At 64.4% G+C, this 109,712-nt stretch carries 124 protein-coding genes, 1 tRNA gene and 2 pseudogenes (2 of these 127 only partly in view); 79 read left to right on the plus strand and 48 right to left on the minus strand.

Annotated features, from left to right (window positions below; translation table 11 throughout):
• The 4 genes from AB4Z44_RS05770 to AB4Z44_RS05785 form a co-directional block, all read right to left on the minus strand.
• Positions 1–1,100, minus strand: partial view of a S9 family peptidase gene (locus AB4Z44_RS05770; protein WP_404713110.1) — the 5' portion only. 910 nt of this gene lie to the left of the window's left edge; only the first 1,100 of its 2,010 coding nucleotides appear in the window; its start codon is at positions 1,098–1,100; its stop codon lies beyond the left edge, outside the window.
• Between the two features lie 105 nt (positions 1,101–1,205).
• Complete coding sequence (locus AB4Z44_RS05775) at positions 1,206–3,272, minus strand: S46 family peptidase (protein ID WP_404713111.1); 2,067 nt, start codon at positions 3,270–3,272, stop codon at positions 1,206–1,208.
• A 28-nt stretch (positions 3,273–3,300) separates the two neighbouring features.
• Positions 3,301–4,431 (minus strand): hypothetical protein, encoded by a 1,131-nt coding sequence (locus tag AB4Z44_RS05780; RefSeq protein WP_404713112.1) that lies wholly within the window; start codon positions 4,429–4,431, stop codon positions 3,301–3,303.
• A 10-nt stretch (positions 4,432–4,441) separates the two neighbouring features.
• The gene (locus AB4Z44_RS05785) at positions 4,442–6,136 is read right to left on the minus strand and encodes an MBOAT family O-acyltransferase (protein ID WP_404713113.1); all 1,695 of its coding nucleotides are present in this window, start codon (positions 6,134–6,136) and stop codon (positions 4,442–4,444) included.
• Between the two features lie 152 nt (positions 6,137–6,288).
• On the opposite strand from AB4Z44_RS05785, the gene parC reads away from it, so the two are divergent.
• Positions 6,289–8,538, plus strand: a complete 2,250-nt coding sequence (parC, locus tag AB4Z44_RS05790; protein WP_404713114.1) for a DNA topoisomerase IV subunit A — start codon at positions 6,289–6,291, stop codon at positions 8,536–8,538.
• A 99-nt stretch (positions 8,539–8,637) separates the two neighbouring features.
• Positions 8,638–10,371, plus strand: a complete 1,734-nt coding sequence (locus AB4Z44_RS05795) for a putative bifunctional diguanylate cyclase/phosphodiesterase (RefSeq protein WP_404713115.1) — start codon at positions 8,638–8,640, stop codon at positions 10,369–10,371.
• Here the strand turns inward: AB4Z44_RS05795 and AB4Z44_RS05800 are convergent.
• The 4 genes and pseudogenes from AB4Z44_RS05800 to AB4Z44_RS05815 form a co-directional block, all read right to left on the minus strand.
• Positions 10,344–11,552 carry a CCA tRNA nucleotidyltransferase gene (locus tag AB4Z44_RS05800; protein ID WP_404713116.1) on the minus strand — a complete coding sequence of 403 codons (1,209 nt, stop codon included), beginning with the start codon at positions 11,550–11,552 and terminating at the stop codon, positions 10,344–10,346. The genes AB4Z44_RS05795 and AB4Z44_RS05800 overlap by 28 nt on opposite strands.
• Positions 11,549–12,139 (minus strand): CoA pyrophosphatase, encoded by a 591-nt coding sequence (locus AB4Z44_RS05805; protein WP_404713117.1) that lies wholly within the window; start codon positions 12,137–12,139, stop codon positions 11,549–11,551. Before AB4Z44_RS05805 ends, AB4Z44_RS05800 begins: the two co-directional genes overlap by 4 nt.
• Positions 12,136–12,693, minus strand: a complete 558-nt coding sequence (locus AB4Z44_RS05810) for a DUF1285 domain-containing protein (protein WP_404713118.1) — start codon at positions 12,691–12,693, stop codon at positions 12,136–12,138. Before AB4Z44_RS05810 ends, AB4Z44_RS05805 begins: the two co-directional genes overlap by 4 nt.
• Before the next feature lie 37 nt (positions 12,694–12,730).
• Positions 12,731–13,233 (minus strand): annotated as a pseudogene (locus AB4Z44_RS05815) (GNAT family N-acetyltransferase).
• A 120-nt stretch (positions 13,234–13,353) separates the two neighbouring features.
• Here AB4Z44_RS05815 and AB4Z44_RS05820 point away from each other — a divergent pair.
• Together AB4Z44_RS05820 and AB4Z44_RS05825 are read left to right on the plus strand one after the other, a co-directional pair.
• Complete coding sequence (locus AB4Z44_RS05820; RefSeq protein WP_404713119.1) at positions 13,354–13,791, plus strand: dihydroneopterin aldolase; 438 nt, start codon at positions 13,354–13,356, stop codon at positions 13,789–13,791.
• Positions 13,788–14,543 carry an SDR family oxidoreductase gene (locus AB4Z44_RS05825; protein ID WP_404713120.1) on the plus strand — a complete coding sequence of 252 codons (756 nt, stop codon included), beginning with the start codon at positions 13,788–13,790 and terminating at the stop codon, positions 14,541–14,543. Before AB4Z44_RS05820 ends, AB4Z44_RS05825 begins: the two co-directional genes overlap by 4 nt.
• 104 nt (positions 14,544–14,647) lie before the next feature.
• On the opposite strand, the gene AB4Z44_RS05830 is transcribed toward AB4Z44_RS05825, so the two are convergent.
• Positions 14,648–15,481, minus strand: coding sequence for a hypothetical protein (locus AB4Z44_RS05830; RefSeq protein WP_404713121.1), 834 nt, complete (start codon positions 15,479–15,481; stop codon positions 14,648–14,650).
• 210 nt (positions 15,482–15,691) lie between these two features.
• Between AB4Z44_RS05830 and AB4Z44_RS05835 the strand changes: the two genes are divergently transcribed.
• From AB4Z44_RS05835 to topA, 10 genes are all read left to right on the plus strand, one after another.
• Positions 15,692–16,348: an energy transducer TonB gene (locus AB4Z44_RS05835; protein ID WP_404713122.1), complete on the plus strand. Its 657-nt coding sequence runs from the start codon at positions 15,692–15,694 to the stop codon at positions 16,346–16,348.
• A 75-nt stretch (positions 16,349–16,423) separates the two neighbouring features.
• Entirely contained in the window at positions 16,424–17,185 is a 762-nt protein-coding gene (locus AB4Z44_RS05840) for a MotA/TolQ/ExbB proton channel family protein (RefSeq protein WP_404713123.1), read from the plus strand.
• A 97-nt stretch (positions 17,186–17,282) separates the two neighbouring features.
• On the plus strand, positions 17,283–17,768 hold the full coding sequence (locus tag AB4Z44_RS05845) for an ExbD/TolR family protein (protein WP_404713124.1): 486 nt from the start codon (positions 17,283–17,285) through the stop codon (positions 17,766–17,768).
• Between the two features lie 6 nt (positions 17,769–17,774).
• The gene (locus AB4Z44_RS05850) at positions 17,775–18,200 is read left to right on the plus strand and encodes an ExbD/TolR family protein (RefSeq protein ID WP_404713125.1); all 426 of its coding nucleotides are present in this window, start codon (positions 17,775–17,777) and stop codon (positions 18,198–18,200) included.
• A gap of 194 nt (positions 18,201–18,394) precedes the next feature.
• Positions 18,395–18,808 (plus strand): ExbD/TolR family protein, encoded by a 414-nt coding sequence (locus AB4Z44_RS05855; protein WP_404713126.1) that lies wholly within the window; start codon positions 18,395–18,397, stop codon positions 18,806–18,808.
• Positions 18,809–18,969: 161 nt separating this feature from the next.
• Positions 18,970–20,547 carry a DHA2 family efflux MFS transporter permease subunit gene (locus tag AB4Z44_RS05860; RefSeq protein ID WP_404713127.1) on the plus strand — a complete coding sequence of 526 codons (1,578 nt, stop codon included), beginning with the start codon at positions 18,970–18,972 and terminating at the stop codon, positions 20,545–20,547.
• An 88-nt stretch (positions 20,548–20,635) separates the two neighbouring features.
• Entirely contained in the window at positions 20,636–20,818 is a 183-nt protein-coding gene (locus tag AB4Z44_RS05865; RefSeq protein ID WP_404713128.1) for a CsbD family protein, read from the plus strand.
• A 162-nt stretch (positions 20,819–20,980) separates the two neighbouring features.
• Entirely contained in the window at positions 20,981–21,580 is a 600-nt protein-coding gene (gene plsY / locus AB4Z44_RS05870; protein WP_404713129.1) for a glycerol-3-phosphate 1-O-acyltransferase PlsY, read from the plus strand.
• A 10-nt stretch (positions 21,581–21,590) separates the two neighbouring features.
• Entirely contained in the window at positions 21,591–22,673 is a 1,083-nt protein-coding gene (dprA, locus tag AB4Z44_RS05875; RefSeq protein WP_404713130.1) for a DNA-processing protein DprA, read from the plus strand.
• A gap of 95 nt (positions 22,674–22,768) precedes the next feature.
• The gene (gene topA, locus AB4Z44_RS05880) at positions 22,769–25,315 is read left to right on the plus strand and encodes a type I DNA topoisomerase (RefSeq protein WP_404713131.1); all 2,547 of its coding nucleotides are present in this window, start codon (positions 22,769–22,771) and stop codon (positions 25,313–25,315) included.
• Positions 25,316–25,355: 40 nt separating this feature from the next.
• Here the strand turns inward: topA and AB4Z44_RS05885 are convergent, their stop codons facing one another.
• A complete protein-coding gene (locus AB4Z44_RS05885; protein ID WP_404713132.1) occupies positions 25,356–26,294 on the minus strand; it encodes a glutaminase in 939 nt (312 codons plus the stop codon).
• Positions 26,295–26,401: 107 nt separating this feature from the next.
• On the opposite strand from AB4Z44_RS05885, the gene proS reads away from it, so the two are divergent.
• The 6 genes from proS to AB4Z44_RS05915 all read left to right on the plus strand — a co-directional run bounded on the left by proS (position 26,402) and on the right by AB4Z44_RS05915 (position 32,580).
• Positions 26,402–27,718, plus strand: a complete 1,317-nt coding sequence (proS, locus tag AB4Z44_RS05890; RefSeq protein ID WP_404713133.1) for a proline--tRNA ligase — start codon at positions 26,402–26,404, stop codon at positions 27,716–27,718.
• Positions 27,719–27,848: 130 nt separating this feature from the next.
• Positions 27,849–29,072, plus strand: coding sequence for a lipoprotein-releasing ABC transporter permease subunit (locus AB4Z44_RS05895; protein WP_404714361.1), 1,224 nt, complete (start codon positions 27,849–27,851; stop codon positions 29,070–29,072).
• On the plus strand, positions 29,065–29,736 hold the full coding sequence (locus AB4Z44_RS05900; RefSeq protein ID WP_404713134.1) for an ABC transporter ATP-binding protein: 672 nt from the start codon (positions 29,065–29,067) through the stop codon (positions 29,734–29,736). Before AB4Z44_RS05895 ends, AB4Z44_RS05900 begins: the two co-directional genes overlap by 8 nt.
• An 83-nt stretch (positions 29,737–29,819) precedes the next feature.
• Complete coding sequence (locus AB4Z44_RS05905) at positions 29,820–31,688, plus strand: pilus assembly protein TadG-related protein (RefSeq protein WP_404713135.1); 1,869 nt, start codon at positions 29,820–29,822, stop codon at positions 31,686–31,688.
• Positions 31,685–32,170, plus strand: coding sequence for a TadE/TadG family type IV pilus assembly protein (locus AB4Z44_RS05910; protein WP_404713136.1), 486 nt, complete (start codon positions 31,685–31,687; stop codon positions 32,168–32,170). The genes AB4Z44_RS05905 and AB4Z44_RS05910 overlap by 4 nt, the downstream gene beginning before the upstream one ends.
• Positions 32,167–32,580 (plus strand): TadE/TadG family type IV pilus assembly protein, encoded by a 414-nt coding sequence (locus AB4Z44_RS05915; RefSeq protein ID WP_404713137.1) that lies wholly within the window; start codon positions 32,167–32,169, stop codon positions 32,578–32,580. Before AB4Z44_RS05910 ends, AB4Z44_RS05915 begins: the two co-directional genes overlap by 4 nt.
• A gap of 44 nt (positions 32,581–32,624) precedes the next feature.
• On the opposite strand, the gene AB4Z44_RS05920 is transcribed toward AB4Z44_RS05915, so the two are convergent.
• Both AB4Z44_RS05920 and AB4Z44_RS05925 read right to left on the minus strand, forming a co-directional pair.
• Positions 32,625–33,038, minus strand: a complete 414-nt coding sequence (locus AB4Z44_RS05920; protein WP_404713138.1) for a nuclear transport factor 2 family protein — start codon at positions 33,036–33,038, stop codon at positions 32,625–32,627.
• 69 nt (positions 33,039–33,107) lie between these two features.
• Entirely contained in the window at positions 33,108–34,100 is a 993-nt protein-coding gene (locus AB4Z44_RS05925; RefSeq protein ID WP_404713139.1) for a hypothetical protein, read from the minus strand.
• A 211-nt stretch (positions 34,101–34,311) separates the two neighbouring features.
• Between AB4Z44_RS05925 and AB4Z44_RS05930 the strand changes: the two genes are divergently transcribed.
• From AB4Z44_RS05930 to AB4Z44_RS05940, 3 genes are all read left to right on the plus strand, one after another.
• Positions 34,312–34,473, plus strand: coding sequence for a hypothetical protein (locus tag AB4Z44_RS05930; protein ID WP_404713140.1), 162 nt, complete (start codon positions 34,312–34,314; stop codon positions 34,471–34,473).
• Positions 34,474–34,583: 110 nt separating this feature from the next.
• Positions 34,584–35,369, plus strand: coding sequence for a sulfotransferase (locus tag AB4Z44_RS05935; RefSeq protein WP_404713141.1), 786 nt, complete (start codon positions 34,584–34,586; stop codon positions 35,367–35,369).
• A 71-nt stretch (positions 35,370–35,440) separates the two neighbouring features.
• Complete coding sequence (locus AB4Z44_RS05940) at positions 35,441–35,935, plus strand: DUF1097 domain-containing protein (RefSeq protein WP_404713142.1); 495 nt, start codon at positions 35,441–35,443, stop codon at positions 35,933–35,935.
• A 41-nt stretch (positions 35,936–35,976) separates the two neighbouring features.
• On the opposite strand, the gene AB4Z44_RS05945 is transcribed toward AB4Z44_RS05940, so the two are convergent.
• Positions 35,977–38,079, minus strand: coding sequence for a TonB-dependent receptor plug domain-containing protein (locus AB4Z44_RS05945; protein ID WP_404713143.1), 2,103 nt, complete (start codon positions 38,077–38,079; stop codon positions 35,977–35,979).
• 92 nt (positions 38,080–38,171) lie between these two features.
• On the opposite strand from AB4Z44_RS05945, the gene AB4Z44_RS05950 reads away from it, so the two are divergent.
• Positions 38,172–38,711, plus strand: a complete 540-nt coding sequence (locus tag AB4Z44_RS05950; protein WP_404713144.1) for a homogentisate 1,2-dioxygenase — start codon at positions 38,172–38,174, stop codon at positions 38,709–38,711.
• Positions 38,708–39,646, plus strand: a complete 939-nt coding sequence (locus AB4Z44_RS05955; protein ID WP_404713145.1) for a cytochrome-c peroxidase — start codon at positions 38,708–38,710, stop codon at positions 39,644–39,646. Before AB4Z44_RS05950 ends, AB4Z44_RS05955 begins: the two co-directional genes overlap by 4 nt.
• Positions 39,647–39,672: 26 nt before the next feature.
• Here the strand turns inward: AB4Z44_RS05955 and AB4Z44_RS05960 are convergent, their stop codons facing one another.
• Positions 39,673–40,590, minus strand: a complete 918-nt coding sequence (locus AB4Z44_RS05960; protein WP_404713146.1) for an ornithine cyclodeaminase family protein — start codon at positions 40,588–40,590, stop codon at positions 39,673–39,675.
• A gap of 55 nt (positions 40,591–40,645) precedes the next feature.
• Positions 40,646–42,934, minus strand: coding sequence for an ATP-dependent helicase (locus tag AB4Z44_RS05965; protein ID WP_404713147.1), 2,289 nt, complete (start codon positions 42,932–42,934; stop codon positions 40,646–40,648).
• A gap of 164 nt (positions 42,935–43,098) precedes the next feature.
• On the opposite strand from AB4Z44_RS05965, the gene AB4Z44_RS05970 reads away from it, so the two are divergent.
• The gene (locus tag AB4Z44_RS05970; RefSeq protein ID WP_404713148.1) at positions 43,099–43,404 is read left to right on the plus strand and encodes a hypothetical protein; all 306 of its coding nucleotides are present in this window, start codon (positions 43,099–43,101) and stop codon (positions 43,402–43,404) included.
• A 98-nt stretch (positions 43,405–43,502) separates the two neighbouring features.
• On the plus strand, positions 43,503–44,777 hold the full coding sequence (locus AB4Z44_RS05975; protein ID WP_404713149.1) for an MFS transporter: 1,275 nt from the start codon (positions 43,503–43,505) through the stop codon (positions 44,775–44,777).
• On the opposite strand, the gene rsmD is transcribed toward AB4Z44_RS05975, so the two are convergent.
• The gene (gene rsmD / locus AB4Z44_RS05980; RefSeq protein WP_404713150.1) at positions 44,731–45,291 is read right to left on the minus strand and encodes a 16S rRNA (guanine(966)-N(2))-methyltransferase RsmD; all 561 of its coding nucleotides are present in this window, start codon (positions 45,289–45,291) and stop codon (positions 44,731–44,733) included. The two genes, AB4Z44_RS05975 and rsmD, sit on opposite strands and share 47 nt — an antisense overlap.
• The gene (locus AB4Z44_RS05985) at positions 45,288–46,076 is read right to left on the minus strand and encodes a pseudouridine synthase (protein ID WP_404713151.1); all 789 of its coding nucleotides are present in this window, start codon (positions 46,074–46,076) and stop codon (positions 45,288–45,290) included. The genes rsmD and AB4Z44_RS05985 overlap by 4 nt, the downstream gene beginning before the upstream one ends.
• A gap of 125 nt (positions 46,077–46,201) precedes the next feature.
• Between AB4Z44_RS05985 and AB4Z44_RS05990 the strand changes: the two genes are divergently transcribed.
• Both AB4Z44_RS05990 and AB4Z44_RS05995 read left to right on the plus strand, forming a co-directional pair.
• Positions 46,202–47,182 carry a serine hydrolase gene (locus AB4Z44_RS05990; protein ID WP_404713152.1) on the plus strand — a complete coding sequence of 327 codons (981 nt, stop codon included), beginning with the start codon at positions 46,202–46,204 and terminating at the stop codon, positions 47,180–47,182.
• Between the two features lie 134 nt (positions 47,183–47,316).
• Entirely contained in the window at positions 47,317–47,520 is a 204-nt protein-coding gene (locus tag AB4Z44_RS05995) for a hypothetical protein (protein ID WP_404713153.1), read from the plus strand.
• Between the two features lie 15 nt (positions 47,521–47,535).
• Here the strand turns inward: AB4Z44_RS05995 and AB4Z44_RS06000 are convergent, their stop codons facing one another.
• Positions 47,536–48,810, minus strand: coding sequence for a dicarboxylate/amino acid:cation symporter (locus AB4Z44_RS06000; RefSeq protein ID WP_404713154.1), 1,275 nt, complete (start codon positions 48,808–48,810; stop codon positions 47,536–47,538).
• A gap of 86 nt (positions 48,811–48,896) precedes the next feature.
• On the opposite strand from AB4Z44_RS06000, the gene AB4Z44_RS06005 reads away from it, so the two are divergent.
• Both AB4Z44_RS06005 and AB4Z44_RS06010 read left to right on the plus strand, forming a co-directional pair.
• On the plus strand, positions 48,897–49,319 hold the full coding sequence (locus AB4Z44_RS06005) for a response regulator (protein WP_404714362.1): 423 nt from the start codon (positions 48,897–48,899) through the stop codon (positions 49,317–49,319).
• Positions 49,320–49,388: 69 nt separating this feature from the next.
• Positions 49,389–51,035 carry an AmpG family muropeptide MFS transporter gene (locus tag AB4Z44_RS06010; protein WP_404713155.1) on the plus strand — a complete coding sequence of 549 codons (1,647 nt, stop codon included), beginning with the start codon at positions 49,389–49,391 and terminating at the stop codon, positions 51,033–51,035.
• Between the two features lie 46 nt (positions 51,036–51,081).
• On the opposite strand, the gene AB4Z44_RS06015 is transcribed toward AB4Z44_RS06010, so the two are convergent.
• From AB4Z44_RS06015 to AB4Z44_RS06025, 3 genes are all read right to left on the minus strand, one after another.
• On the minus strand, positions 51,082–51,432 hold the full coding sequence (locus AB4Z44_RS06015) for a DUF952 domain-containing protein (protein ID WP_404713156.1): 351 nt from the start codon (positions 51,430–51,432) through the stop codon (positions 51,082–51,084).
• Positions 51,425–54,217 carry a DNA gyrase subunit A gene (gene gyrA, locus AB4Z44_RS06020; RefSeq protein WP_404713157.1) on the minus strand — a complete coding sequence of 931 codons (2,793 nt, stop codon included), beginning with the start codon at positions 54,215–54,217 and terminating at the stop codon, positions 51,425–51,427. Before gyrA ends, AB4Z44_RS06015 begins: the two co-directional genes overlap by 8 nt.
• Before the next feature lie 134 nt (positions 54,218–54,351).
• Entirely contained in the window at positions 54,352–54,588 is a 237-nt protein-coding gene (locus AB4Z44_RS06025) for a DUF6356 family protein (protein ID WP_404713158.1), read from the minus strand.
• Between the two features lie 199 nt (positions 54,589–54,787).
• Here AB4Z44_RS06025 and AB4Z44_RS06030 point away from each other — a divergent pair, with 199 nt between their 5' ends.
• Complete coding sequence (locus tag AB4Z44_RS06030; RefSeq protein WP_404713159.1) at positions 54,788–56,041, plus strand: hypothetical protein; 1,254 nt, start codon at positions 54,788–54,790, stop codon at positions 56,039–56,041.
• 169 nt (positions 56,042–56,210) lie between these two features.
• On the opposite strand, the gene AB4Z44_RS06035 is transcribed toward AB4Z44_RS06030, so the two are convergent.
• Positions 56,211–56,690 (minus strand): Lrp/AsnC family transcriptional regulator, encoded by a 480-nt coding sequence (locus AB4Z44_RS06035; RefSeq protein ID WP_404713160.1) that lies wholly within the window; start codon positions 56,688–56,690, stop codon positions 56,211–56,213.
• A gap of 131 nt (positions 56,691–56,821) precedes the next feature.
• Here AB4Z44_RS06035 and AB4Z44_RS06040 point away from each other — a divergent pair.
• Both AB4Z44_RS06040 and AB4Z44_RS06045 read left to right on the plus strand, forming a co-directional pair.
• Positions 56,822–56,898, plus strand: a tRNA-Ile gene (locus AB4Z44_RS06040).
• A 154-nt stretch (positions 56,899–57,052) separates the two neighbouring features.
• Positions 57,053–58,393, plus strand: a complete 1,341-nt coding sequence (locus AB4Z44_RS06045) for a tyrosine-type recombinase/integrase (protein ID WP_404713161.1) — start codon at positions 57,053–57,055, stop codon at positions 58,391–58,393.
• A gap of 1 nt (position 58,394) precedes the next feature.
• On the opposite strand, the gene AB4Z44_RS06050 is transcribed toward AB4Z44_RS06045, so the two are convergent.
• From AB4Z44_RS06050 to AB4Z44_RS06105, 12 genes and pseudogenes are all read right to left on the minus strand, one after another.
• The gene (locus tag AB4Z44_RS06050; protein WP_404713162.1) at positions 58,395–58,604 is read right to left on the minus strand and encodes a helix-turn-helix transcriptional regulator; all 210 of its coding nucleotides are present in this window, start codon (positions 58,602–58,604) and stop codon (positions 58,395–58,397) included.
• 150 nt (positions 58,605–58,754) lie between these two features.
• Positions 58,755–58,943 (minus strand): annotated as a pseudogene (locus tag AB4Z44_RS06055) (ClpX C4-type zinc finger protein); the annotation flags it as partial.
• Positions 58,940–59,608: a hypothetical protein gene (locus AB4Z44_RS06060; protein WP_404713163.1), complete on the minus strand. Its 669-nt coding sequence runs from the start codon at positions 59,606–59,608 to the stop codon at positions 58,940–58,942. The gene AB4Z44_RS06060 and the pseudogene AB4Z44_RS06055, both read right to left, overlap by 4 nt.
• Positions 59,562–59,942 carry a hypothetical protein gene (locus AB4Z44_RS06065; protein ID WP_404713164.1) on the minus strand — a complete coding sequence of 127 codons (381 nt, stop codon included), beginning with the start codon at positions 59,940–59,942 and terminating at the stop codon, positions 59,562–59,564. Before AB4Z44_RS06065 ends, AB4Z44_RS06060 begins: the two co-directional genes overlap by 47 nt.
• The gene (locus tag AB4Z44_RS06070; RefSeq protein ID WP_404713165.1) at positions 59,939–60,262 is read right to left on the minus strand and encodes a hypothetical protein; all 324 of its coding nucleotides are present in this window, start codon (positions 60,260–60,262) and stop codon (positions 59,939–59,941) included. The genes AB4Z44_RS06065 and AB4Z44_RS06070 overlap by 4 nt, the downstream gene beginning before the upstream one ends.
• Positions 60,263–60,395: 133 nt before the next feature.
• Positions 60,396–60,596 (minus strand): hypothetical protein, encoded by a 201-nt coding sequence (locus AB4Z44_RS06075; protein WP_404713166.1) that lies wholly within the window; start codon positions 60,594–60,596, stop codon positions 60,396–60,398.
• Positions 60,593–61,093, minus strand: a complete 501-nt coding sequence (locus AB4Z44_RS06080) for a hypothetical protein (RefSeq protein WP_404713167.1) — start codon at positions 61,091–61,093, stop codon at positions 60,593–60,595. The genes AB4Z44_RS06075 and AB4Z44_RS06080 overlap by 4 nt, the downstream gene beginning before the upstream one ends.
• Positions 61,093–61,344, minus strand: a complete 252-nt coding sequence (locus tag AB4Z44_RS06085) for a hypothetical protein (RefSeq protein WP_404713168.1) — start codon at positions 61,342–61,344, stop codon at positions 61,093–61,095. Before AB4Z44_RS06085 ends, AB4Z44_RS06080 begins: the two co-directional genes overlap by 1 nt.
• Entirely contained in the window at positions 61,337–61,678 is a 342-nt protein-coding gene (locus AB4Z44_RS06090) for a hypothetical protein (RefSeq protein WP_404713169.1), read from the minus strand. Before AB4Z44_RS06090 ends, AB4Z44_RS06085 begins: the two co-directional genes overlap by 8 nt.
• On the minus strand, positions 61,671–62,381 hold the full coding sequence (locus tag AB4Z44_RS06095; RefSeq protein WP_404713170.1) for a hypothetical protein: 711 nt from the start codon (positions 62,379–62,381) through the stop codon (positions 61,671–61,673). Before AB4Z44_RS06095 ends, AB4Z44_RS06090 begins: the two co-directional genes overlap by 8 nt.
• Entirely contained in the window at positions 62,381–62,926 is a 546-nt protein-coding gene (locus AB4Z44_RS06100) for a hypothetical protein (protein WP_404713171.1), read from the minus strand. Before AB4Z44_RS06100 ends, AB4Z44_RS06095 begins: the two co-directional genes overlap by 1 nt.
• Before the next feature lie 197 nt (positions 62,927–63,123).
• Positions 63,124–63,750 (minus strand): helix-turn-helix transcriptional regulator, encoded by a 627-nt coding sequence (locus tag AB4Z44_RS06105; protein WP_404713172.1) that lies wholly within the window; start codon positions 63,748–63,750, stop codon positions 63,124–63,126.
• Positions 63,751–63,878: 128 nt separating this feature from the next.
• On the opposite strand from AB4Z44_RS06105, the gene AB4Z44_RS06110 reads away from it, so the two are divergent.
• The 29 genes from AB4Z44_RS06110 (at position 63,879) to AB4Z44_RS06250 (ending at position 85,594) form a co-directional block, all read left to right on the plus strand.
• Positions 63,879–64,082, plus strand: a complete 204-nt coding sequence (locus tag AB4Z44_RS06110) for a hypothetical protein (RefSeq protein ID WP_404713173.1) — start codon at positions 63,879–63,881, stop codon at positions 64,080–64,082.
• 74 nt (positions 64,083–64,156) lie between these two features.
• Positions 64,157–65,098, plus strand: a complete 942-nt coding sequence (locus tag AB4Z44_RS06115) for a CHC2 zinc finger domain-containing protein (protein ID WP_404713174.1) — start codon at positions 64,157–64,159, stop codon at positions 65,096–65,098.
• Positions 65,095–66,603, plus strand: coding sequence for a YfjI family protein (locus AB4Z44_RS06120; protein WP_404713175.1), 1,509 nt, complete (start codon positions 65,095–65,097; stop codon positions 66,601–66,603). Before AB4Z44_RS06115 ends, AB4Z44_RS06120 begins: the two co-directional genes overlap by 4 nt.
• Entirely contained in the window at positions 66,600–67,046 is a 447-nt protein-coding gene (locus AB4Z44_RS06125; RefSeq protein ID WP_404713176.1) for a hypothetical protein, read from the plus strand. The genes AB4Z44_RS06120 and AB4Z44_RS06125 overlap by 4 nt, the downstream gene beginning before the upstream one ends.
• A gap of 433 nt (positions 67,047–67,479) precedes the next feature.
• Positions 67,480–68,100 carry a hypothetical protein gene (locus tag AB4Z44_RS06130; protein ID WP_404713177.1) on the plus strand — a complete coding sequence of 207 codons (621 nt, stop codon included), beginning with the start codon at positions 67,480–67,482 and terminating at the stop codon, positions 68,098–68,100.
• Positions 68,101–68,493: 393 nt separating this feature from the next.
• Positions 68,494–69,351, plus strand: coding sequence for a hypothetical protein (locus tag AB4Z44_RS06135; protein ID WP_404713178.1), 858 nt, complete (start codon positions 68,494–68,496; stop codon positions 69,349–69,351).
• Positions 69,348–70,229, plus strand: a complete 882-nt coding sequence (locus AB4Z44_RS06140; RefSeq protein WP_404713179.1) for an SGNH/GDSL hydrolase family protein — start codon at positions 69,348–69,350, stop codon at positions 70,227–70,229. Before AB4Z44_RS06135 ends, AB4Z44_RS06140 begins: the two co-directional genes overlap by 4 nt.
• A gap of 12 nt (positions 70,230–70,241) precedes the next feature.
• Complete coding sequence (locus AB4Z44_RS06145) at positions 70,242–70,646, plus strand: hypothetical protein (RefSeq protein ID WP_404713180.1); 405 nt, start codon at positions 70,242–70,244, stop codon at positions 70,644–70,646.
• Positions 70,647–70,772: 126 nt separating this feature from the next.
• Positions 70,773–70,982, plus strand: a complete 210-nt coding sequence (locus AB4Z44_RS06150) for an HNH endonuclease (protein ID WP_404713181.1) — start codon at positions 70,773–70,775, stop codon at positions 70,980–70,982.
• Complete coding sequence (locus AB4Z44_RS06155) at positions 70,979–71,167, plus strand: hypothetical protein (RefSeq protein WP_404713182.1); 189 nt, start codon at positions 70,979–70,981, stop codon at positions 71,165–71,167. Before AB4Z44_RS06150 ends, AB4Z44_RS06155 begins: the two co-directional genes overlap by 4 nt.
• The gene (locus tag AB4Z44_RS06160) at positions 71,164–71,400 is read left to right on the plus strand and encodes a hypothetical protein (protein WP_404713183.1); all 237 of its coding nucleotides are present in this window, start codon (positions 71,164–71,166) and stop codon (positions 71,398–71,400) included. The genes AB4Z44_RS06155 and AB4Z44_RS06160 overlap by 4 nt, the downstream gene beginning before the upstream one ends.
• A gap of 275 nt (positions 71,401–71,675) precedes the next feature.
• Positions 71,676–72,023: a hypothetical protein gene (locus AB4Z44_RS06165; protein ID WP_404713184.1), complete on the plus strand. Its 348-nt coding sequence runs from the start codon at positions 71,676–71,678 to the stop codon at positions 72,021–72,023.
• Positions 71,965–73,770, plus strand: a complete 1,806-nt coding sequence (locus AB4Z44_RS06170; RefSeq protein ID WP_404713185.1) for a terminase large subunit — start codon at positions 71,965–71,967, stop codon at positions 73,768–73,770. The genes AB4Z44_RS06165 and AB4Z44_RS06170 overlap by 59 nt, the downstream gene beginning before the upstream one ends.
• Positions 73,771–73,778: 8 nt before the next feature.
• Positions 73,779–75,002 (plus strand): phage portal protein, encoded by a 1,224-nt coding sequence (locus AB4Z44_RS06175; protein ID WP_404713186.1) that lies wholly within the window; start codon positions 73,779–73,781, stop codon positions 75,000–75,002.
• 9 nt (positions 75,003–75,011) lie between these two features.
• Positions 75,012–75,695 (plus strand): HK97 family phage prohead protease, encoded by a 684-nt coding sequence (locus AB4Z44_RS06180; RefSeq protein WP_404713187.1) that lies wholly within the window; start codon positions 75,012–75,014, stop codon positions 75,693–75,695.
• Between the two features lie 29 nt (positions 75,696–75,724).
• The gene (locus AB4Z44_RS06185; RefSeq protein WP_404713188.1) at positions 75,725–77,011 is read left to right on the plus strand and encodes a phage major capsid protein; all 1,287 of its coding nucleotides are present in this window, start codon (positions 75,725–75,727) and stop codon (positions 77,009–77,011) included.
• Positions 77,012–77,069: 58 nt separating this feature from the next.
• Positions 77,070–77,309, plus strand: coding sequence for a hypothetical protein (locus AB4Z44_RS06190; protein ID WP_404713189.1), 240 nt, complete (start codon positions 77,070–77,072; stop codon positions 77,307–77,309).
• Complete coding sequence (locus AB4Z44_RS06195) at positions 77,306–77,722, plus strand: hypothetical protein (RefSeq protein WP_404713190.1); 417 nt, start codon at positions 77,306–77,308, stop codon at positions 77,720–77,722. Before AB4Z44_RS06190 ends, AB4Z44_RS06195 begins: the two co-directional genes overlap by 4 nt.
• A gap of 2 nt (positions 77,723–77,724) precedes the next feature.
• Entirely contained in the window at positions 77,725–78,294 is a 570-nt protein-coding gene (locus tag AB4Z44_RS06200; RefSeq protein ID WP_404713191.1) for a head-tail connector protein, read from the plus strand.
• Positions 78,291–78,644, plus strand: a complete 354-nt coding sequence (locus AB4Z44_RS06205; protein WP_404713192.1) for a head-tail adaptor protein — start codon at positions 78,291–78,293, stop codon at positions 78,642–78,644. Before AB4Z44_RS06200 ends, AB4Z44_RS06205 begins: the two co-directional genes overlap by 4 nt.
• The gene (locus tag AB4Z44_RS06210; RefSeq protein ID WP_404713193.1) at positions 78,641–79,087 is read left to right on the plus strand and encodes a hypothetical protein; all 447 of its coding nucleotides are present in this window, start codon (positions 78,641–78,643) and stop codon (positions 79,085–79,087) included. The genes AB4Z44_RS06205 and AB4Z44_RS06210 overlap by 4 nt, the downstream gene beginning before the upstream one ends.
• Positions 79,088–79,090: 3 nt before the next feature.
• Positions 79,091–79,483: a DUF3168 domain-containing protein gene (locus AB4Z44_RS06215; protein WP_404713194.1), complete on the plus strand. Its 393-nt coding sequence runs from the start codon at positions 79,091–79,093 to the stop codon at positions 79,481–79,483.
• A gap of 11 nt (positions 79,484–79,494) precedes the next feature.
• Entirely contained in the window at positions 79,495–79,680 is a 186-nt protein-coding gene (locus tag AB4Z44_RS06220; RefSeq protein ID WP_404713195.1) for a hypothetical protein, read from the plus strand.
• 24 nt (positions 79,681–79,704) lie between these two features.
• On the plus strand, positions 79,705–80,136 hold the full coding sequence (locus AB4Z44_RS06225; RefSeq protein ID WP_404713196.1) for a phage tail tube protein: 432 nt from the start codon (positions 79,705–79,707) through the stop codon (positions 80,134–80,136).
• 2 nt (positions 80,137–80,138) lie between these two features.
• Positions 80,139–80,540: a hypothetical protein gene (locus tag AB4Z44_RS06230; protein WP_404713197.1), complete on the plus strand. Its 402-nt coding sequence runs from the start codon at positions 80,139–80,141 to the stop codon at positions 80,538–80,540.
• Between the two features lie 266 nt (positions 80,541–80,806).
• Positions 80,807–83,965 (plus strand): phage tail tape measure protein, encoded by a 3,159-nt coding sequence (locus AB4Z44_RS06235; RefSeq protein ID WP_404713198.1) that lies wholly within the window; start codon positions 80,807–80,809, stop codon positions 83,963–83,965.
• On the plus strand, positions 83,965–84,603 hold the full coding sequence (locus AB4Z44_RS06240; protein ID WP_404713199.1) for a hypothetical protein: 639 nt from the start codon (positions 83,965–83,967) through the stop codon (positions 84,601–84,603). Before AB4Z44_RS06235 ends, AB4Z44_RS06240 begins: the two co-directional genes overlap by 1 nt.
• A complete protein-coding gene (locus tag AB4Z44_RS06245) occupies positions 84,600–85,235 on the plus strand; it encodes a hypothetical protein (protein ID WP_404713200.1) in 636 nt (211 codons plus the stop codon). The genes AB4Z44_RS06240 and AB4Z44_RS06245 overlap by 4 nt, the downstream gene beginning before the upstream one ends.
• Positions 85,236–85,270: 35 nt before the next feature.
• Positions 85,271–85,594 (plus strand): DUF6950 family protein, encoded by a 324-nt coding sequence (locus tag AB4Z44_RS06250; protein ID WP_404714363.1) that lies wholly within the window; start codon positions 85,271–85,273, stop codon positions 85,592–85,594.
• Here the strand turns inward: AB4Z44_RS06250 and AB4Z44_RS06255 are convergent.
• Entirely contained in the window at positions 85,554–85,871 is a 318-nt protein-coding gene (locus AB4Z44_RS06255) for a hypothetical protein (protein ID WP_404713201.1), read from the minus strand. The genes AB4Z44_RS06250 and AB4Z44_RS06255 overlap by 41 nt on opposite strands.
• A 39-nt stretch (positions 85,872–85,910) precedes the next feature.
• Between AB4Z44_RS06255 and AB4Z44_RS06260 the strand changes: the two genes are divergently transcribed.
• The 12 genes from AB4Z44_RS06260 to AB4Z44_RS06315 all read left to right on the plus strand — a co-directional run bounded on the left by AB4Z44_RS06260 (position 85,911) and on the right by AB4Z44_RS06315 (position 97,090).
• Positions 85,911–88,076 carry a hypothetical protein gene (locus AB4Z44_RS06260; RefSeq protein ID WP_404713202.1) on the plus strand — a complete coding sequence of 722 codons (2,166 nt, stop codon included), beginning with the start codon at positions 85,911–85,913 and terminating at the stop codon, positions 88,074–88,076.
• Positions 88,077–88,119: 43 nt separating this feature from the next.
• Positions 88,120–88,533 (plus strand): hypothetical protein, encoded by a 414-nt coding sequence (locus tag AB4Z44_RS06265; protein WP_404713203.1) that lies wholly within the window; start codon positions 88,120–88,122, stop codon positions 88,531–88,533.
• Positions 88,533–89,438: a hypothetical protein gene (locus tag AB4Z44_RS06270; protein ID WP_404713204.1), complete on the plus strand. Its 906-nt coding sequence runs from the start codon at positions 88,533–88,535 to the stop codon at positions 89,436–89,438. The genes AB4Z44_RS06265 and AB4Z44_RS06270 overlap by 1 nt, the downstream gene beginning before the upstream one ends.
• A gap of 5 nt (positions 89,439–89,443) precedes the next feature.
• Positions 89,444–91,807 (plus strand): hypothetical protein, encoded by a 2,364-nt coding sequence (locus tag AB4Z44_RS06275; protein WP_404713205.1) that lies wholly within the window; start codon positions 89,444–89,446, stop codon positions 91,805–91,807.
• A 47-nt stretch (positions 91,808–91,854) separates the two neighbouring features.
• On the plus strand, positions 91,855–92,310 hold the full coding sequence (locus tag AB4Z44_RS06280) for a hypothetical protein (RefSeq protein ID WP_404713206.1): 456 nt from the start codon (positions 91,855–91,857) through the stop codon (positions 92,308–92,310).
• 3 nt (positions 92,311–92,313) lie between these two features.
• Entirely contained in the window at positions 92,314–94,503 is a 2,190-nt protein-coding gene (locus AB4Z44_RS06285; RefSeq protein WP_404713207.1) for a hypothetical protein, read from the plus strand.
• Between the two features lie 75 nt (positions 94,504–94,578).
• Positions 94,579–94,974 carry a hypothetical protein gene (locus tag AB4Z44_RS06290; protein WP_404713208.1) on the plus strand — a complete coding sequence of 132 codons (396 nt, stop codon included), beginning with the start codon at positions 94,579–94,581 and terminating at the stop codon, positions 94,972–94,974.
• A complete protein-coding gene (locus AB4Z44_RS06295) occupies positions 94,971–95,468 on the plus strand; it encodes a hypothetical protein (protein WP_404713209.1) in 498 nt (165 codons plus the stop codon). The genes AB4Z44_RS06290 and AB4Z44_RS06295 overlap by 4 nt, the downstream gene beginning before the upstream one ends.
• A gap of 132 nt (positions 95,469–95,600) precedes the next feature.
• Positions 95,601–96,296: a glycoside hydrolase family 19 protein gene (locus AB4Z44_RS06300; RefSeq protein WP_404713210.1), complete on the plus strand. Its 696-nt coding sequence runs from the start codon at positions 95,601–95,603 to the stop codon at positions 96,294–96,296.
• Positions 96,293–96,535, plus strand: a complete 243-nt coding sequence (locus tag AB4Z44_RS06305; protein WP_404713211.1) for a hypothetical protein — start codon at positions 96,293–96,295, stop codon at positions 96,533–96,535. The genes AB4Z44_RS06300 and AB4Z44_RS06305 overlap by 4 nt, the downstream gene beginning before the upstream one ends.
• Positions 96,532–96,906 (plus strand): hypothetical protein, encoded by a 375-nt coding sequence (locus tag AB4Z44_RS06310; protein ID WP_404713212.1) that lies wholly within the window; start codon positions 96,532–96,534, stop codon positions 96,904–96,906. Before AB4Z44_RS06305 ends, AB4Z44_RS06310 begins: the two co-directional genes overlap by 4 nt.
• Positions 96,851–97,090, plus strand: coding sequence for a hypothetical protein (locus AB4Z44_RS06315; RefSeq protein WP_404713213.1), 240 nt, complete (start codon positions 96,851–96,853; stop codon positions 97,088–97,090). Before AB4Z44_RS06310 ends, AB4Z44_RS06315 begins: the two co-directional genes overlap by 56 nt.
• Here AB4Z44_RS06315 and AB4Z44_RS06320 read toward each other — a convergent pair.
• The 8 genes from AB4Z44_RS06320 to AB4Z44_RS06355 form a co-directional block, all read right to left on the minus strand.
• Positions 97,087–97,308 (minus strand): hypothetical protein, encoded by a 222-nt coding sequence (locus AB4Z44_RS06320; protein WP_404713214.1) that lies wholly within the window; start codon positions 97,306–97,308, stop codon positions 97,087–97,089. The two genes, AB4Z44_RS06315 and AB4Z44_RS06320, sit on opposite strands and share 4 nt — an antisense overlap.
• A 14-nt stretch (positions 97,309–97,322) precedes the next feature.
• Positions 97,323–97,454, minus strand: a complete 132-nt coding sequence (locus tag AB4Z44_RS06325; protein ID WP_404713215.1) for a hypothetical protein — start codon at positions 97,452–97,454, stop codon at positions 97,323–97,325.
• Between the two features lie 3 nt (positions 97,455–97,457).
• A complete protein-coding gene (locus AB4Z44_RS06330) occupies positions 97,458–97,751 on the minus strand; it encodes a helix-turn-helix domain-containing protein (protein ID WP_404713216.1) in 294 nt (97 codons plus the stop codon).
• A gap of 29 nt (positions 97,752–97,780) precedes the next feature.
• A complete protein-coding gene (locus AB4Z44_RS06335; RefSeq protein ID WP_404713217.1) occupies positions 97,781–98,056 on the minus strand; it encodes a type II toxin-antitoxin system RelE/ParE family toxin in 276 nt (91 codons plus the stop codon).
• On the minus strand, positions 98,043–98,237 hold the full coding sequence (locus tag AB4Z44_RS06340) for a hypothetical protein (RefSeq protein ID WP_404713218.1): 195 nt from the start codon (positions 98,235–98,237) through the stop codon (positions 98,043–98,045). The genes AB4Z44_RS06335 and AB4Z44_RS06340 overlap by 14 nt, the downstream gene beginning before the upstream one ends.
• A 588-nt stretch (positions 98,238–98,825) precedes the next feature.
• Positions 98,826–100,298 (minus strand): glycerol-3-phosphate dehydrogenase, encoded by a 1,473-nt coding sequence (gene glpD / locus AB4Z44_RS06345; RefSeq protein ID WP_404713219.1) that lies wholly within the window; start codon positions 100,296–100,298, stop codon positions 98,826–98,828.
• Positions 100,299–100,308: 10 nt separating this feature from the next.
• A complete protein-coding gene (gene glpK / locus AB4Z44_RS06350; protein WP_404713220.1) occupies positions 100,309–101,796 on the minus strand; it encodes a glycerol kinase GlpK in 1,488 nt (495 codons plus the stop codon).
• 11 nt (positions 101,797–101,807) lie between these two features.
• Positions 101,808–102,614: an MIP/aquaporin family protein gene (locus tag AB4Z44_RS06355; protein WP_404713221.1), complete on the minus strand. Its 807-nt coding sequence runs from the start codon at positions 102,612–102,614 to the stop codon at positions 101,808–101,810.
• A gap of 178 nt (positions 102,615–102,792) precedes the next feature.
• Between AB4Z44_RS06355 and AB4Z44_RS06360 the strand changes: the two genes are divergently transcribed.
• From AB4Z44_RS06360 to AB4Z44_RS06370, 3 genes are all read left to right on the plus strand, one after another.
• Entirely contained in the window at positions 102,793–103,344 is a 552-nt protein-coding gene (locus AB4Z44_RS06360) for a DUF4126 domain-containing protein (protein WP_404713222.1), read from the plus strand.
• Complete coding sequence (locus tag AB4Z44_RS06365; RefSeq protein WP_404713223.1) at positions 103,341–104,717, plus strand: FAD-containing oxidoreductase; 1,377 nt, start codon at positions 103,341–103,343, stop codon at positions 104,715–104,717. Before AB4Z44_RS06360 ends, AB4Z44_RS06365 begins: the two co-directional genes overlap by 4 nt.
• A gap of 153 nt (positions 104,718–104,870) precedes the next feature.
• Positions 104,871–105,434 (plus strand): hypothetical protein, encoded by a 564-nt coding sequence (locus AB4Z44_RS06370; RefSeq protein ID WP_404713224.1) that lies wholly within the window; start codon positions 104,871–104,873, stop codon positions 105,432–105,434.
• Between the two features lie 3 nt (positions 105,435–105,437).
• Here the strand turns inward: AB4Z44_RS06370 and ssb are convergent, their stop codons facing one another.
• The 3 genes from ssb to AB4Z44_RS06385 all read right to left on the minus strand — a co-directional run bounded on the left by ssb (position 105,438) and on the right by AB4Z44_RS06385 (position 108,136).
• Complete coding sequence (gene ssb, locus AB4Z44_RS06375; protein ID WP_404713225.1) at positions 105,438–105,968, minus strand: single-stranded DNA-binding protein; 531 nt, start codon at positions 105,966–105,968, stop codon at positions 105,438–105,440.
• Between the two features lie 69 nt (positions 105,969–106,037).
• Positions 106,038–107,900, minus strand: a complete 1,863-nt coding sequence (locus tag AB4Z44_RS06380; RefSeq protein ID WP_404713226.1) for a ferrous iron transporter B — start codon at positions 107,898–107,900, stop codon at positions 106,038–106,040.
• The gene (locus AB4Z44_RS06385; protein ID WP_404713227.1) at positions 107,897–108,136 is read right to left on the minus strand and encodes a ferrous iron transport protein A; all 240 of its coding nucleotides are present in this window, start codon (positions 108,134–108,136) and stop codon (positions 107,897–107,899) included. Before AB4Z44_RS06385 ends, AB4Z44_RS06380 begins: the two co-directional genes overlap by 4 nt.
• Positions 108,137–108,296: 160 nt before the next feature.
• Here AB4Z44_RS06385 and AB4Z44_RS06390 point away from each other — a divergent pair, with 160 nt between their 5' ends.
• The gene (locus AB4Z44_RS06390) at positions 108,297–108,479 is read left to right on the plus strand and encodes a hypothetical protein (RefSeq protein ID WP_404713228.1); all 183 of its coding nucleotides are present in this window, start codon (positions 108,297–108,299) and stop codon (positions 108,477–108,479) included.
• A gap of 2 nt (positions 108,480–108,481) precedes the next feature.
• Here AB4Z44_RS06390 and rnhA read toward each other — a convergent pair whose 3' ends face one another.
• Positions 108,482–108,922, minus strand: a complete 441-nt coding sequence (gene rnhA, locus AB4Z44_RS06395) for a ribonuclease HI (RefSeq protein WP_404714364.1) — start codon at positions 108,920–108,922, stop codon at positions 108,482–108,484.
• Between the two features lie 5 nt (positions 108,923–108,927).
• Positions 108,928–109,712 carry the 3' portion of a homoserine kinase gene (thrB, locus tag AB4Z44_RS06400; protein WP_404713229.1) on the minus strand. It continues 172 nt past the right edge of the window, so the window shows 785 of its 957 coding nt (coding positions 173–957); the start codon falls outside the window, past its right edge — the gene reads right to left on this strand; the stop codon is at positions 108,928–108,930.

Here is a 109,712-nt window from a genome sequence, read left to right on the forward strand (position 1 = left end):
GCGCCTTCGAGTTCGGGCCGGCCTACGAACAATTGCGTCAGCTTGTGCGCTTTGCGGTCGAACAGCCAGGTGCTCGACGGCTTGATCACCGGATCGACCGCGACGGTCCATTTGTCGTCGGCATCGGTGCGCGACGTGACGAAGACGTCGCCCTTGAGTTGATCCTTGAGCCAGGCGAGATCGCGGCCGATCGCCGGATCGGCGGCCTTCCATTCGGTGCGCAGATAGTCGACCGACCAGGCCTGGATCACCCCGGTCTTGGTATCGACCATCGTCCCGCCGATATCGGCGCGCGGATCCTCGGCGATAACCTTCGTCGTGCCGGTCGCCATATCCTGCGCGATCACGGCGGCGGTGTCGCGGCCGCGCGAATCGAGCCAGTAGAGCGTCTTGCCGTCGGTCGTGAAGCCGGCGGGGGCGGTGGTCAGCGCATCCTCCAGACCGATCCGGGCGAAGGGCTTGTCCTCGACCTTGCCGGCGGTGATGCGGAAGAATTCGGCGCCGCCATCGCTGGTCGCGCGCTGGGCGATGCGCGGCACGAGCTGTTCGTCGGCGACGTAGCCCGAATAGCCGCCATCATTCTGCAGGACGAGGGTGAGTTTGCCGCTCTTCAGATCGAGGCTGTAGACGTCGTGCCAGCGCGGATCGCGATTGTTGAGGCCGATCAGGATGCGATCCGTGATCGTGTGGCTGATATTGATGACTTCGGCGCGGGTCTTCTCGAACGGGGTGAGGCTCTTCTGCGTGCCGGTTGCGACATCGACGCCATAGAGCAGGAAATTCTCATCGCCGCCCTTGTCGTTAACGAACAGGATCATCGATAAATCGGGCGACCAGAAATATTGGCGGATCGGCCGCTTCGTCTCGGCTGTGATTGGTCTGGCGTCGGCAGGATTGCCGGCTGGCGCGACCCAGATATTGAGCACGCCGTCGCGCGGCGCGGTCCAGGACAGCCATTTGCCGTCGGGGCTGATCTTGCCGCCCGACTTGCTGGGATTGCCGAACAGTTTCGCCCGCTCGATCAACGGCACCGCGGGTGCCTGCGCGAAGGCGGGCGCGGCGAGCGCTAACATGGCGGCAGCAGAGAGCAGGCGGCGCATCAGGATCTCCGAAGAGTGTTGTTTGTATAATACACTGCCACAGCGACGAATGCTATGCAACGTCGGTGCGGCGGCGATATCGTGGCATCGCCGCCGCCGGTCGGTCTATCGTGCGTGCAGCTCGTTCACGAGGCGCGGCGCCGGATAGATTTTGTCGAGCGCTTCCTCGACCGCGACGGTCGAGACCATCACCGCGCGGTTGATCGCCGGATCATAACCGTAAGAGCCGCCGAGCGAGTGGATGTTGCCGTCGAACAGGGCGCCGAGCACCGATCCGTCGCGCGCGATCACCGGCGATCCCGAATTGCCGCCGACGACATCGAGACTGCCCGAGAAATCGAGCACCTTGCCGCGATCGATCCGGTTCATCGCCGCGGCGGTCTTCGGCGCCAGCGCATAGGGGGGCGATCCGGTCGCGCGATCGAACATGCCGCCCCAATTGGTGGTCGGCGCGATCGTCTGGCCCTGATAGGTCCAGCCTTGCACGCTGCCATAGGTGATGCGCAGGGTGAAGGTGGCGTCGGGATAGAGATCGGTGCCGTAGACCGCGAAGCGCGCCTGCGCGATCTTCGATTGCGCGGCGGCGGTCGGCGCTTCGACCTCGAAGCGATAGCGGTCGAGCACCGCGCGCGCATCGGGATCGGTCGCCAGGACGAACTGGATCAGCGGGTCCTTCGAAGCCCTGACCGCATCGAGCCCGCCGTCGAACAGCGCCTGGCGCACCTTGGGATCGGCGAGCGCGGTGCCGCTCACCAGCCGATGCGCGAGGCCTTCGGGCGATTCCTTGCCGAGCAGATGCTGGACCTCGGGCGCATCCGACGTCAGATATTCGCGCGTCTTGGACAGCCAATAGCCGATGTCCAGTTCCTCCAGCCACGGATAGATCGGCTCGGCATCGAGCAGCTTCTTCTGGGCGAGCGGCAAGGCGCCATCGGAATAAGCGGGCAGGCGATCGGCGTTAGGCTTGGCGCGTTCGGTGGCGGCGCGGACGATCGTGCGTGCGTAGTCGAACAGGGTCGAGCGCGCAGCGGCACGCGTTTCGAGCCAGACATAATGCTGGAACAGGTTGCGATAGGCGGTGTCGGCCTTGACGAGATCGCCCCACGGATCGCCGATCTTCGCGTTCAGCGCCGGATCCTTGGCGACCCGCGCGCGCAGATCGCGCTCATTGGCGTCGAGCTTGCCCCAGAATGTGGGGTCGAGCAAAGATTGCCACATGCCGTAACGCGCCTTGAAGCTGTTCTCGACCACCTCGAGCTGGTCGGCGGCGGTTCGCGTCCTTTCGACATCGCCGGCCGTCGCGCCGATCAGCCGACCGCGCAATTCGGACAGATAGAGTTCGCTCCCCGGCTGGAAGACATCGCGCTGGAGGGCGAGCTGGTCGGTCGTGAAGAGGCGCTGGGTCGAGCCGGGGTTGCCGACCGCGAAGATCAGCTCTCCCGGCACCGGCGCGCGCGCCGCCCAGGTCAGGTGGCTCGGCGTCTTCACCGGCTTGCCGTTCTCGTAGATGCGCAGGAACGAGGCATCGAGACCGTAGCGCGGAAAGTTGAAATTGTCGGGATCGCCGCCGAATTGGGCGGTGGCATATTCGGGTGCCCACACCAGCCGCACGTCCGAATATTTGCGGTAGCGATAGAGCTTGTACTGTCCGCCGCCGAACAGGGTGACGACCTGGCAACGCTCGGTCCCCGGATCCTTGCACGCCGCTTTCTCGATCGCCGCCACCTCGGCATCGCGCGCCTTGGCCAGCCCCGCGCCACTGGCCGTGCCGATCGCGCCGAGCACGCGGCCGGTCACGTCGGTGATCGCGGTCAGCACCTCGGCCTGCTGACCGGGGCATTTGCGCTCGTCCGCGAGCGTTGCGGCGAGGAAGCCGTTCTTGACGTAATCCGATTGCTCGCTCGAAACCGCCTGTACGCAGCCGACGACGCAATGATGGTTGGTGAGCAACAGCCCCTCGCCCGAGACGAGACTGGACGAGCAGCCGTCGGTCAGACGCAGCGCAGAGGTCTGCACGCGATCGAGCCAGGCTTTATCGGGCGCGCTGCCATAGGCCTTGGCAACGCGTGCGGCCGGGAAATTGTCGAACGTCCACATGCCCTCATCGGCATGAGCAGCGGCAAGTGGAAAGGAAAGGAGCGCCGCACCGGCGGCCAATGACTTGAGCTTCATGGAAGTCCCCTATTCGGTTGGAGACGTCCTATCGATGACCCCGGATGCTGCCAAGCGATGGCGTTTCGATCAGCGGCAGGGTCGCCTCGGCCAGTTTGCGATCGAGGTCGGGCCGGAAATGGCCATCGGGCAGGAACACGCTCGCATCGGTGGCGGGGATGATATCCGCCGAGAGTATATAGGGAATTTGGTTGGCGGCCAACGTCGGCACCATCGTATCGCGCAAGACGCCGTCATAGCCACGGTCCTCGAACAGCAGGACGATCGGCCGTTGCCCGCGTGCCCGGGCACGGCGCGCGAAATCGGTGACGATCGCCTGCAATGTCGGCACGAGATCGGGCGCGCCTTCGAACCGGCCGGTCGGTCCGCGCAAAGCTGCGGTGCGGTCGTTCAACTCGCGCTGGCCCCATGCCCGGCGTACCATGCGAAGCAGCACGCTTGCATCGACCAGATCGTGATTGGCCATGAACGGAGAGGCGAAACGATCGGATCGCGTCAGGTCGGCGATATAACGGGTCCACGCATGGTGGTCCGACAGGAGCCGTCGCAGTCCGGCCGCGTCGTCGATCGCCGGATCGATCCGCATCAAGGTGCCGTTGCGCAGAACGAAGCGTGGATAGGCGAAGGGCTGCGGCTGCTCGAAGGTCGTGCTCGCACCCGACAGCGTCTCCATCCGACGCAGCGAACTGGCGAGGATGCCAAGGATCTGGGTGCCATTGCCGTCGATGCCGGCCTCATTGCGACGCAGGAAACACGCATAGCTGTGGTTCGGCGGCGCTCCCGGCCCGGCGAAGCGGGCAATTGGAAGCTTGGGATCGAGCAAGGCGAGCTGGTCGGCGACATGGTTGGAGAAAGACATGCCGTAGATGCTGACCCCGCGCGGATCAGGTTCGATCCGTCGGGTCGCGCATTCACCGGACAACCAGCCTGCCTTGAGGATCGAAGCCTCGCGGCCCGGTGTCGCACCAAGTTGACGCCGGAGCTTGGCTTCGATCGAGGTCCCGTAGTTGAAATAGACCTGCAGCGCATTGCCGGCTTTTTGGGGGTCGCGCGGCGGACGGGCGATCAGCCCGCATGCGGCATCGAGCGCGATCAGCGCCAACAGGGTCCAGCCGAGGACCGCCAGCACCTGGATCGCCATGCGGCGGTGGCCGAGCATCGCCGGGCGCCTAGAACTGGAAGTAGATGAACTGGACGGGAGCATTGCTTAAACCCATCGCCAGGATGAAGATCAACGCGGCGTATAACAATCCCTGCAGCGGCGCGCGCCAGCGCAGGAAGCTTTCCAGACGCCCCGCGCGATAGTCGCAAAACTGCATCGCACCCAGCATCAGCATGCCGGCAAGTGCCGAAAGCGGGATGTTCGGCAGCGCATTGTGAGCGACCTTGGGGGCGAGGCCAAGGAGCTTGCCAGTGAAGCTGGCGACCTGCCCGAACGAGGTCGCGCGAAATATCATCCAGCCATAGCAGACGAAGATCATGAAGAAGCCGATGCGGAGCGGCGTCGACAGCCAGACCGGCAGGAACCGGGCGCGCTGGATCGCGCCGCCATGCCGATCGGTCGTCCCCTCGATGGCCTCGGTCGAACTGGGCAATGTCTCGCGGCCATGGGTGAAGGCACGATGCACGACCAATAGCAGCCCCTGATAGGCACCCCACAGGATGAACGTCCAGGCGGCGCCATGCCACAGGCCGCCGAGCAGCATCGTCAGGAACAGGTTGATATAGGTCCGCACCTCGCCGCGCCGGTTGCCGCCCAGCGATATGTAGAGATAGTCGCGCAGCCACGAACTCAGCGAGATATGCCAGCGACGCCAGAACTCGCTGGGATTGCGCGAGAAATAGGGCAGGTTGAAATTGACCATCAGCTCGATGCCGAGCAATTTGCTGACGCCGCGTGCGATATCCGAATAGCCCGAAAAATCGCACAATATCTGCACCGAGAAGAGGATCGTCGCGATCGCCACGTCGGATTGGGAGACCGCGCCGGTCGAGGTGAAGATCGTGGTCACCACCGGCGCCAGCCCGTCGGCGATCGCGATCTTCTTGAACAGCCCGATCAGGATCAGCACGATGCCATGCGTCGTCTGCGCCAAACGAATCTGGCGCGGCTGGGTAAGCTCCGCCAGCAAGTGGCGCGCGCGTTCGATCGGCCCGGCCACCATCGGCGGGAAATAGGCCACGAACAATGCGAAATCCCAGAAGCGCGCCGTTGGCTTCGCCCGGCGGCGATAGACGTTGATCGTGTAGCTCAGCGACTGGAAGGTGTAGAAACTGATGCCGACCGGAAGGATGACGTGCAGACGCAAGTTGGCTGGGTCGAATCCCAGTCCGCCGATTGCCGTCTGAAGGCTGTCGATGAAGAAATTGAAATATTTGAAGAAGCCCAGGAACGCCAAATTCACGATCACCGACGCCACGATCAGGATCCAGCGCCGGCGCTCCTCTTCGATATGCGGCAACCGGGCGATCGCAAGGTTGGCTAGCACGACCGCGACGATCGTTCCGGCCAGCACTTCGAGCCCCATCGGCTGCGGCGTAAACAGGTCGGAAAGCATCGTGCCCCGGCCGTTCTGCAGGGCGCTCCAGTCGGGGCATAGAAACAGGACAGCCGCAGCGACCGGGAAGATCGTGATCGTCCATCGCTGGCGGCGCGACAGAACCGGCTGTTCCATCAGCAGCCCGATCGTGAAATCCACCGTGGTCGAAAAAGCGATCAGGAAAAGGAAGCGGACATCCCACCAACCATAGAAGATATAGCCGGCAAACAGCAGCATCCAGTTCTGCCAGCGGAACGGCAGGATCCGATAGAGAATGTAGACGGGCGCAAGGAATGCGAAAAACTCAAGGGAGTTGAACAGCATCCCAGAAACTGGCCCCCTTGCGCATCAGATCCTGGGCTGGTTAGCCCGCTCCGCCGGCAAGCGGAAGGCCCCGGCGTGCAATTTTACGCAGATGCAGCAGGACGCGGCCTGCTCTCGCCAGCCCGAGCCGGCGCTGCTAACCAGCCCCGGACATGACCGACCCAGCCGATCCCTTCAACCTTATCGTCGATGCCCCGTTCGATAGCGCCTTGTCAGAGCGCTACCTGGTCTACGCCCTGTCGACGATCACCGCGCGATCGCTGCCCGACGTCCGCGACGGGTTGAAGCCGGTCCACCGCCGCATCCTCTGGGCGATGCGGATGCTCCGGATGGATCCTGCCGCTGCCTACAAGAAATCGGCGCGCGTGGTCGGCGACGTCATCGGCAAATATCACCCGCACGGCGACGCTTCGGTCTACGACGCGATGGTCCGCCTCGCTCAGTCGTTCGCGCTGCGCTACCCGCTCGTCGACGGGCAGGGCAATTTCGGTAACGTCGATGGCGATAACGCCGCCGCCTACCGCTATACCGAGTGCAAGCTGACCCAGGTCGCGATGGACCTGATGAGCGGGCTCGACGAGGATGCCACCGGCTTCCGCCCGACCTACAATAATGAGGACCAGGAGCCGGAGCTGATGCCCGGCCTGTTCCCGAACCTGCTCGCCAACGGCGCATCGGGCATTGCGGTCGGCATGGCGACCTCGATCCCGCCGCACAATGCCGCCGAACTGATCGATGCCGCGATCCACCTGATCGATCAGCCCGAGGGCGATCCGCGCGAATTGCTGCAATATGTGAAGGGCCCCGATTTCCCGACCGGCGGGATCGTCGTCGACAGCCCCGCCGCGATTGCCGAGGCCTATGCCACCGGGCGCGGTGGCTTCCGGGTGCGCGCGCGCTGGAATATCGAGGACCAGGGCAGGGGCACCTGGGTCGCGGTGATCACGGAGGTGCCCTATCAGGTGCCCAAGGCCAAATTGATCGAGGCGATCGCCGTCCTGATCAACGACAAGAAGTTGCCGATCCTCGCCGACGTCCGCGACGAGAGCGACGAGCAAATCCGCATCGTGCTCGAGCCGCGCGCGCGTACCGTCGATCCGCAGACCTTGATGGACAGCCTGTTCCGGCTGACCGATCTCGAGACGCGCATCTCGCTCAACCTCAACGTGCTGGACAAGGACCGCACCCCGCGCGTCATGTCGCTCAAGCAGGCGTTGGCGGAATGGATCGAACATCAGTTCGATGTGCTGTTGCGCCGTTCGCGACACCGGCTCGACAAGATCGCCGACCGAATCGAGCTGCTCGACGGTTACCTGATCACCTATCTCAACCTCGATCGCGTGATCCAGATCATCCGCGAGGAGGACGAGCCCAAGCCGGTGCTGATGGCCGAGTTCGCGCTGACCGATCGGCAGGCCGAGGCAATCCTCAACATGCGGCTGCGTTCGCTGCGCAAGCTGGAGGAGATGGAACTGCGCCAGGAGCGCGCCAAGCTTGACAAGGAGGCGGGCGAACTCCGCGGGCTGATCGAGAGCCCTGCTCGCCAGCGCACCCGCCTCAAGCGCGATCTCGGCAAGCTGCGTGAGCGCTATGGCCCCGAAACCGCTCTCGGCAAACGGCGAACGGACATCGAGGAGCAGGGCCCCACGCGCGACATCCCGCTCGAGGCGATGATCGAGCGCGAGCCGATCACCGTGATTTTGTCGCAACGCGGCTGGATCCGCGCGATGAAGGGCCATGGCGATCTCGCCTCGGCCGAGACGCTCAAGTTCAAGGAAGGCGACGGCCCGCTCTTTGCCTTCCACGCCCAGACGACCGACAAATTGCTGCTGATCGCCGATACCGGTCGCATCTATACGCTCGGCGCCGACAAGCTGCCGGGCGGGCGCGGTTTTGGCGAGCCGGTTCGGCTGATGATCGATCTCGAGGCCGATGCCGCAGTGACGAATCTGCTGCCGATGCGTCCGGCCGAAAAATTGCTGCTCGCTGCCACCGATGGCAAGGGCTTCGTCGCTTCCGCTCGAGAGATCGTCGCCGAGACGCGCAAGGGGCGCCAGGTGGTCAACCTGCGCGACCATGCCAAGCTGCGCATCGCCCGGCCGATCGCCGACGGGCACGATTATGTCGCCGCGATCGGCGAAAATCGGAAGCTGGTGATCTTCCCGCTCGCCGAATTGCCCGAAATGACGCGAGGGCAGGGGACCCAGATCCAGCGCTACCGCGACGGCGGCCTCTCCGACGTCATCACCTTCCGATTCGCGGATGGCCTGAGTTGGCCGATGGGTGGTGAAAGCGGGAGAGTGCGAACCGAAACCGAACTCGGCCCGTGGCGCGCTGCGCGCGGCGCCGCCGGGCGCATGCCGCCGACCGGATTCCCGCGCGACAACCGTTTCGGGCGATAGGTAAGCAAGGAATTATCCCGGTTCCGTGCGGATTTTATCGGCGTCGACCGACCCGGAATGACGAAAAATTAACGTGCTCGCTTTAGGCTAACGCGTCATATGGATCATGGCACGATCAGCCGGGCGGGCGTTGCGCGAGCGCTGCAAAGCGAGGGAAGCCCGCTGTCGTGCGTCATCGCCGAGGGGCTCGATCCGGATCAGCTCGCGCTGCGCCAGCTTTATCTCGACGCGATCCACATCCCCGCTGCGATCATGGCCAGGGATGGCGCGACGACGGTCAGTCTTGCGCGCAATCGCAGCTTCGAGAGAATAATCAGCGGCCCGTGGATGGCCGATACACGCCCGCTCGATGAGGCGGTGCTCGCCTTTCTGGCGGCCGGCAAGCAGAAGCATGTCGGCGATTGGCACCAGCCGGGTGTCGGCGGGCGCCATTATCGTGTCCATCTGAGCCGCCTGCCGTCCGCCGGTGTCTTCCCCGAACAGGCGATGTTGAGCTTGGTCGACCGTACTGCGGAAATCGAGACCGCCCGGTCGCTGCGGGCCGAGATGCAACTCGACAGTCTCACGGGATTGCCCAACCGGCTCGCCTTCAACGAGGCCGTCGCCGATGCGGTCGATGAAGATGGCGCCGTCGACGGCTTCGCCGTGCTCGCGGTCGATCTGGTTCGCTTCAGCCGGGTCAATGAATGCGTCGGCTCGTTGGCGGGGGATGAACTGATCGTCACGGTTGCACACCGGCTGATGCAGGTGCTGCGGCCGGGTGATCTGCTCGCGCGGATGGCCGGGGACGAATTCGGGGTATTGATCCGGCTGGTCGACGGACCCGGGGACGCATTGCATGCGGCGCGGCGGTTGCAGGCCGAACTTGCCAGCCCGATCCGTCTGTCCGATCTCGAGATCAGGATCGATTGTGCGATCGGCTGTGCCTTGTGGAGCGATCGCGCGCCGACATCGGCTGACATGCTCCGCAACGCGCAGGTCGCGCTCAAGCGTGCCAAGACATCGGGGCGGATCGAAGTCTACCAGTCGGGGGAGGTCAACCTCATCCATCGCCGCTTCAGTCTCGAAACCGATCTACGCCGCGCGATCGAAAATGACGAACTGAGCATGGCGTTTCAGCCGCTGGTCGATCTCGAAACCAACGCCGTGTCTGGATTCGAGGCCTTGGCGCGCTGGACCCACCCCGATCACGGCCCGATCCCGCCAACCGAATTCATTGCGGTGGCAGAGGATTCGCGCCTGATCGTGCCGCTCGGGCGCTGGGCACTCGACGCCGCGGTGCGGACGCTGGCGGACTGGGATCGCCGTAGCGGCGAAGCGCTGCCGATCCGCATGTGCGTGAACATGTCGCCGGTGCAGATTGCCCGCGACGACATCGGCGAGGCGGTCGTCTCGACGCTGTCGGCGCGTGGCATCGACGGGCGGCGGCTGACGCTCGAACTGACCGAGCGTTCGATCGTCGTCGATCCCGAACGCGCCAGCCGTGTACTGCGGATGATGCACGAGATCGGCTGTTGCGTCGCGATGGACGATTTCGGGACCGGCTATTCGAGCCTCGCCTATCTCCAGCGTTTGCCGATCGACATTCTCAAGATCGATCGCAGCTTCGTCACCGACATGCTCGAGAATCGCAATTCGGTCGCGATCATCCGCGCGATTCTCAGCCTGGCGCGCGAGCTCGGCATGGCCACCACCGCCGAAGGTATAGAGACGGTGGAAGCGGCGCGCACGCTCGCCGCTTTGGGTTGCACGACCGGGCAGGGCTATCATTTTGCCCGGCCGCTCGCGGCCGACGCGGCGCTCGATTATTTCTGTCGCAACCGGGCGGCCTGATCGACCTCTTCGAGCGCAATCGCCTGGACGCGGTCCGCGTCGGGAAAATCTTCATCGATCCAGCGCCGCTCGATCGCCTTGAGCGTGGCCGCCACGACCGGCCCCGCTCGCAGACCGAGCTTGACCAACTCGCCGCCGCCGATCGGAAGTCGCGGCGGCTGCCATCTCCGTAAGGAATCCATGCCCTCCGGCAGCGTGGCGTCCGATGCCCGCAGCAGCAGCTGGTCGCGCGCGCTTTCGAGTCCGATGGCATATGCAAGAGGACGTGCGGCGATCGGCGCGGTCGGATCTACCGCCAGGGCGAGCCGCTTGCGTTGCGCATTGGAGAGTTTGAGCCGCGCCGCAACGTTTTCGGCCAAAGCGGGATCAGGCGGGAGCAGGGCGGCAAGGCGACGCAACGGGCTGGCGAGCCCCGCCGACGTCTCGCGCGCAACCAGCCGGCGCAGCCGAGCGACCCCGCCCCGATCGATCTCCGGCAGAACCGGCTTCAATATTCCGTTGTCGACCATCACCGCCAGGGTCGGCCCCGGATCGGCGACGGCGAGCAATTTGAGCAATTCCTGCGCAATCCGTTCGCGCGATAGCGCCATCAGGTCGTTTGCCCGCGCGGCGCAGGCGGCAAGCCCGGCGGGATCGGGCTCGCCACGGCCGAAACGCGCATGAAAGCGGAAGAAGCGCAGGATCCGCAGATGATCCTCGGCAATGCGCTCCAGTGGTTCGCCGATGAAGCGGACGTGGCCGGCATCGAGATCGGCGAGCCCATCGAAATAATCGAAAATCTCGCCCGTGATCGGATCGGCAGAAAGGGCGTTGATCGTGAAATCGCGCCGCGCCGCATCCGCGCGCCAATCGTCGGTGAAGACGACCACCGCATGCCGCCCGTCGGTGGCGACATCGCGGCGCAAAGTTGTCACCTCGACCGGCCCGCTCGACAGCACGGCGGTGACCGTGCCGTGCCGCAGACCGGTCGGGATCACTTTGATCTGCGCGGCCTGAAGCCGCGCCATCACCGCATCGGGCTCCAGCGCGGTGGCCAGATCGAGATCGGCCACCGGAAGATGGAGCAAAGTGTCACGTACGGCGCCGCCGACAAACCGGCTCAGTCCCTGCGCCGCGCCGAGTACCTCGACCAGCCGGATGAGCGATGGGCGCGTCCGCCAGGGGGCAGGGGGAAGGATCATGCCGTCACCAGCCCCTGCAGCCGGCGCGAGAGATTGACGATCAACGCCGCGGTGATGCCCCAGATCCGCCGCTCCTGCCACTCGATGACGTGGAAATGCCGCTCGCGGCCGTCGAATACGCGCGATGACAGGACATGATTGGCGCTGTCGATCAGAAACGCGAGCGGGACCTCGAACACCGCCGCCACCTCGACTTCGTGAGGCGTCAGCGGCAGATCCGGTGGCACCACTCCGATGACGGGAACGATATGGTAGCCGGAACCCGTGCGATAGGACGGCATCGTCCCGACGACCTCGACATCGGCGGAGAGAAGTCCCACCTCCTCCCACGCCTCGCGCAGCGCGGCCGCGACCGGGTTGTCATCCTCGGGATCGATCCGGCCGCCGGGGAAGGCGATCTGGCCGGCATGGCGGCGCAAGGTGGCTTGGCGTAAGGTCAGGATCACGCCGGGCTCGGGCCGGTCGGTGATCGCGATGAGCACCGAGGCCGGAACATGCTCCCCCGCGGCCTGATAATCGTCGCCTTCGAGCGGCTCGACCGCATCCGCGCCCGCCAGTGCAGCGCGCACTTTATCCGCCAGACTCACGACGCCTCCAGCGGAAACCAGGCACCGTCGGACCACAGGCCCGGCGGTTCAACTCCTTCGGCCAGCGCAAACTCGGCCAATTCGTAATAGACCGGGCGCGCGATCAGCGCGTCGAGCCCGGGACGAACTTGCAGCAAAGGCTGGCCATCCTCAATTCGCAGTGCGTGGGCCGGGCCGGCAATAATGGGCTCGTCGGTATTGAGCCGGAAGGCAAGGCGGCGCGCGCGCCCTTCGCCCTCACTCTGCACTTCGACGGCGACGAAGGGGCAGGTCTCGACCGCGATGTCGAGCTTCTCGACCGGGGTGACGAGAACGAATCGGCCATCGGCCTCGCGCCGGAGCAGGCTCGCGAAAAGCCGAACCATCGCCGGCCGGCCGATCGGCGAGCCTTCGTGATACCACGTGCCATCGCGTGCGATCCGCATCGCGCTGTCGCCGCAATGCTCGGGGTTCCAGCGATCGACCGGGGGGAGGCGCCGTTCTGACGCCGCCTGGGCGATCTCGGCCAGCGACAGGGCCGACAGGTCCGGCGGGGGAGGGGCGCGCTCGGGCATGCCGTCCGTTAGCCGAGTTGGCGCCGCTGTGGGAAGCTCAGCGCCGCGGCCCGATCATGCCCCGCGCCGGCACGGTCCGTCCGCCGGTGCGCGCGAGGAGGCGGTGCCGCTCGAACGGCCCGGGCAATTCCCAATGGCCGGTGGCGTCGGCGGTAAAGCCGAAGAAGCGGCCATAATATTCGGGATCGCCGATCAGCACCTGCGGGGCGCGCCCCCGGCATCGGCCTCGGCCAGCATCCGCGTCATCATCTCGCGGCCAAGCCCGTGGCGCTGGTGCGACGGCGCGACCGCGACCGGACCGACCAGTACGAGCGGTACGCCCAAGCCTTCGGGCGTGACGAGCTCGACCGGCCAGCTCTGCAGCGAGCCAACCAACCGGCCATCGTCGTCTAGTGCCGCGAAAGAAAGTTCGCGCACCGCCGTCATACCTTCGCGCAGACGATAGGCCGTGCGCCGATGCCGATCGGCGCCGAAGGCGTCGTCGAGCAGGCGCTCCACATCGCGCGCATCAACCTGATCGATGGGGACAAGCATGGTCAGGGTGTCGATCATCTCACATCATCGTCCGGGGGCGGCCGGCTTATCCGGGGACGGCGCCCCTTATAGGAATCAGATGACAACACAACTAAGAGCGGCCCCATCGCATTGGAGCCACCCCGAATGACCGTGACCGATCTCAAGCCCTTCGCTCCCCGCCCGGCTGTGCTGGCGCCCGAAACGGGCACCGCCCGCGATATCGTGCGGCTGGAGGTGAGCGACATCGTCGTCGACGTGCTGACCGGCATCTATTCCGAAGAGACCCACATGCCGCAGCCGCTGCGCATCTCGGTCAAATGCGACATAGCCGCGCCACGCCGCTTCGAGCCCGACACGCCCTTGTCGGCATCCAAGAACTATATGGACCTGCGCCGCGCGATCGAGGGCGTGCCCGATCAGGGGTATCATTATACGCTTGTCGAATCGGTCGCCGATCATATCGCCGACACCTTGTTCGGTGGAGACGAGCGCGTGCTGCGGGTGGAGGTGCAGATCGTCAAGCTGGCGCTCAGCACTGCCGCCGAATTGATCGGGATGACGCTGGTACGCGACCGCCCATGACGCTCGCCCTCGTCACCGGCGGCCTGAGCAAGCTCGGCGCGGTCATCGCGGCGCGGCTGGCCAATGCGGGTTACGACCTTGCGCTCCACATGCGCACTGACTGCGAGCCCGAAGGCGATCTGGCGGCGGCGATCGCGCGCAACGGCGCGCGCTGGGAAGTTTTCCCTGCCGATCTCTCCGATTCGGTTGCTATCGGCAGCCTCATAAATCGAGTTACGGCGCATTTCGGCCGGGCGCCGACTCTGCTGGTGAACAGTGCGTCCATGCTGTCGGAGGGGGGCTGGGGCGAAGTCTCGCTCGACGAACTGGTGACCCATTTCCGAGTCAACGCAGCCGTGCCGTTGATCCTGGCACAACAGTTCGCGGCCGCACTTCAGCCGGATGGCCGCGGAGCGATCGTCAACATCCTCGATCAGCGCATCACCAATCCGCCTCCGGATCAGGCGGCCTACACGTTGTCCAAGCTGACGCTCGCCGCCGCGACGCGATCGCTGGCCCGCGCTTTTGCACCTTCGGTGCGGGTCAACGCGGTCGCGCCCGGGCTGACGATTCCCGGGCCTGAATATTCCGCCGATCAGGCCGGCCGGCTGGCCGCGCTGATGCCGCTCGGACGGCTACCGAAGGCGGTCGAAGTGGCTGATACCGTTGCCTTTCTAGCGAGCGCCGAGGCGGTGACCGGCCAGATCATATTCGTCGACGGCGGTGCGTCGCTCGAAAGCTATCCGCGCGATTTCGCTTATATGGAGCGCTAGAGGCTGTCATCGCCACTGGCGAAGGTCGAAGTCTCAGGAGAGACGAGAGCTCTCATGAGATTCGGACCCTTACTGGGATGCCGGGTACCAAATCTTGCTATGGCTTATGCCGCGCGGCAGGTGCCAAGCCCAGCCAGCACCAGCGCATAATCCGCTCGCGCGGCATCGGCATCCGCGGGCGCTTGGCCGTCCACCGCTGCGTCGGGCAGCTGTCGCGGCAGGCCGCAGGCCAGGCGGTACCAGAGCAGGCTGTCGGGCGGGGGCGGGGCGGCGCTGGCATCGACCAGCTCGGTCAGGGCCACCGCCCAGCGCGGCTTCTCGCCCGGGCGACGCAGGATATTGAGCGAGATCGGCCGCGCATCGGCGGTGCGTACAAAGATCTGCGTTTCACTTTCGCCGGGAAGGGTGCCGGCGACATGGAAGGCGCGGGTGATTCCCGTAATGACCGGAGGGGCGTCGGGCGCGACCGCCGCTGCCAGGATCGCGCGAATCCGGGCTTCGTTCTCGGGGGTGCGCGGCACCTGCGCATCGGGACCGATCAGGCGAAGCATTCCTGGCGTCGCCGTAGTGGCGGCCAGCAACAGCACCGGCACGCCCTTCAATTTTGCCTTCTTGCTGCGTGGATCGGCTGGAATATCAACCTGATAGGTCACATGCAGCGGCAGATCGGCATGGCCGCTGATCAGCGCTTTCACCTCCGCGTCGATGTAATAACGCGTCTTGCCCGTCGGCACGCCCGCCTGATCCTTGATCGGAATCGCATCAGCAATGTCGGCGGCGAGCACGATCGGAGAGGCGAGGGCCATATCGGCGAGCGCCACGTAACTATAGGCCGTGGGGAGGCCACCATAAGGCGTCACGGGAGCCGCAGCCGACGATGGGGCGGCGATTGCCAGCAATGCGGCGAACAAAGCGGGACCGGAGGCGGTTCGTAACATAGGCTTCCCTCTGACATGGGGATTAAGGATATCGCAAGCAAGGTTAACCGCCACAAAGCGTTTGCGTCGGTCGATAGGCCGCGATAGGAACACGCAGCATCGCGAGCTTTGACGCAAGATCATTGTCGTGGAGAGTGCTGTTCGAATGGGATCCGATGAGGGGGATCCTGATCGTGGCCATACCCGGATTGGAGGGAGTGTCGTTCCTTAATGGCTTACGCTGACCAACCAACGATGACACCGCGTAAAGCGGTCTCGATCGCGCTGGTGTTATTGCTCCACGCCGTCATCGGCTACGCCTTCGTTACCGGCCTGGCATACCAAGTCATCAAGAAGGCTGCGCAAGATCTGAAGGTGGTGGATATCAAGGACCAGCCACCACCACCTGAGCAGAAGCCGCCGCCACCGCCGCCGGAGCAGAAATTCGAGCCGCCGCCAATCGTCGCTCCGCCGCCGATCGTTCAGGCTCCGACGATCGCGCCGCCGACGGTCACGACGGTGCCGGCACCGCCGCCGGTTATTCACGTCGAGGCCCCGCCAGCACCCCCGCCGCCACCGGCTCCGGTGGTTTCGAAGGCGGCTGCGGCCAAGGGTAACCCGCAATCGTGGGTGACGGCAGAGGACTATCCTCCGGCCGCACAGCGCGAGGGGCGTCAGGGCGTCGTCGCCATGACGTGGCAGGTCAACGAGCAGGGCAAGATCGAGAATTGCTCGATCACCCAGTCGAGTGGATCGACCGATCTTGACGAGACCGCCTGCCGTCTCGTGACCCGTCGCGGCAAGTACGCGCCGGCTCTGGACCAGAATGGCAAGCCGATGCGCGTCACACAGTCGACCCGGTTCCGCTGGGTTCTGCCGCAAGAATGACATCAAAGGGTCGCCGTCCGGGGAGGACGGCGGCTCCCCTCTGCAACCTACAGGTAATCAAGGAATAGTCCGCTCATGACCACTCCAGCTGCTGGCGCTGCCGCCGGAAATTCGAACCCGTATGGCCTGATGGCCGCGCTCCATCAGGGCGGTCTCATCGCACAGACGATCTTCACGATCCTCGTGATCATGTCGGTCGCGTCCTGGTACATCATGTTCACGAAGCTGTTCGAGCAGCAGAAGATCCTGAACCAGGCCAAGCGCACCCGCACCACGTTCTGGACCGCCGCATCGGCCCGTGACGGTGCCAACAAGCTCGAGAAGAACTCGGCCTATCGCCAGATCGTCGACGACGGCCTGCTCGCTCAGGAGCAGCACACCAAGCTGATCGATCCGGTCGACCAGCATGAGTGGCTCCTCGGCAGCCTGTCGCGCAGCCAGCAGGCGATCAACAGCAAGCTCGGCACCGGTCTCTCGGTCCTCGCGACCGTCGGCTCGACCGCGCCGTTCGTTGGTCTGCTCGGCACCGTGATCGGTATTTACCGCGCACTCATCAAGATCGGCGCCGCCGGTCAGGCTTCGATCGACGCCGTCGCCGGTCCGGTCGGTGAGGCTCTGATCATGACCGCCGTCGGTCTGGTCGTCGCCGTGCCTGCGGTTATGGGCTACAACTGGCTCGTTCGCCGCAACAAGGTGGTCGCCGAGCAGCTCGGCACCTTCTCGACCGACCTGCATGGTTACATGGTGTCGAACGGCGCCGTGAGGCCAACGCTGGTCGCGGTGAAGACGGCTCCGGCTCCGGCCGTCAAGGTCGCTGCCACCACCCCGAAGGCATAATCGGGCGCGCGGGCGGCCTGCCGGTCGCCCGCCGCTTCGGACGATGGTTGTGCTGCTCCGGTAGCCGGCCTGACGAACAAGATAGGATTTCCGTCGTATGGCGATGAGTGTCGGCAGTGCCGAAGAAGACTCCCCGATGTCGGACATCAACACGACGCCGCTCGTCGACGTCATGTTGGTTCTGCTCATCATCTTCCTGATCACCGTCCCGGTCGTGATCCAGACGGTCCCGGTACGCCTTCCCAAGGTCGTCTACGAGCCGACCACCAGCAAGCCCGAGAACGTCGTGCTCTCAATTCGTGGCGACAAGGCCGGCAATTGCCAGGTCTTCTGGGGTCAGACCCGGGTCACGGCGCAGGAGCTGGTCGATCGCTCGGTGGCCAAGTTGAAGTTCGAGATCGCCAAGCAGGGTGGTCCGACCGCACCTGGCCTGGAACTGCCCGAGGTGCACATCCGTGCCGACGTCGACACGCCATGGCGTTGCGTTGGTGGTGCGATGGCGAACGTGGCCCGCGCCGGCTTCGCCCGCGTCGGCTTCATTTCGCAGCCCGATCCGGGCACCTATCACGTCGTCGAGGAGTAAACCGCAATGGCAATGAGCTCAGGCGGCGCCGAAGGCGAGCCGATGATGGACATCAACACGACGCCGTTGATCGACGTCATGCTGGTGCTGCTCATCATGTTCATCATCACCATCCCGGTGCAGACGCACGCGGTGAAGCTGGATCTTCCGCAGAACCAGCCCAACCAGCCGCCGCCACCGATCCTGCCCGTCAAGAACGAGGTCGTGATCGACCGCACCGGCACGATCTTCTGGAACGGCTCGCCGATCAACTTGACGGTGCTGCGCCAGTATCTCGACCAGACCCAGACCATGAACCCGATCCCCGAGCTGCATCTGCGCCCTCAGCCGGATGCGCGCTACGAGGTGGTCGATCAGGTTCTCGCGGTGACCAAGCACGCGAACGTGACCAAGATGGGCTTCGTCAACAACGAGGCTTACGCCGGACTGTAAGACCGGCGTCATTGCAGAGGTGCAGAGGAGAGGCGGGCTTTCGGGCTCGCCTCTTTTCGTTTGTGACTATTCCGATCCGAAGTGAATTCTCCGCGGTGCAGGCCGGTGCGAATCCACTTCTTGCACAATATGAGTAGTGTTATACTATTACATAACCGCGGTGGCGCGACTACCGGGATGGAGAGGAGCGAGACATGGCCATGGGATCGAACGACGCTGCCGCACGCCCGATGATGGACATCAACACGACGCCGCTGATCGACGTGATGCTGGTGCTGCTGATCATGTTTATCATCACCATCCCACTGCAGAGCCACAAGGTTCAGGTCGATGTGCCGCAGGTGCCTTCCAAACAGGTCGATGCGGTCAAGAACGAAGTTTCGGTCGATCATGGCGGCACGATCCGCTGGAACGGTGCGCCGGTGAACCTGACCGTGCTCCGCCAATATCTCGAACAGACGCAGGCGATGGCTTCGATCCCGGAGCTGCACGTCCGTCCTACCGCCGACGCGCGCTACGAGGTGGTCGATCAGGTGCTCGCCGTGGCCAAGCGCGCCCATGTCAACAAGATGGGGTTCGTCGATAACGATCGCTATGTCGCGCTGTAGGACTGCGCGCTGAGGCATGCGTAACCGTCATGCTGGACCCGTTTCGGCGCCCATCTGACCTTCGCACGGACGACGCGGCAGGGTTGGTGGGCCCTGAAACATGTTCAGGATGACGGAAGACGCCCGATAGTCAGCGCGGTCGCAAGGCCCTATCCGGGGTCATGGCTTCACCGCATCCGGCCGCGACTCCCTCCGACGTCGCGGCGCTTCCTGTCGACGCCGCGCGGCGCAACATCCTGATGACGCTGGTGATCGCGGCGACCGTGATGCAGGTGCTCGATCAGACGATTGCCAATGTGGCCCTGCCGCACATGCAGGGCTCGCTGGGCGCCGCCCCCGACACGATCAGCTGGGTGCTGACCTCCTATATCGTCGCTTCGGCGGTCGCGACACCGGTCACGGGCTGGCTTTCCGACAAGATGGGCCGGCGCAACCTGATGATCATGACGGTCGCCGGCTTCACCGCCGCCTCCGCTTTGTGCGCGGTTTCGATATCGCTGCCGATGATGGTTGGTGCACGCCTGCTTCAAGGCACGTTCGGCGCGTTCATCATCCCCGCCGGCCAGGCGCTGATGCTCGATATCAACCCCAAATCGCGCCATCCGCAGGCGATGACGATCTGGGGACTGGCAGCGATGGTCGCGCCGGTGATGGGGCCGGTGCTCGGTGGCTGGCTGACCGACACGTTCGACTGGCGCTGGGTGTTCATGATCAACGTGCCGATCGGTGTGCTAGCGCTGATCGGCCTGCTGATCTTCATGCCGCGCGCGCCGATCGTGGCGAGTCGCTTCGACATGACCGGCTTCGGTTTCCTGTTCATCGCGATCGCATCGTTTCAGCTGATGCTCGATCGCGGTCAGCAGAATGACTGGTTCGAATCGACCGAGACGATCGTCGAGGCGGCTTTGGCGTTCACCGGCGGTGCCGCCTTTCTGATCCACACTTTGACCACGCCCGATCCCTTGCTGCCGGTCGCGATCTTTCGCGATCGCAATCTGGTCATCTCCTGCCTCTTCATCCTGATGGTCGTGGGGCTGGTGATGGCCTCCTCGGCCCTGATCCCCCAGCTATTGCAGAGCCTGATGGGTTATGATGCTTATGGCGCGGGGTTGGTGACGATGCCGCGTGGCGTCGCGATGGCGGCGTCTATGCTGTTCGGCGGCCGACTCGCGCGCATGGTCGATCGGCGCGCGATCATCCTGTTCGGCATGATCCTCACCGCCATATCGATGCACATGATGATGGGTGCGACCCTCGATATGAGCGGACGGCTGATCGTGATCAGCGGCATCGTCCAGGGATTCGGCTTCGGTTGCGTGTTCCTGCCGCTAAATCTGATGGCGTTCGGCACGCTTGATCCGCATTATCGTACGCAGGGAGCCGGACTTTACAGCCTCGCACGCTCGCTCAGCGGATCGATCGCGATTTCGCTCATGTCGAGCCTGGTCGCACGTCAGGTCCAGATTTCCCATGCCGATCTTGCGCAGCATATTACGCTCGGTGCTTCGGCCTTGCTCGGGCCTGCAATGAGGGCGGCATCGGGGATGGCGCCCGGATCGGCAATGCTGATGGTCGATGGCGAAGTGAACCGTCAGGCGACGATGATCGCCTATATCGACGCCTTCACCGTGATGTTCTGGTTCTGTTTGATCGCGGCCCCTTTGATCCTGTTTCTCCGTACGGCCCCGACCAGGCAGGCCACGCCGGAAGAGGCGGGCCATGCGATGGCGATGGAATAGCACGCTGGCTTTGGAACAATTTCCTTGCTTCACGCGCTGTTAGGCAGAGCCCGCGCCCCTCGCTGCGGGCGTGTAAGGAGTAGAGATTATGGGCGAATTCGTCGACAAGGTGAAGGGCCACACGAACGAGGCGATCGGCAAGGCCAAGCGTGCGATCGGCGAAGCGACCGACCGCCCCGACGTTACCGCTGAAGGCGACGTGCAGGAAGCCAAGGGCGACCTTCAGAAGGGCGCCGGCTCGGTCAAGGGCGCGCTCGGCGACAAGATCTGATCGAATTCGATAGTATTCAGGATCCCGTCCCAAGGGCGTGACGAGACGGGCCGGTTCCCTCGGGAGCCGGCCCGTTTCTATTTTGTTCCGATTGCTGACCGAGACCGGTTGGCATTCGCCCCACGCTCCCCTATCTCTGGCCGCGTTGAACGGGGGAGATGCGTGGACGGCTGGACGGTGCCTGCTCTGGTGTTGCTGGGCGGCTATCTGCTCGGATCGATACCATTTGGCGTGATCGTCACGAAAGTGGCGGGCGGGGTGGATCCGCGCACGATCGGCTCGGGCAATATCGGCGCCACGAACGTGCTGCGCACCGGGCGCAAGGGGCTGGCAGCGCTGACGTTGCTTCTCGATGGCGGCAAGGGCGCCGTAGCGGTGCTGATCGCCGAAGCCGTCGCGCCGAGCCTTGGAGTGCTGGCGGCAGTGGGTGCGTTTTGCGGGCATCTGTTTCCGGTCTGGCTGGGCTTCAAGGGTGGCAAGGGCGTCGCGACCTTGCTGGGAATCGCGCTGGCGCTGCATTGGCCGACCGGCCTGATCGCGCTTGCCGTGTGGCTGCTGGCGACCGCCATCACGCGCATCTCTTCGGTCGGCGGCATGAGCGCGGCCATCTCGGCTGCGATCGCTGCGGCTTTCTTTTCCCGTTTCGACCTTTCCATCTATTTCCTCGCCTTCGCTTTGATGGTGCTGTGGAAGCACCGCGAAAATATCGCACGGCTGCTCCAGGGCACCGAGCCGCGCATCGGACGAAAGAACGCTGGCTGACGGCGCCGCCTTGAGCGCCGATACGCTGGCGCGCCTGCGGCTGATCCGGACCCGCTCGATCGGGCCGATCAGCTATTTCCAGTTGCTCCAGCGCTTCGGCTCGGCACAGTCCGCGCTCGACGCCATACCGGATCTGGCCCGCAGAGGAGGGGGCACCCTTCCGCGCATTCCGAGCCCGGCGGAGATCGAGCGCGAGGCCGAGACGGTCGCCTCGCTGGGCGCGCGCTACCTTATTTGCGGGGATCCCGATTATCCCGCCCTGCTGGCAGAGGTGGATACGGCGCCGCCTGCGCTGATCGTGGCGGGCGATGTCGCGCTTGCCAACCGGCCTTGCGTCGCGATGGTCGGTGCGCGCAACGCTTCGGCCGCAGCGGTCCGCTTCGCCCGCATGCTTGCGCATGATTTGGTCGAGCACGGGCTCGTCGTCGTTTCCGGTCTCGCGCGCGGCATCGATACCGCGGCGCATGACGGATCGCTCGATCGTGCGACGATCGGTGTCATCGCTGGCGGGATCGATATCGTCTACCCGCCTGAAAATGATCGGTTGCAGCGTGCGATCGCGCATCGGGGGCTGCTCGTGGCCGAACAGCCGCCGGGCACCGAGCCACGCGCACGCCACTTTCCCTATCGCAACCGGATCATCGCCGGGATGGGGCAGGGCACGGTGGTGGTCGAGGCTGCACCCAAATCCGGATCGCTGATCACGGCCCGGCTGGCGGCGGAATATGGACGCGACGTGATGGCGGTGCCGGGCTCGCCGCTCGATCCCCGCGCGCAAGGCTGCAATCTGCTGATCCGCGACGGCGCCACCTTGATCCAGTCCGCCGCCGACGTGATCGAAACCCTACGTCCGTTCGGCCGCGATCGGGTTGCCGCGCCCAAGATCGGCTTCGAGGGGCCGGTCGGCACCGGCGACGCCAGCGATCGCGATCGCCGGGCGGTGGTGGAGCTGCTCAGTCAGAGTGCGGTCGCGACGGACGAAGTGATCCGCCAGTCGGGTATGCCTTCCGCATTGGTGCAGACGGTATTGCTGGAACTCGAACTGGCGGGAAGAATCGACCGGCACGCGGGCGGGCGGGTCAGTCTTCGCTAGGGGCATTGCTTCGAAACGTCACACAACCACGCTTGACGCCCCCTGCCTTTGCTCTCCACCCTCGCGCGTACACGTAAGGACAACATTGTAGCCCTATGAAACTCGTCGTCGTCGAATCTCCGGCCAAGGCCAAGACCATCGAGAAATATCTCGGACCGGGCCATCGCGTGCTCGCATCCTATGGTCACGTCCGCGATCTGCCCGCCAAGGATGGCTCGGTCGATCCCGACAATGGCTTCGCCATGGAATGGGAGGCCTATGCCGACAAGACCCGGCAGCTGAAGGCGATCACCGACGAGGCCAAGACAGCCGACACGCTGATCCTCGCGACCGACCCTGACCGCGAGGGCGAGGCGATCAGCTGGCATGTGCAGGAGGTGCTCAAGAAGCGACGTGCGCTGCCCAAGGATGTGCAGCGTGTCACCTTCAACGCGATCACCGAGCCCGCCGTACTCGATGCGATGGCGCATCCGCGTGCGCTCGACGAGGATCTGATCGACGCTTACCGTGCACGCCGCGCGCTCGATTATCTGGTCGGCTTCACGCTGTCGCCGGTGCTGTGGCGCAAGCTGCCCGGCGCCAAATCGGCCGGGCGCGTGCAATCGGTGGCCTTGCGCCTGGTGGTCGATCGCGAGCGGGAGATCGAACTGTTCCGCGCGCAGGAATATTGGTCGGTCGTCGCGTCGATGGAGCAGGATGGTGTGCCGTTCCTGGCACGCCTGGTCCGCTGGAAGGGCAACAAGATCGAGCGGTTGACGCTCGGCAACGGCGGCGATGCAGCGGCGGCCAAGGCCGACGTCGAGGCGGGCCGTTTCTCGGTCGCGAGCGTCGAGACGCGTCCGCTCACCCGCAATCCTCCGCCGCCCTTCACCACGTCGACCCTGCAGCAGGAGGCGGCGCGCAAGCTCGGTTTCTCCGCCAGCCATACGATGCGGGTTGCGCAGGATCTCTACGAGCAGGGTGCGATCACCTACATGCGGACGGACGGCGTTCAGATGGACGGCAGTGCCATCTCGGCCGCGCGCCATGCCATCGTCGAGCGCTATGACGGGGGTTACGTTCCCGACAAGCCGCGCCAATACACGGTCAAAGCCAAGAATGCGCAGGAAGCGCACGAGGCGATCCGGCCGACCGATTTCGGCCGCGACAAGCTTGGTTCGGGCGATCACGCTCGCCTGTACGAATTGGTGTGGAAGCGCGCGCTGGCGAGCCAGATGGCGTCGGCCCGGCTGGAGCGCACCACGGTCGAGCTCACCGACGGGACCGGCCAGCATGCCTTGCGTGCGACCGGCCAGGTCGTGCTCTTCCCCGGTTACCTCGCGCTCTACGAAGAAGGTCGCGACGATGTCGAGGATGAGGAGAGCAAGCGCCTGCCGCGTATGAACGAGGGCGATGCACCGGCGAAGAAGTCGGTGGCGGCCGAGCAGCATTTTACCCAGCCGCCACCGCGTTATTCGGAAGCCAGTCTGGTCAAACGGATGGAGGAGCTCGGCATCGGCCGGCCGTCGACCTACGCCGCGACGCTGCAGACGCTCAAGGATCGCGACTATGTCGTGCTCGAGAAGAATTGCTTTACGCCGAGCGAGAGCGGGCGGCTGCTGACGAGCTTTCTCGAGCGGTTCTTCGAGAAATACGTCTCCTACGATTTTACCGCCGAGCTGGAGGAGGAGCTCGACGATGTCTCGGGCGGTCGTGCCCAGTGGCAGACCGTGCTCAGCGATTTCTGGCGCGACTTCAAACCCAAGACCGCCGAGGTGATGGAGCAGAAGCCGAGCGAGGTGACTGCCGCGCTCGATATCTTCCTCGCGCCCTATCTCTTCCCGGAGAAAGCCGACGGCAGCGATCCGCGGCTTTGCCCCAGTTGCGGCCTGGGGCAGCTCGCGCTGCGCGGCGGCAAGTTCGGCGCGTTCGTCGCCTGTTCCAATTACCCCGACTGCAAATATACCCGCCGCTTCGCGCAGGGCGGTAGCGAGGAAGCCGCCAACGATACCGGCCCGGTCGAAATGGGTGTCGATCCGGTCAGCGGCGAGATGGTGACGCGCCGGTCGGGTCGGTTCGGCCCCTATATCCAGCTCGGTGAGGGCAAGGATGCCAAGCGCTCGTCGATCCCGAAGGACGTGCCCGAGGTCGACCTGACGATGGCGTTGCGCCTGTTGTCGCTGCCGCGCGAGATCGGTGCGCATCCGGAGAGCGGCAAGCCGATCACAGCAAGCATCGGGCGTTATGGCCCCTATCTGGCGCATGACGGCAAATATGCGCGGCTGCAGACGACCGCGGAGGTGTTCGAGACCGGCATGAACGCTGCGGTCGCGCGACTGGCCGATGCCGCCAACGGAGGCGGGCGTGCGGCCCGCGCGTCGAGCGAGCCGATCCAGACCTTCCCGGAGAGCCCGGTGACCGGCAAGCCGGTCAAGCTGCTGGCGGGGCGGTTCGGGGCGTATGTGACCGATGGCGAGACCAACGCGACTTTGCCCAAGGATACCGATCCGGCGACGCTCACCAACGAGCAGGCGCTGACCTTGCTGGCGGAGCGAGCGGCAAAGGGGCCGGCGAAGGGCAAGAAGAAGCCGGTGCGCAAGGCGGCGGCGAAAGCGCCTGCCAAGAAGGCGCCGGCGAAAAAGGTTGCGGCGAAGAAGGCGTAAATTTGCTCGTCACCCTGAAACAAGTTCAGGGTGACGAGTCTCAGCCACCAACCGGATCGAACACCGACCACCCGGTCCGCTGCGCCAGCCGCTCCAGCGCGACACTCCCCAGTTGCGAATTCCCCCGCTCGTTCAGCCCCGGGGCCCACGCGCAGATCGACGCCCGGCCCGGCGCCACCGCCAGTATTCCGCCGCCGACCCCGGACTTGCCCGGCAGCCCGACCCGGAACGCAAACTCCCCCGATCCGTCGTAATGGCCGCAGGTCATCATGAGTGCATTGATGCGCCGCGCCCGACCCGGCGAGACCACGCCGCCGCCCGTCGCCGGATTGCGCCCGCGGGCCATCAGGAAGCGCCCTGCTAATGCCAATTGGCGACAGCTCATCGCCACCGCGCATTGATGGATATAGACGCCCAGCACGCGATCGACCGGGTTGGTGAGGTTGCCGAACGCCTTCATGTAATTGGCGAGCGCCGCGTTGCGGAATCCGGTCGCCTGCTCGGCGCGGGCGACGATCTCGTCCATGACGATCGTGTCGTCGCCGGTCAGGCTGCGCATGAAGCGCAGGAACTCGCCCAGCACCTCGCGCGGCTCGAGCCCGCCGAGCAGCACGTCCGACACCACGATCGCGCCGGCATTGATGAAGGGGTTGCGCGGAATGCCCGCCTCGGTCTCGAGCTGGACGATCGAGTTGAATGCACTGCCCGAAGGCTCGCGCCCGACGCGCTGCCACAGCGCATCGCCGACCTTGCCGAGTGCCATGGTGAGGGTGAAGACCTTGCAGATGCTCTGGATCGAGAAGGGCTCGTCGGCATCGCCCGCCGCATGGCAAGTCCCGTCGGCCTCGATCACCGCGATGCCGAACTTGCCGGGATCGATCGCGGCGAGCGGCGCAATATAATCGGCGACGCGCCCGCGATCGGGGGCCGCCGCCATTTCCTCCGCAATCTCGCGAACGATCGCTCCGATATCGGCCATTCTTCGCTCTCTCCACGCCCTTGGCGACGCGGTCAACGCCGCGCCGTCATTGCCCTTGGCCGCCTCAAGCCGTAAGCAGCCCGCCCACACAGCCGGCCCGGAGCCCCATGCGCCTTTCTCGCTACTTCCTCCCCGTCATGAAGGAATCGCCCGCCGACGCGCAGATCGTCAGCCACAAGCTGATGCTGCGCGCGGGCCTGGTGCGCCAGACCGCCGCCGGCATCTACGCCTGGCTGCCGCTGGGCAACCGCGTCCTCCAGCGGATCGCGCAGATCGTGCGCGAGGAGCAGGATCGCGCCGGCGCGATCGAGTTGCTGATGCCGACCCTTCAGTCGGCAGATCTCTGGCGGCAGTCGGGCCGCTACGACGCCTACGGGCCGGAGATGCTGCGCATCACCGATCGCCATGAGCGCGAGATGCTGTACGGGCCGACCAACGAGGAGATGATCACCTCGATCTTCCGCGATGCCGCACGCTCCTATCGCGATCTGCCGCGCACGCTCTACCACATCCAGTGGAAGTTCCGCGACGAGGTGCGTCCGCGCTTCGGCGTGATGCGCGGCCGTGAATTCCTGATGAAGGATGCTTACTCGTTCGATCTCGACGAGGCCGGCGCGCGCCACAGCTACAACCGCATGTTTGTGTCCTATCTCAACACGTTCGCGCGGATGGGGCTGCGCGCCATCCCGATGCAGGCCGACACCGGCCCGATCGGCGGCGACCTGAGTCACGAATTCATCGTGCTGGCGCCCACCGGCGAGAGCGACGTCTTCTACCACAGCAATTGGGAGCGCCCGGCCGAGCTTTCGAGCGTCGATTTCGACGATGTCGACGGGCTGCAGACGATCGTCGACACCTACACCGCCGATTATGCCGCGACCGACGAGAAGCGCGACGAAGCGCGCGAGGCCGAGGCGGGCGCGGAGCTGCGTCAGTCGCGCGGCGTCGAGGTCGGCCACATCTTCTATTTCGGCACCAAATATTCGGCCTCGATGGGCCTCAAGATCCAGGCGTCGGACGGATCGGATGTGATCCCGCACATGGGCAGCTACGGCATTGGCGTGTCGCGCATGATGGGCGCGATCATCGAGGCGAGCCATGACGATCGCGGCATCATCTGGCCCGATTCGGTTGCGCCCTTCGCGGTCGGCCTGATCAACATGCGCGCCGACGATGCCGCGTGCAGTGCTGCGGCGGATGCCTTGTACAAGCAGTTGCAGGATGCCGGCGTCGAGGTGCTCTACGACGATCGCGATGAGCGCGGAGGCGCCAAGTTCGCGACGATGGATCTGATCGGGCTACCCTGGCAGATTATCATTGGGCCCAAGGGGCTGGAGAAAGGCGTGGTCGAGTTGAAGCGCCGCGCGACGGGCGATCGGGTCGAGTTGTCGCCAGACGAGGCTGTGGCGAAGGTGAAGGGGTGAAAGCCACTTCCTTGCCTTCATGCCGGCGAAGGCTCGGGTCTCGTGCGTGTCGCGGGCGCTCATATGCTCCTGAGATTCCAGCCTTCGCTGGGATGACGGAAGACACTTTATGATCACCCGCTACGAACGCATGGTCGCACGGCGCTATCTCTGGCCGGGCAAGGGCGAGGGGATCATTGCGATCGTCGCGAGCTTCTCCTTGCTCGGCGTGACGCTCGGCGTCGCCGCGCTGGTGATCGTGATGAGCGTGATGAACGGCTTCCGTGCCGAATTGTTCGACAAGATCACCGCGCTCAACGGCCATGCCGTGATCCAGGGCTATAATAACCGCCTTCCCGATTGGCGCCGCATCGCCGCCGAAGCCAGGGCGACGCCGGGGGTCATCTCTGCCACGCCGCTGATCGAGCAGCCCCTGATGTCGAGCACCAATGGACGCGTCGAGGGCGCGCTGGTGCGCGGGATGACCCAGACCGACATCTTGGGCCGCACCATCGGCGGCAAGGTCATCATGGGGAATATCGCCGAGGTGACGCCGGGATCGGGCAACGTCGCCATCGGCGCACGACTCGCCGAGGCGCTGGGCGCCAACGTCGGCAGCCAGATCAGCCTGATCAGCCCGGCCGGCCAATCGACGCCGTTTGGAACGATGCCACGCATTGTCTCCTACCGGATCGCCGCAATCTTCGAGGTCGGCGTCTACGACTACGACAATGCCTTCGTCGTCATGCCGATCCCCGATGCGCAGACGCTCCTGATGCTGGGCGATGCCGTCGGCATGATCGAGGTGCAGACGGTCAATGCCGATCGGGTCGGCGCAATCCTCGCGCCCCTGGTGCCCAAGGTGCGCGGCGACGCCGTGATCCAGGACTGGCGGCAGCTGAATTCTTCCTTGTTCGAGGCGCTGCAGATCGAGCGGGTGATGATGTTCATCGTGCTCTCGATCATCATCATCGTCGCCGCCTTCAACATCCTGTCCTCGCTGGTGATGCTGGTACGCGCCAAGACACGCGACATCGCTATCCTGCGCACGATGGGCGCGACGCGCGGGGCGCTGGTGCGGATCTTCGTCACGGTCGGGCTGACGATCGGCGGGCTCGGTACGGTGATGGGGCTGGCGCTCGGCGCGATCTTCCTGTTCTTCCGCCAGAGCGTCGTGAACGCGGTGCAATATATGACCGGCCAGAATTTGTGGGATCCATCGATCCGTTTCCTCACCGAGCTGCCGGCACGCACCGATCCGATCGAGGTGATCTCGATCGTGATCATGACGATGGTCCTGTCGCTGCTCTTCACCCTCTATCCGGCGTTCCGCGCGGCGCGCACCGATCCCGTCCAGGTGCTGCGCTATGAGTGATCCGATCGTCGTCACCGGCCTGCGCCGCGCCTTCACGCAAGGCTCGCGCACGATTGAGGTATTGCGCGGGATCGACCTGACCGTCCGCGCGGGCGAGATCGTCGCACTGCTCGGCCCATCGGGGTCGGGCAAGTCGACCTTGCTGCAGGCGGTGGGCCTGCTCGAGGGCGGATTCGAGGGCAGCATCCGCATTGCGGGCCAAGAGGCCGCGACCCTCGACGATGATGGTCGCACACGTATCCGGCGTGAGGCTCTGGGCTTCGTCTACCAATTCCACCACCTTCTTCCCGATTTCACCGCGGAGGAGAATGTGCTCTTGCCCCAAATCATCCGGGGCGCCGGCAGTGACGCCGCGATGGCGCGCGCGCGGAGCCTGCTCGGTGCCTTGGGGCTGGGCGAGCGGCTCGAGCATCGCCCCGCGCAGCTTTCGGGCGGCGAACAGCAACAAGTCGCGGTGGCGCGCGCGCTGGCCAATCGTCCGGCGCTTGTCCTGGCGGACGAACCCACCGGCAACCTGGACGAAACCACGGCCGATCGGGTGCTGGCGGAATTCCTGCGGCTGGTGCGCGGGGAGGGGGCTGCGGCTCTCGTCGCAACCCATAACGAGAGGTTGGCCGGCCGGATGGATCGCGTGGTGCGCCTGCAGGAAGGCCTACTCGCCTGAAGCCAATACTTTTTAACCCTGTAGGTTAGCGGGCATTTTACCTCGCGTGGCTATGCCGCCTTATCGGGCAGAGGCGGGCGTAGGTGGATTGGTTCAGACGACTGCTGAAAGCGCGCGAGGGATCGGTCATCGCGATAAGCGCGCTGGCGTTGGTCTCGCTGCTCGGCATGACCGGTCTCGCGGTCGAGATCGGCAACGGCTTTGCGGCCAAGGTCCGCAATCAGCGGGTCGCCGATGTGGCCGCGCTCGCCGCCGCAATCGCCTACAAGACCAGCCAGTTGCTCGCGGTCGCGCAGAACACCGCCAATGATGTCGTCGTCGCCAATGGATTGTCGATTACCCCAATTGTCAGCCAGGTCTCCGTCGGCGGCGTCGATGGCATACAGGTATCGATCACGACGGCGGTGCCGATCAGGATAGCTTCGGTGCTGACCAGCGCGGCCTCTTACAACGTCACCACGATCGCGGTTGCATCGCTCCTTACCACCAACACGACCGGGTGCATCACCGCGCTGAGCAATTCATCGACCGCCGTGTCGGCTTCGGGCGGGGCCAGCATCAGTGCAAGCGGTTGCGCGCTCGTCACCAACGGCACGATCGTTTCCGACAATAGCAGCGCCAAGGTGACCGCCAAGTCGATCACTGCCCAGGCGATCAACGATCCGGCTGCCGCCTATAATCAGAACGCCGTTACCACCACCCCGACCGCGCGCAACTGGACGCTGAAGGCGAATGGCGCGAGCGATTTCGTGAAGCCCAATACCGCCGCCCAGACGGCTTTGTGTTATGTCAACAAACTCACGGGTTACAGCGATCCTGACTATGCTGGTGGCAACACCGGTTGCACTTCGCCTTTGGTCGTGCCGGCCGCGTTGTCCAACAATAGTACGACCGATTGGTCGACGGGCTACACGCCGCGCAACCAGGGCGGGATCAGCAACTACGAGAATAGCGATTACAGCTGTACCTACACGATTCCCGCTGGCACCTACACGATCCGCGATCTTTCGATCGGCGGCGGTTGCTCGGTGGTTTTCGCCACCGGCTCGACCTTGACGTTCCGTAATCTCAATATGAGCGGTCAGGCGTTGACCTTCGGCGATGGCGATATCGGCATCACCGGTACCTTCACGGTCAATGGCAATACCATCGTGACGATGGGCAACGGCGCGCACAGCTTCGGCACCCTGGCGATCGGCGGCGGCAAGTTCCTGCAAATGGGATCGGGTAATTTTCTGGTGGTCGGTGGCATCAACGTATCGGGCGGCGCCTGGCTCAAGGTGGGCACGAGCACCAACGACACCGTGACGATCGGCAATGACGGTGCGGGCAATGCCATCGTCGTCGGCGGTGGCAGCAAAGTGTGCTTTACCTCGGACTGCTCAACCCCGACCGCGGCGGCCGGGACATTCAGTGCCAACGGATCGGTGAATGTCCAGGGCGGCGGCAGCCTCGTCGTCTTTCCCAAGTCGATCCTGCACGTCATCAATGGCGACCTGATCGCGACGGCCGGCGTCATCTTCGGATCGGGACTCTATATCATCAAGGGCAATTTCCAGAACACGACCGGTAGCGGCAGCGACTCGATGAACGGCGTCGACGTCACCTTTGCCATGGGCGGGACCCTCAACTTCGCGGGCGGATCGCAGTTCGATTTGGCGGCGCCGTCGACCTCGAACGGCTACGGCATCCAGGACATATTGTTCCTGACCAAGACCACATCGGGTACGTCGATCAGCGCGGGTGCGGTCGGCAAGGCATCGGGGCTGATCTACGCGCCTTATTCGAATTTCTCTTCGTCGGGCGGGTCGTCCATTTCCAGCAACGGATCGGCGTGCATGATGCTGGTCGTCAACACGATCACGGTGACAGGATCCGGCACGGTCAACACCGCTGGCTGCTCGAGCCAGGCCCCCGGGGCGACCACGGGAACGGTAAGGCTATTGCAATGAGACGTTTGAAACAGCTTCGCTCCGAACAGGGCGGCGTGGCCGCGGTCGAGTTCGCGCTCGCATCGTTGTTCATGTTCGTCGTCATCATGGTGGGGCTCGATTTCGGGCTTTATGCCCAACAGAAGCTGCGGCTCGGCGGCGCTGTCGCGCAGGCCGCGATCCTGGCGTACAACACGCAGGTCGGCACCAGCACCTCGGTCATAAGCTCTTATGTCCAGACGGCGGCGAAGACGATCAAGACGCCGACGGTAACGATCACGTGCAACGGCACGACCACCTGCGGCGACGGCAAGTGCAGTTGCCTTACCTCGACCGGGGGCTTCACCATCGCGGCGTCGTGTAATGCCGCATGCAGTTCCGGGGCGATTTCGGGCAATTATCTGAAGATCGTCGCGGCGGCGGTCTATCCGTCGATGATCGTGCCGGATAAATATCTCGGCGGCAGCACGATTACCCAATCGGCGGTGGTGCGCCTGCAATGACTGGCCTTGCGCGCCACGAGGCAGGCTCGACAGCGCTCGAATTCGCGCTGGTCGCGCCGGTCTTCCTGATGGTGCTGTTCCTGATCCTCGACGGCGGCCGGATGATCTTCACGAAGCAGGCAATGAACGAGCTTGCGGTCGCCACCGCCCGCTGCGCGGGAATCAAGGCGCCGAGCTGTACCACCGTCTCGGCGACGCAAAGCTGGGCCGCTACGCGCGGGTTGCAGCGATCGATGCTCCCGCTCACGTCGAGCAATGTCACGGTGGTGCAATCGACCAGCTGCAACGGCCAGTCGAACATGGCGCAGGCGACCATCACGATGACCTACAAGAAGGGTGCGATGAACCTGTTGCCGCAGAGCGTGGCGCCGTCGCAGCTGGTTTCGACCGCCTGTTTTCCGGCGAGTTAGACGCTTCCGCTCAGTCGGGCGCGGCGATCTGATGGTCGCCCTTCCTACTTCGCTGGTCCTCCGCCGATGAATACCGACTGGACCTCGATCTTGCCGTTGCGCACGACGAATTCGTCGGTGCCGTGCACCGCGCCCATCTCCCACGTGTAGAAGCCGACATTGCCTTCGGCCCATTTGCGCGTGACCGTCATGGCGGCGGCACCGGTCGGGGCGGCGCCGGGCGCCGGCTTGGGGAACATGCCCGCGAACAACGCGCGGATTGCGGGCTTCCCCTGGATCGTCTTGCCGGCTTCCAGCACGATCGCGCCATCGGCATAGTCCGCCATCATCGCATCGACATCGGATTTGGCGACCGCTGCATTGTGACGCGTGACGATATCGATCGGTGACAGATCGGCAGCCTGCGCGGCACCGGCCATCATGATTGCGGCGAACGCCGCGGCAGCGAACCTGCTCATTCCTTCATCCCCTCATCGTTCGCGCCTTCCTAGCGTCCACGCCGATTGCGGAACAGTCTTTAGTCGACCCTAAGGGCCGCTGCCTTCGGGCGCGTCGCCGGTTGGGCGATCCTGTTCGAAGGTCGGTCGGCGGCGTTCGTGATCGGGGTTGGATTTGAGCCTCGGCAGTTCGCGCTGGGTCAGGGCGCCATCCTGATTGCCGTCGAGCATTTCGAACCGGCGGGCGGCCGCAGCCATGAACTCGGCTTTGGTGATCATACCGTCGAAATTCACGTCCGCCGCCGTTACCGGTTCGGGTGTGGCGATATAGCCGTAGCGCCCGGCGCCCGTCAGCGGCGGGAGATAGGCGTTGGCGCCCCCGCTGCCGCCGCTCGGGCCATTGTCTCCGCCATGGCGGCCGCCGCCATGATGACCACCGCCCCCCATGCCGCCTCCACCGCCCATGCCGCCCCCACCGGGGCCACCCATGCCACCGCCGGGACCCCCACCGTGATGCCCGGCGCCACCGCCGCCGGGCGGTCGGTCGGTCGGGGGTCCGCCATCGTCGCCGTCACGGCCGTAGCCAAAGCCGCGGGGTGCGATCTCGGGAGCGACATCATGCTCGTAATGGCGCACCTCGGCATCCGAGATGATGCCGTCATGATCGGTATCGAGCATGGCGAAGAAGCGCGCGGCGTCGAGCGTGAACTCCGACAACGTGATCCGCTCGTCGCCGTCGCGATCGACCTGCTTGAACCACGCGGCTTCCGGTACACCGTCGTCGGTGTGGAACGGCTGGCCCATCGGGCTGATGAAGAGTGCACGCGGCGCATCCTTCGCGAGCGCTGGCGTCAGGGGCAGGATGGCGAGCAAAAGCAGGGCGGATATGCGCATGATCGCCTGCTGGTCGCGTTTCATTGCAAGGATATTGCGAAATTGCGCCGCGTTGTAATGCATCATCCGGTCGCCACCCCCGGATCGCGCCAGCACCTTAGGGTGCGGGCACGCTGGGAAGGGGCTCGATGCGCCAGGCGGCGGGACGATCGTGCCGTTGAGCCCGCCGCCACGCTGACCAGGAAGCATCGATGTCAGCCCCTACAGCGCCCGCTCGAATCCGAATATGCATCGCATCGTCGCTTGCTGTTTGTCGATGAAGTGCCGCTGAAACTTGGCCGTCAATCGTGGCGGAGCGATCGAAACAGGCGTATGATCGGACATCGGCGCCAACTCGAACCGGCATGACGCCGATTGACAGCGACAAGGAGGCTGCCGCCGTATCGGACGGAGGCTTCGCATGCTTTCCGCTAGCGAATTGATCTATCTATTGAGCCGCGAACGTCAGAGCCGCGCCATGGCGAAGCGCGCCCGTGATCCCGCGATCCGCCATATCCATATCGCGCTGGCCGAGGCTTACGCCCGCCGCGCCCGCGAAACCGGCGATTTGAAGGCGGGATAATCATCCGGCCTGTAACCGCGGGATTGAGCGTGCCGTTCATTATCCGCGCAAAGCCGAAATAATCGGAAATGCTGCGGAAAGGCTCAAGCCGCACTCTCCCTGCCATGAACATGACCGGCGGGTTCCTCGGCAAGGCGATCATGCAGCGGTGCAAGGTGTCGCTGGTGGGCGATCTTTACGAACGTGCTTGCGAACGCGGTTTGGGGCTACCGCTAGACGGTAAACGGCGGCGCCGCCTGCGGAGAATCGACCGCGCGCGGACGTTGTTCATCCACATCCCGAAGAATGCCGGCATGTCGATCGCGCAGGCGCTCTACGGCGAGCAGGTCAAGCATGCGACGATCCGCTATTATGCCAGGGCCGCGCCACGCTTGCTGTGGCGCACGCCGAGTTTCGCGGTGCTGCGCGATCCGGTCGCGCGGTTTGTGTCGGCGTTCAATTATGCACAGGCGGGCGGCAGTGCAGACAACCGTATCTCGGCGCCATTCATCGATCGCTACACGGCGTTCCGCTCGATCGACGATGCGCTCGATCATCTCGAAGAGGCCGCGGACATCTACCAGATCGATCACATCTTCCGCCCGCAAAGCTGGTACATCACCGATCGCAAGGGCAAGGTAATCGTCGATCGGCTGTTCCTGCTCGACGAGTTCGATCGCGTCAGGCGCTTCCTCGCGCTGCGCGGGATCGCCGACGTGCCGCACCTCAACCACGTCGAAAAGCCGCCGGTCGCGCTCGACGACGGTCAGCTCGTGCGCATCCGACGCTTCTATGCGCGCGATTTCGAGCTGGAGCAGGCGCTGCGTGACGAGGCGATCGATCGTCTGCCGTCATTGCGTGAATTGTTGCCGTTGCCCGATCCCTGTTACCGGGCCGAACAAGCTAGACGCGCCTGACGCGTTGACTTAGTCTGATCCCCGGAGGCACCGGGCAATCGGATAGCCTCCATGCACAGGGGAGGATTTAGATGCAAAAGCTTTTGGCGCTGACCGTATCGGTCGGCGTGCTCGCGGTGCTCGCGACCTGGATTTTCGGCCTGGATCCGCTTGTCGCGGCCAAGTTTCAGGTCTGGCAGGCGTTTATCGCCTGGGGCTGCCATTTTCACTCGGGCGGCAAGTTCATCGGCACCCGCAACACCATCTTCTGCATGACCTTCGGCGCGATCGTCGGTATGGCTGCCGTGCTGCTCGCCGGGCAATTGGGCGCGCTTGGCTCGCTCGCGGCACCTGTGGCGGTTGGTCTCGGCGCGGCGCTGATCTGCCTGGGCTCGTCGGTCTCGCTGCTCGCGGTGATCCCCGCCAGCGTTTACGGCTTTGCCAGCATTGCCGGGCTGATCCTGCTCGGCAAGGGCGACGGCGTCACGCCGGTCAGCGCCCTCGCGCCTACGATCGGATCGATCCTGATCGGTGCGGCCTTCGGGTACGTATCCGAAGTCGTCGCCGGCGCGCTGGAGAAGAAGTAGGCAAGAGGCTGGCCCGCCCATTTCGCGGGCCGGCCTCTTGATCAATACTGCGCCCGCAAACTCACGAAGAATGAGCGACCCTGCTCTGGGTAACCGTCGACGAGCTTGTAGTTGCTGTCGAACAGGTTGCGCGCACCCACGCCGAAATCGACATTGCGGATCAGGGTATAATCGATCCGGATGCCCGCATTGGCGTAGTTACCGGTGCGATAATAGACGATCGGCGCGACATCGGTGACCGTCCAGCGATCCGATGCGATATCGAGGCTGGGGATGACGTGCAGCTTGGTGATCGGCGCCCAATCGGCATAGACGAACGCCTTGTGCGCCGGCACGTCGACCGGGCGGAACGCCGCATTCGACGGATCGGGCAGATGCCGGTGCGTGTAGGTGTAGTTCGCACCCAGATTGAGGGTCGCGCCCAGCTTCGCCTCGAGCGACAATTCGCCGCCATAATAATTTCCGTGCGCCAGATTACGGCTCTGCGTGTAGGTGCCCTGTGCGCACGGGCCGGGCGTGGTGCTGCCGGTGCAGGCATAAGCCAGCGTCGGATAGTTCACGATCGCGTTGGTGACGTGCGAATAGAAGAGCGCGGCTTCAGTGCGGAACGGCCCGAACACATGCGCGCCGCCGACCTCGTAATTGGTCGCGCGCTCGGGTTTCAGGGTCGGGTTGGGGATCGAGGTGCCGAAGCGCTGGCTGAACCGTTCGAAGATCGTCGGAAAGCGCCCGCGTGACGAGACGCTGGCGTGGAGGGTCGTACCGTCCCGGCCGGTCCAGTCGAGCCGGCCCTGACCGTTCCAGATCTGGCTGTTGGCCAGCGGATAGGAATAGACGCGCGATGCGGTCGTGGCGGGATTCGTGCCCAGCGGGGCGCCATATTCTTCGGCCTTGTGAAGCGCGCGCCAATCTAGGCCGACGCCGGCGGTGAAGGTCAGTTGGGGCGTCACCGCCAGCTTGTTTTCGGCGCCGAGGCTGAACGTATCTTCGAGATCGGTCTGCCTGGGTTCGGTCGCGCCACTCGGGAAGCTGGTTTGCGCCTCGACATGCTTGTCGGTGCGGTAGTGGAAGGCGAACGCAATCGTATCCGTCGCGATCGGCTTCAGGGTTAGCTCGGCCGAACCACCCCACGCATGATCCCAATAGGGGCTGTTGAACGCCTTGCCGATCGTTTGCGTATTCTCGTTGCGATTATCGAACGAACGCAGGAGGTTGTAGAAGCTGTTGCGGAACAGCCGGGTCTTCAAGGTCGCGATGTCGGTCAGTTGTGTGGTCGACAGGACATAGAGGCTGTCGGTGTTCCACGCAGGCCATGTCCAGAAACGCTGCGCGCTGAGCGCATCGACCGTGCTGAGCGGCGCCAGCTTCGAGCCCTCCTGCCGGGTATAGCTCAGGGCATATTCGTCGGTGACATTGGGGGTGAAGCCGATTTTGGCATTCACCCGCCAGTCGCGCGTCCGCGACAGATCGCGATGCCCGCCATTCTCGGTCACGGTGGGCGTGAAGCCACCCGCCAGATCCCAATGATCGAGGAAATTGCGGGCATAGCTCGCCTGCGCATACCATGTGTCGTGCCGCGTCCCGATCAGACCGGAAACGTTATAGCCCCCGTATTCGCCACTGCGGCCGAGCCCGAGCGTGCCGCGGAAATCGGCTTCCAGCGCCTTCGTCGGCTTGCGCGTGACGAGGTTGATCGCGCCGCCCATGCCGTCGGGCCCGTCGAGCACCGAGACATAGCCTTTGGCGACCTGGATCTCGGCGATGTCCGAGGTGAGGAAGCGGCCGAAATCGAGGCGGTTGTCGGCGGGCAGATAGACCCGAATGCCGTCGATCGAGAGCGGCACCTGGAAGCGGTTGAAGCCGCGCACATAGATCAGCCGCTCGTTGCGCGATCCGCCGCTGTTCGCCGCGCTCACGCCAGGCAGGAGATTGGCGGCATCGTCGAGTGAGGTGCGGCTGAAGGCGTAGATGGCGTCGGCCGAAAGCGTCGCGCTGCCGACCGCGACCCCCTGCGCCCGCGGGGCCGTCACGATGATCTCGCCCAGCCCGAAATTGCTGCTCGGCGCCGGCGTGTCCATGCTCTGGGCCAGAGCGGGTTGAACGAGACCGATCGCCGCTGTGGCGGCGAGGAGGGTAGCGCGCATCTTGTATCTTTCTCCCTGAAGCAGGCGGTGGCTATGCTGCACCGAATCGCTATATATACTCATATATAGCGATTGGGCTGGAGATGAAGCGGATGCGTCGGACGATCACAGGTTTGCTGGCAACACTGTTGCTTGTCGGCCCCACTCAGGCGCAGATGGCAGCGCAAGGCGGTGAGCATTCGGCGCAGACTTGCCCCGCCGATCCGGTCGCGCCGCCGCCCGCATTGGCGGGCTGGGTCGGGCGCGTGGCAGTAAGCGCCGCGGGCAGACCCGATGCGATAGACACTGCAACCATCTTACCGGGGAGGGGCGCCGATGTGGCGTTGCTGTCGGTACCGGACGTGACCTACCCGGTGCGGCCGTCGCATCCGGGCGGCACCGTCAGCTATGGCGGGCTTCTGGGCTTCACCGTGACCCAGGCTGGCACCTATCGCGTGGGGATCGGATCGGGTGCATGGCTTGAAATGGTGCGCGACGGGCAGGCTCTGCTTTCGACCGCGCACAGTCCCGGCCCCGCGTGCACGGGCCTGCGCAAGATGGTCGATTTCGCCCTGACGCCGGGCGCTTACCTGCTGGAGATTTCGGGCAACGGGTCACCGACCCTGCCGCTACTGGTCACCCGTCTGCCGTGAATTATTTCGTCCGCGCGCTGCTCCTGGCGGGTGTGCTGGTTGCCGGGGGCGCGCGATCGGTCCAGCCGCTTAGCCCCGCCGACAATCTCACCACGCCCGCCAAGGCCGAGCTGGGCCGGCGGCTCTTCTACGATGCCGATCTGTCGATCGATGGTACGATGGCCTGCGCCACCTGCCACGAACAGCATCGTGGCTTCGCCGACGGCAACAGCACCCATCCCGGGGTCCACGGCGATCCGGCGCGGCGCAACGTGCCCGGCCTCGCCAACGTTGCCTGGTTCAAGAGCTACACGTGGGGCGATCCGCGCATCCGCACGCTCGAAGCGCAGGTGCTGGTGCCGGTTCTGGGCGAGAGCCCGGTCGAAATGGGGATGAAGGGGCAGGAGGTAGAGATCGCCCGCCGCCTGTCGCGCGACGAATGCTATCGCCATATGTTTGCCGAGGCGTTCCCGAAGACCGGTGGCCGGATCGACATGGCGGCGGTCGCACAGGCGCTGGCGGCGTTCGAGCGGACTTTGGTGAGTTACGATGCCCCTCAGGATCGCGGCGCCCCGCGTGATCCGGTGGCGCAACAAGGGGCGGTGCTGTTCCGGCGCGATTGCGTATCATGCCATACGGGAGTGAACTTCACCGACGGCCGGTTCCACAACGTCACCGGCTGGGTCTCGCGCGATCGCGGGCTGGGCGAGGTCAGCGAGCGTTTCGCGGACAACGGGGCTTTTCGAACACCGTCGCTCCGCAACGTCGCGGTGACCGAGCCTTACTTCCATGATGGCTCGGCGCCATCGCTGGAGGACGCGCTTCGGCGCCATGCGGGGGTGCAGGAGAGGGATATTCCGGCCTTGGTCGCCTTTTTGAAGACGTTGACCGACGAGGCCTTCCTGAACGACAGGCGCTTCGGTCTGCCTGGCGAGGCGTGCGGCAAGCGGTTGTGATCGTTCCTTCCCGAAACGGAGGGGCGTTATATTGCGGCAATTCGGCGGAACAACTCCGCCGCCAGCAGGACTTCGGTGCCGGCCAGCCCGGTCGAGCAGAACAGGCTGAAGCCTGACCCGCGTTTCACATTTCCCGGATCGGCCACCAAAGTCGCGAGATCGCGAAGGCGCGTCACCTCCGGCAGGAAAAAGCCATCAGGGTAAGCCACCACCTGATCCGGCGAATCCGTCGCGATCAGGCTGGCGCCGTCCGCCACATCGAGGCCGATTTCATGCCGGCCGGCGCCTTTCGGCCCCACCGTATTGATATGCGCGCCCGGCGCCAGCCACTCTGCCTCGATCACCGGCGTCTCGCTGGTGGTGGCGCACAGCACGATCGCCGCGTCGGCCAGAGCCGTGCGTGGGGTGGGGGCCGCGTTGACCGGCACCCGCAGCCGTTCGGTCATCTCGGCGGCAAACCTCTCGCGGCGATCGGCGTCGCGGCAATAGACGCGCACCTGGCGTAACGGGCGTACTGCGGCCGCCGCCTCGAGCTGTGTCCGCGCCTGCCGCCCCGCGCCGATCACCGCCGCAATATCGGCATTGCGCGGCGCCATCAGGTCGACCGCAACCCCACCGATCGCACCGGTCCGCATGTCGCCAAGTCGCTGGCCGCGCACCGCGCCCAACAGCGTGCCATCCTCGACCGACCAGACGATCGTTACCTGCGACGCGTTCGATGTCCCGAAGCCATGGTTGATCCGCGTGCCCGCAACGCCGCCAGTGCCGCTCGTCCCACCGGTCGTGAATACGAGCGGCCCCTTGTCGCCGAAGCGTACCGCCGAACGCGGTGGCGAGACCATTTCGCCCGCTGCACGCGCGAGGAAGGCGCGCTTCATCACCGCAACCGCGCCCGCCATGTCGAGCGCGCGATCGACATCCTGATCATCGAGAATCACATCCATGCAGCCGCTCCTTCGCTGGCGGGAATGGTCCGGCAGCGGCCTCCCGCCAGGCGGTTCATGCCACCTGGATGAAATTGTCGAGCACGCGTTTGCGGCCGGCATGCTCGAAATCGATCTCCAATTTGTTGCCCTCGATCTCGGCGATCGTGCCGTAGCCGAACTTGCTATGGAATACCCGCTGGCCAGGCGCCAGGTCGCTGCGCGGCTTGGCGGCGAAGCTGGCGGCGCTCGCCTTCACTTCGGCCAGCCGGGCAGGGGCCATGTCGAGCGGCTTGGTCGCGGCGCGCTGCCACCCCGGGCCGCGCGTGGCGGCATGCGCCGGGCGTTCGCGCGCGACATGCGCGAAGGGGTCGCCTTGCTCGCTCCATTGCGCGCGCCACAGGCTTTCGCCGCCGGACATGGTCGTCTCGCTCTCGATATGGTCGGCGGGTAGTTCGTTGACGAAGCGCGACGGGATGGACGAGGTCCATTGCCCGTAGATGCGGCGATTGGCGGCGTGGAGGATATAGGCCCGCCGCCGCGCACGCGTAATCGCGACATAAGCGAGGCGGCGTTCCTCCTCGAGGCTGGCATTGCCGCCTTCGTCGAGCGCGCGTTGCGAGGGGAAGACGCCTTCCTCCCAGCCGACGAGGAAGACCGTATCGAATTCAAGCCCCTTGGCGCCATGGATCGTCATGATCGTCACCTTGGCCTCATCGGCCTGCGCGTCATTGTCCATGACGAGGCTGACATGCTCGAGGAAGGCGCCGAGCGTTTCATATTCTTCCATCGCGCGCGCCAGCTCGGTCAGGTTCTCCAGACGCCCGGTGGCCTCGGTCGAGCGCTCGGCCTGCAGCATCCCGGTATAGCCGCTCTCGTCGAGCATGAGCCGCGCCACTTCGGCATGCGGCAGCTCGTTGAGCTTGGTGCGCCAGCGGGCGATGTCGCCGATCAGGTTGCCCAGCGACCGGCGTGCCGCCGGCGTCAGCTCGTCGGTATCGAGGATCCGAGCAGCGGCGTGGGTGAGGGGGAGGCCTTCGCTGCGCGCCAGCATGTGGAGCTTCGCGATCGCCTTGTCGCCGATGCCGCGCTTGGGGACGTTGACGATCCGTTCGAACGCCAGATCGTCCGCCGGCTGGGCGATGACGCGCAGGTAAGCGAGCGCATCGCGGATCTCGGCGCGTTCGTAGAAGCGGAAGCCGCCGACGATGCGGTAGGGCATGCCGATCGCGATGAAGCGGTCTTCGAACTCGCGCGTCTGGAATTGCGCGCGCACGAGGATCGCCATCTGATCGAGTGTCTTGCCGCCGCGCTGCGCGCTCTCGATCTCTTCGCCGACGCGGCGCGCTTCCTCGGGCCCGTCCCAGATGCCGATGACGCGGACTTTCTCGCCGGACGCCTCCTCGGTCCACAGCGTCTTGCCGAGCCGCCCGCCATTGTTGGCAATCACCCCCGATGCAGCCGCGAGAATGTGCGGGGTCGAGCGATAATTCTGCTCGAGCCGGATGATCTTCGCGTTCGGAAAATCCTTTTCGAACCGCAAGATATTGGCGACCTCTGCGCCGCGCCATGAATAGATCGACTGGTCGTCGTCGCCGACGCAGCAGATGTTCTTGCGCTCCTGCGCCAGCAGGCGGAGCCAGAGATACTGGCTCGCATTGGTATCCTGATATTCGTCCACCATGATGTAGCGAAAGCGCTGCTGATATGATTCAAGCACATCGCGGTGCTTCTTGAGGATTGTCAGCATGTGCAGGAGCAGATCGCCGAAGTCGCAGGCATTCACGGCCTTCAGCCGCTCCTGATAGGCGCGATACAATTCCTGGCCCCGCCCGTTGGCGAACGCCTCGCTTTCGCCCGCATCGATTTCCGCTGGAACCCAACCGCGATTCTTCCAGCGATCGATCAGCCCGGCGAGCGCACGCGCAGTCCACCGTTTCTCGTCCAGATCTGCCGCCACGATCAATTGTTTGAGCAGGCGCAGTTGGTCGTCGGTATCAAGAATTGTGAAGTTGCTTTGCAGCCCGACAAGTTCGGCATGGCGCCGCAACATGCGCGCCGCGACCGAATGGAAGGTGCCGAGCCAGGGCATGCCCTCGACCGCCTCGCCCATGATCCGCCCCACCCGCTCGCGCATTTCACGCGCGGCCTTGTTGGTGAAAGTTACCGCGAGGATTTCGGATGGCCATGCACGCCGCGTTGCGATCAGGTGCGCCAAGCGTGCGGTGAGCGCCGCAGTCTTGCCGGTTCCCGCACCTGCCAGCACCAGAACCGGCCCTTCGGTGGTGAGCACCGCTTCACGCTGCGGGGGGTTGAGACCGCGCAGGTAAGCGGGTTCGGGCGGGGTGGGGGCAAGCTGACTCACCCCTGAACAGGTAGGGAACGTCGCTCGCGCAGGCAACCGCAGAGCGTCTCAGGCGAGGGAACTTTCTGGCCGCATGAGTGCTATTGGCTCGAACGGGGAAGAATTGCCTATTGGCGGCATCCTGACGGGGCCGCCGGGCTTGAAACGTATCGTAGGAGGTCATCATGAAGACCAAGCTTATCCTTCTTGCCAGCTTCGCCATCGGCACCGCCGCCATCGCCCAGGACACCGCACCGGTCGCACCGCCGGCTCCGTCGACGATGCCGGCCACCCCGGATGCGACCGGACCTGCCGCGAGCGCGACCGCCGCCACCCCGGCGCCGACCACCGACAACACGTCTGCTACCGTCGATACGACCGCGGCGGCGCCTGCCGCCCCGGCAGCAGTCGACACGTCCAGCTATCCGCCCTGTTCGGCCTCGGTTACCGACAAGTGCGTGCAGCACGGCCGTAGCCGTCACCCGCGCTAAGGCACGATAATCCAACGGCCCCGGTCGACCTCGCGGTTGACCGGGGCCGTTTGGCCCGCCATCGCTCGTTCCCAGTCCGCTGAGACAGGGGAGGGACTATGGCGACGATTGCAAATGCGCCCTCGACGCAGCGCGTGCTGGCGGCAAGTCTTGTCGGCACGGCGATCGAGTTTTACGATTTCTACGTCTATGCGACGGCTGCAAGCCTCGTGTTCGGCGAACTGTTCTTCCCCAGCGTCTCCAAATCCGCCCAGCAATTGGCCGCTTTCGCGAGCCTCGGCGTCGCCTTTATCGCGCGACCGCTCGGATCGATCTTCTTCGGGCATTTCGGCGACCGGATCGGGCGCAAGTCGACACTTGTCGCCTCGCTGCTCACGATGGGCATTTCCACCACGCTCGTCGCTTTCCTGCCGACCTACGCCAATGCGGGCTGGTGGGCGCCATTGCTGCTGTGCCTTCTCCGTTTCGGTCAGGGTTTCGGGCTGGGCGGCGAGTGGGGCGGAGCCGCGTTGTTGGCGGTCGAGCATGCGCCGCCGGGCTGGCGCGCGCGCTTCGGCATGTTTCCGCAATTGGGTGCACCGGCGGGCTTCCTTGTCGCCAATGGCTTCTTCCTCCTGCTCGGCCTGTGGCTGACGCCGGAGGATTTCCGCGCCTGGGGCTGGCGGGTGCCGTTCGCGGTATCGGCCTTGCTGGTGATGGTGGGCTTGTGGATCCGGCTGAAGCTCGCGGAAACGCCACAATTCGCCGCCGCCCGCGCTTCGGCAGAGCCGCCCAGGGTGCCGCTGGTGACCTTGTTCAAGACGCAGGCGGGGCCGCTGATCGGCGGCACGCTCGGCGCGATCGCCTGCTTCGTCCTTTATTATCTCGCGACGGCTTTTGCACTCGGCTACGGCGTCAAGACGCTCGGTTACACGATGCAGCAGATGCTGATGGTGCAATTGGGCGCGATCCTGATGATGGCTGTCGGTATCTGGATCGCGGCCTGGGCGGCGGACAAGCATTGGGACGAGCGCCGCGTGCTGCTCGGCGGCAGCTTCGCTGCGATCCTTCTCGGCTTCCTCGTCAAGCCGATGATGGGATCGGGCTCGCTGCTCGAACTGTTCCTGTTCCTGGCCCTCGCCTTGTTCGTGATGGGCTTCACTTATGGCCCGCTCGGCGGCTGGCTGCCGAGCCTGTTCCCGCCTTTGGTGCGCTATACCGGCGTGTCGATGGCGTTCAACGTCGCCGGCATCCTCGGCGGCGGACTCACCCCGTTCGCGGCGCAGGCGCTGGCGACGAGCGGCGGCTTGTGGGCAGTCGGCTTCTATTGCTCGGCACTCGCGGCGATCAGTCTGGTTGCGCTGCTTGTACTCGGGCGAGGACGGAAAGCTTAGCCTTTCCGTAGGTGCGCTCGGCGTCGAGCAGCCAGCCGTCGGCCGACACGGTCTCGTTGCTCCGTGTCTCGACCGTGGCCCACGCCCCCGGAGCGGCCCAGCCAAGCCGGGTAAGCCGTTCGAGCAACGCGCCCGCACCGCCGCTGTCATAAGGCGGATCGAACATCAGCAGATCGCACGCCGCGCGCGCCTTGCCGAGCGCCGATACCGCCGTTGGGATCAGCTCGGTCTCGCGCTCGACACCGAGTGTAGCGATATTCTTGCGGATCGCGGTGATGGCGGCCTTGTCGTGATCGACGAAGAAGGCGCGCGCGGCCCCGCGCGACATCGCCTCGAGCCCGAGCGCCCCGGTACCGGCGAAAATGTCGGCGACGACGAGGCCGTCGAACGAGCCGAGGCGGCTGGTGAGGATCGAGAAAAGCGCCTCGCGGGTGCGATCGGCGGTCGGGCGCGTGGTGTCCCCGGGCGGCGTCGCGAGCGAGCGGCCGCGCCATTTGCCGGAGATGATCCTCACTTCAGCGTCTTCCGGAACGCGACCAGATCATGCTGGCGGATTTCGTCCACCGCGCCGATCGGGATATCCGCCAGCGGGAACGGCCCGTACGCCGTGCGGATCAAACGGCTGACTTGCAGCCCGAGATATTCCAGCACGCGGCGCACTTCGCGATTTTTGCCCTCGGTCAGCTTCATCTCGATCCACACATTCGTGCCCGTGCGGCGCTCGAGATTGGCATCGATCGAACCGTATTTCACACCGTCGATCTCGACACCCTCGATCAGATCCTCCAGCTGAGCCTGGCTGACCGCGCCGTAAGCGCGCGCACGATACGTCCGCTCGACGCCGGTACGCGGCAGTTCGAGTTGGCGCTTGAGTTCGCCGTCGGTGGTCAGGAGCAGCAGCCCTTCCGTATTGAGATCGAGGCGGCCGACCGGCATTACCCGCGGCAGGTCGCGCGGCAGCTTGTCGTAAATGGTCGGACGGCCCTTCGGGTCTCGCTCGGTGGTCAGCAGGCCGGCAGGCTTGTGGAAGCGGAACAGGCGGGCAGGGGCGGGGGCGCTTACGGGCGTGCCGTCGACCGTCACGCCATGCAAAGATTTCAACAGGGTCGCGGGGGTTTCGACCGGTTTTCCGTCGATCGCGATTCGACGCGCTTCGATCATCCGCTCGATCTCGCGGCGTGAGGCGACGCCGGCGCGCGCCAGCAATTTGGCTATTCGCTGGCCTTCGCGGGCCGGGGCATCGCCATCCTGGGCGCGTTTGGAGGACGGGGCGGGTTTTTTGGGGGCTGGTTTCTGCACGATGCGATGCTTCTAGCGCTCTAAATGCACGCTTTCCCACAAAAAGCTTGCGTATAGTGCGGTAGCGCGCTGATCTTCGGCATAGCGAGGGTGTCATATATGGTTGCGCCGATGGATCGACGCGGATGAAGATTTTCGGGGGCTCGATTTTCGCGACGCTATTCGGCGTCATGATGGCATCAACCCCTTTGGTCGCACAGGCCCCGTCGGCCGAGCCGGGGCCATCGACATTGAGCCACCGGATTGCCGCGTTGGCGGGCAATGAATCGGGGCGTCTCGGGATTGCCGCGCAGGATCTGCAGACCGGCCAGAGCATTTCCTTCTCGGGCGCCGATCCGTTTCCGATGGCCTCCACCGTCAAGATCGCCATTGCGGGCACCTACCTGGCTGCGGTCGATGCCGGCCGGCTGAGCCTCGATCAGACCTTCGGGCGCGGCCGTCGCGCGCCCACCGCGGCGCGGCTGATGGAAGCCATGCTGATCCGTAGCAACAACAGTGCCTCCGATGTCCTGCTACGCGCGGTCGGAGGGCCGCAGGCGGTAGATGCCTGGCTCCAGAAAGGCGGCATACGCGGGCAGCGCATGGATCGCACCATCGCCAAATTGGTGCAGGACGATCGCCCGCCGATGCGCGTCGTGCGCTCGCGCTATCGCGATCGGCACCATCGCTGGCACACGCGAACCGTCTGGGTCCGCGCCAATCCGGGCATCCGGCCGGCGGCCGCCAGCGACGCGCGCGATACCTCGACTCCGTCGGCGATGGTCGCCCTGCTCGCCAAACTCAAGCAGGGCGCGTTGCTGGGCAATGAGAGCACCAATTACCTGTTCGACGTGATGGCCCGCTGCGCCACCGGCGCGCGCCGGATGAAGGCCATGCTGCCGGCTGGCGTTCAGGTGGCACATAAGACCGGAACGCTCGCGGGTGTCTCAAACGACGTGGGCATCGTGACGCTGCCTAACGGCCATAATCTGGCCGTGGCGATCTTCGCCCATGGCATGCGTTCCGATGCCGAGCGCAACCGCTCGATCGCGACCGCGGCGCGGCTGCTGTACGATGGTTTCAGCGCGATGGAACACACGGCCATGGGGCTCGGCGCCTCGCGCTAAATCTCTCCGCGAGCTTGCCCGGAGAGGAGGCTATGCAACCCGCCATCCTCTCGGCCGTTCTCCCCCTGTAACTATTATCGGTCGTAGAATCCCTGAAGCGAGAGGCCGGGGAGCACCGCGACGAAGGAGGGGGCATGAGCGCTATCGAAATTGCCATGCATAGGACCGTGTCCGCCGTTAAACCTGCAGCTGGTGCAGGCTTCCTTTCGATCTGGATCGCCGAACGCGCGATCCAGCTTTCCGAATGGATCGCCGGTGTCGAACCCGTGGCGGAACGCCATCCCGAACTGGCCGGCAATCCCTGGTCACGACCGATCGGACTCAGCGGTCGGCGCTGAGCGGCCACCGCACGCTCAGACGGCAATGACACTTTCCGCGCTCGGCTCGCCGTCCTTCTTCGTTTCGCCGAGCGTACCTTCCCATTTCGCCACCAGGGTGGCAGCAACGGCATTGCCGACCACGTTCGTCCCGGTCCGTCCCATATCGAGGAACTGATCGACGGCGAGGATCAGCAGCAGGCCGGATTCCGGGATGTGGAAGAAGCCCAAGGTCGACGAGATCACGACCAGGCTGGCGCGCGGCACGCTGGCAATGCCTTTCGACGTCACCATCAGCAGTAACAGCATCATCCCTTGCTGGGCGAAGCTCAGATGGATGCCATAAGCCTGCGCGATGAACATCGTCGCGAAGCTGCAATACATCATCGAGCCGTCGAGGTTGAACGAATAGCCGAGCGGCAGCACGAAGCCGGCAATCTGCGGCGGCACCCCGAATTTCTCCAGTGCTTCCAAGGTGCGCGGGAAGGCGGCCTCGGACGAAGCGGTCGAGAAGCCGATCAGGAAAGGTTCGCGGATGTGGAGGAACAGGCTTTTGGCGCGTCTCGGCCCGATCGCGAGGGCCGTGGCGCCGAACAATAGGCTCCAGAGCGCGACGAGCGCGAGATAGAAGCCGCCCATGAAATAGCCGAAGGTGAGCAGGATCCCGAGCCCCTCTTTGGCGACCGCGCTTGCGACGGCGGCGAACACGGCGAACGGCGCGGCGCGCATCACATAATCGGTGATCTGGAGCATGAGCTGGGCGAGCGCGTCGACCCCCTTGATGAGGGGCGCGGCCTTTTCGCCCATGGCGCTCGCGGCGATGCCGGCGAAGACCGAGAAGATCACGATCTGGAGGATCGCATTCTTCGCCATCGCGTCGATGATCGACGACGGTACCAGATCGAGGATGAAATCCTTGAGCACGAATTTGGCGTGCGCGACGCCGCTCGCCGCATGGCTGTCGGGCAACGAGAGCCCGACGCCGACACCGGGCTGTAACAGGTTCACGAAGATCAGACCGAGCGTCAGCGATGTCACGCTCGCCAGGAGGAACCAGCCGATGGCGCGTACGCCCAGCCGCCCCAAGGCCGATCGATCGCTCATATGCGCGATTCCGCCGACCAACGTGGCGAACACCAGTGGCGCGATGATCATTTTTATGAGCTTGAGAAACAGCCCGGTCAGGATCGAAAAGCCATCGGTGATCGTTACGATAACGGTTGGATCGGAGATTGTTCGGTTGATGACGAAGCCGACGATGATACCAAGGATCATCGCAAGGAGGATGTAGAGGGTAATTCGCCTGGCCACGCGTGCTCTCCGGTCAACAAGCGTCACGTGGTCGGGGCAAAGCGGCGGATCGTCAAGCGTGGCTGTCTGCGGAGCGAGGGGTGGTGATGGTGTTCGGGCGGCGTCAGCGTGTGATCAGGCGGATCCTCATCGTCGAGGACGAGCCGCTTGTGGCGTTCGACAATGAGCATTTCCTGCGTGATGCGGGCTATGACATCGTCGCCACGGTCGACACCGTCGCTGCGGCGGTGAAGGCGATAGCGCGCGGGGCCGATCTGGTGCTCGCCGACGTCAATCTTTCGGATGGCGGCAACGGACGCGATGTTGCCAGCAAGGCGCTCGAACATGATGTGCCCTTGATCTTCGTGACCGCGGCCTGCCCGGCGGATGCGCAGACATTGGCGGTCGGTTGCCTCGCCAAGCCTTATTCGCAGCGCGATCTGCTGGCCGCGATCGACGCGGTCGAAGCGAAACTTTGCGGGCGCAAGCCCAAGCGCATGCCGCGCAGCTTCACCCTTTTCGGTTACTGACGGGCGGGCGGGTTAGACACCGCTCCAAACCGCGCTAAACCCGCTTCACGAATGGCGGAGGGAAGTGCGTTGGCGGAGAAGCTTGGCGGAGTGCGGTTGTTCAGACGTGCGTTAGGCAACCGCAAGACGGCCTTGATGCTCGCCTTCGGCTTCTCTTCCGGCCTGCCTTACACCTTGCTGATCGGCACGCTGAACGCCTGGCTTGGTGCATCCAAGGTCAGCCTGGCGACCATCGGCGTGCTATCGTGGATCGGGCTCGCTTACGGCTTCAAGTTCCTGTGGTCGCCTCTCGTCGATCAGTGGCGCCCGCCGGCTTTGGCGCGGTTCGGTCGACGCCGGAGCTGGATCCTGTTGTGCCAGTTCGTCCTGACCGCTTGCTTTGTCGCGCTGGCAACGACCGATCCAGCGGTCGCCATCGGCGCCGTTGCCGGGCTGGCCGTGATCGCCGCGTTTTTCTCGGCGACGCAGGACACCGCGATCGACGCATGGCGGGTCGATATCGCCGATGAGGTCGCGACGGTGGAGATTCTGTCCTCCATCTACCAGCTCGGTTTCCGGATTTCGTCGCTGATCGGCGGGGCCTTTTCGCTGATGCTGGCGGCGCGGATCGGCTGGCAGGCGGTCTATGCCGTGATGGGGTGCCTGATGGGCATGACGGTGCTGGCGACGCTGCTGGCGCCCGATACGCCGGCGCCAGAGGAGGGCAGGGCGCCCTTGGCCGGCTTCGCGGTGCCGTCGCCGCGCGCGCGATTGATCGGCCTCTTGATCGTCGGGATTGGCTGGGCAGGGGCGATCGCCACGCTCGGCTGGTATATGGTGACCGTGCTCGGCACCCACGCGCCGGGCGTGAAGCCGATGTCGGCAGGCGACTTCACCAAATATTACGGGCCGTGGATCGTGGTGGCGACGATCGTCGTGCCGGCAGTCGTGGCGGCCTGGCTCAACGGGCAGGCGATCGATGCAGCTCCGAACGGCCCACGCGTGGCCGACCGGCTCTATCGGGCACTCGTGCTGCCGCTGGGAGAACTGACCGGGCGGCTGGGCTGGGGCTCGATCATCGTCCTCGGCCTGATCCTGACTTACCGGCTGTGCGAGTCGATCTGGGGGCCCTTCGCTTACCCCTTCTATCTCGATTACATGCACTACACGAATGACGAGGTCGCGTTCGCGTCCAAGATCTTCGGTATCGTCATGATCATGATCGGCATCGCTCTCGGCGGCTTCCTCTTCGCCACGATCGGCCGGATGCCGACCCTGCTGATCGGCGCGGTGATCACCGCGGTCGGCAATCTGCTGTTCGCCGATCTGGCGGCAGGCGCGCCGTATATCGACGCGTTTTCGCATATGTTCGGCATCGATCGGCTGACCGCAGCGATGGGCTTCGATGTGCGGATGAACCGACTGCTGCTCGCGATCTGCGGCGAGAATATCTGCAGCGGTTTGGCGGGCGGGGCGTTCGTCGCTTACCTGTCATCGATCACATCGAAGCAGCATAGCGCGGTGCAATATGCGTTGCTGTCGTCGCTGACACTGCTGATCGGATCGCTCGGGCGCGCGGCGTTCGGAGAGGGCCTCGAGAGCTATGGCTATGCGACCATGTTCCGGTTCGCAGCGCTGATCGGCATTCTCGGGATTGGCTTTACGCTGCTGGAATGGGTGCGCATTTCGCGAGCGCCGCAGGTGCGCGAGCCGGGGCACACGGGAAGTGCGGGTTAGCTGACCATCGTCATGCCAGCGAAAGCTGGCATGACGAATATCGGTCTCAGGCGGCCACCGGCAACCGCAACGACCCGTCCGGCTCGTACGCAACCGGACTGTAGGCAATCACCACGTCGAGCGTGATCGGCTGGTCATAGATATGCGGGAACAGCTGGCCGCCGCGTGACGGCTCCCACCGCACCGCATCGCCCAACGCTTCGAGGTCCACCGCGACGATCTGCAGATCGCTCTGGCCGGCGAAATGCTTGTCGATCGTCTCGACGGCCTGCGCCGCGGTCGAGAGATGGATATAGCCATCCGCCAGGTCGATCGGCGCGCCATCGAAACGCCCGTCCGCCTCCAGCATCCCAAGCTGGTCGGCGGTCAGGATCTTGTAGGCGATGAGATCAGGCATTCTCACCGCCGTCGGACAGATCTTCGCCCGTGTCGCCCTCGACCTGCGGATCGATCTCGGGCGACGTCACTTCGGCGTCGCTGCGCAGATCGGCCTCGGCCTCGTCTTCGCTTTCCTCGATCCGCGCGGCGGACACGACATGCTCGTCATCGGCCACGTTGAACAGGCGAACGCCCGCCGCCCCGCGGCCGATGACGCGCGTGTCGCCGACGGACATGCGGATCAGCTTGGCCTGATCGGTGACGAGCATAAGCTGCTCGCCCTTATGCGCCGGGAAGCTCGCGACGACTGGCCCGTTGCGCGCGAGATTGTCGATGTTGGTGATGCCCTGGCCACCGCGCCCGATACGGCGATATTCGTAGGCCGATGAGCGCTTGCCGTAGCCGTTGGCGCAGACGGTGAGAATGAACTCCTCCGCCGCCTCCATCGCTGCCATGGTCTCGGGGTCGAGGGTCGTTTCCCGATCGCCTTCCTTCCATGGTGCGGCGCGCAGATAGGCTTCGCGCTTTTCCGTATCCTGATCCCAGGGCGTGCCCTTCAGTATCGAGAGCGAGATGACCTCATCGCCGTTCAGCAGCCGCGCGCCGCGCACGCCGGCCGAAGTCCGGCTCTGGAATTCGCGCACGTCGGTCGCACGGAAGCGGATCGCCTTGCCCTTCCGGGTTGCCAGCAGCACGTCGTCATCCTCCGTCAGCAACGACACGCCGATCAGCTGGTCGGACGAATCCTCGCTCTCGTCGTCGGTGCCGAAGCGCATGGCGAGCTTGCCCGATGCCCGGATATTCGCGAACGCATCCATGCTGTTGCGGCGCACCAGCCCCTTGGCGGTGGCGAACATGATGTGGAGCTTGCTCCACTCCGCCTCGTCCTCGGGCAGTGCCAGCACGGTCGAGATCGTCTCGCCCGGCGCCAGCGGCAGCAGGTTGTTCATCGAACGCCCCTTGGTCTGCGGCGCGCCCTCGGGCAGGCGATAGACCTTCAGGCGATAGACCTTGCCGGCGGTCGAGAAGAACAGGACCGGCGTGTGGGTCGAGGTGACGAAGAGCTTGGTGACCGCATCCTCGTCCTTCGTCGCCATGCCGGCGCGGCCCTTGCCGCCGCGCGCCTGGGTGCGGAACGTGCTGAGCGGGGTGCGCTTGATGTAGCCGCCAAGGGTCACGGTCACGACCATGTCCTCGCGCTCGATCAGGTCCTCGTCCTCGATATCGTCGCCGGCCGGTGAGATCGTGCTCCTGCGTGGCGTGGCGAAGGCTGCGTTGACCGCGTCCAGCTCGCCTTCGAGCACCTCGTAGAGCCGCACGCGATTACCCAGAATTTCGAGCAATTCGCCGATCGAGCCGGCAAGCTGTTCGAGCTCGCCGCCAATCTCGTCGCGGCCAAGCCCGGTCAGGCGGTGGAGGCGCAGATCGAGGATCGCGCGGACCTGGATATCGGACAGGCGATAAGTGTCGCCCTCGATCTCGGCCTCGACCGCTTCGACTAGACGGATGTACTGCGCGATTTCGGCGATCGGCCAGTCGCGCGCCGCCAATGCGGCACGCGCCTCGACCGGCGAGGCCGACCCGCGGATGATCTTGACCACTTCGTCGAGATTGGTGACGGCGACGACCAGGCCCAGCAACACATGGGCGCGTTCGCGAGCCTTGAGCAGCTCATATTTCGACCGGCGGGTGATGACCTCTTCGCGGAAGCGGACGAATGCCTCGATGATGTCGCGCAGCGACAGGATTTCCGGTCGCCCGCCGCGCAGCGCGAGCATGTTGGCGGGGAAGCTGGTCTGCGCGCTGGTGTGGCGCCACAGCTGGTTCAACACCACTTCGGGGGTCGCGTCGCGCTTGAGGTCGATGACGATGCGCACGCCGAAGCGGTTCGATTCGTCGCGGATATCGCTGACGCCTTCAATACGCTTGTCCTTGGCGGCCTCGGCGATGCCCTCGACCAGCCCCGCCTTGCCGACCTGGTAGGGGATTTCGGTCAGCACGATCGATCGCCGATCGCCGCGTCCCTCCTCGACTTCGTGGCGGGAGCGCATGATGATCGATCCGCGCCCGGTGTGGTACGCGTTGCGCGCGCCGCCCTTGCCCAGGATCAGGCCGCCGGTCGGGAAGTCCGGCCCGGGGACGATCTCCATCAGCTCGTCATTGGTGATGAGCTCGCCGCCGCGAACCTCCTTCTCGATATAGGCCTTGCAGGCAGCAATGACCTCGCCAAGGTTATGCGGCGGAATGTTGGTCGCCATGCCGACAGCAATGCCGCCGGCGCCGTTGACGAGCAGATTGGGATAGCGGGCCGGGAGGACCAAAGGCTCGTCGCGCGAACCGTCATAGTTCGGGCCGAAATCGACCGTGTCCTTGTCGATATCCTCCAGCAGCATCATCGCCGACTTGGCGAGACGCGCTTCGGTGTATCGCATCGAGGCCGGCATGTCCGGGTCCATCGACCCGAAATTGCCCTGGCCGTCGATCAGCGGCAGCCGCATCGACCAGTCCTGCGCCATGCGCGCCAGCGCCATGTAGATCGCGGAATCGCCGTGCGGGTGGTAGTTGCCCATCACATCGCCGACGATCTTGGCGCACTTGCGATAGGGGCGGCCGGGGACGAAACCGCCCTCCTGGCTGGCATAGAGGATACGGCGGTGAACCGGCTTCAGGCCATCGCGGACGTCGGGCAAAGCGCGCGAGACGATGACTGACATCGCATAGTCGAGATAGCTCGACTTCATCTCGTCGACGATGTTGATCGGGGAGATATCGCTGCCTTCGGTCGGCGGCGGAAGGGTGGCCAAGACTGAATTTCCGATTGCTAGTGGATGGGAGGCGGCAGCGCAGGCCGCGTCGGGCTTACCTAATCATACTGGGCACCAAACACCACCCCCGCGCGCGTACACGCGTATGCGTGCGAGGCTGGCACGGTCCGAGCTCAGATTTCGTAGTCGGGCCGTTTGCCGTCGCGCTGCGGATCGCGGGTGAGCTTCGCGTGTAGCCGCTTCACCGTCGTGCTGCCGGTCCGCTTGAACAAAGCAGGGACCAGAGCGTGGGTGAAGCAGGCGATCGCGCCCAGCAGCATCGCCGTGCCGAAGCCCGCCGCCACGCGCATGTGCTCACGATAGGTCTCGTCAACGCTGGCGGGATGATCGAGGAAGATGCGGCGGATCATGAACGCGATTCCGGTTGATGGTGATGGGAAACGATCGCATGTCATGACCGCAGGCGCAACGAAACTCGCCTTCCGGGACAAATACAGCCCTGGTTCAGCGCGCTAAGGCCAGGTCTGTGGCTTGCCCCGATGGTGTCTCGCTATTAGGCATACGAACTGATGTGCCGCACGCCGGTCGGCCGAAAGGAGAGAATTCGTAATGAGGATCGTTTCCACGCTGGCGCTTGCCCTCGCGCTGGGCGGCACGGTTGCCGCCACGCCTGCCTTCGCAGCCAAGAAGGAAGAGAAGGCGCCTGCCCAGAAATTTACGCCGGCGGTGCAGAAGGCGCTGATCGCGACGCAGGAAGCCCTGAAGGCAGGCGACACGGCTACCGCAACGGCGAAGATCGCCGAGGCCAAGGCGGCCGGTCTTCAGACCGCCGACGACAAATACATGACCGGAAGCATGGAGTATCAACTCTACCAGAAGACGAAGGACGAGGCGACGCTGGGCGATGCCGTCGAACTGATGATTTCGAGCGGTTCTGCCACCGGCCAGACCCTCGCGCAGCTTCAGTCGATCCAGGCGTCTTTCGCCTATAAGGCGAAGGATTATGGGAAGGCCGCCAATTCGGCGACCGAGGCGTTGAAGGGCGGCTCGACCGAGCCGAGCCTGGTGCCGATCCTGATCGAATCGCTTCAGAATCAGGGCAAGACGCTCGAGGCGCTGACAGCTCTCAACGCCTATATCGACAAGAGCAATGCGGCTGGCCAGCCAGCCCCCCTCGAATGGTTCCAGCGCGGCATGGAAACGGCTTTCCATCCCAATGCGGGCGCCAACGTCGAGGCGGTTCGCGTGCAGGCGGCTGACGTGATGCGCAAGCTTGTCGCGTCCTACCCGACCAAGCAAAATTGGCGGGCTGTCGGGATCAATGAGATCATTCTGTACAAGATGCCGACAGACCAGAAGGTCGATATGTTCCGCCTTCTGCGCGCAACTGACGGACTTCTGAGCGATTCGGATTACCGCGAATATGCCGCCGGCGTGTATCTGGCCTATCCGGGAGAGGCCGCGGCCATTCTCAAGGAAGGAAACGCCAAGGGCGTCGTCAATCTGAGCGGCAAGAACGAAGCCACCGACCTGCTCGGCATCGTGAATGGCAAGACGACGGCCGACAAGGCATCGCTCGCCGCGTCCGACAAATCCGCGCGCAATGCGGCTGACAGCAAGGCGGCGCTCACGACTGCCGATGCTTACGTCACCTACGGCATGTATCCGCAGGCGCTCGATCTTTACAAGGTCGCGCTCGCCAAGGGTGCGGATGCCGGTACGGTCAATCTGCACACCGGCTGGGCGCTGGCCCTGTCGGGCGATGCTGCGGGTGCGAAGGCGGCTTTCCAGCAGGTCACGGGGCCGCGCAAGCCGATCGCCGATCTGTGGCTCGCCCATCTGGATCACCCGACACAGGGTTGATCCGTTCCGCGTCGGACAATGCCGAACGAGAAAGCCGGGCATATCTGCCCGGCTTTTTTGTGCGACGCGCCGAGTGTCAGGCTGGTGCGGAGGCCGGGGTCTCGCGAGAGATGAGCGCGCTGCCGTCCTCTTTAGCCTCCGGGCTGGGCGGCGGCGGCAGACGGACGAGTTACGCCGGATCGACCGGGATGCCGCACGACACCTTGGACGTGCGGATCGTGAGCGACGTCTTGACGCTCGCCACGTTGGGCGCCGGGGTCAGCTTCGAGGTCAGGAACGATTGGAACGACTGGAGATCGTGAGCGACGATCTTCAGGATGAAGTCGATCTCGCCGTTGAGCATGTGGCATTCGCGCACCTCGGGCAATTCGGCGACATGCGCTTCGAACATCCGCAGATCGTCTTCGGCCTGGCTCTTCAGGCTGACCAACGCGAACACCATGATGCCATAGCCAAGCGCCGCAGCGTCGAGTTCGGCATGATAGCCGCGAATCACGCCCGCTTCCTCGAGCGCACGCATCCGCCGCAGGCAGGGCGGGGCGGTCAGCCCGACGCGTTGCGCCAGCGCGACATTGGTGATGCGCCCTTCCTCCTGCAATGTCCCCAGAATCGTACGATCGAGTTCGTCCAGCAGTACCGCCCCAGCCATTGCATCTTCCGCCTAGTTTCCCTGCGGAATCGTATAATTATGTTTCTTTGAAGCGCAACTTGTTCGCTGTAATCGATACGCCATGAAGCGCTTGCCACCCTGGCAGGCGGTCCGCTATCGGCTTTCAGAACGGGCCTGTAGCTCAACTGGTTAGAGCTGGCCGCTCATAACGGCTAGGTTGCGGGTTCAAGTCCTGCCGGGCCCACCATCCGTTCTTTTCATGTCCACCATATGGCACCATTTGTTCCCCTCTGCTAAGGGGGGAACGGATGGATGCTTCTCATATGTTCTCATCCGATTTCGCCGCAGCGCGGACCATCGGGGGGCACGTTGGGGGGCACTGAAACCGAATGGGGGGCATCGTGGCTCTGACCGTGACCGAAGTGAAGAACGCCCAGCCGGCCGCCGCCGATTATAAGCTTGGCGATGAGAAGGGCCTATACCTGCTGGTGACCACCAAGGGGGCCAAGTCCTGGCGGATGAAATATCAATTCGGCGAACCGCCAGCGCCTGGCAAGCGCCCGCCCGAGCGGCGCCTGACCTTCGGCCTTTACCCGGAGGTCACGCTGAAGGAAGCGCGCGATCGGCGCGACGCCGCGCGCGATCTGCTGCGGCAAGGGCTGGACCCGAGCGCGGAAGCCGATCGGCAGCGGAAGGAAGCCGCCGCCGCAGCCGCCAGCGCGACAGCGACATTCAAGGTAGTGGCGGAGGAATGGCACGAGGCCGAAAAGGCCCGATGGTCGCCCGGGCAAGCGCTCCTCGTCATGCGCGCGCTGAAGCGCGATATCTTCCCCGACCTTGGGCACCGGCCGGTCGCTGAGATCACCGGGCCTGATATCCTTGTCGTGCTGCGGAAGATCGAGGCGCGCGGCGCGATCGAGACGGCGAAGCGCGTAAAGGGCTATGTGTCCGACATATTCGAACGCGCGATCGGCGAGCACTATCTGCCCGGCGATGATCCTAAGAACCCTTGCGAGAAAATCGGCAAGGCGCTGCGCCCGACGCCGAAGGGCGCGAAGCAACCGGCCATCACCGATATAGGCGAGCTGCGCCGGCTACAGGCGAGGGTCGACGCGTCGACCGCCGGCCCGCTGGTCAAGCTATGCTCCCGCTTGCTGGCGCTGACGTCCGTGCGAATCGGTGTGCTGCGAACGGTGACCTGGGAAGAGTTTGAGGGGATCGACTGGGACGCCCCCGATTCGCCCGCGCCGAACGCCGTCTGGCGCATCCCGGCGGAGCGGATGAAACTGGAGGTCGAAGAGAAGGGCGACGCTGCGTTTGATCACGATGTGCCGCTACAGCCGCAGGCGGTCGAGGCCCTGCGCGCGGTCCGGCCGCTGACCGGCCGCACCCGCTACCTGTTCCCAAGCCAGCGCACGACGCGAAAGCCGATGAGCGACGCCGCGCTGAGCAAGGTCTATCTGCGGCTCGGCTACAAGGGCCGGCACGTCCCGCATGGCTGGCGCGCGGCCTTCAGTACGATCATGAACGAACGCGCCGTAGATCTGGAGCGTGACGGCGACCGGATAGCGATAGACCTGATGCTTGCACACGCACCGAAGGGCATCAGCGCGTCGGAATATTCCTATAACCGGGCGAAGCATTCGAAGCGGCGCCGCGAGATCGCGAACGCATGGGCGGACATGCTCTGTGAGGGGCTGGCGCCCGCGATGTCCCTGCTGAAGGGGCAGGACCGCGGCTAGGCTATGCGCCTACCGCCGCCTTGTAGCCGGCGGGGTCGGCGACCACCTCGTTGATATCGCTTTCATACCAACCGACCATGCGCGGGCCCATGCGGACGCGCGGCGGGAACGTCCCGGCCGCCTCGCGCCGGTAGATCGTGGCGGTAGAAAAGCCGGTGCGCGCGCGGACCTGTTTGATCCGGAGTAGGCTGTCTGTGCGGCGGTCGGTCATGGCCGGCATACCTCCGAGGAGATCATCAAGAAGCTAAGGGCGCCGATCACGAACGTGCAGACCGACGTGAACAGCATCAGAAAGGCCACGTCGACCCATGTCGGATCTCGGTTCATGATCGCGCCTCCGCGGCCGGCCAGCGCTTGCGCGGGGGAGGGGGCGAGCCCACCCGTCGGCGCGGACGCGATAGCGGGGTTTCGCTACCGCCTCGGCGGTAACGATATCGTTGCAAAGGTCCACGCACTCGTCGCAGATGAACACGCCCGGCCCCGCGATGAGCTTGCGGACTGCGTGCTCCGATTTGCCGCAGAAAGAGCAATGGAGGGTCCGGCCGGTCAACGCACGTTCTCCGGCAAATCAAGCCGGCGGACGTGCTGCGAGGACTTATGCAGCGCTTGGCCGATATCGCCGGGCCCCGCCTCGCAGGCGCGGTCGTCGATCCAGCGCGACGCTGCCCCAAGTCCAGCCTGAAACCCCTTGATGATGCCCTGGCGCTCAATTGATTCGAAATTCTCAGACGAGACGGTCTTGTCTCGGTCGAATGCAGCGCGCTCGATCGCAGCCGAGCAATCGTCAAACGGGGTCGCGTCGGTCATCGGGGTGCGTCCCTCATAAGGTAGCTTGCTATCGGCGAGGCGAGGCGGCCGTGGGATGGGCATCCATGCCAGCGCAGGCGAATTGGACGGTCGACCACCCTTGGTCCGGCTCCAATATCCGCCATACACCTCCACCAGATTGCGTTTCTTCTTGGGCATCGGCTCGTCTGCCAGTGGCACGAACCACCGCGCCGCGGCGACATAGACGGTGCCGTCGGCAGCTAGCGAAGCGATAAGAACCCATGTCCCATCGCGCGGGGCTGTGTAGAGGGGCTGCCACCAGCCGGACCCGTCGATCAGCGCCAGTGCATCCAAGACAAGCTGGGCTTGGTCGACGTGCCCGGCATCGGCGAGCAACTCGCTAACGCGCGGCAGATTGGCCAACAGCATGGGGATAGACACCGTCATGCTGCAGAACCCGCTTCGTCGACCCGGGCGGGACTGAGGGGGGTGAAGCCCCGCCCGGGCCTACCTGCGTCAGGGAGGAAGACGCAGGTATCTCAATCAATTTCACACGGCCGCGGCCTTGGTCGATCCTGATCACCTCTTCGGGCAGGATGTCCAGTATGCGGACCGCAATTGCCTCAACCTCCTCGAAAGTCTGTCGGCGCACGCGGACGGTAAACCCGAAGTCGCCACGGAACGAAGCGGTGTGAGGCCGCAATTCAATCGCCGCATCTTGCGGCACCTGAATTTCGCGCCGATCGATCCCGCCCGGCTTTAGGTCGTGCATCTCGGTCATTTCGAACTCCGGTTGAGGCGGGCCGGCTGCACGGCCGCCCACACGATTGCTTTCTTGCCGCTGGCGTTCGGCCGGCGCTCGCCGGTATCGCGAACCTTGCCGAGCCGCGTCAGTTCGGTGATGCGCGGGCGGATGGACAGGATAGACTTGCCCAGCCGGGCGGCGACCTGATCGGCCGTTAGACCGTTCGACCGCTCAAGCACGTCTAACGCCATCTGGCGGAGGATCGGCGCTGCGGGCGCCATATCGTCTGCAGCCGCGCGCGACGTGTCCCGGTCCTGCGCGCCGGGCGCGTCGGGGTAGGCGAATAGATCGCTCATCGGTCAACCTTTCTCGCCGAGCCGATCGCGCAATATGTGCCGATAAACGCGATTATGATCATGGCCCCGGCGGACGACGGCGGGGCAGCGGCGCCGACCAGCAAGCCGGCACAGATGATGGCTATCGCGCGCCTCATGCCGCCACCTCAGGATTTTCAGAGACGAAGGCGCTAAGGAAGCCATACCATGCGCGAGCCTGTTCCAGGCTCTGTTGCAAGCGCTCTTCCCGCGTGGCCTCGACCTCGCCGGTGTACATGGCCTTCAGCCGCAGGGACGCCGCGTCAAAGGCGTTCCAGGCCAGCTCTACGGCGTTGTTTTTGGCGGCGAGCTTCATGCCTTGTCGCCTTCGGCGCTCGGCTTCGGCTGGTCGTTCTGCCACCACCTGAACACGGCCGCCTTCAGTTCGTCTTCGCTATCGAAGGCGTTCTCGCGTCCGGTGTCGCCGCAGGCGTAGATGCGCCCGTCCGTCTCGACGAACCATCCGTAGGGCGGGTGCAGGTGGCCGTCGTCGACCCCGGCGGGCGTAACCGGGCGGATGATGCCGTCCAGGCACAGTGCCCAGCCGATGAGCGGAGCGGGGGTTACCCACGCTCCCTCGATGTCCGCTGAGACATAGAGCAGTTTGGTGGCGTGGTCGGCTGGCAGCAGCTGAACCGGCCGCTCAAACAGCGCGCTCACCTCGCCGGCATACGCCTCGACCTGCCCCGCGCGCAGGCGGACGATATGGTATCTGTCGCCCGTTGATAGCTCGATAAGCGGGCCGATCTCAGTGATATCCTCCACGCGAAGCGCAAGGGTCCGCGCCCGGAGCGGCTCGAAAAATCCAATCATCAGTTCCACTCCGGATTGTTGGTTTCATACTCGCCGCAGCAGCTTTCGGCGGCCGTGACCGGCCACGCGCTGGCGACGTAGATATTCGCCTCAATGTCTTCGAACTGGTCGCAGCTCGGGCCAGGGAGGGCTCGCCGCAGAAGCTCTACGTTGATCACCGGGGCCCGGCGGCGGCAGTCGCCGATCACAATCCTGCCGTCATTTCTGGCGTACGGGTCCCAAAATCGGCAGGTGTCGCAGCGCTCAGCCATGATCCGCCCCCATCGTCATGCAGCAGGCGAGGATCTGGCGCACAAGACGGCCTACCTGACCTTCCGCGTGCGCGGACAATTCACTCAGGCTGAGTTTGTCGAGATCGGCCGTGTTGTCGCAAAGCGAGCCGACGGCGCGAGCCCGGACCTGAAGGAAGGCGGGAGTGTTCGGCAGGGCTTCGACGAGGTCGCCGATACTGCCGGCGGCGTCGCACCACGCGTCGAGATCTTCGTTCGATATGCCCGGCAAGGTTTGCATTTCGCGTGCGCGAGCATCGGATGCGTCGAACGCCGACATGAGCGCCGAGACGGTATGCCTGAGTAGCTCAGCCATGCTTCACCGCCCGGGCGTCGTTTGCCTCCAGCACGGTCCAGCCGCTGTAAGATTTGCCTAGGATACGCACCGCGCGGCTGATGAGCTTCATTCCCTTCCAGCGCCGTGCCATCGTATGCAACTCGATCAGGGATTCGAGCGCGTCGTCGAGTTGCTCCTCGGTGCGGATATCGTCGCGATGCGCGGGCCAGCAGCCACCGAGTGCGAATCGGCCTTTCGGGTTGATCATCAACCGGCCGCCGTGATCGAGGAACGCGCGCATGGCCTTGAAGACGCGGCGGCGCGGCGCTTTGCGATTGTCGTGGTATTCCCCGCGACTCAGCAGCAGCTTGATTATTGCCGTCCGCTTTTCCGGATCGTCGCCCTTATGCGCCCGGATCGCGTCTGACCAAAGCTTGCGCTGGTCGAATAGGTCGTCGCAAGCGATCCAGCAGCCATGCAGCTCGGGATCTGCATCATCAGCGTCATTCGGCTGCCAGCTAACGCTCGCGCCCGGGGCGCCGAAGCATGTCGAGGTGACATCAAGCCAGACCTCCGCGTAGCTGGCCGGATCGCCGACGGCTTCGTCGAGGAGGGCGAGGAAGTGTTCGAGCGGCGGCAGATCACGAAGGTCAGGCGCCCAAAGCTCAAGCCCGTTGATGATCTTGCCGATCGGGCCCGGCTGCACCTCGTCGGCCGGCACGATGTTATCGATCGCGCCCATCAGTTCGCTCCTTCGATCGGGGAGGGGCGGTACAGGCCGACGATGGGCCCGAGCAGCTTGTCGGCGAGGTGGTCGGGTTCGTACGGGCCATCCGACATCTGCAGCACGCCCCGGTAGACGTTGCGCAGGGGGCGGATGCACCAGCGGCGCTCATCGCGAGGCCAAGGGGCGACGGCTATGATCTCGCGATCGATCCGCATCCGGGGATATTCGCACTTCGCATAGCGATCTGCGAACATCTCAGGGGTGAGTGCATTCGCCGGCCGCTGCCATTCAACCGCGTAGACGCCCCGGCGCAGCGGGTTTCGGTCGAGCCAATCGGCGCTGTAGACCGCGACGTCCCCTGCGCAGAGCAGGGGGGCGCCGATGTTGGTATAGATCGGAATGATACCGAGCCCGAACTCGATCTTTTCGAAGGTGCGGAGGCGTTCGTCGCCGGTTATCGGGCTGATAATGTCCTGTCCGGGGACGGAAACAGCTCGCGCCGCCATGCTGTTAGAAGAGGGCGGAACCCTCGGGGGCCTTGAAACGATCGCGGTGGCCATGAGCCAACCTCCTGCCAGAGTGAAGCAGGCGGTCGGCGGAGGCTCGTTTCCCTTATCCGGGAGCGGACAGCGCGCTTTTCCTTACCTGCACAACGGGTCGACCAATGGCGCCGCCTTGGCGAACGCCTCAGAGCGACCCGATGTGCAGAGAATGAGCGTGCACGCTCAGACAGTCAAGCTTGTTTTTGCGCGTACGCTTATAACTCGCGGCCGACCCATACCGGGCGGCCCATGATGCGCACTTCGTCCGCCTCGACCTCATATGGCGTATAGATCTCGTTGCGGGAGAATATCCGGAGCCAGCCGCGCTTTCCGGGGCAGCGCTCGACCAGCTTCACGACGTAGCCATCACCATCCCACAGACAGAACGAACCTGGCTGCGCCGGGCTGGTATCGCGGCGGTCGATCAGTATCTGATCGCCGTGGAGAAACTCGGGTGCCATGCTGTCGCCGCGCGCCTGGATCATGATCAGGTCGGACGGCCGCGCGCGCAGCTTCTCTTCAATGAACTGGCGCGGAACCAACGTCGTCACCCGATCGCCTTCGCCGGTGCCACCGCCGCCCATGCCAGCATAGGAAGGCAACACCTCGACCTCGATATAAGCACTTCGAATTGCGTCATCTTCACGCTCGAAAACCTCTGGAAATGCTTCCCGCAGCGCAGCAATCGAGGCCGGCTTGAGAGACCAGGCGCCCCGGTCGCTCATGATGCGCGTGAGGGTGGACGCAGCCATTCCCGCGCGCACGGCAATTGCACTGGCGCTTAGGCCTGTGGCCTCCGCGATCCGTGAAATCAGTTCCTTATCCTTGGTATTATCGGCCATGATAGAGCCCTCCGCTTTGCTGCGGCGCGTCATAGCGTGCACGCTAATATCTGTCTCGAAAAAAGATCGTTAACGGGCAATATTGGAGCGTGCTTGCACATGAGCGCGCGCGCTTATATGATGAGCGCATGACGCAAATCGGTGTGGCGGCCCTAGATGCCCGGGCAAAAAAGATCGGCCGTAGCCTTCGGGCGGCCTGCATCCTCGCTGGTGTCGCGGAATCTACCGTGTCCCGGGCCCGCATGGGCGCCGACATGAAGATTGGCACATTCGAGAAACTCAGCAAGGCGCTGGACCAGCTTGAGGGCGGCGCCCCGTCCGAGGCTGAGTAAGCGCCATGGCGGGGGCGCGCCGGGCATCCGGACGCGGCGGGAGAGGGGGGCTCTCCGACGCAGAATTTCGCCGCTTGGTCGATGAGGCCAAGTCCTGCAAGAACCTTTCCGACGTCATCGGGCGTCACACCAAGCTTAAGAAGCGCGGTCCGGTCGAGAGTTTCGGGCTCTGTCCCTTTCACGATGAGCGCTCGCCTAGCTTCGAGGTGAACGACGCCAAGGGGCTTTTCTATTGCCACGGCTGCGGCGCCAGCGGCGACCACTTCAAGGCGCTGACAGCCCTCGATGGGATGACGTTCCGCGAAGCCTATGAAGCGCTGACCAACGACACTTTCCCGACCGTGTCCGAAGAGGAGCGGGCCCGGCAACGCGCTGAAGACGCTCTGATCCGCGCGGCGGCGATCGACGACGCCCGGCTTATGTGGCGGGCTGGCGTTTCGGTCGAGGGCACGCCCGGCGAAACCTACCTGCGCGACATCCGCGGTATCACGATGACGATACCGGACACCGTCCGGTTCGGTCATGTGCCGACAAGCCGCGACGCTGAGACTGGTCATTGGAAGCGGCCGTTGCCTGCGGTGCTCTTCGCCTGCACCGACGATCGAGACGAGATCATCGGCCTGCAGCGGATATTCATCCGCGACGACGGCGGCGGGAAGCGCTGGGATAAGCGATCGAAACTCAGCATCGGTCGCCCGCGAGGATCAGCCGTGAAGCTCGCCCCGGCCGCTGACGAAGTGATCCTATGCGAAGGGCCCGAGGATGGCCTTACGCTGGCGCAGGAATTGTCCGCCGCCCCGGTGTGGGTAGCGCTGGGCACTGCCATGATGCCCGAGGTCCGTTTCCCGGACATCGTGAAGAGGATCTGCATCGCCGGTCAGAATGACAAGGCGGGAAGGGCGGCAGTCGCCGCTTCGGCGGTCGCGCTTGCTGAACGCGGCATGACGGTTCGGACCATGTTTCCCGCCGCCGCATACAAGGATTGGAACGACCAGCTCAGGGGCATCCGGATATGAGCGGGCGTTTCGATGACGAATACCAGCAAAGCGAACCTGCGCCCGGTCAGCCGATTCCCATCACGCCCCGGATAGCCGATGCTGGCGAATATCCTCTCCAGGCACTTGGGCCGAAGCTTGAGGCGGCGGCGCTGGCGATGATCGACAAGACGCAGGCGCCAGCCGGCATCGCCGCCAATTCGGTATTGGCGGCGGCGGCGCTGGCGGTTCAACCGTATATCGATATCCAGCTACCGACCGGCGAGGTCGTGCCGTCCAGCTTATTTATGATCACGGTCGCGGAGAGCGGCGAGCGCAAGTCATCGCTCGACAAGCTGGCGCTGCGCGCGGTCAGGCAACGCGAAAGCGAGATGCGCGAGGATTATGCGCTCCTCCACCACCGCTACAGCATCGACAAGGCGGCCTATGAAGGCGCGCGCAAGAAGGCGACGAGCGGCACCAATAAGAGCAGGCAGCAGATCGCGGAGGATTTAGAGCGGTGTGGAGCGGAGCCTATGGCGCCGATGCAGCCGCTGATCGTGAGCGACGAGGGCACGCTGCAGGGACTGCAGAAGCTCTATGCCGACGCATCGCCAAGCCTGGGGCTATTTTCCGACGAAGGCGGCCAATGGCTCGGCGGGCATTCCATGTCTGAGGAGAACCGCGGCCAAACTGGCGCCGGTCTCTCTAAATTGTGGGACGGCTCCCCGATCAAACGTGTCCGCGCTGGCGACATCACGACATTCTTGCCCGGCCGGCGCCTGTCGCTTCACCTGATGATCCAAGGCAGTTTCGCCAAAAAGCTATTCGGCGACCCCGTCCTTAAATCTCAAGGCCTGCTGTCGCGCTTGCTGATCTGCCAGCCGCGATCGACCAAGGGCGGCCGATTCTGGCGTGATCCGGACGCCAATTCCGACCTTGAGCTCGATAAGTATAGCGCGCGCATCTACAAGCTCTTGTCCGAACCGATGCCGATGAACCCCGAAACGCGTGAGCTGCGGCCCACCGTTATCGGCTTCACTCCCGAAGCCCGCGCTATGTGGATCGCGTTTGTCGATGCGGTCGAAAGCGACCTCGCGCCCGATGGGAAGCTGGAGGAGATTAGCGGCTTCGCCGCAAAACTCCCCGAGCATGCAGCGCGCATCGCCGCGGTCATTACCTTCATAATGGACCGCACCGCCACAATGATCAGTGATCGAGCGCTGGCCAATGGCATCATCCTTGCGAAATTCTATGCTGATGAGGCGCTGCGCGTGATCGGGATCGGCACTGCCGACGAAGATACGGAGAATGCGTCCACCTTGATCGCGTGGATCAAGAGCAAGGGCCTGCGCGTCGTCGGCAAGCGCTTCCTCAGTCTTAACGCGCAGCCCCGAAGCCTTCGCCCGGCGCCGGTCCTGACACGCGCGATCGATATGTTGGTCGAACACCGCCACCTCCACAAGATGCCGGAAGGCGGCAAGATGGCCGGTGATCCGAAGCACTACCGCGATGCGTACACGGTCAATTCGGACGATGAACAATGAGCGGGCTGGATAGTTTCGACCCGCAGGCCTTCATCCGCACCAAGGCGCCGGCGCCAGCGGAACGCACGGACGACGCATCGCTACCCATGGACTGGCGCCGCGGCTTGGCGCGCCTGGCTGAAATGGCCGCGCCGGACGGCTGGACACGCGACGCGTGGCCGATCGTCCAGGGTGATGCAGAGCGCTTCGCCATCTCGTGGGCACACGAGGCAATCCGGCTGGGCTGGTCGATCGGAAGCCTATTCGGGTTCGATCCTGACCAGCCATACGGCTTCACCGGCCTAGTGGTCGCCCTGCGCGGTGACCGCGTGGTTGATATGTTCAAGGATGATCTCGGGCGTGATGTCGCGGCCATCAAAAAGGTAACTGGCGGCTACCGCTGGCACTATCGGCACATGCCCGACGAAGCCGCGCCGATCTGGTCGTTGCGGGGTGCGCGGTGATGCTGTCGCTACCTGTCGCTAACTGTCGCCAATTCCGTTCAGGATCGACGTTCGGCACCAGCCTGTTGCCAAGTGTCGCTAGGTGTCGCCCTAGTGTCGCTAGTGGTCGTTCATCTTGTGTAACGCGCTGTTTTCAAACAGAAAAGTGCAATTTCGGCGAACAAGTGTCGCTAGGGGTAGCGACACTTTGGCGACACTTTGGCGACAGCTCGGCACCAGCGCGGGAACAGGCAGGGAACGGCCGACAGAGATGCGATAAAAAACCCGCCAGCGACAGGGTCGCGGCGGGGTGCTGGGGCATGGGGGAGGGGGGTGCGCGCTTGCGCGCTTACCCCCTCCGCTCCCCAAATGCAAGCCCCCGGCGGGGGGTAGGGCGAGATCGCAAGAAAGCGAAAGTTCGTGGCCTGTCGACAATCAAAGGGGTTTTGACGCGATGACGACTATTGCCGACCAACTCGGGCTGGCGCGTCAATCTGTCGCACCAATGCCGACAACCCCGCCGCAGCGCTGGTGCATCCTTCGCACCTCGCCGGGCCGTACCCTGTCGCTGGCGAAATCGCTTGCTGGCGCCGGCTTCACGATCTGGACGCCGTCTGAGGTCCAGACGCGCCGGAGGCCGCGGACCAGGACGGTGCGCGAGGTTGACGCGCCCATCCTGCCGTCGTTCGTCTTCGCCTCTGCCGATCGCGTGCACGACCTGCGGCGCATCACCATGCTGGAGATGAGCCCGCACCCGCAATTCTCGATCTTCCAGCACGGCGGCAAGGTACCGCTGATCGCTGAGCGCGAATTAGCGCGGCTGCGGGCAGAGGAAGCGGACGCGCAGAGGCGTTCGGCCCTGAAGCGAGCGGAGCGCGCAAGGCGAGAGCGCGGCGCCCGGCCCAAGGCGGCTATCCCGATCGGCCAAAAGGTCGACGGGACCGGCCCATGGTCGGGCCTGACCGGCACGGTGACCGAATGCGACGGGCGCACCGCGATCGTCCTTTTCGGCGGTATCCTGCCCGTAACAATCGACGCTTGGAAATTGGCCTCCGGTGAGGTAATAGCGGCGTAGCTCGGTAGGGCACCGCCGCATGAGCGGCTTGATGAGAAGGCAGGGCGGGAGCCCCCACCATCACAACCGCGAAAGCGGTTTTTAGAAACGCGCCCATAGTTCATCGTGCCCCGCCATCGTGTGGGGCCTTTCGCATTTGGCGGAGGCGCGAATGTCAGACGAGCGTTTGACCGTAGCCAGCCAACGCGGATCGAGACTGACGCGAGGCCAGCAAATCGGTTCGCGGGCGACGGTGGGCTATCGGGAAGGTGGCCAGCCGATTCCGTTCGATCCTGAGGCGGCGACACCGCCGGCCAATCTCGGCAATCCTGATGCGTGGATGGTGGGGGATATGCTTTGAGCGATCATCAGTTCCTCTTCCGCGACGCGAACAACGTAAAGAGCCCTCGTGCCATGCGGGACAGCCCGGCCGGCGGCCTCTCGGGCTATTTCGCGCTCGACGCGGATCACCTGGCGGCGCTGAAGCCGCGACCGCGGCTGATCATGATGCCGTTCGACTTCCGCCACGACAAGGCGACCGCGGGCGGCACGGCGACGACCGCGCTTAGCGGCAACCTCGTCAGCAACCCCGATCGCACGCAAACCGGCCTGACGGTCACTGTGCCAGCCGATGCGGGCTGGGCATCTTACGCGGTCATTCGCAGCACGAGGCAGGGGAGCGCGATCGGCGTTCGCCTCGATCGTTCAATCGGGAGCCTCAATCTCGCCACGCCGTGGGGCGTCTATGTCGATCGCCAGCCGATCGAGGTAGATTGGAGCCAGAACGTCCAGCTTTCCACGCAGACCGCAAATCAGGATAACGGCAACGTCCGCAACATCCTGTTGGGAACCGACTTCGGCGACGGCGATCACGAAGTTATCATCATCATTCCCGGCGGCACGGCGCAGCAGGTCGTCACCTTCCACGGCTGGCTGGCTGATGCGGCTGCGGGCTATCGTGAGCCTGCGCAGGGCTATGATATCCAGGCGGCGCAGATCACGACCCCGGCGGGCAGCCCCTATCTGGTGGGCCCGAATAGCGGCATCAATCAAGCGTTCGTCGGCTTCTACTATGTCAACCTGACGGCCTCGCCGATGACGGTCAGCGTGCTCGGTGCGACCACGACGGCGGTTCAGCCGAATCCGCTGATCACCTTCAGCGTTGCGGCCGGCGCGAACGGCTATCACGCGCTCCCCGGCCCCGTTTACGATGGGTTTCAGGTTCTTTCGAGCGCAGCCCTCACCATTACGCCCGTGAGCCTGATGCAATGACATTTTACAAATGCGATATCGGCGATAGCCTCACCGACGCCAACGGCGCCTACGGCCTCACCCCGGCCGATTATCGCACCTATCGGCTCAAGCAGCTGATCGACGCGGCGTATCGGACCAACATCCTTGTCCGCAATTTCGGTGTCGCCGGGCAGACGTCCGCGCAGATCCTCGCGCGGGCTTATGCGCAATTCACGTTTAAGCGGGTGCCGGACCTGATCAGCATCTACGCTGGCGCCAACGACCCGCTCTTGTCGACGACGGTCAGCGGTAGCGCGACTACGACTTCCATTCCGCTGGCGGCGCAGTCCGGCTTCAATGCCGGCGACGGCATGGCGGCCGGCGCTTCGGTCATCATCGGCGGACAGTCGCGGATCATTCAATCGGTGTCGGCCGGAACTATCACGCTGACGCAGCCGCTTTCCGCTGCCCCTGCGAATGGCGCGACCGTCACGATCGACACGCGCGCGAACATCGTTGCCATCGTCCAGCTCGGCAAGTCTGCGGGATGCAGCCGCTTCATCGTGCACGAGATGCACATGAAGAATTGGTCGGCCGGCGGCGACGATCTGACAAGCGAGGATGCGACCTATGGGCCCATCCGCGTGCAACAGCGCCTGGCGCGGGCCGATCTCCTGGCTATATCCGGGATCGACCTCGCCTATGTCGACAATCTCACGGCGATGCGCGCGCTGATCAATAGCGGCGCGGAGGCGCTGCACAGCAATTGCTGGGCCACCTTCGCGAATAATCAGCATCTGAACTGCATTCGCATGCGCGGCGGCACGAAGAAGGGCGGGCAAGACGTCCTCGCTGATACCGAGTTCGCCGCCATCCAGGCAAAGGCCGCATGGGTAGCCGCGATCAGGGCGGCTTGAGCGGGGCGCGATATGACAGCGATACCGAGAGCGGCCATCGTCTTCAGTCAGACATTCGACCCGAAGAGCATCCTGCCGTACCAGCATGAAGTCTCGCGGGTCGGCGACCCCGACGCAAGCACTGATCCGGAGAGCCTGCCGATATTGGCGGCCGATGAAACGATCGATACTTTCGAACTGGTCCCGAGCGAAGAGGCCCTTGAAAAGGGGCTCTACCTTCTCGACACCGCCGAATACTTCACGACCATCAGCGATCGCACCATCCAGTTCTGGCCAGCCATACAGGATGATCGGAAGAATGATCCGCTGTTCACGCCCGGCACGGTGCGCCTTAGCCTCGACCTTACCTTTACCACGACCGCTACCCCGCCGAACGTCTGGCACTATACGCTCGTGCTGAAGGTCGGCGGGCAGTGACCGGCCAAGAGCCTGCCTTCCCGCCCTCCTAACCTTCGTGGTCGCAAGCCCGGTGCGCGGAAGCCCTCAGGCTTCAGCAAGCGCGAGAGCCGGCATGCACGAGGCTATGGCCGCGCTCATGAGCTGATGCGGGCTCAGGTGCTGAGTGAGGAGCCCCTATGCCGCGTCTGCCTGGCTGCGGGTCGGGTGACGCCATCGACGATCGCCGACCATATCAAGGCCAAGGCTGAAGGCGGCACGGACGATCGCGAGAACTATCAAGGGATCTGCCACCCCTGCCATGTGGTGAAGACGGCACGCGAGGCAGCACGGGCAAGACTGAGGAGTAGACCATGAACGATATCGAAATGCGGTTCAGGTGCCTGGAGCTGGCGTTGCCCATCGTGAACCGCACCGGCGGCAACAAGCTGGTGGAGCTTGCGACGGCGCTGGAAAACTATGTGCGCGGCAAGGCTCCGTCCGCACCCGCACCCGCACCCGCACCCGTAACCGAAGAGCCCGAGCCCGAGCCCGAGGCATGACCGCCACCACCGACCTGCCACCTGTCCGCGTGGCGATGTCTCAGGCCATGCGAACCGCCACCCTCAAGGTGGTGGTGACCGGACGCAAAAGGGCGAGGGTCCGGAACTGGCTGGGCGTCCGGATGCTGGTCGCCGCCACCGCGGTCATCGGGTGCAAGGTCGATGTCGTGTTTCAGTCCGAAACGGACCAAACCGGACCCGAATATTGGCGCGAACGTAAGAATGTTGCGTGAGACGGCACGAAATGGTCGAGATCGAGCACGAAATGTGCGAAATCGGGGTGTGTTAGTCGGATAGGGCGGGGGCGGGCAAAAAATGGGGGACGGAGAGCTCTGGGACCGCGCGTGGAGTCTAATTTTAGCGCGTGCGATTTAAACTTTCCGAACCCTATAAAATTCATGCGAATTGACGCACGATAATTGCGCGAGGCCATATGAACCGAGGCCGAAAGCCCGAACCGCCGAGCACGAAGCTTGCGCGCGGCACGTTCCAACCGATCAGGGACGGCGTGAAGACCGAGATCATCGTTCCCGGTGATCCGCCGATCATGCCCGACTATTTGACGCCAGCCGCGATATTGGTGTGGCAGGAAACCATAGGCCGCGTGATGGCCGCCGGCATATCCGAGGCGGATAGCTCGCTTTTCGCCCGCTATTGCTCGCTGGAGGCTGAAGTTCGCATCGCGTTCAAGTCGGGCGGCGACCTGCCAAGCGCCGCCTATCTGACGAACCTACGCCAGATGGAAGAGCTGCTGCGCATCGCCGGCCCTAAGAGCCGTATCGGCGGCGGGAGTGCTGATGGCGCGAAACCAGGCAATCGCTTCGCACGTAACGGCGCCCGAGCCCGAATCGCGTGACTTCGCCGCCATCGCCCTGGCCTATGCCAAGGCGGCGGCGGCGGATAAGAAGCAGGTCAAGCATTGCAAATGGGTTCGCCTCGCGGCGCAGCGTCACCTTGACGATCTCAAGAGATCGAAGAGGAAGGGTTGGCCATTCCGGTTTGATCCTTGGTACGCCAACGACGTCTGCGATTTTATCGAGGGACTGCCGCACGTAGAGGGCAAGTGGGAGACCCCCACTCTTTACCTTGAAGCGCCGCAGATATTCATCCTGGCGATGGTGTTCGGCTGGCGCGACAAGGCGACCGGCCTTCGTCGCTTCACCGACACCTATATCGAGATGGCGAGAAAGGGCGCCAAGTCGACGTTGACCGCGGGCGTGGTGCTCTACTGCACCACCTGCGAAGACGAGCCCGGGCCGCTGGTGCTGATCGGCGCGACGACCGGCGCGCAGGCGCAGAAGGTCTTCAACCCGGCGAAGCTGATGGTTCAAAAGACCCCGGACCTGCAGGAGCAATTCGGCCTTAAGGCTTGGGCCCGCGCGATCACCTGCGACGTCAACGGCGGCACGATCCAGACCATCAATTCGAAGTCGGCGACGCAGGACGGGCACAATCCCCACCTTGCGGTTCTAGACGAGCTCCACGCCCATAAAGATCGCGGTCTCTATGACGTCGTGCATTCCGCCGACGGCGCGCGCCGCAACCCGCTCTATTGGAAGATCACGACCGCCGGCTACATTCTGGACGGCGTCTGTTATGAGCAGCGGACCTTCACGACCAAGATGCTTGAAGGCGCGTTCGTCGCCGATCACGTCTTCGGCATCATCTTCACCCTGGACGGCCCGAAGGATTTCACGCCCGAACGGACGGTGGGCGACGACCCTTACGATGAGCGGAACTGGTGCAAAGCCAACCCGCTGATGCCGGTCACGCCAAGTCTCGCATCGATGCGCCGCCTGGCCGTGAAGGCCAAGGGCGCGCCCGGCGAGGAAGGCGAGTTCTTCACCAAGCGTCTAAATCGGTGGATGTCCGCAGCATCGGCCTGGCTCAGCGTCCCGCAGTGGATTGCCTGCACCGATACTAGCCTAGAGCTTTCGGATTTCGAGGGGCTCGATTGTTATGTCGGCGCCGATCTGGCGCACAAGAGCGATCTAACCGCGGTGTCGCTGGTGGCGGTCACCGATGAAGATCAGCTCTTGGTCAAGACATGGTTTTTCCTGCCTGACGCCGTGCTGAAGCGCGAAGGGCAGTCCGATCGCAACAACGTCACCCTTTATCGCCAGTGGCACAAAGCCGGGCATCTGACGCTTACGCCCGGCGACTGGGTCGATCAGGACGCCGTTGAAGCGCATATCCGAATGCTCGCCGGCCGGCTTCGCGTCCGTCGGGTCGTGTTCGACCATTTCGCCGCAGCCGAAACCATGGCTTCGCGCCTGAACGAGGATCTTGACGACGGCGGCGAGCCGATCGCGTCGATCCTGCACAAGAGCGCGAAAGCCGTGACGGACCCGGCCAAGAATTTCGAGGCACGCATAATCGGCGGGCCGCACCTGATCCGCCACGATGGCAACCCCGTGATGACCTGGTGCATCGGCAACGCCGTCGTCACCCGTCGCGTGGACGGAACCATCCTCCCGAAGAAGGAGACACCAATGTCGATGAATAAGATCGACGGTGTCGATTCCACCGTTAACGCGCTGTCGCCTATCGTGATGCCGCAAGAGGATGACGATGCCGCCGCCCTGATTGCGAGCCTCGCATAATGGGGTGGATGAATAATCTCGTCGACGGGCTTAGCGGCATCCTGCGCTTGGGAACCCGCGTCAGCGCCGATCGCGGCGGGACCGCGAACGCGGCCGGCGAGTACATCACCGACACTACGGTATTGAGCATCGCCGCAGCATGGGCCTGCATCAACCTCGTGGCCGGCACAAGCGCAACGCTGCCGCTGATGGTCTATCGGAATATCAAGGGCGGTCGCGAGGTCGCCACCGACCATTGGCTTTATCGCATCCTGCATGACGACCCGAACGCCGATCAAACGGCGGTCGACTTTTTGGAATATACCTGCGTGGCGCTGGAGCTGCGCGGCAACGGCTACGCAGAGAAGCTGCGCGGCGCGGGTGGGCAGGTCATCGGGCTAGATCCGATTCCGCCGGGCATCGTCAGCAAGTCGCGCCGCGAAGACGGCATGATCGAATATCGCTGGACGTGGAACGGCAAGTCGCGCCGCGAGACGAGTGACAACGTCCTGCATATCCGCGGCTTCGGCGGCGACCCGATGGGCGGCATGTCTCCGCTGGAAATGGGCGCGGAGACCTTCGGGCATGCGCGCGCCCTTTCCCGCGCGTCGGCGTCGATATTCCGCAATGCCATGCGCCCGAGCGGCGTTTGGCAGACTGCCACGAAGCTGACCTCGCCACAGATCGAGGAGATCGAAGGCCGCCTCGCCGCCAAATATCAGGGCGCGACCAATGCCGGCCGGCCGCTGGTCATGGGCAACGACCTGAAGTGGCAGCAGCTGAGCATGACGCCCGATGATCTGGAGATGATCGCGGGTCGCCAGCTGAGCGTGGTCGAGGTTTGCATGATCTATGGCGTTCCGCCACACATGATCGGCCATACTGCGGGCAATACGCAGCTCGGCAGCAGCATCACGGAGCAAACCCGCGCGTTCGAAAAATACACGCTCCGCCGCCGGCTGAAGCGCATCGAAGCATCGCTGCGCAAGCAGCTGCTGACGCCCGAAGATATCGCGCGCGGCATCACGATCGAGTTCAGCATGGAAGGGCTGTTGCGCGGCTCCTCAGCAGAGCGATCGGCCTTCTATAACGCCGGCCTCGATAAGGGCTGGCTGAACGTCAACGAAGTTCGGGCCTGGGAAAACCTATCTCCGGTGCCGGGCGGCGATATCAACCGCGTCCAGATGCAGAACGTACCGCTGACCATGACGGCTACGCCAACGACCATCAACGCAACACCACCGGCAGAATAGGAACCCTCCATGGATCTGCTGACAAAGAATAGCGGCGTTCGACTCGACATTAAGTCTGTCGGCGACGATGGCACTATTGAGGGCTACGGCTCGATATTCGGCAACGTCGACAGCTATGGCGAAATCGTCCTGCCCGGCGCCTTCACGCAATCGCTCGTTGACGCGAAGCGCAAGGGCAACCGTATCAAGATGCTTTGGCAGCATGATAGCACGGTGCCGATTGGCGTATGGGACGACCTCGCCGAAGACGCCAAGGGCCTTTGGGTAAAAGGCAAGCTTGCGATCGGCGATGGCACCCCGCAGAACCCGGGCGTGACCGCCGCGAGGGAGGCCTACGCGCTCCTGAAGGCGGATGCGATCGACGGCCTTTCGATCGGTTACCGCACGATCAAGGCGGAGCCAGCGGCGGGCAAGCCTGGCATCCTCAATCTGGTGACGCTCGCCCTGCGCGAAGTTTCGCTCGTGACCTTCGCCGCGAACGATCGCGCGCGGGTCGAGAGCGTGAAGCATACCATTGCGGCCGGCAATCTGCCGACCGTTCGTGAGTTTGAAGACTTCCTGCGGGATGCAGGCGGTTTCTCAAAGAGCCTTGCCGCGGCAATCGCCGCCAAGGCGACGCCGCATCTTCGGGGGGAGCCCGAGGCGAAGGCGGACGATGACCTGCGCCGCTTCCTGAAAGCGATGGGCGCCTGACCTTCCACACCTATTCCCGGAGACCCGAAATGAATACTCGCTACCACGCGGGCACCGCTGTGCTCGGCGCGATGACTGCTGCCGAACGCGCCAAGGGCCGCTACATGCGCGCGCCGGACCACGAAACCGGCACCAAGACGGCTGAGCAGCTCGCCGACGATCTGCGCAAGTCGATCGACAAGAAGCACGACGACGTCATGAAAAAGGCCGACGACGCGCTCGAAGAGGCGAAGAAGTCCGGCACGCTCTCGGCCGAAACGAAAAAGTCCGTCGACGAAGCCCTGACCGGCATCGGCGTGCTGCGCGAGCAGCTTGCCCAGATCGAGCAGAAGATGGCCCGCAAGCCCGGCGAAAATGACGGCGAGGTCAAGTCCTACGGTGGCCAGCTGGTCGAAAACGAGCGCTTCAAGAACTATGTGAAGAACGGCGCCGACGGCACGTTCCGCGTGGAGCTGAAGAACTCGGTCCAGGTGAAGGCGATCACCGCCGCGCAGGCCGCCGCATGGAGCATGCGCGACCCCACCATCACCTCCTTGCCCCGCCGCGAGATGACGGTGCGCGACCTCCTGACCGTCGTGCCGACCACGAGCGGTTCGGTCGACTATGCTCGGCAGACCACCCGCACCAACAATGCGGCGGTGGTTGCGGAAGGCACCACGAAGCCGACCAGCGCCTATGTTTGGGAGCAGGTCAACGCGCCGGTGCGGACCATCGCGCACCTCGCGAAGCTGACGCGTCAGGCGCTGGAAGATGCGGTCCAGCTGCAAGGCGAGGTCGACAGCGAAATGCGGTACGGCCTGGCTATCGCGGAGGAAACCGAGCTGCTGAGCGGCGACGGTACCGGGCAGCACTTGACCGGCCTTATCCCGAACGCCACCGCCTATTCGGCTCCCATCGTCATCGACGGCCGCAACCGCATCGACGTGCTGCGCCTCGCCCTCCTGCAGGCAGAGCTTTCGCTTTACCCGACGGATGGCATCGTCCTGAACCCGACGGAATGGGCCGCAATCGAGCTGACGAAGACCGGCGACGGCGCCTATGTCTTCGCCAACCCGATGCAGCTGGCGGGCCCGCGCCTTTGGGGCAAGCCGGTCGTGCCGACCGTGGCAATGACCGCCGGCAAGTTCCTTGCCGGCGGCTTCAAGCTGCAGACGCTCTATGACCGGATGGCGCCGGAAGTCGTCATCGCTTCCGAGAACAGCGATGACTTCGAAAAGAACCTCTACACCATGCGGTGTGAGGAACGCTTGGCGTTGGCGATCAAGAAGGCGCTCGCGCTGATCTACGGCGACTTCGCCGCGGCGATGGCGGGCTAATCGCTCGCTCGATCAGGGCGGGGCTTCGGCCCCGCCCATTTTCAGTAGGAGAAGCATCATGGCCGATCTGGTCAAGTATAGCGTCGCGCGCGCCCATTTGGGCGATCGTCTGACCGATGACGGTGTTGTGCAACACCATTTCCAAGAGGGCGAAAGCCGCGAAGCGAACCCCGGCGTGGTCGCGCAGCTGGTCAAGTCGGGCGTGCTGGTCGACCCGTCCGCAAAGGCGGAAGGCAATTCCGCGCAGAACAAGGCCGACCCCAACACGGGCGGCAAGAATAAGGCGGCTGCGAAGTGATCCGGCGCCCCAACCCTAGCACGCTGATCGCCAGCCCCACCGACGTCGTCGACCTTGGTGGGCGCGTCGCCGGTGCCACGTTCATCGTTGGCGCCAAGTCGGGCAACACGCGCCCTATCGCGGTCCAGCTGGTGGACGGGCAGGGCAAGGATATCGCCGCGCGCGCGGCGGTGCAGATTGCCGTCCTGGCGGATGCCAATGGCGACGCGTTCGCCGCCACTGGCGGTTCGACCGGAATTGCCGTCGGCACGGACGGGGCCTTGCTCCCGATCGTCGCGAAAAAGCTTTTCATGGCGATCAGCGAGGCCGACGGCGACATCGACCTGACGTGGACCGATACCGCTTCGGAAGTGGCATATCTCGCCGTTATCGTCGGCGGGAAGCTGTCCATCAGCGCAGCGCTGACGAACTGATCATGCGCACTTTCGTCGTCACTCCTCCCGAGCCCTTGATGACTTGGGAGGAGGCCGATGACCAACTGAAGCTGGATGGTGACGAAGAGCAGTCCACCTATGTGGAATCGCTCATCGCCGCCGCGACCGGGCACCTTGACGGCCCCGACGGCTGGCTTGGTCGATCGATCGGGCCGCAGACGCTGGAAACCCGCTTCAGCCTCATCGGCTGCGCGTCGACCATTTGCCTGCCCTATCCCCCGGTGATCGACCTGGTCAGCGTCAAATATCTTGACGCCGCAGGGATCGAACAGACATCCGATATCGCGGATTTCGAGTTGTACGGTGATGAGCTTGCCCCCGTTGCCGATTGGCCATGGTCAGGCGGTTCGCTGCGCCGTGAGGCTGGACGGGTGCGATACCGCGCCGGCTATGAGACGCTTCCGTCTGCCATCCGTCATTCGATCCTGCTGATCGTCAGCGATTTCTTCCGGTTCCGCGAGACGGCCGCTGTGGCCCCCGGCACCGTGGCCAAGCTCCCCGTTTTCGCCACCGTCGAAAACCTCCTCGCTCCGTTCCGGAAATACGCATGATCGGCATCGATGCCGGCGAGATGGACCGGCGCCTCTATTTCTTCCGCAGCACGTCGGTCGACGACGGCACGGCGACCGTGCCCGGCACCCCGAAGCTGATCGGCAAGCGCTGGGCAAAACGGACAGAGGTCAGCGACGGCGAGCGCGTGCGCGCAGCCGAGCAATCGCAGGAGCTTTCCGCGCGGTTCGGGGTGCGATCGGATGCGCTGACCCGCACGATCACCGGCAAGGATCTCTTCACCGAAGGGAAGGGCGGTTCGGTCTTCGAAGTGACCGGAACCAAGGAATGGCTCGGCAAGCTCAACGGGATCGAGATCACCGCGGTCAAGCGACCGGACCAGGCACTATGAGCAAGTTTCGCATCGAAGGGCTCAGCGACGTCAACGCGGCCCTGGCCAATCTTCCGCGCGGGCTCGGCAAGGCGGCATTGGTCCGCGTCGGCAAGCGCCGGCTGCAGCCTATGGCGGACGCCGCCAAGGCCAAGGCACCACGGCAAAGCGGAGCCCTTCAGGAAAGCATCATCGTCGGCACTCAGCAGGGTTCGCCGGGGCAGCGCCGCAAGCGCTTTGCCGATAAGTCTGCAGTCGAGGTCTACATGGGCCCGACCGCGGACGGCTACCCGCAGGCCCTGCCTGAAGAGTTCGGGTCGCCGAACAATCCGCCGCATGGCTACATGCGCGGCGCATGGGAAAACGGAGCGCGCGCCTTGCTGGACGGCATCGCCGCGGATCTCGGGCAGGAAGTCGACGCAGCCGCGAAGCGCTACGCGCGGAAACTTGCCCGGAAAGGCTGATCAATGGAGGAGTGGCTACGCGCCCGCTTGCTTGGCCTTTCCGGCATGGGCGCGGCGGTCGGCACGCGGATCGACTGGGGCGCGCGCCAGCAAGGCGCACCGCTTCCGGCGATCGAGCTGCATCTACTCACTGGCCAGCCCGGCATGCACCTCGCCGGTGCGGACGGCTGGATCAACGCCCTTGTCCAGGCCGATTGCTGGGGGCGGACGTTTCTGGCGGCCCGCAATGTCGGCGATATAATCGAGCACAATATGACCGGCCTGCGCGTCGATGAGCCCGCGCAACGTGTCCGCATTTTCGTGCGCGACCGTCGGTCCGATCGAGACACCAATTCCGCAGGCATTGTCTATCGGTCCAGCGTGGATCTCGCCGTCATGTTCTTTGCACAGACCTGAGGAGGCACCCCATGCGCATCGTCACCATCACCGATTTCTACGACAAGCAATCGGCCAAACCTGAGGAAATCGTGCCAGCCGGCACCACTCTGAACGTCAAGGCCGAACGCGGTCAGGAATTGATCGATGCAGGCATTGCCGTTGACGGGACCCCTGGTCCGGTCACGACCGACGACCCTTCACCGCCCACCGCCTAATTCTAGTTTGCGAGGAGAAAACACATGGCCGCTACTCAGACAGCAACCGATATCGGTTTCCTGACGACCTTCAGCAAGAAAACCGGGCCAAGCACTTATGTCCCGCTCGCCGAGGTCACCGAACTGGCACCGCCCGAGCTGTCGCGCGACGCTCCCGATTTCACCCATTTCGGAAGCCCTGCCTTCACGCGCGAATACAAGCCGGGCCTGACCGATCCGGGCGAATGCACTCTGTCCTATGCGCTTGTTCCCGGCCTGACCGATGATCTGGTCATTACCACCCATCTCGCGGCCCGCACGGTCGACGGCTGGCGCATCACGTTCCCCAACGGCGCGACGCTCGATTTCAACGGCTTCGCGACCAAGCATGGCCGCGCAACGCCGATGGATGAAAAGATGGTCGGCAGCGTCACCTTCAAGGTGTCGGGCCCCGCGACCCTCACCCCGGCTGTCTGATCATGGCGAACCCGCTCAAGGGGGAAGTGGCCTTCCCCGCCGTCCCGGACCTCCCCGGCTTCGAAGCCGGCGGGACGCTCGTGCTCGATTTCAACGCGCTTTGCACGCTGGAGGATGAGCTTGGCGAGGAGATCGGCCGTATCGGCGCCGAATCCCTGCAGAGCCCCAAGATGATGCGCACCGTCTTCCGCGTGGCGATGGAAGAGCATCACAAGGCGGTCGATGATGTCACCGTCGGCAAGATCATCCAGGCGGTCGGCATCGATACCGCCGCCGCCCTGGTCCTGCGCGCCTTCAGTCTGTCGTTCCCGGAGGCCGCCAAGGATGGCGACGCAAACCCTCCCAAGAAGCCGGCGAAACCGGCTGGGACTGGGAAAAATACTTCTCGACGTGGTGCGAAATAGGCTTCGAGCCGGGCACGTTCTGGAAGCAAACGCCTCGCTCATTCGAGCTGATCCTGAAGGCCAAGGTCCGCACGAGGGAAGCCGAGCATAACCGGCTTGCCTGGCACGCGTGGACAAGCGCAGCGCTCCGCCGCGCGAAGAAACTGCCTGACCTTCAATCGCTGATGTCGGTCGCCGAAACCGAACGAAAGCCGAAGGTGCAGCCGTGGCAGGAAATGCTCGCTGCGGCCGAAGTGTGGGCGAACATGAAGTAGAAGGAGGGGCGCTTGGCATCATCGATCATTGGTCAGCTACGCGTCATCCTGGGCCTTGATACCGCTCAGTTTGAAAAGGGGCTCGACGACAGTCAAAAGATGATGCTGAAGGCCGGCCGCTCTTATGAGCAGATCGGCCAACGCATCCAGAATGTGGGCAAGTCGCTATCCGTCGGCCTGACCTTGCCGCTGGTCGCGATCGGCGGCGCCGCGCTCAAGATGGCCGCCGATTTCGAGACGGGCATGAACCGCGTACAGGCGGCGAGCGGCGCCAGCGCTAGCCAGATGAAGGCCCTGCGCGACCAGGCCGCCGCGTTCGGTCGCGACAAGAGCTTGACCGCGACTGCGGCACAGGCGGCGGAGGTCATGGAGAACCTCGCCAAGAATGGCAGGTCTACCGAGGAGATATTGAACGGCGCGGCCGAAGCGACGCTGAAGCTATCGGCGGCGACGGGCGGCGACTTCGCGAAGTCCGCCGACCTCGCCACCGACATCATGACGCAGTTCGGCAAGAAAGCCGAGGATCTGCCCGAGCTCGTCAACAAGATGAGCGGCGCGATGATCGCTTCCAAACTCGATTTCGAAAATTACGCGCTGGCGATCGGGCAGGCGGGCAGCGTCGCCGGAAACACGATGCCTTTCGAGGATTTCAACGCGGCAATCGCCTCGACAGCCGGCGCCTTCAGTTCGGGCTCTGATGCGGGCACGAGCTTCAAGACCTTTCTTCAGCGCCTGGTGCCTCAGTCCAAGGAGGCCAAGGAGATGATGAAGGCGCTCGGGCTTGATTTCTATGATGCGCAAGGGCGCTTCGTCGGCATCAGCAACGCCGCCGACCAGCTCAAGAAGCATCTCGGCGGCCTCGCGCAAGAGGCGCAGAGCAAGGCCCTCACACAGATCTTCGGGACCGATTCCAGTCGCACCGCCATCGCCCTGATGAACCAGGGTTCGGCCGGCATCGCGAAGTTTCGGGACGAGATCGACAAGGTCAGCGCATCGACGCAGGCGGCGGCCCTGATGCAGGGATGGTCGGGCGCGATCACGCAGGTCAAGAAGTCATTCGAGGCGGCGTCGATCGCCATCGGCGACACCGGCTTCCTTAAGGGCATGACGGCAGTCCTGGTCGCGATCGGCGACGCGATCGGCGCCTTCGCGCGCCTTCCCGGGCCCATGCTGGCGGTTATCGGTGCGATGGCCGCGCTGGCGGCGTCCGTCGGGCCCGTCCTATTCGTGACCGGAAAGCTGATCGGCTTCTACGGGTCGATGCTGCAGCTCGGTCCGCGCCTCGCCGCGTCGTTCGCCGCGATTGCCGCGGGCGAGGTCGCGGCCGGCGTTGCAGGCGAGGGGGCCGCCATCGGTGTCGGCGCGCTCCTCACGACGCTTGCGCCTTGGGCAGCGGTCATCGGCGGCATCGCGGTCGCCATCGGACTGTGGGCATCCAGCACGAGCAAGGTGACGGGCGAGGCCAAGGCGCTTGCTTCCGTCACCGACACGGTGACCAAGGCGCAGGCCAGCTATCAGCAGATCTTGAAGACCGACCCGACGAACGGGATGGCCAAGGATGCGAAGGAGCTCGCCGCAGCGCGCCAAAGGCAGGCCGATCAGACTTGGGCAGCGGCCCGGGCGGAAAACGCTTATCAGCAGGCAGCGGCCCAAAAGTCGCTGGCAGACGCGCAGGCAGGGCGACGGCAGACCGGCACCGGCCGACAGGGGCCCATCTATTCTACGCTTTCGACATCGCGCATCGGCGGCACCGGCGAAACCGAACAGTCCTTAGCTATTGGCATCGCGCAGGAGAGCCTTGCGAAGGCCAAGGCCGCCGCCGCACAGATCGATGAGAATTACGCCAAGGCGAAGAAGGCGATCTCCACGGCGCCGCTCCCGCCGAAGCCTGGCGCCGGCGCGAACCCCAAGCTCGACTTTTCCGAGCCGAAGAAGTTCAAGGAGAGCCCCACCGACAAGCGCGCCGATCTGCGCATGCAGGCGGAAATCACCGCGGCCCAAGAGCGCGGCGATGAGCAGACGGCGCAGCGGCTTCAAGACCAATTGCGCCTGCGCGAACAGATCACCGAATATCAGAAAACCGGCCTCTCCCGGGATGCTGCCGCCGCTGCGGCGAACCGGGACATGAACGACATCATTGCGGCTCGAGCCGTTGCGCGCGGTCGCGAACTGGCTGAGCATCAGGCGTCGCTCGACATCGATCACGCGCAGACGATGGGCAATGCCGCGATCGAGCAATCCCTACGCGATCAGCAGCAGATCCGCGCGTCCATCCTCTACTATCAGCAGCAGGGCTTGACGCTCGATGCCGCAACGAAAAAGGCTCAAGCCGATCAGCTGCAGATCGATCGCGACCGCGACGCCATCCGCCAGCGCTGGGTGGAACAGGATGCGCGCACCCGTGAAATCGACCTGGCCAAGGCGCGCGGCGATAGCGAAGAATCGATCCGCAAGCTTGAGGCCGCCGACAAGGCGCAGGCCCGCGCGCGTGAGATCGAGGCGGCCCGGGGCCTCAATTATGGCGAGGGCAACAAACAGGCCGCAGCGGAGGCGCTGCAGGACGAACAGGCGCGCATCACCGGCATCTGGCGTAGCACGCTTCAGGATGGCGCCCGCGCGGCGCTGGATGGCAACCTGAAGGACTGGGTAAAGAACTGGTGGAAGGACCGCATTGCGAAGGGGATGGAAGACGCCCTGAACAAGCTGTCCGATTTGCTGCAGAAGGTCTTCACGCAGCTTGCGGGCGGGTCGAGCGGGAGCGGGGGCGGTCTCTTCAGTTCGATCGGCTCGGCACTCGGGTCGATTTTCGGCGGCGGCAGCAGCTCGAAAATGGTCAATGTGGCCGGCGCCGGCTGGGGCACGGATCTATCGGCTATCCCCAGCCTGGACGTTTCGCAGCTTCCACACTTCGCAACGGGCGGCTCATTTCGCGTCGGCGGGTCTTCGGGCATCGATCAAAACACGGTCAAGTTCCGCGCCACCAAGGGCGAAATGGTCGATATCCGCAAGCCCGGTGCCGACACCGGCGGCGGGGGCAACGTCGTCAATCAGACGATACAGGTGCAGGGCGGCGTTGATCTTGCCACGCGTAGCGAGGTCGCGCGCATGGGTGACGCGGTCTATGCGGCGACCATGGGCGCGATTAGCGACAAGAAGCGGCGATCCAGCTGATGCTAGACTTTACGTGGCCCGCCGATCTCGCGCCCTATCGGGTAATGTTCTATCTGCAGCCCCATGTGGGCGGCTCCGAAAGTCCGCTGACGCGCACCCGGAAAACCTATGGCCTGTCGGCGCCCCGATGGGTCGCCCGGTTCACGTTCCGGGCTGGCTATGACGCCCCCGACACGGATGGCGCGGGCGGCTTTGGTCCGCGCCTGGACGCGTTTCTCTCCGACCTTGAAGGCGGCGTAAATCGAACGACCCTTTGGGATTGGCGGCGCCCGCGCCCGCTGCGTCCGCAGTACCTGTCGGGCCCGCTTGTCGCCGCAGCGAACGTTGCGGCCGGCGCGACCAGCGTGCCGATTGCGGGCTTCACGCCAAACTCGATAGCGTTTTCGGTAGGCGATTATGTCGGGTTCGGCGATCAGAGGCCGCACATGGTGCGGGCCCTTTCGGTCGCCGGTACCGACGGGGTCGCGACAGTGTCTTTCAAGCCGCCCTTGGCATCGACGATCGTCGCTGGTGCGGCGATCTCGACCGACAACGTATGGGGATGGTTTCAGCCGACCAGCGATGATGCTGGGCAGAACGAAACCGAGGTGGGCGAGCCGACGCCATACACGATCGACTTTACGGAGTTTCTGCCATGAGCCGGCTTGACGATGCGCCGGAGCTCGCCGCGGAGATCGAGGGCCCGTCGCTCCGCCCGTTCCTGGCGCTTCACGTCGACCTGCCCGATCCTGTCTATGCCTTCACCGGCAAGGGCACGCTTACTTTTGAGGGCCACGACTGGACCGGGATTGAGGGTGTCGCCACGATCGGCACGATCGGCGAAGATACCGACGGCACGGCGACCGGGGTTACGGCGACGCTTAACCGCATCCCTACCGAGTTTCGCGATGACGTCGCCGACCAGGCGGTGCGCGGCGGCCTGACCGAATTTATCCTTGGGTGCCTGTCCGGCGATTATAAAACCCTCATCGGTCGCCGTCGGCTTTGGAAGGGGCGCCTGCAGCAATACGATATCAACGATTCCGGAACGGAGCTTAGCGTGACGATCACGGCCGAAAGCCGCGCGATCGACCAGCGCCGGCCGGCTATCAAGCGCTTCACCGACGAATATCAGCAGCGCAAATATCCCGGCGACAAGGTCTTCGAATACGTGCCCCGGATGGTCGAAGTTCCAATTCTGTGGGCGAACGCATCGCAAGATGCGACCTCGACGTCTACCCCGGCCGGCAACGGCCGTGGTCGCTACTCCGTCCAGCGGGATTATCAGTGACGGCGGACCCGTCGTGGCAAGATCATTGCTGCGATATGTGGGGTCGTCATGCGGCGGCGGCGGGGGTCGACGTCGCGGCATCGCTTGGCCCCTCTCCGCGTGGCTGGCGGGACGCAGCCGAAGCCATGCGCAGGCTCGGGGTTCGGTCGCTTTCTGAGGCTGTCAGGATCGTGCACGGCGCCCCGCTCGGCTCGATCCGTATGGCCCGTCGCGGCGATCTGGTCCGCAAGGGCTGGGCGCTCGGGATATGCAGGGGCGAGCTCGCCGAATTTTACGGCGGCGTGATGGCACCCATGCAGCAGGTCGACGAGGCGTGGGCTATCGAGCGACCGCGCATTGATCTAGTCGCTTGCGATTGAACCAGGCGCGGACATGGGTTCCGGCCGGCGCGTCGATCAGGTCGACTCGGTCGGTTAGTGGCGCCGACATATAGCCCGCGACCTGCCATACGATCGTGACGCGGTCCGGCCGATCGGGCTGGCGAAATACTCTTGGGATATTCATTCCCTCAAGGTCGATCAAACAGCGCTCAATATCGCCGCTTTTTGCGGCGGAATCAAAGTCGGCGGTCGGTGACCTGTCCTCAAACTTCGAAATCGGGCCCGCGCCGCAAAGCATGAGCGCGCCGATGATCATTAGGCCTCGCACTGTGATCTCCTCACCGAAAGATATTGAATGGGCAAGATCGTTAAGATTGTCGCGGTCGTGGCAATCGCCGTCGTCATTGCCGTATATGCGCCACAGCTCAGCGCCGCGCTAGTACAAGCCGGCTGGTCGACTGCTGCCGCCACGGCAGCCGTCGCGGTGGCGACCGCGGCCGTGACGATCGGGGCGCAGCTTGCGCTTAACGCGATCTTCCCGCCACCAAGCGCGGGCAGGGGCGGCGCGCAAGCCGCAATGTCTGTCTTCCGACAGTCGATCTCCAATAGCTTCCTTATCTACGGCCGGCGCCGTGTCGGCGGCCTGATGATCTTCTACCATCCGAAGGGCGCCAACTTCCGCTATTACGTGATCGCCGCCGCCGGCCACCGCTGCAAAGGCGCCGTCGGCTGGTATCTGAACGATGAGACCGTCACAGTCGATGACGATGGCAAGGTGACCAGCGGAACCTATGCGAACCACGCATGGCTTTGGTTTGCGCGCGGCACTGAAGATCAAGTCGCCAATCCGACGTTTGTCGATGAATGCGATGGCCAGTGGACGGAAGACCACCGCGGCCGTGGCATCGCCTTGATCTATGCCAAATTCCAGATGGTCGACGCTGTCGTTCAAGCGGGAATGCCGGTGATCAATGCGGTGGTCGAGGGCAAGGATGACATCCGCGATCCTCGCACCGGCGGCGTGGGCTATATGCGATTGGCAACCCCGATCATCTATGACTGGATGGCGCTTCCGCGGGAGGAGGGCGGCTTCGGCGCAGAGGCCGATGAAATCCCCGAAGATGACCTGTTGGCGGCCTGGACGAATGTTTGTGATGAGGATGTCACGATCGCCGACGGTGTGACGGAAAAGCGCTACGAGCTCGATTGCTGGATCACGACCGGCGCCGCCCCGAGCGAGATCCGCAAGACGCTGGTCGATAGCGTCGCCGGCTCCTACACCTATTCGGACGGCAGGTTTCTCATTCGTCCCGGCTATTGGGTGGGCCCGTCGCACTCGCTTTCCGAGCATGACCTGTCGGCGCCGATCAAGGTCAGCGCGCTCGGTGACCCGCAGGCGATCGTCACCGAATTGAGCGGCACCTTTATCGATCCGACGAACAATTATCAGCCTATGCCGGTCCCGACGCGGTCGGTGCCGACGGACGATATTCGACAGGGCGATGCGGACCTTGCGCATATCACCAGCTCGACGCGCGGCGAGCGTATCCTAGAAATCATGCTCCGCCGGGCACAGTGCGAAAAGCGCGTGTCATGGCCGATGAATATCGCCGGCATCGCAGTTGAAGCGCTGGAAACGGTCCAGCTCGATACAACTCGCTACGGCCTATCCAATTATGCGTTCGTGGTCGACCAGTGGGGTCTATCGAGCGACTTCAGCGTGCAGCTTCAGCTCCGCGAAGAGAATGAGGATATTTATTCCGACGCCATAACCTACCGGAGCGGCAACATCGCGCCGGCCTTGGCGACGGCTGATCCGATCGTGCCGACCAATGGCCTTTCCAGCGCGATCGTGCCTGGCGCCGCGACTGTGGCTTGCGACCCCGACGGGACGCCGAAAGCGGGGCAGCTGCCACTAACCGCGCAGATCCTTCTCTATGATGGCGCGACCGACGTTCACACGTCGGCGACCTATACGATCGACGCGGGCTCTACGGGCGGCGATTGGTCGGTGAACGGCACTGGCCTCGTGACATTCGACGAGATGACCGCAGATATCGCTTCGGCGACGATCAAGGCGACGCTCGGCACGCGCGAGATCAAGCAGGGGTTCAGCGTCAAGAAGGTGCGCGACGGCAGCGCGGGCAGCTCGGGCGCAACGCCCTATCTGGCTGTGCCGATCAGCATGGGCACGACGCCTTATCCTGGCGGCGTGGTGCTCGATCCGGGGCAGACGGTGACGCTGCATGCGGAGGCGGTCATCTATGCGGGGGGCGGCTCGCCCACATGCACGATCACCGCGCAGTGCGCGGTTGATAATGGCAGCTTCAGCGACATGGGCGGCGACTATACCACCACCGCCACCGTCGCCCACCTCGACACCGATACGCTCCTGATCGACGGCGCCTATACGAACACCAGCGGCGCGCAGCAGTTCGTCACGTTCCAAACAATCCTGACCAATTCCACCGGCACGCCTTCGGTGCAGGGCGGAAGCTACATGCAGCCGCGCATCAGCTGATCAGCTGGCCGGCGCCCCGCGTCACCTTTTCCTAGGAGCTTCCATGAGCAGCAACGCTGGACTGTGCCCCCTTGCGGTGGACAGGTGGACCCCCTTTGTCCGGATCCTGACCTTCAAGGGCGTCAACCTGACGGGCGCGACGCTCCACGCTCAAGTGCGGGTGACGGCCGACGCTCCAGGCGACCCGCTAATCGACCTTCCCCCGACGTCCACCCCGGGCGTGGAGGGCATTCGCCTCGTGAGCGTGGACACGACGGGCGTGGTTCCCGTCAGCACGGTAGAAATGCGAATCGCCGCCGCGTCGCTTGCGAACAGCGCCAAGGCGCCCTCCGCACCGCCATCGGCGACCGGCTCCGATGTCACGCTTGCATGGGATCTGCACGTCACGCCGTCCGGCGGCGACAAGCAGCGCTGGCTTTATGGCCCCTTCGTGATCGTCGCTGGAGTAACCCGCTGATGGCCACTTTCTCCGCTCCGCCGCCCATCGAGATCACGCTTGAAAACGGGATAGTGATCGAAGTTTCGGTCGGCGAGGGTTCGGCCGTTCTGCAAGCCTTGCAGGGGCAGAGCGACGCCTTGGTGCAAGAGATCGAAGACCGACAGGCGGCGGTCAGCGACGCTTCGGACGCGCTCAAGGGCGGCGCCGACAGCGCAAACGACACGCTGAAGAAGGTGGGCGATCGGGTCACCGCCAGCAACGCTGCGCTACTGCCCTTCGCCATTCCCGTCGTGCCGCCGTACGATCGCATCAAGGGGCTTTCGATCGCAGGCGGCGACCCCAACGATGCCTATTACGTCAGCACCTTCCTACGCGACAACAATGGCACCGGCGGGGCCGGTCGGTTCCGGATCGCCTGGGCGCGGCAATCAGACAGCCTCGTTGTGGTCGATACTGGCCTCCTTCCGACCGCGGGGCTGAATGGCATCAAGCCGATCTCCATCCCAGCGGTTAACGGCTCTGGTATGACCATGTTGGCCCCGATCGATTTCGGGACCGGCTCCGAACTCTGGTCCGTCCTCAGCGGCTCAGTGGCGGCGAGCAAGGTCGACAATTCGCGCACGATGATCGATCTGCCGATGTGGAAGGGAGCCGTGAACGCGCTGGTCACTCCAGCGATTGCGGCCGCAACCGCGACTATTGCGGCCGAGCTTAGCCCCTTCGCCGTGACGGTCGCGGCACCATGGGACCTCATCCAGGAAGTGGAGATTTTGGGGGAGACCCCAACGATAATTACTACGTCGGTACCTTCCTGCGCGACAATTTCGGAACGGGCCAGACCGGTAGGTTCCATGTTGATGTCAGGCGGAAATCCGACAATGCCGTCGTCGCTGATACGAACATCCTGCCGACGACGACGCTGATCGGTGTGAAGCCGGTTTCGCTGCCGGTCACCAATGGTTCCGGCCTGACCGTCTCCATGCGGGTCAATTTCAAGACGGGCTCCGAAACCTGGTCCGTTACCGGATCCAGCACCACCGCTCTGCTCGACAACGGCAAGACCTTTGTAGATTCTCCGAATCTCAAGGCGGCGGTCGCGGCGCAGGTTTCATCGTCGCTGTCGGCCGAGGCGATGCTCTCCGCTGGCGGCATGGCACCGCAAGTGCGAGATCCGTTCCTGCGCGCATTCGTGCAGGATATCCGGGTCTACCACACCAAGGATCACACGAACCGGTTCATCATCAGCGAAGTCGATCTGTTCGGTGGCGCCGGTAATCTGAGCCCCTATGTTCGGATCTACGTCAAGAACCTGACGACGAACATTGTGGTGTGCTCTAAGCAACTTTCGCTGCCGACCCCTGCCGCCTCGGCTGACGTGGCAGTGGCGACCTTCATCACGTGGCTCCAGGCGAATTACCAGACTCTCGTCCTGACGGACGAGCTCTATAGCTTCAGCAACGTGCTCGCCTACCTGACGCCGGATTGGTCGCAGCTTGCGACGATACCCTATGGGACCAAGCTCTACACGACGTTTGCTGCGGGCGGCATCCATCCGTCGCGGATCTATGACGACGGCAACGGCGGAAGCGATTACCTCGATCTCGATCGCTATGGCACCCGCATCAACGTGCCGGCCGATGGGGCGACGTTCGACGCGACGATTGTCGCGCTGCAAGACACCGTTGGCGGCGCGACATCCGCCAATATCTCATCCAAGGCCCACTACGCGAACCCCGTCCGCCTCTTTCTCTCCGAAGGCGGGCATACCGATGCCAATAGGTTCGTGCCTGCCTTCGTCGAGCTCCAGGGCTCGGGTCGGACGCGGACCGAGATCCGCAGAAGCGGGAACGCGCTAGCAGCGGTCATTCAGACGCACGTCGAGACAAAAGTCAGAGATCTCAAGATCATCTCTGACATGGACCCGCAATATCCCGATCACAACGACCCGGTAAATGGGATGTGCTTCGATCCGAGCGGATACCAGACGCGGTTCTTTCGGCAGAAATGGGAACGCGTTGATTTCGTCATGGCGGGCACCAACGCCGGACAGGGTTTCGGCTGTGGGATACCGTCTGGCGCTTTGATCGAGTTCAATGCGTGTCGCGCCTATCATGAGCGGACCGACCTTCCCGGCTCAACCTATGTCGCCACTGGATGGTTTTTCCACAATACGGGGCCCACGATCAACGCCCCGACGATCCGCCCATCCACGATGCCGAGCCGCGTCAAGATGGTGGCTTGTGGCAGCAGCGACGATACGTTCGAAGCGATCTACATTTCGACCTTGGAGCGCGTCGCGCTCTGCACGCTGGAATTGGTCGATTGCGACAACTTTGCGATGCTCCAGCACGAGGTGCTGTCAGGTGGCGAGGTCATTACCGATCTCGCCGTTGACCGTGTCGGCTGGGATGTCGTGGGCAATTACGCCGGCCCGTTTCGCTACAAGGATCTTGATGGCGCATGGGTTCTGGCCGCGCCGGTAGGAACGGTCATTACCGGCGCGCTCGCAGCGACGATCTTCGGGACGGTTGATAGCCTCGGCCGCGGCGCGAAGTGGATCAAGAATGGCTCGACCAAGAGCCTCGGCGCGCGTTTGGGCGACATGACCGGCAACAGCGCTTCCCTGACGCTCAACGGCCAGTCGTGGACGCCCACCACCGATCTTACCTCCGCGAGCAACACCTCGATCACCGATGCGATCTTTGCGGCAACCGGCGTTCAACTCACGCAGGTCGATCTTCGGTTGGAAACGTTCCCCCATGCTTCACCCCGTCGCCGGATGCGCAACAGCACGGCGACGACAATCCCCAAGGGGCGGTTCGTCACCCGCGTTTCGCGTGGCCATGTCGAGTTGGCGCAGGTCGGCGTCATCGCTGGTGGCAAGGTCACGGCCGGCGGCACCGGCTATACGAGCGTCCCGACCGCGACGATCGTGGGCGACGGCACCGGGGCAACGGCGACAGTCACGATCGCGGGCGGCGTCGTCACCGGCATCACCACCACGCGCGGCAAGGGCTATACCAATGCCACGGTTGTGATCTCGGGCGGTGGCGGTACCGGCGCCACGGCTACAGTCGTCATCGGCAATGATCCTATCTTGGGCTGGACCATCCGCGACATCCTCGCGGGCGGCGATGACGAGGTGATCACGACGAAGCGGATCTGGTGGGAGTATATCGCGGGTGCGACCGCCGATGGTGGCGCATGGGGGATCTCGGCCGATGGTCAGCTCAGCTTCGGCGCCCCGATAAAGCTCGGATACGCGATCGGCGGAACCCTGACTATCGCGTGATCCGGCCGCCGCCGGCCGCTGCCCACTCAAAAGCTGAAGGAAAATCCATGAAAATCCTGCACCTCGCGGGCGCCCTGGCGCTCGCACTTTTCGCCTGCGTGCCGTCGCTCGCCCAAGTCGGGCTGTCGATCAAGGCGCCGGCCGGCTACGTTCCGGGCGTCGTCAGCTATTGCGACGATGGCACCGGGCACGCGGCGATATGCTCGACCACGAGCGTGACGCAGTTTCTGCCGCAGCTGTCCACCACCGATCGCGGCGGCACGTTCGGGACCAGCGCGGCCCAGCTCATGCCAGCCAACGCAAGCCGGCATTTCGTGGTCGTTCAGGTGCAGAGCACGACCGCGAGTTGCTACATCAACGGGACCACCACCGCGACGGCCGATTATCACAGCCTCCAGATTGTCGCCGGCGCCTATTACGAGAGCGCGACCCACGTTGGTACCGGCGCAATCTCGATCATCTGCACCGGCGCGAGCACGTCCGTTTACGCGCGCGAGGGCTGACGCATGGCGATGTTCCCTAACCCGCTCGGGCGCCTGCGGGATGTGATGCGTGGGCGCGGCGGTCCTCCTATTACGGCAACCGCTACCGTTACGATGACGCAACTTGCCTCGGCCAATCGCATCTATCAGCGTTCCAGCCGAACCGGAGGCGGACAGGGCAAAGGGCAGGGCAGCATTCCTCTAGCCCTTTCGGCTGCAACTGCGGCCGGCACGATCGTTGCCCGCTTCAGTTCCGGAGGTGCGACCCGCGGCGATTATCAGGCGCCATGGGTAGCCGCCACGATCGCCGCAACCGGCGCGCAAACCGTCAACATCACAGGCGTGGATGCCGGCCTGCGCTGGGGCTATCTCGACATCCTGGATAGCACCGGAACGTGGCAGAACGGGACCACGCTCGTCGGCATGGGCCGCATCACCGCATTCGGTGGCCAATCGCCAGTCACGCGCATGATCTACCCTCTAAGCGACGCATCGACCACCTGCGCCTCTCTCGGCATTACACCGAACGGTTTCACGTCAGCCTATGCCACCTATGATGTAAGCTCAGGCCTGCCCACGGGCTGGCGTTCGCCTTCCGACAGCGATACGGTTTACAAGAGCGCGTTCATCATGGACTTCTTGAACCGCCAGAGCGCGCAGTTCGGGGTCGTCTGCGGTTTCGCCGGCGCCAGCATCGGCGGATCCCCTCTTTGCACAATTCAGCCTCAACTCCTCAACGTGCTGGCGCAGGTCGGTGGCTGGGAATCCTTGTTCTGGTATCAGGAATATGACGACGCCCAGCGATCTTCGACGAAGAAGCTCTATAAGGCCGCGCTCGATTACCTGTTCTCACAGCTCAACGCATTGAATACGGCTTATCCGTCCTACACCAAATATGTCGGCGGTATCCACAATACCGGGCCACTCTCGGCGACGACTTTCGCGCCAGCAATTCAGGGTGGTTCGATCGCGCAACGCGTTCAGATGCGTAGGGCAAGCCGGGAGTGGGCGACTGCAAATTCGGCGCTGCAGATACTGCCGGCAGATATCAAGACCGCTGATGGTGTCCATCAGACGCAGGCCGGTGCGCTCGCATGCTCGACCCATTTCCATCGCGCGACCTATGCCGAGGCTGGGGGCGATGCGTCCGGCGATGTCGGCGCGACGATCGTTTCGGCGACGCGCTCCGGCACGACGGTTACGGTCAATCTCTCGCAGCAATCTGGCGGCACCGCGCTTGTCGGCACCGGCAGCTGGTGGACGCGCTTCACCCTCTATGAGGTCGGCTCTGTCAGATCGGCATGGCCAATCACGGGCGGCGCGATCGTCAATTCGACCCAGCTAACGCTTACCCTCGGCAATGACCCCGGCGACGGCAAGCCGCTCGATCTGTGGCTTTATATCCCTTGGGAAACCGGCGCGAACGTAAACGACGGCACGATCAACGTTCTTCGGGACAATCGAACGGCAGACGGGTTCGCGGTCGGTCGAAATGTCATGCCTACGCTCGATCCGGTTTCGATCGCGGCTCCGTCGCCAGGAGGCGCGCAGAACACGCCGCCGGGCGGGATTATCCCAGCGGTAAGCACGCTGGCATTGACGGGAACCAGCCCAACCTACAGCGCATCAGGCGTCTCGGGCTTCGGTCAGATGATGACTGGCGGGACGGCTATTCTTGGGACCGGCGCCTGCCCGATGATCGTGGCCGGGCTTACGTTCGAGGCATTCTTTGTCTGCCCGGCGTTGACCGCCAGCACGCAGGCGATCATCTCGTTTTCCACCAATAGCTATGTCGCTGTCACGTCGGGCGGCCTGTTGACCGTAAAGGCGGGCGGTATCGTTACGCCTGTCAACAGCGCGTCGGCGCTGACGCCCGGCCATCGCTATCACGTTGCTCTCGTCGTATCGGCCAATGGCTGGAATGTTTATCTGACCGATACGACGGCCGCCACGGCTGGCGCTCTTGTGATCACCAAAACCGGCGCCACCTCGCTGATCCAATCTCAGCAGGTTGCCGGCGTCCGGACTTACAATGGCACTTCTAACATGACCGGATCGGGCGGCGCAGTGAGCAATGTCGCGCTCTGGCAGGTCGAGAAGTACAGCGGGGCTTCCTACACGGCGCCGACCGCGCCCTACACGGGCGCCGAAACCGACCTGATCGAGAGTTGGCTGCTAGACGGCAATTTGAACGGTTCGGTTTTGTCGGCTTAACGGCCGCCCCGACCAACTAACCCCCCGCACCCCCGGAGGCATTGCTGAACATCGACGGCTGAAAGGATCCGCCCGGTGACCCTGCTCGCTTTTCTAACATCCACCCTGATCGGCGGGCGATCAGCCCTGGTGCTGCTGGCATTGATGGCGCTGTTCGCCTGGTCGCGATCCCCCCGATCCGTTTCAGCCCTCGACTGGCACAGAAGCGCCACGTGGGGCCTGATTTCGCTCGCGGTGCTGCTGTTCGCGCCGTCTCATCTGGCATGGCTGCTTGGGCATCCATTTCCGCTGGTGGTAGCGCGGTCGCTTGATCTGGCGGCGGTGCTCACCACCTGCGCGGCGTTGATCTTCCTGCTCGCCACGCGTGCGCTCATTCGAGGGGTCAGCCTCGTACGGGTCCAGCGGGGTATGGCGGCCAACGTCAGCGTCGTCGCCGGCTTTATCCTCGCCGCCTGGTTGTTCCATCGGTGACGGTCTCCGATCTGTCCGGTCGCTACGCGCCGGTCATCGCAGGCCTCGCGATCGGGACTGCTGCGAAATATGGGCTTACGCTCGGCGAGGGCCGGCGCCTGACGTGGCGTGGAGTGGTCGCGGATCTGCTGCTGCTCGGCATGCTCGGGCTGCTCTCGGTCGTCGTGTGCGACCGGTTCGGGCTGACCGGCGACGTGAAGGCATTTGCCAGCGCGCTTGCAGCCGTCTCGTCGGACCGCCTGCTCAGGCTCATACGAAAGCGGTTCGAAACGATTGCAGACCAGCAGCTCGAGCAGCTGACACGCGTCGCGAATGTAGCCGATCTGGCGAAGGTACCAGCAGGGCAAGGAATGCCTGACGCGGTGCGCGCCGAGGTGATTACTGACCCCTCCCCGCTGGGTTCTACCCTGCGCTCTGCGTTCCGTAATCCCACCAGGACCCGCCCGCCCGAGGATCAAATCGAGCTGCTCCGCCGGCTCGACGACACCGATTGAGGGTAAGGCGCCCCGCCCTCTTGTTCAGGGAGGAAAGCGGGGCGCCACCAGCCATACCATACGAGGCCGGCCGGCGCAGGCTTAACGCCCGCCGCGCGCGATCGGCGACTGATCAACATCAAGAGGTGAAAAATGATTGATTGGGCTAAGGTCCAGGCTGCGTTGATGCGCGCCGGCTATACGTGCGGGAAGATCGATGGCGACCCGGGCGTGAAGACGTTCACGGCGCTGTTCGCGTTCGCCGCCGATCGCCAGCCGGACGAGACGATTGCCGCGCTCGGCCGCGCCGGCGCGGCGTGGCTTCGCGATGACGCGATCTGCGGCACGCCCCAGCGCCTGGCGGAGTTCGTCGCCCAGTGCTGCAACGAGACGGGCGGCTTCGTGAGGTTCGAAGAGGATCTACGCTACAGCGCGGCCGGCATGCTGAAGACGTGGCCAACGCACTTCACGCCTTCGCAGGCGATTGCGGCGGTCGGGCGCCCGATCGAGATCGCCAGCCGCGCCTACGGCGGCCGCAACGGCAATGCGCCCTATCCGTCCCGCGACGGCTACACCTATCGGGGCAGGGGCATGCTCCAGCTCACCGGCAAGAGCAATTACGCCCTCTATGGCATGCTGCTGAACCTGCCGCTGCTCGATCGGCCGGACCTGGCCGCGGATCCTGCCGATAGCCTGCTGATCGCCCGCGAGTTCTGGAGGCGCGGCCGCCTCAACGACGCGATCGACAAGGGCGACTTCGTTAAGGCCCGGCAGATCACCAACGGCGGCTCGATCGGGCTGACCGCTGTCGCGGCGATCCGCGCGCGGCTGCTGCAGGTGCTGGCATGAGCCCCCGCGAACAGCTTGTGGCCTACCTGGCTACGCTCGTGGCCCTGGTCGCCGTCTTCACAATCGCAGTGGTCGGCTTCGGCGTCTGGCCTGCCAATCTCGGCAAGGTCGAGGCTTTCGGGCTGGGCACGATCACCGGCGGCCTGATCGGCATCCTTCGCATCCCAAGCGCTCGATCGCCGGTAGCGTCGACCAATTCGGGCGACGTGAACGTGACAGGCGGGAGCGAGGCGAAATGATTCCAGGCGAGTGGAAGGCCATAGGGCGCGTCCTCGCGATCGTGCTCGGCATTGCCGCGCTGATCGGCGTCGTGCTGTTCCTGCGCAGCTGTGGCGCCGCGCCGGCCGAAGAGAAGGCCGCGCGGGCCGCTGTCGAGCAATCGGAGGCTGAGAGCTTCACCAATGCCGCGCGCGACGCGACGGCGATCACCGGCAACACGATGGACGCGACCGCGGCTGTCGATCACCAGACGGAGACGAACCATGACACGATCGCCCATGGCGACGGGAACAATCGCACTGCTCTTTCTTCTCTCTGCCTGCGGGCCGCGTATCGTGATCAGCCGCGCTGCGCTGCCTTGCTCAAGCCTAGTTCCGGATCAACTCGCTAAGCCGACCCCGGGCGCCGATCTGCCCGCCGACGACGCCGACCTGAAGGGGTGGCAGATATTCGCCGACGCGCAGACAGGCCAGCTGGACAAGTCCAATCTGACGAAAGGGGCCGCGCTCGATATCATCGCGAAGTGCGAGGCGCGCGACGCCGCTACGAAAAAGAAGGTGCTCGGGCTGTTCTAGGCGATGGTCTCGCCTCGCCCGATTTCGTCCAGCGTGGTCACGCGGACCGGGGCGATATCGACGCCCGCCTTCCAATTCTTGATCATATCGTATTCGGCCGCGCCGGGGTCGACTTGCCGGGGCTGCGTTTCGCGCGCCAGCCAATCAAGAAAGTCGTTCAGCCTGAGCTCTTGAGCGACGGTCTCAAGGAAGGCGCGCCATGCTTCGGTGGGGTTCATCGTAGGATCTCCGCTCATAATCCGCTCGCTACCTCTCGCGCCATGCCGATCGACGGGCAGACCCGCACCAGCTTCGCGCCGTTATAGACGTACCATTCTCCGCCCATGTCCCATATCGCGACCGTGCCGCGCTGCATGATAAGCATGGCCTAGGCCTCCGCCGTGGCAGCGACGAGGCGCTCGACCGCCTCGTGATCGACGGCGATCATCGACAGGAGCACGCGGGCAGGGGCGTCCGGCTTCCGGCGGTTCTGCGACCAGTCGCGCACCGTCCCGATCGGGATGCGATAGCTGGCGGCGAACTGCTGTTGCGTCTTCCCGGTCGCCGCTACCAACGCCTTGACGTCGATCGGCGCCGCGACCCGCGCCCGTCCGGGCTCGCCCTTTGCGTGGGCGATGGCGTCATCCAGCCCCGCCGCGATCTTTTCAAAAGCACTCTTCATATAGCCCTCCGTGGCTTGCTGCGGGTCGGCTAAAGACTGTCCCGCAAGGTCTTCGTCATCGCTGCCAGCGCGTTCCGCTCGCCCTTGGTGAGGTTCGCCTTTTCGCTCTTGCCGAACACGGTCAGCAGGAACACCGGCACGTCATCGCCGCCGAAATAGGTGATGACGCGATAGCCGCCCGACTTGCCCGTTCCCGGCTTGGCGAGGCGCAGCTTACGGGCACCGCCGCAGCCCGGCATGATCTCGCCAGCTTCGGGGTTCGCTGCGACCAGATCGACGACGGCATTGCGCTCATCGTCGATCATGCCCGCATCCTTCGAAGCGCCCGAGCGTCATGACGTTGCCATTCGGGAATACGGCCCAAGAGCGACCGCGATAGACCACGAGCGGCAGCAAAAGCGAAACGAGCTCGCCGGTCGCCACGTCGGTTACCGGCAGCGCGACGCGCGGGCAATTGTCCGGATCACCCCCAAGTAGCTCGAACATGGCCCGTTGATCGTCAGTCCACCCCGATTCGTGGCGCGGGAATTGCACGACGTCCCCCATCTTTCCCCTCCCTCTTTATTCTTCGTTTGCAGGTCCGCCCCTTAGCCTGGCTGGCGGTAGCCAACTCTAACCGCTCGGACTGCGGGTTGATATGGCGGATTTCCAGCCTCGATCACTGGGGGGCATCGTGGGGGGCATCGTATTTTTTAGGCCCAACGCATTTGGCGGATAACGGCCAAAAACCGGGCTCTATCCAATGGGTGCCGGGCCCACCACAGCTTTACTCTTCGGCGCGGATCAAGCGCGAAGTGTCGGGGAAGACGAGCAGGCCTGTTCGGCCCCTTGCTGAATGCGCTAAGTCGCTGTCGTCCGTCGATGCCCTCTCATCGATCAACGGTTGCCATCGATGGCGCCGCGTTGGGCAGAGGCATCGGATAACCACAGGCTGTTCGAAATGAGCCAAGCCACAAGCAATAGCGCCGAACCTTGCCGAGCGCGCTCAACCGATCAGCGCCTCGCGGTCGATCCCGCTTTCGCGCATCTGAGGGGTGAATCGCGGTTCCAGGCCATCCTGAGCAAACTGCGAGGTCAGGCGGCTTCGGCAAGAATGTGATCCACTGCGGCGCGCGTCTCTTCGCCCGTATGCAGCCCGATCTTGGTACGCCGCCAAAGGACATCGTCGGCGGTGCGGGCCCATTCGTGGGTCGCGAGATAGGTCACTTCGCGCGCGGAGAGACCGCCCCCCAGATCCTCCAGTTCGCGCGCATCGCCCAGCACCAACGCGATCCGCGTCCCGTAGGCCCGCGCCATCCGCTCGGCATTGTCGGCGGCGAGGAAAGGCCAGCGATCACGCACCATCAGCAGGAACGCTTCGAAATCGCCGCCGGGCAGGTCGCCGCCCGGCAGCGGGGCGGCGCCCGTCCAGCTCTTGCCCATGGTCGGCAGGAACGGCTCCAGTTTCTCCAGCGCATGCTCGGCGAGGCGGCGATAGGTGGTGATCTTGCCGCCGAAGGCCGAGAGGACCTGCGGCCCTTCGCTGGTGCCGAGCTTCAGCACATAATCGCGCGTCACGGCCGAGGCGTTTTCCTCACCGTCGTCGAACAGGGGGCGCACGCCCGAATAGCTGCGGACGATGTCGCCCGCGCCGATCGGCTTCTCGAAATAGCGGTTTATCGAAGCGCAGAGATAGTCGATCTCGTCCTGATCGATCTGCGGCGCGGATGGATCGCCTTCGAAAGGTTTGTCGGTGGTGCCGATGACGGTGAAATCGCGCTCGTACGGGATCGCGAAGATGATCCGCTTGTCGTCGTTCTGGAGGATGTAGCTGTGCTCGCCTTCATACATGCGCGGCACGATGATGTGGCTGCCCTTGACGAGGCGCGGGGGCAGTTCAGCATGCGCACCCTCGAGCTCGCCCAGCACGCGCGACACCCAGGGGCCGGCGGTGTTGACGATCGCGCGCGCCGAAACATTGGTGCCGTCGTCCAAGGTGGCGATCCAGCGATCGCCCTCGCGCTTGGCGCCGGTAAAACCGGTGCGGGTGCGGATGGTCGCGCCTTTCTCGGCGGCCGAGATCGCGTTGAGCGCGACCAGCCGCGCATCGTCGACCCAGGCGTCGGAATAGACGAAGCCGCGCTCGATATGCTTGAGGCCGGCGCCCCACGGCGTGCCCTCCAGCCTGACGCCCTCGGATTTGGGCAGGCTCGTCCTGCCGCCGATATGGTCGTAAAGGAACAGGCCGGTGCGGATCATCCATGCCGGCCGCATATCCTCGACCAGCGGCATGACGAAGCGCATCGGTTTGACCAGATGCGGTGCGATGCCGAGGATCACTTCGCGCTCGGCCAACGCCTCGCGCACCAGCCGGAACTCGTAATATTCGAGATAGCGCAGACCCCCGTGGATCAGCTTGGTGCTGGCCGACGAAGTGTGCGCGGCAAGATCGTCGCGCTCGACGAGCAGGACCGACAGCCCGCGCCCGGCCGCGTCGCGGGCGATGCCGCAGCCATTCACCCCGCCTCCGATGATGAGCAGGTCGACTTCGCTGGGCTGGGACGTCACGGGAAAATCCTCAGGCTGGAATCTTGGACCGGCTGCGCGCGAGCGCTTCACGCCAGCCCGTCTTGAGCGCTTTGCGTGCCTTATTTTTCATGCTCGGTTCGAACGCCCGATCCAAGGCCCAAGCGGCGGCGACGTCCTCGAGCTTGTCCCACACGCCGACGGCTAGGCCGGCCAGGAAGGCGGCGCCCGCCACCGTCGTCTCGATATTGGCGGGGCGCTCGACCCTGGTATCGAGCATGTCGGCGAGGAACTGACAGAACCAGTCGTTGGCCGCCATGCCGCCGTCGACCCGGATCGTGCGCACGTCCTTCGCGCCGTCGGCCACCATGGCTTCGACCAGATCGGCGGTCTGGTAGGCGACCGATTCGAGGGCGGCGCGTGCGATATGCGCGCCGGTCGCGTCGAAGGTGAGGCCGGTGATGGTGGCGCGCGCATCCGGGTCCCAGTGCGGCGCCCCGAGGCCGACGAAGCCCGGCACCATATAGACGCCGTGATTGTCGGCCAGTTGGTTGGCGAGATCGTGGGTGTCGGACGCGCGATGGATCAGGCCGAGCCCGTCGCGCAGCCATTTGATCGCGGCGCCGGCGACGAAGATCGAGCCCTCCAACGCATAGGTCCGCTTACCGCCGATCGAATAAGCGACGGTGGTGAGCAGGCCATGCTCGGATCGAAGCGCCTTGTCCCCCGTGTTGAGCAAAGCGAAGCAGCCTGTGCCGTAGGTCGACTTGATGTCGCCGCGCTTGAAGCAGGCCTGGCCGACTGCCGCTGCCTGCTGGTCGCCCGCCATGCCGCCGATCGGCATGGCGCGGCCGAACAGGCTCTTGTCGGTCTCGCCGAAAATGGTTGAGTTATCCTTCACCTCGGGCAGCATATTCTCGGGAACATCGAGCATCCTGCAGAGATCCGTGTCCCACGCGCCGGTGTGGATGTCGTAGAGCAGGGTACGCGACGCGTTCGAAGCGTCGGTCGCATGCACCTTGCCGCCCGTCAGCCGCCACAGCAGGAAGCTGTCGATCGTGCCGAAGGCGAGTTCGCCTTTGTCCGCCCGCTTGCGCGCGCCTTTCACATTGTCGAGGATCCAGCGCAGCTTGGTGCCGGAGAAATAGGGATCGAGAAGCAGTCCTGTCTTGGCGCGGACCTCTTCCTCATAACCTTGCGCCTTCAGTTCGGCGCAGAATTTGGCGGTGCGGCGGTCCTGCCAGACGATCGCCTTGTGGATCGCCTCGCCGGTGATGCGATCCCATACCACCACCGTTTCGCGCTGGTTGGTGATACCGATCGCCCGAACGTCGCCGCCATCCTCCTCGATGACCTGCTTCATCGTCTGCTGCGTGTCGCGCCAGATATCCTCGACGTCATGCTCGACCCAGCCATGCCGAGGATAATGCTGCTCGAACTCCTGGCGGGCGACCTTGCGCGGCTTGCCCTTGGTATCGAAACTCATCGATCGCGTCGAGGTGGTGCCCTGATCGATCGCCAGCAGGATCTTCTTGGCCATGGTCTATCCTCTTATCTCGGGCCGGCGAGCGGCTTGTCACGCGGCAGGAACGGGCGGATCAGCAGATGCTGGAGGCCGCCGCCGAGGAGTCCGCCGATCAGCGGCCCGGCGATCGGCCCCCACCAGTAGTTGGGCAGGCCCGGAAAGGCCGACTCCCCCCAGCCGAACAGCCAGGCGAATATCCGTGGGCCCAGATCGCGCGCGGGATTGAGCGCCCACGCCTCCAGATTGCCCGCCGACGCGCCGATCGTGGCGACGAGCAATCCGATGATCAGCGCTCCGAAATTGGCTTGCGGCGCCATCGTGTTGAACTCGTCGGTCACCGCGAAAACGCCGAAGACCAGGAAGGCGGTCAGGATGATCTGGTCGAGGAAGGCCTTGAACGGCGTCACTGCCAGGCCCGGCGCGGTAAAGAAGATGCCGGCCGCGCCACCGCCTGCACGCGTGAGATGCTGTTCGGCCAGATAATGGTCGATCACGTTCCAGTAGAGCGCATAGACGATCGCCGCACCGATGAAGGCACCAAGGACCTGCGCACCCATATAGGGCAGCACCTTGCGCCACGGGAAACCGCGATAGGTCGCAAGCGCGAGCGTGACCGCAGGATTGGCATGCGTGCCGGAGATCGCACCCGTCACGTAGATCGCGATCGTGGTTGCAAGCCCCCAGGTGATGCAGACGCCCCAATAAGAGGTCCGGTACGGGTTGGGATCGTAGAGCACGATCATCGCTGCGACCGAACAACCGAAACTGATGATGATGAGGATAGCGACCGCCTCGGCGATCAGTTCCCCGAGCAAGGCGCGATTGCCGGCCATCCTCTCCCCCTTTGTTGGCCTCCGGGCCTTCACGCGTCGGCCCGCGGCATCAGGAGGGGAGGTACGGGGATGTCGTTACGCCTGCAATAGCACCCGCGTACGGAGCGCCAACAGATTGGCTTATACTTGATCCGCCTTCATCCTTTCATACGGCCGGTTCCGGTTCAAGGGGCGGCCAATGTGCTTCACCGATCGATTGTCCTCGCCTATCATCGCGGTGAAGAGCGGGTGGCAGCCCGTTCGCCACGATCCTGGGGGTGAGACGATGATCATGATGGTCTGCGCGGCGCTGCTGATCGGCATAGTGGCGGGGCTGCGCGCCTTTACCGCCCCGGCGATCGTAAGTTGGGCCGCGGCGCTCGGGCTGCTCGGTACCGTCTGGGGCTCGATCCGGTTCATGGGTTTTACCTACACGCCCTGGATATTCACCGCGCTGGCGCTGCTGGAGTTGGTGACCGATCAATTGCCATCCACGCCGAGCCGCAAGGTTCCGATCCAGTTCGGTGCCCGCATTCTGATGGGCGCGCTCGCCGGCGCCACCATCGGTGCAGCGCGAACGTCCCTGCTGATCGGCTTGGCCGCCGGTGCGGTGGGTGCGGTGATCGGCACGCTGGGCGGCGCCGCGGCGCGCGGCGCGCTGGCCAAGGCGTTCGGCCGCGATCGTCCGGCTGCTGTCCTCGAGGATGTGGTCGCGATCGGGCTTGCTGTTGCCGTGGTCTACTTGCCGTGAGTTGGCGCTTCGATGCCATTATCGTCGGCGCAGGGCAGGCGGGGCCGCCGCTGGCCGGGCGCCTGACCAAGGCCGGAATGCAGGTGGCGCTGATCGAACGCCACCTGATCGGCGGTACCTGCGTCAATACCGGCTGCAAGCCGACCAAGACAATGGTTGCGAGTGCCTATGCCGCCCGGCTGGCGCAACGCGGTGGCGAGTATGGCGTACATAGCGGGCCGATCTCGATCGACATGGCACGCGTGATCGAACGCGCGCAGACCGTGATCCATGATTCGCGCAGGAGCAACGAGGATTGGCTTGGCGCGATGCCCGGTCTGACCCTGATGCGTGGCCATGCCCGCTTTACCGGTCCGCACGGCATGACCGTCGATGGCGAAGCGATCGAGGCGCCGCGCATCTTCCTCAATGTCGGGGGGCGCGCTGCGATACCCGATCTCCCCGGCGTCGGCGACGTGCCCTATCTCACCAATAGCGACATGGTCGCACTGGCCGAGATTCCCGAGCATCTGGTGGTGGTGGGCGGCTCCTATATCGGGCTGGAGTTCGCTCAGATGTTCCGTCGCTTCGGGGCAAAGGTCACGATCGTCGAGATGGGGCCACGTCTGATCGGGCGAGAGGATGTGGATGTTTCGGAAGCGATCCGCGATTTCCTCGCTGCCGAGGGGATCGCGATCCGCACCGATGCCAAATGTATTACGCTGGAAAAGGAGGGCACTGGCGTGCGCGTCGGCGTCGATTGTCGCGAGGGCGAGCCCGATGTGATCGGGAGCCACGTGCTGCTGGCCACGGGGCGCCGACCCAACACCGATGACCTGGGGCTCGATATAGCCGGCATCGCCAGCGACAAGAGAGGGTATATCGTCGTAGACGATGCGCTCTGTACCAATGTCGAGGGTGTCTGGGCGCTGGGCGATTGCAACGGGCGCGGCGCTTTCACCCACACCGCCTATAATGATTTCGAGATCGTCGCGGCGAACCTGCTCGACGGCGAAAGCCGCAAGGTCAGCGATCGCGTCCAGGGATATGCGCTCTATGTCGATCCACCGCTTGGCCGTGTCGGCCTGACCGAGGCGCAGGCGCGTGCGAGCGGCCGGCCCTTGCTGCTTTCCAAACGCCCGATGTCCCGCGTCGGCCGCGCGGTCGAGAAAGGCGAGACTCTGGGCTTCATGTCGATGATCGCCGATGCCGAGACGAAGCAGATCCTCGGCGCTGCGATCCTGGGCACGAGCGGCGACGAGGCGATCCACGGCATACTTGATCTGATGAACGCGGGGGCCACGGTGCCGACGCTCGAATGGGCGGTACCGATCCACCCCACCGTATCCGAACTGCTGCCGACCTTGGCGCGCGACCTGCGCCCGGCCGGATGAAGGCCAGACGCGAAGCGCAGCGCGATCATATAAAAACTATCATCGAAGGCTTGATATCTTTTCGTCTGATCCGCTCGTAACTTTCAGCTTATCTCCCACGTATCCGGTGAGGACGGCTCGCATCGAGCCATGAACCCATCGTGGGAGGCCGTGATGGCATTTCTGGATCTTGAAGTCGGCGCGCCTGCGGCCCTGAGCCGGGGCCATCTGCGTGGACATACTTTGCCCAGGCTCGGCGCACAGGAGCGTCGCGCCGTGCTGCTGGCGCGGAGCGATCCGCCGTCGAGCCTGCATCGCGGCCTGGGCAGCCGGCTGCTGAGCCTGCTGTTCGGGATCGAAACGCCGCGTATGCTCGCCGATGGCCGGCTCGAGGCGCTGCGTCGCTATGCCTTGCTGTATCGCATCCATGGAAAGGCGCTTCCCGAAATCGAGAGCGAACGCGCGCGGGATGCCGGCTATTCGGACGGTGAGTTGGCGAGGGCTCGCGCGCTGATCGACGTGGCTCATGCGATCCGCCGGCCGCGCCGCAGCGGTGCGCATATCCTGGCGATCACCTTCGGATTGGTAATGACCGCCTTGCTCGCATTCGCCGCGGTCACGGAAATAGCGCCGAAGGTCGATAGCCCGCTGATTGCGGCTTTGCTTGTCGGCCTCGCAATCGTCAGCCTTGCGCCGATCGCAGGCCGGAACGGATCTTCCGGCCGCGCTTATCGCTAAGGCTCAGAACGGCACGTCGTCGTCGAGATCGCTGTCGAACGGGGCAGGGCGGCCGCCCGTGCTGGCGCCGCCACCGCGGCTCCCACCGCCATAGCCGCCACCACCGGCACCGCCGCCGACGAAACTGCTGTTCGAATCCTCGCCCCAGCCGCCGCGGTCCGATGCGCCGCCACCTTCGCCTTCACGGCGATCGAGCAGGACGAGCACGGCGTTGAAGCCCTGCAGCACGATCTCGGTCGAATAGCGGTCATTGCCGCTCTGATCCTGCCATTTGCGAGTTTGCAACTGCCCTTCGATGTAGACCTTGCTGCCCTTGCGCAGGAAGCGCTCGGCGGTGTTGGCAAGCGGCTCGTTGAAGATCGCGACCGAATGCCATTCGGTCTTCTCCTTGCGCTCGCCCGTCGCGCGATCCTTCCAGTTCTCGGACGTGGCGATGCGCAGGTTCACGACCTTGCCGCCATTCTGGAAGCTCTTCGACTCGGGATCGCGTCCGAGATTGCCGACCAATATGACCTTGTTGACGCTGCCGGCCATGTAACCCTCTCCAGATGCGATGAACATCGCGCCCGGCTTTGGCCAAGGCGACGAAAATGTGACTCGCTCTTAAAGCCCTAGCGCGGTCGCCGTCCAGAAGGTTGCACCGGCTGCGAGCCAGGCAAGCACGAATAGATAGGTCAAAGTGAAGGCCGGCCACAGCCAGCCGTTGGTTTCGCGCCGGATCACCGCGATCGTCGACAGGCATTGGGGTGCGAAAATGAACCAGGCGAGGAAGGCGAGTGCAGTCGGCAGCGACCAGGCGTTGCGCAGGCGCTGCGCCAATTGGTCCTCACCCTGCTTCGCATCGTTGCCGGCATCGATCGAATAGACAGTCTGGAGCGCGGAGACCGCGACCTCGCGCGCCGCCATGGCCGGGATGATCGCCAGCGCGATATCATGCCCGAACCCGATCGGGCGGACGACCGGTTCAAGCACCGATGCGATATGGCCCGCGATGGAATATTCGCTCTGCTTCAGATTGCTGCCGGCCGGCACCTGCGGATAGGAGGTGAGCAGCCAAAGCGCGAGCGTCACACCCATGATGACCGTGCCGGCGCGGCGCATGAAGGCGTAGGCGCGCTGCCACAGGCCGAGCGCTATGTCGCGCCATACCGGCATCTGATATTTGGGCATTTCGAGCAGGAAACCGCTGCCGCCGCCCCGCGCGATCGTCCGTCGCAGCACCGCCGCCACCGTCATCGCGCCGAATATACCCGCCAGATAGAGGCCGAACAGCACCAGCCCCTGCAGGCCGACGCCGGGCAGCACTTGCCGTGCCGGGATGAAGGCGCCGATGATCACGGCATAGACGGGCAGTCGCGCCGAGCAGGTCATCAGCGGCGCGATCAGGATGGTGGTCAGGCGATGGCGCGGATCCTCGATCGAGCGCGTCGCCATGATCCCTGGAATGGCGCAGGCGACCGAGGAAAGTAGAGGAATGAAGGCGCGGCCGGAGAGGCCGACGCCCGCCATCATCCGGTCCATGATGAACGCCGCGCGGACCATATAGCCCGACGCCTCGAGCAACAGGATGAAGAAAAAGAGGATCAGGATCTGCGGCAGGAACGAGACGACCGACCCGACGCCATTGATCACCCCTTCGACGAGCAGCGAACGGAAGAAGCCGTCGGGCAGATTGGCGAGCGCCAGATTGCCGAGCCACGCCTGGAGCGAGGCAAGCCAGTCCTTGGGAGCCTCGCTCCAGGAAAACACGGCCTGGAACATGACGAACATCAACGCCCCGAGCAGGAGCGGTCCGAAAATCGGATGCAGCGCCACCGCATCCACCCGGCGTGTCCAGGCGGTCGCATCCGCTTGCCGTGTCGATACGGCATCGGCGATCTGGCGCGCCCGCCGCTGGAGGGCGACGATGTCGCTGATCGGCGCGGCATCGGGCAACACCGCCTTGCCGCCGCCCGACACGGCGCGATCAAGCGCGGTGCGCAGCTGGTCGAGCCCCACCTTCCTCACGGCCACCGTCGGCACGACCGGAACGCCCAGTTCCGCCGAAAGGCGGGGAATGTCGATCTCGATCCCGTCGCGCTTCGCCATATCGATCATGTTGAGCGCGATGACGGTCGGCAGACCAAGCGCGATGAGCTGCAAGGCGAAGCGGAGATGATTGTCGAGGTTGGTGGCGTCCATCACGACCACCAGCGCCGTGGGCCGGCGCTCGCCGGCTTGCTTGCCGAACAGCACGTCGCGCGTGACCGCTTCGTCGGGGCTGGAAGGTTCGAGGCTATAGGTGCCGGGAAGGTCGATCAGCTCGACCGGGCGCCCGTCGTCGAGCGTGAGCCGGCCCGATTTTCGTTCGACCGTGACCCCGGGATAATTGCCGACCTTCTGGCGCGCGCCGGTCAGCGCGTTGAAAAGAGCGCTTTTGCCGGCATTGGGATTGCCGACCAGTGCGACCATCGGTGCTGGGGTCATGCGGGTTCCACCATCACGGCGGCGGCCTGTGCGCGGCGCAGGGCAATGATCATCCGGCCGACCTGACAGGCGATCGGGCCTCTGAACGCGCTGCGATGGAGCGCCTCGATCGCGACTCCGTCGTCGAAGCCGAGTTCGCGCAGGCGGCGTGCCGCTTCGGGGTCCAGCGCCGACCAGTCGATCGATGCGATACGAGAAGGCTGACGAAGGGGGAGTTGATCGAGACGCACTGGCACTGGTTCAATCCGGGTTGGTGCGACTGATTATCAATAACCTTAGCGTTGCGCTACCCCTCGTGATCATTACGCGTGCGGTTTTGTCGGACCTTCATCCGGTTAACGCCGTTTAACCTTTGTCATGCTCACCAGCGTTGCCCTTTTCGTGAGCTCTATCGCGTTGAGCATGGTTCCACAGCCGATCGCACAGCAGTCGATACCGGCGCTTCACACCACGAGCGCGGACGAGGGCGAGAATCTGGTGGCCGAGCTCGATACGACCGGCGAGGTGGAAACGCCCAGGGAATGGAAGAAGCGGATGGTTCGACCCTGTACGCGGGTCGGCAGCCGCATGACCTGCTAGCCTCAGCGCCGCCCCGCGACCATCGCCGCATCGCTTGCCAGACGATCGGCGCGCTCATTCTCCGGATGGCCGGCATGGCCCTTCACCCATTCCCACTTGATCTTGTGGGGCTTGGCCGCGGCAAGCAGTTCCTGCCACAAATCGGCATTCTTGACCGGATCGCGCGATGCGGTGCGCCAGCCGTTACGCAGCCAGCCGGCGATCCATTTGGTTAGGCCATCCATCACATAACGGCTGTCGGTCATCAGCGTGACGGTGCAGGGGCGCTTGAGCGCTTCGAGACCGCGAATTGCCGCCGTCAACTCCATGCGGTTGTTGGTGGTGTTGGCCTCGCCGCCAGACAATTCCTTTTCGTGCCCGCCCGATCGGATCACGACACCCCAGCCCCCGGGGCCGGGATTGCCCTTGCAGGCGCCGTCGGTCGCCATCGTCACCACCGGCATTTCGCTCATGCGAACAAATCCGCGCCTGCCGCGCGATAGAAAGCGAGCCGGCGCGTGTACGCGAGAGGGTCCTTGCGGGTGACAAGCGCATCGGCTGGCGTGTTGAGCCAATCCCACGCGCGAGTCAGCGCGAAGCGAATGGCGCCGCCCATCGCCAGTACGGAAAGCTGCGCGCGATCCGTGGGCGAGAGGCCGAAACTCGCGGCATAGCCCTGCAGCAACGCGGTGCCGACAGTGGCTTCATAGGTCCTGCCGGCGGCATCGAACGACCACGCGCCATGCATGATGGCAAGATCGTAGAGGCGCAGATCGGTGCAGGCGAAGTAGAAATCGATCAGCCCGCCGACCGTATCGCCCAGCATCAGCACATTGTCGGGAAACAGATCGGCATGGATGACCGAATGCTCGCTGTCGATAGGCCACAGCGGCCGGACGTAATCGAGCGCGGAGGCGATATCGTCGTACAGGGCTGCATCGATCTGATCGAGATCGCGCCCGCATCGATCGAGCAAAGGCTGCCAGGCAGCGACGCCCAGCGTATTGGGGCGCTCGAGCGTGAAATCGGCGAGCGCCTTATGCATCTGCCCCATGGCCTCGCCGGCGGCATAAGCCTGCGCCGCCGTCGGGTGGCTGAGCGAGACGCCGGACAGGAACTCGATCAGGCAGCCGGGGCGACCCGCCACCTCCTGGAGCTGAATGCCTTCCCGATCCGGGATCATGCGCGGAACCGGCAGGCCCCGACCGGCGAGATGGTCGAGCAAAGCGATGAAGAAGGGCAGGTCGCCCGCAT

The organism is Sphingomonas sp. MMS24-J13, from assembly GCF_044905095.1.
Lineage (GTDB): Bacteria > Pseudomonadota > Alphaproteobacteria > Sphingomonadales > Sphingomonadaceae > Sphingomonas_I.

Excerpts from the sequence above, each read along its gene's own strand:
- AB4Z44_RS06320 (WP_404713214.1), bottom strand. The coding sequence starts at position 97,308 with ATGAACCCCACCGAAGCATGGCGCGCCTTCCTTGAGACCGTCGCTCAA.
- AB4Z44_RS06310 (WP_404713212.1), top strand. The coding sequence starts at position 96,532 with ATGATTCCAGGCGAGTGGAAGGCCATAGGGCGCGTCCTCGCGATCGTG.
- AB4Z44_RS05865 (WP_404713128.1), top strand. The coding sequence starts at position 20,636 with ATGGGCGAATTCGTCGACAAGGTGAAGGGCCACACGAACGAGGCGATC.
- AB4Z44_RS05995 (WP_404713153.1), top strand. The coding sequence starts at position 47,317 with ATGAGCGCTATCGAAATTGCCATGCATAGGACCGTGTCCGCCGTTAAA.
- AB4Z44_RS06285 (WP_404713207.1), top strand. The coding sequence starts at position 92,314 with ATGGCGATGTTCCCTAACCCGCTCGGGCGCCTGCGGGATGTGATGCGT.
- AB4Z44_RS05785 (WP_404713113.1), bottom strand. The coding sequence starts at position 6,136 with ATGCTGTTCAACTCCCTTGAGTTTTTCGCATTCCTTGCGCCCGTCTAC.
- AB4Z44_RS06170 (WP_404713185.1), top strand. The coding sequence starts at position 71,965 with ATGGCGCGAAACCAGGCAATCGCTTCGCACGTAACGGCGCCCGAGCCC.
- parC (WP_404713114.1), top strand. The coding sequence starts at position 6,289 with ATGACCGACCCAGCCGATCCCTTCAACCTTATCGTCGATGCCCCGTTC.
- AB4Z44_RS05820 (WP_404713119.1), top strand. The coding sequence starts at position 13,354 with ATGACCGTGACCGATCTCAAGCCCTTCGCTCCCCGCCCGGCTGTGCTG.
- AB4Z44_RS06240 (WP_404713199.1), top strand. The coding sequence starts at position 83,965 with ATGCTAGACTTTACGTGGCCCGCCGATCTCGCGCCCTATCGGGTAATG.
- AB4Z44_RS06140 (WP_404713179.1), top strand. The coding sequence starts at position 69,348 with ATGACATTTTACAAATGCGATATCGGCGATAGCCTCACCGACGCCAAC.
- topA (WP_404713131.1), top strand. The coding sequence starts at position 22,769 with ATGAAACTCGTCGTCGTCGAATCTCCGGCCAAGGCCAAGACCATCGAG.
- AB4Z44_RS06025 (WP_404713158.1), bottom strand. The coding sequence starts at position 54,588 with ATGATCCGCCGCATCTTCCTCGATCATCCCGCCAGCGTTGACGAGACC.
- AB4Z44_RS05935 (WP_404713141.1), top strand. The coding sequence starts at position 34,584 with ATGACCGGCGGGTTCCTCGGCAAGGCGATCATGCAGCGGTGCAAGGTG.
- AB4Z44_RS05975 (WP_404713149.1), top strand. The coding sequence starts at position 43,503 with ATGGCGACGATTGCAAATGCGCCCTCGACGCAGCGCGTGCTGGCGGCA.
- AB4Z44_RS05795 (WP_404713115.1), top strand. The coding sequence starts at position 8,638 with ATGGATCATGGCACGATCAGCCGGGCGGGCGTTGCGCGAGCGCTGCAA.
- AB4Z44_RS06205 (WP_404713192.1), top strand. The coding sequence starts at position 78,291 with ATGATCGGCATCGATGCCGGCGAGATGGACCGGCGCCTCTATTTCTTC.
- AB4Z44_RS06125 (WP_404713176.1), top strand. The coding sequence starts at position 66,600 with ATGAGCGGGCTGGATAGTTTCGACCCGCAGGCCTTCATCCGCACCAAG.
- AB4Z44_RS06185 (WP_404713188.1), top strand. The coding sequence starts at position 75,725 with ATGAATACTCGCTACCACGCGGGCACCGCTGTGCTCGGCGCGATGACT.
- AB4Z44_RS05810 (WP_404713118.1), bottom strand. The coding sequence starts at position 12,693 with ATGCCCGAGCGCGCCCCTCCCCCGCCGGACCTGTCGGCCCTGTCGCTG.
- AB4Z44_RS05850 (WP_404713125.1), top strand. The coding sequence starts at position 17,775 with ATGGCAATGAGCTCAGGCGGCGCCGAAGGCGAGCCGATGATGGACATC.
- AB4Z44_RS06175 (WP_404713186.1), top strand. The coding sequence starts at position 73,779 with ATGAATAATCTCGTCGACGGGCTTAGCGGCATCCTGCGCTTGGGAACC.
- AB4Z44_RS06070 (WP_404713165.1), bottom strand. The coding sequence starts at position 60,262 with ATGAGCGATCTATTCGCCTACCCCGACGCGCCCGGCGCGCAGGACCGG.
- AB4Z44_RS06335 (WP_404713217.1), bottom strand. The coding sequence starts at position 98,056 with ATGATCGACGATGAGCGCAATGCCGTCGTCGATCTGGTCGCAGCGAAC.
- AB4Z44_RS06075 (WP_404713166.1), bottom strand. The coding sequence starts at position 60,596 with ATGAAGCTCGCCGCCAAAAACAACGCCGTAGAGCTGGCCTGGAACGCC.
- AB4Z44_RS06355 (WP_404713221.1), bottom strand. The coding sequence starts at position 102,614 with ATGGCCGGCAATCGCGCCTTGCTCGGGGAACTGATCGCCGAGGCGGTC.
- AB4Z44_RS05855 (WP_404713126.1), top strand. The coding sequence starts at position 18,395 with ATGGCCATGGGATCGAACGACGCTGCCGCACGCCCGATGATGGACATC.
- AB4Z44_RS06120 (WP_404713175.1), top strand. The coding sequence starts at position 65,095 with ATGAGCGGGCGTTTCGATGACGAATACCAGCAAAGCGAACCTGCGCCC.
- AB4Z44_RS05940 (WP_404713142.1), top strand. The coding sequence starts at position 35,441 with ATGCAAAAGCTTTTGGCGCTGACCGTATCGGTCGGCGTGCTCGCGGTG.
- AB4Z44_RS06150 (WP_404713181.1), top strand. The coding sequence starts at position 70,773 with ATGCGGGCTCAGGTGCTGAGTGAGGAGCCCCTATGCCGCGTCTGCCTG.
- AB4Z44_RS06130 (WP_404713177.1), top strand. The coding sequence starts at position 67,480 with ATGACGACTATTGCCGACCAACTCGGGCTGGCGCGTCAATCTGTCGCA.
- AB4Z44_RS06260 (WP_404713202.1), top strand. The coding sequence starts at position 85,911 with ATGGGCAAGATCGTTAAGATTGTCGCGGTCGTGGCAATCGCCGTCGTC.
- AB4Z44_RS06370 (WP_404713224.1), top strand. The coding sequence starts at position 104,871 with ATGGCATTTCTGGATCTTGAAGTCGGCGCGCCTGCGGCCCTGAGCCGG.
- AB4Z44_RS06060 (WP_404713163.1), bottom strand. The coding sequence starts at position 59,608 with ATGACGGTGTCTATCCCCATGCTGTTGGCCAATCTGCCGCGCGTTAGC.
- AB4Z44_RS06135 (WP_404713178.1), top strand. The coding sequence starts at position 68,494 with ATGCGGGACAGCCCGGCCGGCGGCCTCTCGGGCTATTTCGCGCTCGAC.
- AB4Z44_RS05825 (WP_404713120.1), top strand. The coding sequence starts at position 13,788 with ATGACGCTCGCCCTCGTCACCGGCGGCCTGAGCAAGCTCGGCGCGGTC.
- AB4Z44_RS06280 (WP_404713206.1), top strand. The coding sequence starts at position 91,855 with ATGAAAATCCTGCACCTCGCGGGCGCCCTGGCGCTCGCACTTTTCGCC.
- AB4Z44_RS05930 (WP_404713140.1), top strand. The coding sequence starts at position 34,312 with ATGCTTTCCGCTAGCGAATTGATCTATCTATTGAGCCGCGAACGTCAG.
- AB4Z44_RS06210 (WP_404713193.1), top strand. The coding sequence starts at position 78,641 with ATGAGCAAGTTTCGCATCGAAGGGCTCAGCGACGTCAACGCGGCCCTG.
- AB4Z44_RS06340 (WP_404713218.1), bottom strand. The coding sequence starts at position 98,237 with ATGTTCGAGCTACTTGGGGGTGATCCGGACAATTGCCCGCGCGTCGCG.
- AB4Z44_RS06145 (WP_404713180.1), top strand. The coding sequence starts at position 70,242 with ATGACAGCGATACCGAGAGCGGCCATCGTCTTCAGTCAGACATTCGAC.
- AB4Z44_RS05990 (WP_404713152.1), top strand. The coding sequence starts at position 46,202 with ATGAAGATTTTCGGGGGCTCGATTTTCGCGACGCTATTCGGCGTCATG.
- AB4Z44_RS06250 (WP_404714363.1), top strand. The coding sequence starts at position 85,271 with ATGTGGGGTCGTCATGCGGCGGCGGCGGGGGTCGACGTCGCGGCATCG.
- AB4Z44_RS05845 (WP_404713124.1), top strand. The coding sequence starts at position 17,283 with ATGGCGATGAGTGTCGGCAGTGCCGAAGAAGACTCCCCGATGTCGGAC.
- AB4Z44_RS05775 (WP_404713111.1), bottom strand. The coding sequence starts at position 3,272 with ATGAAGCTCAAGTCATTGGCCGCCGGTGCGGCGCTCCTTTCCTTTCCA.
- AB4Z44_RS06200 (WP_404713191.1), top strand. The coding sequence starts at position 77,725 with ATGCGCACTTTCGTCGTCACTCCTCCCGAGCCCTTGATGACTTGGGAG.
- AB4Z44_RS05840 (WP_404713123.1), top strand. The coding sequence starts at position 16,424 with ATGACCACTCCAGCTGCTGGCGCTGCCGCCGGAAATTCGAACCCGTAT.
- AB4Z44_RS06190 (WP_404713189.1), top strand. The coding sequence starts at position 77,070 with ATGGCCGATCTGGTCAAGTATAGCGTCGCGCGCGCCCATTTGGGCGAT.
- AB4Z44_RS05895 (WP_404714361.1), top strand. The coding sequence starts at position 27,849 with ATGGTCGCACGGCGCTATCTCTGGCCGGGCAAGGGCGAGGGGATCATT.
- AB4Z44_RS06245 (WP_404713200.1), top strand. The coding sequence starts at position 84,600 with ATGAGCCGGCTTGACGATGCGCCGGAGCTCGCCGCGGAGATCGAGGGC.
- AB4Z44_RS05835 (WP_404713122.1), top strand. The coding sequence starts at position 15,692 with ATGGCTTACGCTGACCAACCAACGATGACACCGCGTAAAGCGGTCTCG.
- AB4Z44_RS05915 (WP_404713137.1), top strand. The coding sequence starts at position 32,167 with ATGACTGGCCTTGCGCGCCACGAGGCAGGCTCGACAGCGCTCGAATTC.
- AB4Z44_RS06015 (WP_404713156.1), bottom strand. The coding sequence starts at position 51,432 with ATGCCTGATCTCATCGCCTACAAGATCCTGACCGCCGACCAGCTTGGG.
- AB4Z44_RS05885 (WP_404713132.1), bottom strand. The coding sequence starts at position 26,294 with ATGGCCGATATCGGAGCGATCGTTCGCGAGATTGCGGAGGAAATGGCG.
- AB4Z44_RS06090 (WP_404713169.1), bottom strand. The coding sequence starts at position 61,678 with ATGGCTGAGCTACTCAGGCATACCGTCTCGGCGCTCATGTCGGCGTTC.
- ssb (WP_404713225.1), bottom strand. The coding sequence starts at position 105,968 with ATGGCCGGCAGCGTCAACAAGGTCATATTGGTCGGCAATCTCGGACGC.
- AB4Z44_RS06155 (WP_404713182.1), top strand. The coding sequence starts at position 70,979 with ATGAACGATATCGAAATGCGGTTCAGGTGCCTGGAGCTGGCGTTGCCC.
- AB4Z44_RS06085 (WP_404713168.1), bottom strand. The coding sequence starts at position 61,344 with ATGGCTGAGCGCTGCGACACCTGCCGATTTTGGGACCCGTACGCCAGA.
- AB4Z44_RS05920 (WP_404713138.1), bottom strand. The coding sequence starts at position 33,038 with ATGAGCAGGTTCGCTGCCGCGGCGTTCGCCGCAATCATGATGGCCGGT.
- AB4Z44_RS06095 (WP_404713170.1), bottom strand. The coding sequence starts at position 62,381 with ATGGGCGCGATCGATAACATCGTGCCGGCCGACGAGGTGCAGCCGGGC.
- AB4Z44_RS05860 (WP_404713127.1), top strand. The coding sequence starts at position 18,970 with ATGGCTTCACCGCATCCGGCCGCGACTCCCTCCGACGTCGCGGCGCTT.
- AB4Z44_RS06030 (WP_404713159.1), top strand. The coding sequence starts at position 54,788 with ATGAGGATCGTTTCCACGCTGGCGCTTGCCCTCGCGCTGGGCGGCACG.
- rnhA (WP_404714364.1), bottom strand. The coding sequence starts at position 108,922 with ATGCCGGTGGTGACGATGGCGACCGACGGCGCCTGCAAGGGCAATCCC.
- AB4Z44_RS05830 (WP_404713121.1), bottom strand. The coding sequence starts at position 15,481 with ATGTTACGAACCGCCTCCGGTCCCGCTTTGTTCGCCGCATTGCTGGCA.
- AB4Z44_RS06110 (WP_404713173.1), top strand. The coding sequence starts at position 63,879 with ATGACGCAAATCGGTGTGGCGGCCCTAGATGCCCGGGCAAAAAAGATC.
- AB4Z44_RS06215 (WP_404713194.1), top strand. The coding sequence starts at position 79,091 with ATGGAGGAGTGGCTACGCGCCCGCTTGCTTGGCCTTTCCGGCATGGGC.
- glpK (WP_404713220.1), bottom strand. The coding sequence starts at position 101,796 with ATGGCCAAGAAGATCCTGCTGGCGATCGATCAGGGCACCACCTCGACG.
- AB4Z44_RS06360 (WP_404713222.1), top strand. The coding sequence starts at position 102,793 with ATGTGCTTCACCGATCGATTGTCCTCGCCTATCATCGCGGTGAAGAGC.
- AB4Z44_RS06180 (WP_404713187.1), top strand. The coding sequence starts at position 75,012 with ATGGATCTGCTGACAAAGAATAGCGGCGTTCGACTCGACATTAAGTCT.
- AB4Z44_RS06100 (WP_404713171.1), bottom strand. The coding sequence starts at position 62,926 with ATGGCCACCGCGATCGTTTCAAGGCCCCCGAGGGTTCCGCCCTCTTCT.
- AB4Z44_RS06380 (WP_404713226.1), bottom strand. The coding sequence starts at position 107,900 with ATGACCCCAGCACCGATGGTCGCACTGGTCGGCAATCCCAATGCCGGC.
- AB4Z44_RS06255 (WP_404713201.1), bottom strand. The coding sequence starts at position 85,871 with ATGATCATCGGCGCGCTCATGCTTTGCGGCGCGGGCCCGATTTCGAAG.
- AB4Z44_RS05925 (WP_404713139.1), bottom strand. The coding sequence starts at position 34,100 with ATGCTTCCTGGTCAGCGTGGCGGCGGGCTCAACGGCACGATCGTCCCG.
- AB4Z44_RS06220 (WP_404713195.1), top strand. The coding sequence starts at position 79,495 with ATGCGCATCGTCACCATCACCGATTTCTACGACAAGCAATCGGCCAAA.
- AB4Z44_RS06325 (WP_404713215.1), bottom strand. The coding sequence starts at position 97,454 with ATGCTTATCATGCAGCGCGGCACGGTCGCGATATGGGACATGGGCGGA.
- AB4Z44_RS05800 (WP_404713116.1), bottom strand. The coding sequence starts at position 11,552 with ATGATCCTTCCCCCTGCCCCCTGGCGGACGCGCCCATCGCTCATCCGG.
- AB4Z44_RS06050 (WP_404713162.1), bottom strand. The coding sequence starts at position 58,604 with ATGACCGACCGCCGCACAGACAGCCTACTCCGGATCAAACAGGTCCGC.
- AB4Z44_RS06080 (WP_404713167.1), bottom strand. The coding sequence starts at position 61,093 with ATGATTGGATTTTTCGAGCCGCTCCGGGCGCGGACCCTTGCGCTTCGC.
- AB4Z44_RS06225 (WP_404713196.1), top strand. The coding sequence starts at position 79,705 with ATGGCCGCTACTCAGACAGCAACCGATATCGGTTTCCTGACGACCTTC.
- AB4Z44_RS06265 (WP_404713203.1), top strand. The coding sequence starts at position 88,120 with ATGAGCAGCAACGCTGGACTGTGCCCCCTTGCGGTGGACAGGTGGACC.
- AB4Z44_RS05960 (WP_404713146.1), bottom strand. The coding sequence starts at position 40,590 with ATGGATGTGATTCTCGATGATCAGGATGTCGATCGCGCGCTCGACATG.
- AB4Z44_RS06270 (WP_404713204.1), top strand. The coding sequence starts at position 88,533 with ATGGCCACTTTCTCCGCTCCGCCGCCCATCGAGATCACGCTTGAAAAC.
- AB4Z44_RS06305 (WP_404713211.1), top strand. The coding sequence starts at position 96,293 with ATGAGCCCCCGCGAACAGCTTGTGGCCTACCTGGCTACGCTCGTGGCC.
- AB4Z44_RS06035 (WP_404713160.1), bottom strand. The coding sequence starts at position 56,690 with ATGGCTGGGGCGGTACTGCTGGACGAACTCGATCGTACGATTCTGGGG.
- AB4Z44_RS06160 (WP_404713183.1), top strand. The coding sequence starts at position 71,164 with ATGACCGCCACCACCGACCTGCCACCTGTCCGCGTGGCGATGTCTCAG.
- AB4Z44_RS06065 (WP_404713164.1), bottom strand. The coding sequence starts at position 59,942 with ATGACCGAGATGCACGACCTAAAGCCGGGCGGGATCGATCGGCGCGAA.
- AB4Z44_RS06230 (WP_404713197.1), top strand. The coding sequence starts at position 80,139 with ATGGCGAACCCGCTCAAGGGGGAAGTGGCCTTCCCCGCCGTCCCGGAC.
- AB4Z44_RS05950 (WP_404713144.1), top strand. The coding sequence starts at position 38,172 with ATGCGTCGGACGATCACAGGTTTGCTGGCAACACTGTTGCTTGTCGGC.
- AB4Z44_RS05970 (WP_404713148.1), top strand. The coding sequence starts at position 43,099 with ATGAAGACCAAGCTTATCCTTCTTGCCAGCTTCGCCATCGGCACCGCC.
- proS (WP_404713133.1), top strand. The coding sequence starts at position 26,402 with ATGCGCCTTTCTCGCTACTTCCTCCCCGTCATGAAGGAATCGCCCGCC.
- AB4Z44_RS06330 (WP_404713216.1), bottom strand. The coding sequence starts at position 97,751 with ATGAAGAGTGCTTTTGAAAAGATCGCGGCGGGGCTGGATGACGCCATC.
- AB4Z44_RS05910 (WP_404713136.1), top strand. The coding sequence starts at position 31,685 with ATGAGACGTTTGAAACAGCTTCGCTCCGAACAGGGCGGCGTGGCCGCG.
- AB4Z44_RS06300 (WP_404713210.1), top strand. The coding sequence starts at position 95,601 with ATGATTGATTGGGCTAAGGTCCAGGCTGCGTTGATGCGCGCCGGCTAT.
- AB4Z44_RS05900 (WP_404713134.1), top strand. The coding sequence starts at position 29,065 with ATGAGTGATCCGATCGTCGTCACCGGCCTGCGCCGCGCCTTCACGCAA.
- AB4Z44_RS05945 (WP_404713143.1), bottom strand. The coding sequence starts at position 38,079 with ATGCGCGCTACCCTCCTCGCCGCCACAGCGGCGATCGGTCTCGTTCAA.
- AB4Z44_RS05780 (WP_404713112.1), bottom strand. The coding sequence starts at position 4,431 with ATGCTCGGCCACCGCCGCATGGCGATCCAGGTGCTGGCGGTCCTCGGC.
- AB4Z44_RS06105 (WP_404713172.1), bottom strand. The coding sequence starts at position 63,750 with ATGGCCGATAATACCAAGGATAAGGAACTGATTTCACGGATCGCGGAG.
- AB4Z44_RS06005 (WP_404714362.1), top strand. The coding sequence starts at position 48,897 with ATGGTGTTCGGGCGGCGTCAGCGTGTGATCAGGCGGATCCTCATCGTC.